This window comes from Allomuricauda sp. R78024 (genome assembly GCF_044596045.1).
GTDB lineage: Bacteria > Bacteroidota > Bacteroidia > Flavobacteriales > Flavobacteriaceae > Flagellimonas.
Map to the genome: position 1 here is coordinate 115,343 of NZ_CP138995.1, position 115,343 is coordinate 230,685.

A 115,343-nucleotide genomic window follows, 5' to 3' on the forward strand; every position below is an offset into this window, starting at 1 on the left:
TTGGAATATGCTTATGCTGATTTTACCATTGCTCAAATGGCCAAATCCCTTGGGAAAAATGAACTGGCCGATACATATTACAAGAAATCCTTGAACTATAAAAAATTGTTCGACCCCTCTTCAAAATTGATGAGAGGAAAGAACAAGGATGGACAATTTCAAACGCCTTTCAATCCATTAAAGTGGGGAGATGCTTTTACAGAAGGAAACAGTCTACATTATACTTGGAGTGTTTTTCATGATGTAAAAGGTCTTATGGACTTAATGGGTGGTGGCAAAGAATTTGTAGGAATGCTTGATGGCGTTTTTAATATGCCTCCTGAATATGATGATTCTTATTATGGATTTACCATTCACGAAATACGAGAAATGCAGATTATGAATATGGGGAACTACGCCCACGGCAACCAGCCTATCCAACACATGATCTATCTGTATAATTATGCCAAGCAGCCTTGGAAAACCCAGAGCAAAGTACGCGAAGTATTGACCAAACTCTATACCCCAGCCCCAGATGGCTATTGTGGTGATGAGGATAACGGACAAACATCCGCTTGGTATGTGTTCAGCGCTCTGGGTTTTTATCCTGTTGCCCCGGCCACAAACCAATATGTAATTGGAAGCCCGCTTTTTGATGAAGCTAAATTGCATCTTCAAAATGGAAATACTTTTACTATTACGGCAGACAGTAATGGAAAAGACAATTCGTTTATCCAAAGTGCACGTTTAAATAACAAAAACTTCAATAACACTTGGATTGGTACTGAAACTATTCAAAAAGGAGGCAGTTTACATTTTGAGATGGTTGCCGAACCAAATAAAAATTGGGCGATTTCAGATGATTCTTTACCCTATTCTCTATCCAATTCGAAAAAGTGATGAAAAAACTATTCATTGGTATAGCACTACTATTTTTTCATTCAATTGGTTTTGGACAAAAAGCTCCAGTTGAATATGTAAATCCATTCATTGGAACTTCTAATTTTGGGACTACAAACCCTGGACCTATTGGCGTTAGGGGAATGGCCAATGTATCTCCTTTTAATGTTGCAGGCCCTAAAAACCTTCCTTTAGAAAAGGACAGTCGTTGGTTATCCACTCCATATGTTCATGAAAATACTTTTTTAACGGGTTTCAGTCATATAAACCTAAGCGGTGTTGGTTGTCCAGAGTTAGGTGTTATTCTTGCCATGCCAACTACCGGAGATATTAAAACGAACCATTTGGAATATGGAACCACGTACTCCAATGAAATTTCCAAAGTTGGATATTATTCCAACATTTTGGATAAGTATAATATTAAAGTTGAAGCAACCGCCACAACCCGGACAGGGATAAGCAAATATTCTTTCCCAGCGGGTAAGTCAAACATATTATTGAACTTGGGGTTGGGACTTACCAACGAACAAGGAGCACAGGTAAAAGTGGTTTCGCCTACTCAGATTGAAGGAATCCGTTCTGTAGGTTCCTTCTGTTATTACAAACCAGAAGAAGCCTATCCAGTATATTTTGTGGCAAAGTTTTCAAAACCGGCCAAAGAATTCGGCGTTTGGAAAAAACCCACAACTTACAAGGGAGCAGAAGCTGAATGGATGGGGTACAATGGAAAATCCCGACTGATGAAAGGGTATACCAAAGAGGTAGTTGGTGATAGCATTGGAGCTTACATGCAATATGATTTTGCAGCACCCACGCAAGTTGAAATGAAAATAGGCATTTCATACGTAAGTATAGAAAATGCCCGTGAAAACCTAGAAAAAGAAACACAGGGAAGGACTTTTGACGAAATATTGGTATCCGCAAAAAATGAATGGAATCAATACCTATCCAAAATAGAAGTTGAAGGCGGTTCTGAAGAAGACAAGACCATTTTTTACACAGCGCTTTATCATACATTGATACATCCAAGTACCTTGAATGATTTTAATGGGGAATACCCAAAGATGATAACACGCGAGACCTTAAAAACAGAAGGCTCGCGCTATACTGTTTTTTCGCTTTGGGATACCTATAGAAATTTGCACCAATTAATGAGTTTGGTATATCCCAAACAACAATCCAACATGGTTAAAAGCATGTTGCAGATCTATGATGAATCTGGTTGGCTACCAAAATGGGAGCTAAATGCTACAGAAACAACAACCATGGTAGGTGACCCAGCTGGTATTGTAATTGCCGATTCTTATTTACGTGGAATTAGGGATTTTGATGTTGAAAAAGCATATGAGGCCATGCTTAAAAGCGCCGACCAGTTGAAAACAAACCCTCTTAGACCTGGAATACAGGATTACATTGAAAAGGGATACTTGACCACAAAAACAACCAAAAGTGGTTCCGTCTCAACTACCCAGGAATATAATATTTCGGATTTTGCCATAGCCCAACTGGCTAAAGCATTGGGCAAGAAAGAAGATTACAAGCGCTTTTCAGAGCGTTCCATTTCTTATAGGAAGCTTTTCGACAAAGAGTTCAATCTCTTACGGCCCAAAAATGATGATGGTAGTTGGTTGACTCCTTACAATCCAGAAACTGGAGCCAACTTTGAAAAGAATGTGGGCTTTATAGAAGGAAATGCCTGGCAATATACTTTTATGGTATCTCATGACGTAAAAGGTCTCATCAAATTAATGGGAGGATCCAAACCTTTTACCAATCGTTTGCAAGATGTATTTGACAAGAATCAGTTTGACATGGCCAATGAACCTGACATTGCCTACCCCTATTTGTTCAATTATGTAAAGGGGCAAGAATGGCGGACCCAAAATAAGGTTTCTGAATTGCTGAAAACCTATTTCAAAAATACGCCGGACGGCCTACCCGGAAATGATGATACGGGAACAATGAGCGCTTGGGCCGTGTTTTCAATGATGGGCATCTATCCCGTGAGCCCCTCTAATCCAATATATGCGCTCACCACTCCAAAATTTGATAAAATCACCATCCATCTTGATACAAATTATTATTCAAAAGATAGATTGATTATTACTTCCGAACCTTCAGACAAGAAAGAAAAAATCAATTCCATTTTAATTGATGGAAAAAAACTGAAGAGCTACTTTGTTCAACATAAGGATTTGACAAAGGCCAGTAAAATTGAATTTGTTTTGGAATAAAAAATGTTGTTCGGCCCTTTTAAAGTAAAATACAGTTGATATCAAAAGAAAAACCTAAGCAATTTTATAAATTGATTCTACTGGGAAAGACCATTTTTAAAGGTCTACAGGGTTGAAAAACAGGTTTTTTAAATAATTCATGTACCTCAATCGTTTTCGCTTCCATGTCCTTTAGCCTTTCAGCATCGTTATTAGTCGAATTTTTTTCATATATAAATAAGGAATTTAAACATTTATAAAGTGAACATTAAGCTTTTATTAAGCTTTACGAAACTTATAACCAAACTCAAACAGTATGAACAAAAAAATTCATTACTTCTTAATGCTTGTGTCGCTCCTATGTATTCAAGGAATAATGGCACAGGGGAAAACAATTACGGGAACAGTTACAGATGCAGTTAATGGAGGTCCACTTCCAGGAATTAATGTTATTGAGAAAGGTACTAGAAATGGTACTTCTACAGATTTCGATGGCAATTATTCTATTTCGGTTCCTGATGATTCCGCAATTTTGGTGTTTTCAGCAATTGGATATACCGAAAAAGAAATTGCTGTTGGTGGACAATCTACCATTAATATGACCTTAACAGAAAGTGTTGAGCAATTGGGAGAGGTTGTTGTGACAGCACTTGGAATTTCCCGAGAGAAAAAATCCTTGGGATACTCTGTAACGGAAGTTTCAGGAGATGCTGTCTCACTGGCCAAAGAACCAAACGTAATAAATGCCTTAGCAGGTAAGGTAGCGGGGGTAGTAATCTCACAAGGTACCGCCGGTGCAGGTAGTGGGTCTCGTGTAGTAATAAGGGGAAACAATTCCATTACGGGTAACAACCAACCGCTTTATGTTGTTGATGGGGTGCCAATTGACAATACCGCTTTGGGAGCCCCTGATGGCTCTGGACAGTTTAACATTAACAATCTAGGGGATGGTATTTCCGATATCAATCCAGATGATATTGAGTCCATGTCTGTACTGAAAGGTCCAAATGCCGCGGCACTATACGGTGCCAGAGCAAGTAACGGTGTTATCATCATTACTACCAAAAAGGGAGATTTAAACAAAGGATTGGGAGTTTCTTTTACTTCTAATGCCTTGTTCGATGATCCATTGGTACTTCCCAAATATCAGAATCAATATGGAAGAGGCACCGATGGCGCTTTTCCACAAATCAATCCTGACGACCCATTGGTGACACAGGTAAACACCGTTGCGGGGTCAGGTTCTTGGGGGCCAAGATTTGACGGCTCACAGCAACTGGCCTATAATGGGCAGCAAAGAGCTTATGTTGCCCAACCTAATAACGTTAAGAATTTCTTTGAAACCGGAACAAGTTTTATCAACACCGTGGCACTTAGCGGTGGTAGCGAAAATGCTTCCGTCCGTTTTTCCTATACCAATTCGGATATTGAGTCTATTCTTCCCAATTCAGGAATTGATAGGGATAATTTTAACTTAAGGGCGTTTGTCAACTTGTCTGATAAGCTAAGTTTGGATACAAGAATTACTTATTTTAAACAAACGGCACGAAACAGACCAAATCAAGGTACTGAAGGTGTTGCTGCTTATTTGTGGGGCTTGGCAAGAAATGTACAACTTTCAGACCTTCAAGTTTTTCAGGATATTGAAAATCCAATTAATCCAGACGATATCTATCGCGTTATTGCGCCTACTTCTTCCGGAGGTAATCCATACTGGATTCTACAAAATGATTCCAACGAGGATAGAAGAACTAGAATTACTGCTTTTGCAAAATTGCAATATGAATTCACCGATTGGTTATCTGCTTTTGTTAGGGTAGGTACGGATGATATCACTCAGGATGTTGAAAATATAACCAGGGTGGGACATCATTTCTTTGGAGACGGTAGAATTAGATTTCAAAAAAACGACCGTACCGAAACGAATTATGATTTCTTGGTCATGTTCAACAAGAGCCTAAGTGAGAAATTCAGTTTGACTGCTAACGTAGGTGCAAATGCGTTACGTTTCAATTCAATAACCTCAGAGACGCGGGGAGAAAACTTTAAAATTCCTGGAAGGCCATTGTTGGATAATACCGTGGAACTTTTTGCAACTCAAGGTCAAAGAGTGCCAAAAGATATCAATTCCGTTTATGGCTCTGCCTCGTTATCGTATGATAACACACTTTACTTGGACTTAACAGGTAGAAACGATTGGTCATCTGCATTAGCGGACGGTAATAACTCATATTTTTATAGTTCTGCCAGTTTGAGTGTTTTACTTAACGAAGCATTAGACTTGGGAAGCAAGGTTAACTTGCTTAAATTGAGAGGTAGTATCGCTACTGTGGGTAACGATACAGATCCACAACAATTGGTCAATGTATTTAATGTTGCTGCTGATGGATTCTTGGGCAATATCACTGTTAGTAGGGATAACATACTCTTCAGTGAAAGTCTTCGCCCAGAGGAAGTGACTTCTACAGAACTCGGGATAGAATATAGAGGCTTTCAAAATCGTCTTTATGCTGATATTTCTTATTATGATATCAAATCAAAAGACTTGATTTTTGATGTTCCACTAGGAACCGGTGCAGCGTTTGAATTTTTTAGAACTAATGTAGGTGAAATTTCCAACAAAGGTTTTGAAATATTGGTAGGAGGAACCCCATTCCAAACCCAGAATTTCTCTTGGGACACTTCCATAAACCTAGCAAGAAATAGAAACAAGTTGGAAAGCTTGGTAGAGGGACAGGACTTTTTTGAGTTTAGTAGAGATAACGGAGGTACCGTTGCCGTTGTAGCTAGAGTTGGTGAAGGTTTCGGTGATATAGAAACTACCACTTGGCTAAGAAATGATGCTGGACAATTGATTGTTACTGCGGAGGGTCGACCTCAAGCTACAACGGATAGAGAAAAGTTTGGGAATTACCAACCTGATTTAACTGGTGGGTTTTCAAATACGTTCCGTTACAAGGACTTTACACTGAATACCCTAATCGATTTCCGAATCGGTGGTGAAGTCTATTCCTTTACTGATTCAGCCTTGGATGCTTCGGGAGTTTCTGAAGGATCCTTACAATTTCGTGAAGGTGGTATTCTTGTAGATGGAGTTATCGACAATGGTGATGGAACATTTACTCCCAATACAACAACAATTAGTGCCCAGGATTACTGGGGAGCTGTTAGTGGTATTGGATCCGAGTATGTGTTTGATCAAACCAACTTCAGGTTAAGAGAGGTGAGTTTGAGTTATACATTCCCAAGTAAACTACTGAAAAACACCTTTGTACAAAGTGCAACATTAAGTGCAGTAGGAAGAAATTTGTTATTTTTATACAAAAAAGCTGATAACTTCGATCCAGAATCAAGTTATTCCACATCCAATTTTGCCCAAGGAGTATTGTTTTATGCCCTTCCGACTACTAGAAGTCTGGGACTTAGCCTAAATGTCAACTTTTAAAAAATTGTGTAATGAAAAAAATTGAATTATTATCCTACATGTTGTTGTGCCTTATTTTGGCTAGCTCGTGTACTGAGAATTTTGAAGAAATGAATACCGATCAGGAAGGTTTTCTTGCTGATGAGGTAAGTGCCAAGTTCTTTTTAACGGACGTTCAGTTCCGCTTGTATTCACCTGATCGTTTTCCATATTGGAGGGCTCAATTGATCCATGCGGATCGTTATGCCGGACATTTTACTTTTGGTCATAATTCCTCTTGGTGGTCAGATGAACTATGCTATGATTACAATGCAGGATATACGGATGCATCCTTTGACTGGCTTAATAATTACTTGGGAAGAGTGGTTGAGTTCCAGAGATTTGTTCAGGAAGGAGGAGATTTGGAAAACGAATTTATGTTTGCCATGTCTTTAATCATAAAAGGTCTCTATTATCAAATGTACACAGATACTTTTGGCATGGTTCCATATACAGAAGCAGGTGTAGAGGGTGTTTTAACACCTAAGTTTGATGAACAATCGGTAATCTACCAAGGTATTATCGCAGACTTGGATGAAGCCATGTCCATCATAGGAGATACCGAAAGAACTGGAATTGGTGTAAACGATGCTGGAAGTAACGATATCTATTGTGGAGGTGATCTACAACAATGGAAGCGTTTGGCCAACACCTTAAAACTAAGAATAGCTATGCGCGCACTAGGCGCCCCTGGAGAAAGTTTTGCTGCCGCGACAATTAATGAAGCATTGGCAGCTCCACTTTTGGATGATGTCAACGGAAGTGTTGTGATGACCAAGGATTTTGTAATCAGTCAATGGGCAGCAGCGGCATATGGAGATGTATGGCATAACTTTGGTGGCGGATCCGATTGGACCATGGGAGCCACACTTATCAACATGTTAAAAGACAATAATGACCCAAGACTTTCGGTCTATGCTAAACCTGCAGTGGGAGGTTCTTTTCTATTCGCTAACAACGCAGAAACTCCGGATCCAAATTATCAAGATAGGTTGGATTTTATTGTTGCCTCTCTTGATCGTGCAGGAGCAGACTATACCATTTCCACTGCAGGAGATGAAACCACTATTGAACTTGCTCCTGGCCAATATATTGGCCAACCCACAAGAATCAATGGTGATACCTATCCCTATGTGCGTTACGATCTTTTCAGCACACCAAGTGACAGGGTAATACAGGAAAAGGGGGCTCAAGTTGACGCCTACCCTGAAATTGTTTTAACCAGCGCGGAATCGTACTTCTTGCAAGCAGAAGCTGTTGTAAAAGGATTATCTGGAGGGGATGCACAGACCTTGTTTGCCACAGGCATCAAGGAAGCCATGAAACTTTGGAATATTTCAGAAGGGGATGCAGATACCTATATTGCGACAGAGGCTGCTGCGGATATCACAGGTGGCACCACCGATGAGAGGCTGGAAAAAATCGCCCATCAAAGATGGTTGGCAGGTTATACAGATGGTTTTGAAGCATGGGCAGTAGTAAGAGATACGGGTTACCCTACAGAATTGGCTGCTGGGGTATCCAATCAGACCATTTTTGGACTGGGCACCTTAAATGGTGCATATCCGCAAAGAATGAGGTATGGTTCTGGAGCACAGGATAATCCCAATTTTGCGGCTATAGATGGTATACAAGGAGCAGACGTGCAAGGAACCACACTATGGTTTGCACAATAATGAGTTTTTCTATAAAGTAATCAAGTAGATTATTTCATAGTTTGAGTTAGTTTTAAGTATAGTTAATTATTTAAGTAAAGGAAGAGCAATTCTTCCTTTACTTTTTTAGATTTTTTTCAAATCATTATTAATTATTTTAATGATATACTGTTTTTATCTATGAGAAAAAAAGTAGCAATTCAAATTCAGCATCTATCCATAGTGTTACTTTTATTTATCAGTTCATGTACAATAGAAAAAGAAGGTACAGTATCTCTTTTTGAAGATTTGGACAGTGATAGAACCAATATTCAATTTGTTAATAGAATAACGGAGAATGAATTGACCAACTCATTTGTTTATGAGTATGTTTATAATGGTGGTGGGGTTGCTGTTGGCGATATTAACAATGATGGTCTGGAGGATATCTACTTTACTTCCAACCTTGGCAAAAATGCACTTTATCTAAATCAAGGAGAACTTGAATTTAAAGATATCTCTATTCCTTCAAATACTACTGGAAATAAAGGATGGACAACAGGTACAAACATGGTAGATATCAATAACGATGGGCTACTTGATATTTATGTCTGTAAATCAGGACCCTATGGAAAAAAAGAATTGCTGCAAAACGAACTCTATATAAACAAAGGACCAAACAAAAAAGGAATTCCTGTTTTTGAAGAGTCTGCATCACAATTTGGATTAGATGATGTTGGACATTCCATACAATCAGCATTTTTAGATTATGACCTTGATGGTGATTTGGATATGTATCTCATGAACCACAATCCAGATACGTTTGGCAGGGGCACTACGGAAACCTTTTCTCAACTTGGAGATAGGTTCTATGAAAATAGGAATGGTAAATATGTGAACATAACTGAAAGGGTTGGAATCTATTCCAATGACATATCCTATGGTCTTGGCGTGGGCGCAAGTGATTTAAACAATGATGGATGGCCCGATCTATACATATCCAATGATTATGATGAACCAGATTATTTATACATCAATCAGAAAAATGGAACTTTTAAAGAAGTTATTAAAAAAGCAACAAACCACATCTCTAATTTTTCTATGGGCAACGATTTGGCAGACTTTGATAATGACGGTTTTGTAGATATACTAACCCTAGACATGGTTTCGGAAGACAATTACGGGATGAAAACAAGTATGGCTAGTATGAATCCTGAAAAGTTTAATAACAATGTGGCTTCTGGCAAGCATTACCAATACATGTACAACGCCCTTCAAAAACATAGTAGCCATATAGATAGTTTGGGCACTCCTTTTTTCTCAGATGTAGGGCAAATTACAGGAATTTCAAATACCGATTGGAGTTGGGCTCCTTTAATGGCAGATTTTGATAATGATGGACATAAAGATATTTTCATATCTAACGGAATTAAGCGGGACTTCAGAAACAAAGATTTTTACAATGATTTAAAATCTTATATGAAGGAAAATCGTGATGCGCTCTCCAATCCAGAGAAGATAAAATTTCTCATTAATAGCACACCGCATCGTCCACATGAAAATTATTTTTATAGAAACACTGGTGATCTATCCTTTGAAAACACATCAAAAATCTGGTTAAAAAGCCCTAAAAAAACTTATTCAAATGGTGCTGCTTATGCAGATCTTGACAATGATGGAGACTTAGATATGGTTATTAACAATGTAGATGAAAAAGCAGCCGTCTTGAGGAATAACTCAGATTTACGAAATGTAAACTACTTGAAAATACAGCTGAATGGGCAACCTCAAAATACCATGGGCATTGGAGCTAAAGTAAAAGTCTATTGCAATGGCAAGGAACAAGTATATGAAAATTATAGTGTTAGGGGCTATCAATCTTCAGTACCACCAAAAATCAATATCGGAATTGGAAAACATGATGCTGTAGATTCTTTATTGGTGTATTGGTCTAGGAACAAAATTCAACGTTTGATAAAACCAAATATTAACACAACACATACAATCGTATACAATCCAGAAGAACAGTACCATCAAAACAAATCCATTTTGTCAAAAAAGATATTCGAGCCAACAGATATACTCTCAGGAGTAGCTCATGAAGAAAACTATTTTGATGATTATGAGCTACAAGTCTTATTACCACACAAAATGTCAGCTTTTGGTCCAGCTATAGCTGTTGCAGATATTAATGGAGATCAAAAAGAGGATTTTTTTTTAGGGCAAAGTACCGGAAAATCTTCTGCTGTTTATATACAAAAGGCTAATGGAACCTTTGAAACAAATCAATCCTTAGACAAAGAGGCTATTCATGAAGATGTTGATGCCCAATTCTTTGATTTTGACAATGACGGTGACCAAGATCTTTTAGTGGTTTCAGGTGGTAACGAATTTGAACCGCAGTCCAGTAATTATGAAGTCCGATTGTATGAAAACAAAAGCAGTAAGTTGATTGAACGAAAAGATTTACTCCCTATAATTCCGGTAAGTAGCTCGAAAATTCGTGTTGCAGATTATGATAATGATGGTTTTTTGGATGTATTTATTGGAGGAAGGTTTGTTCCACATGATTATCCTTCACCCGCTAGTAGTTATCTTTTAAAAAATAATAAAGGAAAATTTGTTGATGTCACAGAAGCTGTTGCGCCTGAGCTTAGAAATATTGGCTTAGTGACTGATGCCGTCTGGACAGATTATGACCAAGATAATGACTTGGATATTTGCATAGTTGGAGAATGGATGCAACCTACTTTTTTTGAAAATAGAAACGGTAATTTTATCAAGGTGGATTTAAAATCCCTTCAAGGGCTTGCAGGTTGGTATTTTTCTATTAAGTCATTTGATATGGACAATGATGGAGATGAAGACTATGTTTTGGGGAATCTAGGTCAGAATTATAAGTACAAAGCCAGTGAGGATGCCCCTTTTGAAGTCTATTATCATGATTTTGATGAAAATGGCAAAAAAGACTTGGTATTGGGCTATTATAATTTTGGAGAATTATATCCTGTAAGAGGAAGAGAATGTTCATCACAACAAATGCCTTCTATCAAAAAAATCACCTCTTCTTATGACCTATTTGGTAAATCAACAGTTTCTGATATTTATGGGAACAAAAATTTATCTGAAGCGCTGCATTTGGTTTCTTATAACTTTAAAAGCGGTGTACTCAAGAACAACGGAGATGGAAACTTTGAATTTATTGAGTTCCCAGAAATTGTCCAAATTTCCTCAATCAATGCTATTCTAAACTTTGATACCAACAACGATGGTTTTCAGGATTTAATAATGGCAGGAAACCTATTTGGTTCGGAAATAGAAACTCCAAGAAATGATGCCGGTTACGGAATCGTACTAAAAAATACCGGCGAAGGAATATTTGAACCAATCAATGCAAATGAATCTGGATTGTTTTTACCAAGTGATGTGAAAAATTTAAACTTCATAAATATTGAAGATAAAACTCATATAATTGTTGGAAAAAATAACGAAGAACTTGGCTTACTTGAAATTTTAATGGATTAAATATTCCTTGTCAGGATTTTATCAAATAATCATTGCTCTACTATCAAAGCTTATTTGATAATTCCCTTACCAACCAAGGCAAAAAATACTTCTCAAAACAAAATTAGAAAAGACCAATTAAACCAACCAATTTATGGCAATTATACCCAATAGCAACAACATTGCTAGATCAAATAAATCCGTGAATTATAGAAAACCTTTTCTCACCATCACGTTTTTGTTTTTCATGTGGGGGTTCATCACCGTTATGAACGATGTTCTAATTCCTCATTTAAAAGAAGTTTTTGAACTCAGTTATTTTCAAGCCGCGTTAATTCAGTTTGCTTTTTTTGGAGCTTTCTTCATTATTTCATTGATTTATTTTATTATTTCCGTGAGCAAGGGAGATCCCATTTCAAGAATTGGATATAAAAATGGGATAATTATAGGGCTAATACTTTGTGGTATAGGTTGTTGCCTATTTTACCCAGCAGCAGTCTTTCAGCGTTACGGCATATTTCTTAGCGCATTGTTTGTATTGGCCTCAGGGGTAACTATTTTACAAATAGCGGCCAATCCATATGCCGCAATTTTAGGAAAGCCAGAGACAGCTTCCAGTAGATTGAATCTTGCGCAAGGCTTTAATTCTTTTGGGGCTACTTTGGCCCCTTTGGTAGGTGCTTTGCTATTGTACAAAGTCTTTTCCAATGGAGAAATTACAGTTGACTCCCTTAAAATGCCATACTTAATTTATGGGGGATTGTTCTTCCTATTGGCTTTGATCATCAAATTCATAAAACTTCCTTCGTTTAAGAATACAGAAACCCTAGAGAAAGGGCTTCACGTATTAAAATTTAGACATGTGGTTTTAGGAATGATAGCCATTTTTGTTTACGTAGGCGGTGAGGTTACCATTGGAAGTTTCCTTATTAACTTCTTTAAATTGGACAGCATTGCTGGGATGGATGAAGCACAAGGAGGTGTATTCTTATCCTATTATTGGGGAGGTGCCATGATAGGTAGGTTTTTGGGATCTATTGCTATGGGAAGCATGACCGATAAGGTTAAAAAGTATCTTATTATGGCATGTGTATCAATTCTTTCCTTTATGGTTATTTATCTTATTACTGGAGTACAAAATAATGACGGGGTCTTTTCTTTGGAATTGATTCCATTTGCCCAAATACAATTCTTTGTATTCTTTTTAATCATCAATTACCTTGCTTTCTTAATAGGTGGTTCCAAACCATCAAGAGTGCTAACTTTATTTGCTACTGTAGTTATCATATTACTGGCCATTATGATTCTTGCAGATGGGACAGTGGCTTTTTGGAGTGCCATAGCCATTGGTGCTTTTAACTCCATTTTATGGTCCAACATATTTACATTGGCAATTAAAGATTTGGGCAAATATACCAGTCAGGCATCTTCACTATTGGTCATGATGATAGTAGGTGGAGCAATTGTCCCAATAATACAAGGAGCGGTCGCTGACCAAATAGGGATTCAACTCTCCTTTATCATTCCAATATTCTGTTATGCCTATCTAATATTTTATGGACTAAAGGGATATCAAGTAAAACCTTTGACCGCTTAGATATGGCTCATCAAAAAGAAACATATGTTATTGGGGTGGATATTGGAGGCACACATATATCTTCCGCCGTTGTTGCTGTTCAAGAAAAGAGAATCATTGACCATACGTATGCCACCAGTCATGTAGCCAATCTAGAGTCTTTGGAATCAATCATGGAAACTTGGGCAGATACCTTAAACAAAACTATAAAGGCAGCACAAGAAGTTCCTTTACTGGGTATCGCTTTTGCTATCCCAGGTCCTTTTGATTATAAAGAAGGAATCGCAAAATATCCCGAAGGATTCAAATATGGTGCACTTTATCAAACCAAAATTGAAGAAAGCCTTAATCCTTTGCTATCACACAGCAGCCACTTACCCATGCGTTTTTTAAACGATGCCACTTCTTTTGCGGTGGGGGAAGCATGGTTGTCTGAAGCAGATGGAAACAAAAAACAGTTGTGCATTACTCTTGGAACCGGTTTAGGAGCAGGGTTTATTGAAAATGGAATCCCAATAGTGACCGGAAACACCGTCCCTCCCAATGGGTGTTTGTGGAATATACTGCATGAAGACGGAATGGCCGATGATTATTTTTCAACTCGAGGAATTATTAAAGCCTATCACGAAGCCACGGGCAAAAATGCAGCAGGGGTAAAAGAACTCGCGGATAATTTTGATACTGACGCAAAAATCAAAGAAGTCTTTGATGCTTTTGGCAACGATTTAGGGGATTTTCTGGCTCCTTGGTTAAAAACCTTTCAAACGGACGTATTGGTTCTAGGAGGCAATATTTCAAAAGCCTATTTCTGTTTTGGTACAGCTTTGCAAGAATCTCTTAAAAAAAATAATCTCACCATTCCAATCAAGATCTCCCACCATATGGAAAAGGGTGCAATTATGGGATGCACGCGAGTATTCAATTCCAATTTCTGGAAGCGCGTCAAAGGTAAGCTGCCAAAAATATAGGCTACTTTTCGTAAAAAATGCGGGCTGTCCCAAATCACCTCAATCAGAATTATTCTTTTTCAACCTTATTCTTCTAGTAAAACCACACTGCGCTAAATAAAAAAGCGATACAGTTGAAGGCATTCTAATTTCGCTTTAAATTACTCATTAGTTCAAAACACTCATTGGTTAAATGAAATAGCGCATCCATAAGCTTGTTAGTTTGCCAACTATAATTGTATAGTATGTTTGTCCTATTAATAATCGTTGAAAATTCTTTGAGAAGGTTTGGTTAAATACTTGCTCATTTCAACATTATTTTAAACAGTAACACACTTTTGGTCCGTTTGGTCATAAAGTGTTTAGTTTAGTTGAGGTTTCCATTACGCCAAGGAATTCTTGTAATAATTTCTTGGTCGTAATGGATTTAAATCTACTCGTAAAATATCCCCATTTATTTAATCTATATGCTTATTAAAGAGTCACTCCCAATGGCTCTTTTTTTATTTAAAAAACAAAATCAAACAGTTGGTGCAATGTATTGGAACTGTAAAAAATTGATTTTCAGATATCTAAATCAATAACAACACGTAAAACCTAATCTTTTTTTCCTTTGGTCTAGAGATTAGTCCAACTTCTTCATTTATCAATTGAAAAAGAGCGTTCGTTCATTAGCATGCTGCTCAAATACAAATTTGTCATCTCTTTGTTCCTGTTTGTAAACCAACCAAATACAGGTATTTACAAAAAAATTAAAAAAATAAAGTTTAGAAATATGCATTCAAGAAAAATTATGATCGGCCTTATGTTCCTTTGTATTGTGAACATTTTGAAAGCACAGTCTTACAATGGTTTTTTAACAGACAATTACAGTGGAGTCAATAGTGTAATTTCCAATCCAGCTAACATAGTAGACTCCAGATTTAAATTGGACATCAACCTTGTTGGGGTAAGTGCCTTTTTTGGAAATGACTATTTTGGTCTTGACCTCAAAGATGCATTTAATGATTTCAGTGAAACGTTGGATAACGCAGAAAGATCTCCATCCCGGAATAATTTCCTTTCATCTAACATCGATGTTCTAGGACCTTCAATACTATTTAATATCGATGACAAAAATTCGATTGCATTCTTCACTAGAGGCAGAGGTTTTTTTAATCTAATCGATATAGATGGTGCCACATTGGACAAAGAAGGTGGTTTTGATGAAAATGAAGATTTTTCCATTAGAGAAGGTTTTGTATCCGGTGCTGCCAATTTCTGGACAGAAATTGGGGTTTCTTATGCTAGGGTTTTAATAGATAAAGAGCAACACTTTTTAAAAGGAGGACTTACTATAAAATATTTAAAAGGACTTGGCAGCACGTATATCCGCAGTAACAATCTTGGTATAGATTACGATTCAAATACCAGAACCTTAGCAACACAAGGTGAATTTATTTATGGTAATACCGGCGGGTTGGATGACCAAGGAAATGGAGACGGCCTATTTGACTCAGATGAAAATGACGGAGATATCGGGTTTGGTGCAGATATAGGAGTTGTTTATGAATGGAGACCTGATCCTGCCAGCTATACTAAAATGGACAACAAAGGAAATGCCATTATTGACAAAGGAGCCAATAAATACAAATTAAAATTTGGAGTCTCTGTTACTGATATTGGAGAAATAAGAAATAAAAATGGAGTAGATCAAACATATGATCTTAACAGAACTCAAGATATAGACAACTTTGATGGTGCTTCATTGGGAGAGGCACTAGCTCAAAATTTTGACTTGATAGGCGAAAGAATCCAATCTCCAAATTCTAAATTACCTACTGCTTTGCATACCAATGCGGATTGGAATATCAATTCTAAATTTTATCTAAACCTAAACGCGGATATTCCTTTAACCATTAAAAACAATATAAATACCAATAGAATATTAAACCAAGTCTCATTAACGCCAAGGTTTGAAAGCGCATGGCTTGGTTTTTACTCTCCATTTAGTGTTGTTCAAGGTGCCGGTTTTCAATGGGGAGCTGGGTTTAGAGCAGGACCGATCTATATGGGCTCAGGTTCTATAATGTCAACGCTTTTAGGTCAAAAAACAAAGGCTTTGGATTTGTATGCAGGTATCAAAGTTCCAATCTATCACTACAAGTTAAGGGACAAGGACAACGATGGTATAGAAAACAGATCAGATAATTGTCCAGATGTTGCAGGCCCCATAGAAAACAATGGATGTCCATGGAAAGACACAGATGGTGATGGTGTTTTGGACAAGGATGACGATTGTCCAGCAGAAGTAGGTCCAAAAGAAAATAAGGGATGCCCATGGAAAGATACTGATGGCGATGGTATTTTAGACAAAGATGATGACTGCCCAGAAGAAGTAGGAACCATACAAAATAAAGGATGTCCAGATGCAGATGGAGATGGTATTGTGGACAAAGATGACCGTTGTCCAAATATTGCTGGAAGAATTGAGAATAAAGGATGCCCAGATACAGATGGAGACACCCTTGTAGATATCGATGATTCATGTCCCAATACAGCAGGTCCGATTAGGAACAATGGTTGTCCAGAAGTGACAGTGGAAGTTCAAAAACAACTGAACAGCTATGCTAAAACTATTTTGTTTGATACAGGTAAATCAACCATTAAATCAGAATCACTTTCAGTAATGGTAGATATCATTAGGATTTTGACAGAATATCCAAACGCCAATTTCACCGTTGAGGGTCATACAGATAGTGTAGGAAGCGCTACAAGCAACCAAAGATTATCCGAAGCAAGGGCAAATTCGGTTAGAGATTTCTTAATTAAAGAAGGAATCACCTCAAATAGATTATCGGCTAAAGGATATGGTGAAGACAAACCAATAGCAACAAATGCCAACAGAAACGGCAGAAAACAGAATAGAAGGGTGGAAATAAACCTAATGAAATAACTGTCCTGTTTTAATTTTCAATGGTTTTATTAAGAATATAGGTTTGGTGTAACATAATGTGTTCTTAAATAACAGCGATGGTTAAACCACCGAGAACCTATTCTCGGTGGTTTTTATACAATTTAGAAAAACAACCCGCTCAAATTAACAACAATCTGTTTTTAGATATATCCTCATTTAGGCCTTTCATCAATTGTAAACACGTATAGGTTAATTATCTACCCCTCCATTACCATTAAGTAATTTACTTTATAGCTATCAAGAATGTCCTGTTTTTTTCTTCTGCGGAAAAGCATGAGTAAACCTACTTGCTTATGACTAAACATTTACACTTCAATAAATTCTACGGTTTAAAAAAACCGAAATGGACCTATCAAGGGATTTATCCCTTTTTTCAGTATGCATTAGTACTATTATTTCTTTTTGGTTTGGGATTCCAAATACATGGTCAAACTAGAAATGATACATGGTTTAGGGCAGGAAAAGCTGTAAACAGTGACCCCGGTGCTTTTAACTTCTATGATCATAATCCACTACCTCCTGGAAATAATACTTCGGTTACTACTTGGTTTGATATTGTTGACTTTGTATCACAAGATGCCATTCCACATCCAGCAGCTCCCGGAGATTACCCTAATGCCTGGAACGCAGCTAATCCCGGGTTTGATTATTCTATAGGTTCCGGTCACCTTCACCCTACGGGAACAGTGCCGGGAGTGCCCACATTTCGTAGAAATGCGACAGACAACATTAATTTTAATCCTGTTGTTCAATTTGATGGAACTGGGGACGGTCAAGCGCTGCATTTCCATTCCGTTGTCAGAGAAGATGTAGCAGTGTTTATAGTATTTAAAGCTGTTGGAGCTGGAAACTCCGCAGAAACACAACGATTGTTGTTTGGGGGAGCAGTGGATACCTTGCATACCTCGGCTAGTCAAAACCAATGGACTGGTAACCTTTCCTTAGGAATTGCGGACAATAACCGTTTCTCCATTGGTAGAAACTGGTTCACCGGTGATAGAAATAACTATGATATTGCGGATAACCAAACGTTTTATCAAAGCGGTACAATTAATCTTTTGGGCGAGCCTGCCATTGGAGCTTTCACCAGAACCATAGGTGCCGACCAAGAAACCTTGGTTACCCATGTAAATGGCATACAGGATATAAATCTGACCAGAAACGACACTTTTGCCGATAATCCATTATTCGATTATAACAGACTGGGTAAACATTTTAATAGCAGTACTTCCGATTATAACCTTGCAGGCGATATTGCCGAGGTTTTAGTGTTAGATGTTGAAACACTGAATCCGATAACTAACAATATAAGACAGCGTGTAGAAAGCTATTTGGCCGTTAAATATGGAATTACCCTAACAGACGATAACCAATTAGGCAGCATAGTTGGGAACGGCACATATGATTATCTTGCTGCTGATGGTGCTATAATTTGGACTTCGGATGTCACGTACATGTATGATATTGCAGGGATTGGTGTTGATCGACATGGAAGTGTTGGCGCACCTGATTACAGGTTATGGTACAATCTAGATCAACGAATTTCCAAGAGTGTTAATAGCGATGCCATAGTTACCGTTTCCACAAACACGGATTTTAGTACAGATAATTTAGATTTGACCCGTACCCGTATTTCTGGGGATGGATTTTCTCTTGACCATAATTATTTACTGTGGGCAAACAATGATTTGTCCATAAATGCAACCACTTCTGGTGTCCCCTTAGGAATTGGAATTACCCACAAACTTGACAGACAATGGATGGTACAACTCACACGAACCGCTTCAAGTCAAATTTCCGATATAAGCATCCGCTTGGATTTGTCGGGATCCGATATTTTAAGCTTTGGCGACTGTGTTGTACTGCTAATAGATGAAGATGGAGATGGGGATTTTACCACAGGAACCATAAGAAAGGTAGTAGCCACCAGTATTGATAACGCAGATAATGCCTATTTTGATGGAATAACCTTTTCAGAACTTACAGGTGAGATTTTTACTGTAGGAATAGAAGTACTAGATGCTGGGGACGACACTACTATAGATATCTGTATGGGAGATGTTATCCCCTATGACCTTACCGCTCAACTTAATGGCACTCCTGACCCAGGTGGCACATGGACCGATGTGGACAATACGTTCGGCAATGGTGCAAACGATGTTATAACAGACCCAGCAAACGTAGACTTCTCGTCACTTGTAGTAGGAACCTATGATTTTAATTACACCATCTCCAATGCACTTATGTCATGCCCAGATGAAACCGCGACACTGACCGTAAATATTGTCGATCCCGCGGTCAATGCCGGTGATAATGCAAGCATCTGCGGGTTAACAAACCATGATATACAAAATGCAAGTGCAAGTGGTCATGACAGCTTTACGTGGTCTATACCTTCAGGAGATGGATCATTGATTAACGACAACACTTTGAGTCCGACTTACCAACCCCATGCAAACGATATCGGCACCACCGTAATCATACAATTGGAAGTCGTTAATTCAGCAGGTTGTGATGCAACAGACACTGTTGAACTGATATATATTGAGCAGCCCACCGTGGACGTACTGGCCGATGTCACCGTATGTGACTCCTTCACACTGCCGGCACTCACAACGGGCAACTATTTCACAGGCGCAGCAGGAACCGGCGTCGCTCTGCTCCCAGGGGACAACATCACCACCACACAGACCGTGTTCATATACCAAGAGACGGGCACCACACCCAACTGCTCCGATCAGTCAAGCTTCACCGTGACCGTCAACAACACCCCCACCGTGGACGTACTGGCCGATGTCACCGTATGTGACTCCTTCACACTGCCGGCACTCACAACGGGCAACTATTTCACAGGCGCGGCAGGAACCGGCGTCGCTCTGCTCCCAGGGGACAACATCACCACCACACAGACCGTGTTCATATACCAAGAGACGGGCACCACACCCAACTGCTCCGATCAGTCAAGCTTCACCGTGACCGTCAACAACACCCCCACCGTGGACGTACTGGCCGATGTCACCGTATGTGACTCCTTCACACTGCCGGCACTCACAACGGGCAACTATTTCACAGGCGCAGCAGGAACCGGCGTCGCTCTGCTCCCAGGGGACAACATCACCACCACACAGACCGTGTTCATATACCAAGAGACGGGCACCACACCCAACTGCTCCGATCAGTCAAGCTTCACCGTGACCGTCAACAACACCCCCACCGTGGACGTACTGGCCGATGTCACCGTATGTGACTCCTTCACACTGCCGGCACTCACAACGGGCAACTATTTCACAGGCGCGGCAGGAACCGGCGTCGCTCTGCTCCCAGGGGACAACATCACCACCACACAGACCGTGTTCATATACCAAGAGACGGGCACCACACCCAACTGCTCCGATCAGTCAAGCTTCACCGTGACCGTCAACAACACCCCCACCGTGGACGTACTGGCCGATGTCACCGTATGTGACTCCTTCACACTGCCGGCACTCACAACGGGCAACTATTTCACAGGCGCGGCAGGAACCGGCGTCGCTCTGCTCCCAGGGGACAACATCACCACCACACAGACCGTGTTCATATACCAAGAGACGGGCACCACACCCAACTGCTCCGATCAGTCAAGCTTCACCGTGACCGTCAACAACACCCCCACCGTGGACGTACTGGCCGATGTCACCGTATGTGACTCCTTCACACTGCCGGCACTCACAACGGGCAACTATTTCACAGGCGCAGCAGGAACCGGCGTCGCTCTGCTCCCAGGGGACATCACCACCACCACACAGACCGTGTTCATATACCAAGAGACGGGCACCACACCCAACTGCTCCGATCAGTCAAGCTTCACCGTGACCGTCAACAACACCCCCACCGTGGACGTACTGGCCGATGTCACCGTATGTGACTCCTTCACACTGCCGGCACTCACAACGGGCAACTATTTCACAGGCGCGGCAGGAACCGGCGTCGCTCTGCTCCCAGGGGACAACATCACCGTGACATCCATCATATACGTCTTCAGCCCTGGAACCGGAAGCTGCCCCAACGTGGAGAACTCCTTTGTGGTGACCATTACTGGATTTGAGATTTCCACAAATATTCAGAATGAAACCTGTTGGGAAACTTCAGATGGAAATGTAGAAGTGAATGCTGACACCACCAATTTCCCTTTAACAGTTCAATTGAATTCATTGCAACCTATGGTTTTTGTAAACAATTCTTTTGAAATAAGTGGATTGTCCCCCGGAAGCTATGCAATGACAATTATAGATAATAATGGCTGCCAGTCAGAAACTACATTTGATATTCTTCCCGGAGGGCCAAATCTTGACGCAACAATAGAACCATTTTATTCCTGTGATTCTGGAATACCTACAAATTCAATAGAAGTTTCATTGATTGATTCTTCAATAAGTTCTGAAGTACTATATGCTTTGGATTCTACAAATCCGAATGATTTTGTTCTAAGCCCTGACTTTCAAAATATCAGCGTGGGCAACCATACATTGTCCATAATGCACAATAACGGTTGTTTGTTGGAGATTCCTTTTATCATAGAAAACGTCGCTCTTCTAAGCATGACTTTAACCAATGAAAATATCAACCAAATAAGTGCCAATGCTACTGGAGGTTTTCCGCCTTACACCTACTATTTTGATAATAATGTCGGTAGCAGTTCCAACACCTATAATATAACAAGAAGTGGAACTTTTACCGTAACTGCAATTGATAGCAGAGGATGTGAAGCTACCGAAACCATTACGTTAAGCCTAATAGATATAACAATTCCGAATTTCTTCACTCCAAACAATGATGGCCAGAACGATTTTTGGAAACCAAGAAATATGGAGTTGTTTCCAGATGTTCAAACTTTCATATTTGATCGCTATGGAAGAAAGATCAAGATAATGGGGGCAATTGATGATGGATGGGATGGCTACTATGAAGCCAAAGCATTACCCTCAGGAGACTATTGGTACGTTATAAAGTTAAATGATGATAGTGGACGGGAGTATGTTGGACACTTTACCCTTTACAGATAAAATATGTTGAGTAAATCAATTCATAAAATCACAAGTTTGGTATTGCTAATTAACTTTTTATCTATGCAAGGGCAGGAACTTACAGTACCTCAGCTTTCTCAATATCTCTCTGACAACCCATTTCTTATGTCTCCTGCTTATGCAGGTATTGGAAACTATGTGAAAGTGAGAATGACCGGTCTAACACAATGGGTAGGCATAAAGGATGCGCCAGATACCCAATCTCTTTCTGGAGATGTTCGATTGGGAAATAAATCAGGTTTAGGTTTAGTTCTGTACAATGATTCCAACGGAGAAACAAAGCAAAGGGGAGCTAAAGTCTCATTTGCCCATCATTTAATAATTGATAAGCATGATGAATTTTTGTCCTTAGGGTTTTCATTCAACTTTAATCAATTTAAAATTGATATTGAGAATTTTGATCCTAATAATGATTTGGCCATAATTGACGATAGATCTTCCACCAACCTAAATTTTGATGTTGGAACACTTTATAGAAAGGAGAATTTTTATCTGAGTCTTAATGTTTCAAACATTCTTAATAAGGATTATAAAAAATTTAATCCTCTTTTTGAGCCAAACACTTTAAGGAACTATTATTTATACACCGGATATAAATATAAAAAACATAGAACTGATGATTTTGAAATAGAGCCCTCGCTATTTATTCAATATTTTGAGAATGATAACCGGTCTGTGACCGATTTCAACACAAAGTTTAAATGGTATGATATTGAGGACTACTATTATGCTGGAATCACTTATAGATTTCTAAACGACCAACTTGGAAAACCTCTTTATGTTGCTCCAATTATTGGTCTTAAAAAAAGTGATTTCTATTTTGGGTACTCCTACCAAATAATCCTTAATCAAATTTTAGGGTATTCCGAAGGAACCCATGTTCTAACATTAGGGGTAGATCTTTTTCAAGGAATATCCAATTGCACATGTACTTATTAACAAACTACAAACACGATTTATTATGAAATTATTCCATCAAATATTGCAATTCTTTAAACTACTTATTCCGTTATGTTTGGTTGTTTTTTATTCATCATGCGGAAAAGATGATACTACTTTCCTTTCAAAAACAGGAAACACTGAAACCTTTATTTCTTTAAGCACCTCGGACACCATATTGTATGCAGTAGTAGATAATGCAAAAGTCCCTGTTTATTTATCCATCCCAAAAGAATGTGGAAACAAAGACTACCCCGCAGTTGTAGTGTTACATGGATCTGATGGTATGTGGAAAAATAACAACCCAGAAGGAGGTATCATGTCTGGACAAAATACTGAATGGAGAAAATTGTTCGATGATAATTGTATTATTGGTGCCTATGTAGACAGCTATTCTCCAAGAGGTACCAAAGAAAGAACAGGAAAATGGACCACCGCCCCAGATAACTTTAAGATAAGTTCTCAGTTTGTTCGCCCAAGGGATGCAAATGCAGCCTTATCACTATTAAGAAACCTTAAGTTTAATGATGGGAGCAAGGTTGTTAGATCAAAAGACGTTGGTCTTCTGGGATTTTCTGATGGTGCCAGCGCTGTTGCGGCTACACTTTACAATTCCAAATCTACTCCACCTGATTGGGAATGGACACAAAAGTTTAATGAAAAAGAATATGATACTTCCAGTGGAGTAAGAAATCCGGCAGATATACCTGTAGATGGTGGTTTTGCTGGCGGAGTATTTTATTATGGCGGCTCTGGAGGTTATGATTATTGGGGTAGCAATCCTTGCAGTGAAAATGCTCTAAATAATAATGTTTATAACATCTACGCACCAATGCTCTATCAGATACCAGCCGATGGATATCTAACAGAAAACACTATATGCTCTTTTAACCTACTTAAAAGTAGAGGTACTCAAGTTGAAATGAATATATATGAAGGCGTTGGCCACGGCTTTGACTTTGACCATCTTGAACAAAGTTATATTGCACGAAACAGTACCATCAACTGGTTTAAGAATATTCTAAATATTAATTCACTTTAAAAAAGTTAATAAGAAGTATAAGATTATACAATCTCCAGTCTCACGCATATTAAACATGAATAAATCTTTAACAGCTTCAGAAAAGAATTCAAAATATGAAGCATGAATATAAATAATACTCTAAGCCGTCTAGAGGGCCTGTTTATTCAATTTTAATATCATTAAGAACTTATAAACGATTGCATCATGAATTGGAAGTGCCTAAAACACTGTTTATCCAATACTTACAACTTTTTAAAATATCACTAAAACAATTAGATAAATAGTAATAGAATGGAAAAGAACTTTCTGGAAAAATGGATTTTAAATTTAGTGAAGCTGGAATATGAATTTGGAAATATCCCCAAACGAGCAACCTACAAGCTTAGAGAAAGAATGGATGATTTTATAGAAGTTACCATTGAATGGATCGATCAGCAAAATTCGGAATTTAAGATCGTATACAATGCCAGAGCATATGGTAAAAAAAAACTAACTGAGTGCAAAGCAGTATTAACGGACTCAATATTTGAGCTCGAAAACTATTATACATTAGAAATACATAACTATATAAACAATGTTAAGAGAAATTATAGCACTAGAAAAATTGCAAACTATGACGTAATGAAGGTAATTGGAGAATTAGAACAGTCAAATGAGGTTAAAGATTTAGAAGTATAATATCAGTTTTTTGAATGTTAATTCAAAAGCAAGTATTTCATACCATAATGCGCTTGTCCAGATTGATTAATAATCAAAAAACTATCATCAGATAATGTGTATGTGTACAAATAGTGTCCATATGTCAATTGAAATTGGGCTTTTATATATTCATAATCATTACTTTCCATCTTTATCTGTTTCTTGTTGGTTAAATAGAAAAAGTTCCCAAAATTTTAATCTAAATCCTACTTAATATGCATTTAATAACCATTATTTGGACCTTGGTTTGTGCAATAATAATCATTGGATATCCTCTTTATCTCTATAATAGATCATCCGCTAATGTTGAAATAGAGAAAAAAAACAATACTGTTCTGTTTTCTGATAGAGTGGAGCTTCTATCCTTTGATTTACGCAATCAGTCTCCTAGCTGGTCATTTATTCTTGAGGTTCCTCAAATTACTGAAGATATCTTATACAACAATCCTATTTTATTTTATTTGGAATCTGAAAGCTACTGCTTAAAACTGCCATTGAACAATGCAACTATGGGATACACAGCATCTATTCATAAAAACACGGGGAAGGTATATTTGACCTTTAAGTCATTAGTAGATGGTGTCTCTAATTTTTGTGTTCCAGCATGGCATTTAAGTAAATTAAAAATTCTCATTATAAAGTCCCATGACAAAAGAATATATGGAGATTGGGGAGCAAAACCACGTAAACACACAATTTATAAGGGGTTAAAAAAAGCAGGCATTAATATAAATGACTATGAGGATGTTCTGGGGTATTTTAGCAATATAGCCTCTATAGATTTTAAAGGTCATTTCTCAAAGCCAAAAATACATTTAGAAAACCACGAGCTATCCTCAACAGGGTAACCAAATGCAATTTTTAGCTATAGCAGTTTATTTTAAAACGTCAATACCGTATAATCAGATTAGTGTTCATGTATACCTGTAAAAGTGGGATTTCTCTAAAAGAAATCCTGCTTTACTCTTTAAGTATTTATATACACGAATTTTCTTAAGATAAAAAAGAGCCGTCCCTTGATCTTTTTAAGCAACACCTATTTTCTGAACAAATTCAAAACAATCATTTGTCAAACCAAAATAGGCATACATCAACTTGTCTGGATAATCCACTTGTACACCCCATAATTTTGCCCTCTTATTAACCTTATAAAAAATATTAGTGATGAAATTAAGTAAATTTATCGTTTTTAGTTCTGTGCTATTAGCAATGGTTCTAACCTCCTGTACTGGTGAAGATGGTGCAGATGGTCTGGATGGTCTGGATGGCACAAATGGAATAAATGGTGCAGATGGTAACACTGGACCCGCTGGTACGGACGGAACGAATGGAACGGATGGAACGGATGGCATAGATGGCAACGCCAATGTAACTCATCTTTCTTTTGAGTTTCAATCAGGCTCAAATGAATTAAGCAGCCAAATTCAACTTGATGTTGAAGAGTTGACCGTGGAAGTACTTGCAGAAGATACAGTACTTTATTATCTAGTCCGGGATGGAGGTAACCCTAATGCTATTGCATATTATTCCATACCCGGTTTAGGGTTGGGCGGAAGCTACACCATAGGGGTCTTTGCGCAAGCAGGAACTGCAACCATTTCTTTTAAAGAGTTTGACGGGAGTGATTATCAATTAGCTAAAGATGAATACACTGGTGCCAAGGTAGTAATCATAGAGTCCTCAAACCAAACTACCTCAAAATCACTTGCCGGCCTAAAATCTGCTGGTATAGATGTAAACGATTATAGAGCAGTAGCAAAGCACTTTAATCTTCAATAGTTAGTTAGACATTTTTTTGCCCTTAATAAACCGCTACTATTCCTTTGGCATTTACAACAAGTGTTTTTAAGAGATAGTAGTGGTTTTTTTATAAAGCCCTGAATATGTAACTAAGCTTAAAACCAAAACTGTCATTTAACAAATTTATATGTAATAAAATAACAGTTCTATTTATATCTGACCTATTACGACCGCTGCTTCTTCCCATATCCAAAAAGTACTCTTGGTGTGGTTCTCGGGAAAGGCAGCGGTTTATTTATTGTGCTTACCGTTCCTTATATAACTTCAAAAAAGGCATAATTGTATCAGAACCAATATTCAAAATAATTTAAACATAGGTAGCCCTTAAGCTTAATTAATCGAAATCGGTTATTTATCAACTCAGAACACAGCTATATCAATTACTAAAAGCTGGCACAATTTAACAGGCTTACCTTAGTAATAAAATAAGCATAACCCAATGATAGATAACATAAAACTTCACAGACATAGTAAACTCACTGTTAGTAATTCCATTAGTCAATGCTGAAAACGAGTATGGGGTTATGCTGCGTATCAGCTTGCTAAAGGGACAAACGCGGTGAGTTTTTTGTACGACATATATTAAAATAGCATACCACAAAACTAGATATCAATCATTAAATCAAAAAATGCTCAAAACCAATGAAGAAACCGTCAAATAAATAGAAATAAAACTATAAATCAGTTTTCTCTCCCCCCTTTTTTGTTTCTAAGGGTATTAAAAAAATGAAATAAGTATCGGTATTTCATTTTTTTAATACCCTTAGAATTCTATAGCAAAGCAATTGTCATTTTAGACAGCCGAATCTAAAAGCAATCTCAAGAAATATTAGTTTTTCTATGAGACCACTAAATTTTATCAGGGATTTTCCTTTATACAAAAACATAACATGTCGACTATAAAAGCTAGAGCATTATAGCAAGTTTAAAACTCTATGAAAAGGTATCATAAACTTTGTTTTGGCAGTCTATTGTTTGTTTGCAGTTTTACCGCACAATTAAGCGGTCAAGCATTAAATGACAGAGATGTAAGACAACTTCCCTTTCATGTTCTAAAAGTTGACAAAGACACCTTAAGTATAAATACAGTTTTAGATTCTGGCCTTTCTTTTACTTCGCCCAATTCTTTTAAAGCGAATACAAAACCAAATGATATTTATTGGATTAGAGTCGATTTCAACAACACTATTGATACGTTGATAACGCCAAATATTTGGCGTTTAAGGACACCTATTTTTGACTATGCCGAAATGTATTATCTAGAAAAAGATACCTTAATACATAAAACTTTTGGAAGATTTAACATATCTGAAAAAATGAGTTCAGTTTTGTACGCCCCAGGTATAACATTTAAGTCAGAAAATTTAGTAGATAAGAGATTTCTTTATATAAAAGCGAGGATATTTCAATACGCCTCCAATGTCACAAATTGGAAAATTGGCTATCTCCCAGATAGTTATAACAAACTTTTCACACATTATTATTCCCATAAGGACCTTAACCGTTTAACTTGGCAGTACTTGTTCCTTGGAGCTTGCTTGGTTACGTTCTTTTCCTTTCTTGGCATCTTTTTGTATTCCAAGAAACCGCAATTTCTATTTTATTCCCTCTACATTTTATGTTCAATTTTATACCTGGTTCTACCTAGTGTTAACATTCCGGAAGTAATTGCATTTTTCCGGACACCAATAGGTTATTGGATCGGAATTATTTCTCAGGTCTTTATCAATTTATTCTATTCAATCTTTATTTCTTACTACTTAGCCACCAAAAAAACATATCCAAAACTCCATAAAATCCTGCGCATTGTTGTTTTTATGTTAATAGGCATCATTATCTTAGATGCATTGGCATTCTTCTTAGCGCACTATGAATTTCATTTATATCTTCTTGATCTTCAGCGGTTACTAATGACTATTTATGGCGTATTTGGCATTATTTATCTATTACGCAAAGCAAAGGATCGATTAGCACTTTTTATTGTAGTGGGTTCAGCTATTTTTATGATTGGTGCCCTTGCCTTTCTTTTTCTATTGGAGCGTTTTTATATGATTCTTGGTTCCTCTTTAGAAATGATAGTGTTCTCCTTAGGTCTTGCCTATAAAATAAAGTTGGAATATGAGGAAAAAATAATCCTTCAAGAAAAGGTGTCTTTAAAAGAAATAAGCGCTCTAAGGGCACAGATGAATCCACACTTTATCTTTAATTCCCTTAATTCCATTCAACACCTAATACTAAACAATGATAGGATATCAGCTCTAAAATACCTTTCAAAATTTGGAAAGCTTACACGTAATCTTTTGGAAAGTTCCATTGAAACCAAACTAACCCTGGCTGATGAAATAAAACTACTAAACTCTTATCTGGAATTGGAATCTCTTCGCTTTGATAAAATGTTTAATTATAAGATAAATGTTGCTAAAGACCTGGATACCAATAATATTGAGATACCGATTCTCTTGATTCAACCATTTGTGGAAAATGCTATTATCCATGGTCTTGCCAACAAAGAATATGGTGAAAAAACACTTACGATTTGTTTTAAAAAACAAGAAAACAACATAACTTGTAAGATAGAGGATAATGGTGTTGGAAGAATTGCATCCAAGACTACAAATTCACTAATGAAAAAGCAAAAAAAATCTAGAGGTATGGAAATTACAGAGAAAAGGCTGGATTTATTAACACATACTCAAACAAGAAAAAACACTATTGATATCATAGATAAATATGAATTAAATGGCATTCCAACTGGCACCAAAGTAATAATTACAATTCTGGATGCACAAAAACAATCCATATGACCTTAAAAGTAGTAATTGTAGAAGACGAGAAACATAGCAGGGAAACATTAAAGAAGCTCCTTGAAGAATTTTGTGAAGATGTAAAAATCATAGCAACTGCAAGCTCTGTAAACGAAGCGGTCAAGGTATTATCCGTTTTTAGTCCGGATATTGTGTTTTTGGATATAGAATTACAACCTGGAGTAGGCTTTGATGTTCTTAACCAAATAAAAGAGCCCAACTTTGAGATTATTTTTACGACTGCTTTTGAAAAATATGCTATCAAAGCCATAAAATTTAGCTCTCTAGACTATCTCCTCAAACCCATTGATTTAGACGAGCTGCAACAAGCAATTGAAAAAGCAAGGAATAGGTTGGACAAAAGTGTATCCCGTCAACAAATTGAGACTTTAATTCAGAACCTTAGCCAAGAAAACCCTAGACAAGAAAAAATATGCCTTGCCACTACTTCCGGAATGGAATTTATTTCTATTGAGGATATTATTGTTTGCAAAGCTGATGGCTCTTATACTTCTTTTATACTTAAAAACAAGAATCCATTGTTGGTAAGCAAACATCTAAAAGAATATGAGAATTTATTGGCAGACCAACAATTTATGAGAGTACATAATAGTTATCTGATCAACTTAAAGGAGGTGAAAAAATATATTAAGTCAGATGGCGGCTATATTATTATGAGTAATGATATGCATGTTAGTATTTCTCCAAGAAAGAAAGAAGAGCTTATTGGTGTAATGAAACGACTATAAGGACACATTGAATAACTCCAAAAAAAGAACTATCAGCTATTCTTTGGATTTGGGTAATTATCGGATTGATCTTCAAGAGTTTCATCCAAGCAAATGAAATCCTTTTCTAAAAGCAGATGAAGTATTTTTCCGTTTTTTAAAGTCATGTCGTTTTCATACCCCACACGGGCTTCATCCATCCATTTATCAGTATCTGTCTTAGACAAAAACATGGTTATGGTATTATCCTGGAACTCCGCTTTCAGGCCATCTATACCATCCTTTGCTTGGAGTGTATAGTTAAAAATGGTAGAGTTAAAATTTGTTTGCTCACTATAGAGTCCCTCCCTGCAAAACGTCTCTACTTCCGTTCTGGTAAGTCTAAAGCGAATGGAATCTCCTTTTATTCTTATTTTCATTAACTATTCTTTTTTGTTCACCAAGCTTTTGGTAAACTCATTTAAGGCTTCTACTTTTTCTTCAAAATCGCCTTTTAATGTTTTACGGTATTCGTTTAGGTTCTTCACCAAATCATCAATATTCTCTGGAAGTACGTCTTCAAAAAACTGACGTAACCTTTTAGCAGCGGTTGGGGATTTTCCGTTAGTGGAAATAGCCACTTTCACATTGCCCTTAGTTACAATACCTCCCATATAAAAATCGCAAAAAGGTGGGTTATCTGCAACGTTGACCAAAATACTGTTCGCTCTACAATCATGATAAACTTCTTCGTTCACTTCAACTTTATCAGTACAAGCAACGACTATGTGTTTTCCTTCTAAAAAGCGTTTGTGGTAAACATCTTTTGTGATTTCTACCTCATGCTTTCCCGCCAACTGCAAAGTCTCTTTCAAAAATTGAGGAGCTATCATCTGTACCTTAGCATTAGGACTGGATTTTAATAAAAAGGAAAGCTTTTCCAACCCCACATTACCCCCACCAACAATAAGCACATTTAGATTGGTTACTTTTAAAAAAATGGGGTACAATTCATTTCTCTCCATCTGTAAGTGCTGTTTTTATTAGTTCTTTGGCATTTTCTGGCAACAATAATTCCAAAGCCGACTTTTGCCCTTCTAAAGACATTTTTCGCCATGTCTTTTGAACAATGTCCACTACCTTATTTTCTGGATGTTTTTGCATAAACGGTTCAAAATAATGGTTTAAAAATACCAAACAAATAACGTCTTCCAAGGTTTGGGTCTCTACACTTTTTTTAAGCTGCTTTTTTAATAAAAGGAACTCCACCCTATCTATTGTATCCTGTTCATAACCTATCTTTCTGAGGATTTCAGTAGCCTTTTGCACATGGAATTTTTTGAGTTCCTGGCGCCATTTTAAATATCCGGGGCGGTTCATTTCATAATTGCTCCTGGGAATTTCCCATCTACAAATATGTTGGCAACGAGCAGCAAGTTTTAACGCCTCTGAGGCATCTGGAGCAAACTCATCCAAGACTTCCGTCATACGCATGGCATATAACAATTCCTTTGGATACGTTTTCCCGTTATACGTTTCTGTATTAGGGTCTTTGTTATTTGCCTCATCAAAAAGATGAAAGGCTTGCAAAAGCTTTTCAGATGCGGCCATAGTACATTTTTTTCTAAAATTATTCAGAAAAGCAATACACTCAAAGCTATTCGCCTTTTTAAAATCTCAAAAGTATATTAAATTAAAAAGCTCCTAATGGGTTTTCATACGCAGTTGATGAGGGCTTGTCTTGGGAATACGCTCTATTATCCCTCTAGCTTCTAAATCCAATTTTACGGTAACGATATACCAGAGCACTTTACCATCAAAACTATTTGTTAATTCCTCTACTGCCTTATCTCCTAAACTTTCAAAGGTTATTGTTTTATGCTCTAGGATCGTATTGACAATAAAATCTTTAATAAGGTCATACCGTCTTTTAAGAATATTGACACCAGCTTTTCCTTGCGGGTGCAACGTCATTATTTTCTCCTCTTTAGACATATCTTCATTACTGTTCGACAATACTATATATAAAAGAATAGGCTATTTTTTGATAACCTTCCCATCACTGGACAATATCTGTCTAATAATTTCCGCATCTCCTTTATAAAACAGCTTACTGCCTGAATTTGCCGTAACATCTATAGTATTGGAAACTGAAAGGTACGAATCACTGTCAGATGACAATGAAATTTTTAAATCCTGCACTTCTAGTCCATACTCTTTTAAATTACTTCCAGAAGAGAGCGTCGCATCTAAACTTCTTATTGTCCCCATTAGATCTATTTCTGCATCTGACGATAGTTTAACAATAGCTTTTTCCACGTCTGATTCCCCGTCCAAATCTGCATCGGAAGATAGATTCATATAGGCATCCGTCGCCTTTAAATAAATAACTGCTTTACTATCTGACGAGCCCCTAAATTCAAAATTATCCGCTGTAATATCTCCTTCAAAATATGCATCAGAACTCAAATCAATAGTTACATTTTGAGTCTCAAGAGGTGAGTCCAAAAATATTGCAGCATCTGAGGAAGCCTTAAAATTGGTGATATTCCGTGTTGTAATGTAGAGATTCAAGGTTTCCTTTCCTCTAACATTCAAATTGTTATTCAACTTGACCGTTAATCTTCCGCCTTCTTTGTAAACATTTATCTTTCTAAACAGATTATCATTTGCTTGAATGCTCATGCTTTCTTCGGTTTCAGAAAAAGTAACATATGCCTTAAAGTCAGTTGCCACAGTTAAGGCAGTAATATTATCAAAGTCGTATTCGCGGGTAGACACTTCATCTGAGACTCTGATGGTTTCATTTGTACAAGACGTTATTGCAAGGCCTAACAGGGCAATTACAAAGGTTTTTTTGATTTTTATCATGATGTTCGTTTTTTGATTAAAATTCGATTCTGTAATTCAGTAGTGGTAAAAGTTCCAATTGGTATTCTGTTTCAATCATCCTGGTTTGGGTGTTGAAAAATTCCTCATCCACATTGAGTCTATTGGTAACATTTTGAATATCCAATGAAATTATATGGGCCACTTTAGGTCTGTTAATTCTATATGAGAAACTGGTATCTATTCTCCAATAATCATCAAACTGCAGGGTGTTCCTTTGGTTTTGTATCCGGCGTACACGTCCAGTTTCATCAAAAAAATCCAAATCTATGGGCGTTCCTCTTTTACCGCCGTTCCATAATACTTTGGCATTGATTCCAAAAATGTTGTTGCCATTCTTTCCTGCCTTAAATTCTTTACCTCCTACAACATTAAAAGTGTAATTGGCGTTGTATCTACTATCATACCAATTACCATCCGCAGCACGATATTGGGAATCAAAAAGTGAACTGGTCACCAGAAAATAATATTGGTTTGAGAAGAATTTTTCAAGTGTAAATTCCAATCCATAATTTCTGGCCTTACCAGAATCTGTAAGTTCTCCTTGAATAAAAACACCGTTTAAAAAAGAGTCCGTGAAATCAGGGCTATTTGCTATCGCCACCTTGTTCAAATCCTGATAATAAGCTTCTACTTTTAAGTGCCCATTCTTTATAATACGCCAATCGTAGCCCAGCACATAATGTGTGGCCCTCATTAAATCAAGTTCGGTATTCGGTGTTCTAATATTTCCATCACCATCTGGAATTTCTATAAAGTATTGGTTCAAAGGCATTCTTCTAGAATGCAGCCCCACTCCCGCACTTAAGGTATGCTTTGGTGAAATTTTATATTCAAATCCTCCCCTTGGCTCAACTACAAAATCATCATTTACAGAAAATGAAGAGACATGAAGTCCAAATGTAGTTGAGAACTTCTCATCAAACCGATATTTGGCTTGGGAGAAAAATTGAAGAAATGTACCATTGCCCTCTGCATCTACCAAAGTTGTGGTATTGGTGTTTTGGGTTTCGTCCGTTAGCACATCATAAGACAATCTGCTATAGATAAACCCTGTTTTTAGTGTTGTCTTTGCATTGAACTTCTGATTGAGGTTGGCACTTATTCTAAAGGCATTATTTCTAAGAATATCCCTTTCCTCAAAGAAATTGTCATTAGTGGTATTATCCAGTGAGAAAACATAATCACTTCTATTACCCGAAAAAGACAGCGCTGCATCTACTGAAGTATTTGTATTAAAATAATGTTTGATATTGAGTCCCCCCATATATGTTTTTGAATCAAACAATTCATCTTCTTCAATAATTGGGTTTTCCTGATCAGCATTATCTTGGTTATCTTCACTTATCCCACCAATTCCCCATAAAGACAAATTGGTCTTTTCTCCTATCGGCAGATTAATCTTAAGTGCAATGTCCTGAAAGGTGGGTACTGAACCTTCGGAAACTTCTATGATTTCATTTAAAACGGTCAAAGTAGAATATCGGTAATTGACCAAATAGGATCCTTTGTAGTTTTTGGAGAAAGGCCCTTCAACAGCCAAATCTGTTCCCAATACCCCAAATTGAAAAGCATACTCGGTATTTTCAGCATTTCCGTTTCGTAGCTTAATATCAAAAACCCCTGAAGTAGCATTTCCGTATTCAGCAGGAAAAGCTCCGGTGAAAAAATCAGAATTGCCCAACATATTGGTGCTCAACAAGCTTACCGCTCCCGGTGAATATCCTTCTTCAGAAAAGTGATTGGGTTCTGGCACTTCAACCCCTTCAATTTTCCATAACAGCTGGTTTGGCGCATTACCTCTGATCACTATCTCATTGGTAGTGTCATCTGTATTGGTTACGCCAGCAAAAGAAAGTGCCATTCTACCAGGGTCGCTAATACTTGCCGGAAAGCGTTTGGCCTCTTCAACCCCAAATGACCTTGCGCTCACGGTTGCCAATTTATTGTTGGGCTTAATCTGATCTTTGCGTGCTTGTACCACTACCTCGCCCAACTGATTTAAAGATTCAGTTAGCCTAATCGTCAGGCTTATTTCTTTTGCAGAGCCTACCAAAACCTCAGAAGCCAAAGCATCTTCATAACCCAAATAACTACAGCTAAAAGATTGTCGTCCTACGGGTACATTCTCCATAATAAAAAATCCTTGAGCATCTGTGATTACGCCTAGTTGCGGTTCAGAATCCATCAAAACAATTGTTGCACCCATTAATGGACTACCTGTAACAATATCTGTAACTTTTCCTTTTACAGTTTGCGTTAAATTTTGACCATGTCCCAGAAATACGGATGTAAGAAGTAGGCCCAAGAACAAAGGGCTATTAATTTTTGATATTTTCATAATTACTCTTTGGTTGGTTAGCGAAGTTCTTTTTCTAGTTGCAATACTGGCATCCAAAAGAAGTTTATGACGGACCAATCATCTACTTCCAAATTTTGTGAGCTCCTAACAAATACAGTTCCATTTTCTGAAAACACATACCTCGATGACAGGCCTTTGTTTATTGATTGTTCGTTGTTTTTTGATTTATTTTCCATTACCTAAATGCTTTTTATATCTGTTTCTTCCCATATTGAAAACACCAACCTTTATTCCAACACCTCCAGAAAAACCATTGATTCTTGACAAAGGATTGAACTCTAAATCCAGTTTACTTGAAAAACGATATTTTATTCCTGCCTCCAACTGCAGATATCTAGATATATTGAAAAGCACGCTCATTCCAGGTTCTAAAACAAAAACGGCATCAATGTCATCTTCGTCAAAATCCTCATCAAACCGATCATCAAAATTGTTACCTAGGTAACCCACTCCACCTGCTCCTATCAGTAAAGGAAAAGAAAGATTAACGGCTGATTTACTAAAAAGAATGGGCTCTAGGTGTAATCCTCCATAGGCCCCTATTAAATCTTCATTGGTAGTCCTGAAGTTATCCTGTTCTGAATAAAGAAATGTTCCCACAAACCCAACTTCAAACTTTCTATTGGCCACATAGGCAACTTTTACACTCCCTAAATAGGTGTCCTTACCATCTATTTCGCCATAATATGTAGAGAGCCCCAGATAAACCCCATGTACTACATTACTCCGGTCATTAAATTCTATATAGCCGCTATCTTCTTGGTCCTGAGCCCAAGAAACACACCAAAAGAATAGTAAAGAAAATAGTAGTATGTTCTGTTTCATTGTTTTTGTTTAGGTTATCGCATTAAAGACAATCATAATTGCAAAAGGTTGCATGCTTGTCAATTTTTTTTCCAAATTATTTTCAGTTTGATCTATGCTGAACTTTTAATCTGTGAGCACAATCACTCCTTTTATTCCGTTTATTGAAAAGTCTCCACGTGTTCCTGAGCCATAGGTGGCGGTAATGTCCCTAATCTTTTTTCCGGCATTGGTCACATTTGTTTTAATGCCAGTAAAGGATTTTGGAACCCTTAAAAGCCCTTGTTCCAATGTTGCACTAAAATCAAATGATAGACCAGAAATATTCAGATTTATATCTGAGGACTCTTGAACAATGTCTATATCAGGATTGGGTTTAAGGAAGTGATGAATTTCTACTTCAGCTATTCTAAGGGTCAAAAACATTTCATCACTTATGCTTTTAATGTCAACATTGGAAAATTTAAAATCGCCTCGTAAGCGCCCTATTTTAAAAAGATTCACCTCATCTTTGCTAGAATACAGCTCTAAGTTGGATACATCGTCTAATTTTATCTCGCTCCCGCTACTTAATATTTTCAACTTCTGGGCATTCTCAATATCAATACCGCCATTGCTCATTTTTATATTCCCATAACCTATTTTACCACAATTCAATTTTCCAAAACGCATGTCCACCTTTATGGTCGAGATATCCTCATTGATCCATATATCTCCATGCTGAACATCTGCCTCTAAATCCCCATACCAATTGCCTATAATTACATCACCAAATTTGTTCGTAATGTTAAGCTCAGCATTTGCAGGTAAATACACCTCATAATCTATTTGAATATTGGATTTGTCAAAATCAAAAGGATTTGCCTTGTTAAAATATCTGCTAAATACGCTGGAACTTCTATCTAAAATCTCAGAAGTTATTTTAATAAAATCTCCTGCCATGGTTACTTCTGGTCGAATTCTATCCAGTAATTTTTTGGCATTTTCATCCTTTCTGTGCGTTACTTTTATAGATATGGACACCTTTAACTCATCCTTATCCCAACCATTGATAGCTACGTTACCATATTTATTTTCTATCTGCACAGTTCCAGAAGCTGGAAGGTCATAACTTTTTTCCCACTGTTTAGAACGCTCGCTCTGTGCCCATGCAACAGTAGCAAGACAAAACAGCAGTATGGAGAGAACCGTGTTTTTATAAAATATACCCTTCATAATCCATTTCATTTTTAGAAGCATTGATCTGTTTGAGTAAATTTTCAATCAACTCAATGCGTTTTTTATAATTGTTTACAATGGCTTCCAATACCAGCTCATTGTCCAAATTGTTTTGCATTTCCAACTTTAACTGTTCATATTCATCATCCAATTCATCCATAAAGGACAAAAACTCTTCTTTGTCTTCTGTTGCAAGTGTAGGATGGTTTTTGACCAACTGTACTTGCTGATAAACCAAGTTTTTGTAATACATATCAATATCCAATAGTTCTTCGTTGGCATAGCCATCAATACTCTGGGAAACTGGATTGCCTACCATTAAAAAGGCCGTTAACGACAATCCCATTAATAAGATAATCGAAGCCGCAACTCTAAGCTTACGGGATTTCCACAAAGGAATAACCTTAACCTTATCATCTTCCTCTAGTTGAGAGGTGATTCCTTGCCAAAGCTTATCCTTATCCACTTTATGAACATTAAAAGCTTCCTTATTTTTCTTAATATATTTTTCAAAATTGTCCATTACAATTCATTTACAATTTGAACTAGTTTCTTTTTTGCCCTATGGTATTGCGACTTGGAGGTTGAGGTTGATATTCCCAATATTTCTCCAATTTCCACATGATCATAACCTTCTATCAGATACAGTGTGATTATTTGCTTATATCCTTCCGGTAACTGACCCAATCCTATCTTTATCTTTTCGATCTCAAAATCCTGTGATCCTTCTATTTCATTTTCTTCAGCGGGTTCCCCTTCATTTTCTAGAGAGGATAACAATAAGCGCTTTGCTTTTAAATGGTTGATGCTTCTATTGATCACAATTCGTTTTAACCAAGCTCCAAAAGTGCTTTCGAATCTAAACGAATCCATTTTTTTAAAAGCCTCAACAAAACTCTCTTGTATTACATCTTCCGCATCCTCCCTAATCGTCAATAAACGCATGGCAACATTGAACATGGCATCCACGTACAACCCATACAACTGGTGTTGGGCATTCCTGTTCCCTTGTTTGCTCTGTTCTACCAAAGCTTGGTGCGTAAAACGTACGTTTGCTTCCAAAAATTCTGGACGGTTATTCAATGACAGCTAAAAATAATCCTTATTCATCTATTCCAAAGACAATTCAAAAATCAAAGGGTTGCATTGGTACCTGTTTTAAATAAAAAAAGCCTTCGACTTTCGTTGAAGGCTTTTTGAGAATTCTATTTTTTCTAAGCTATTATTCCAATTTTACAATGATAAACTCTGACCTTCGATTAACATCATGTTCTTCTTTAGTGCATTTAACACCATTCCCGCATTGGTTCAATAATACTTTTTCCCCGTAGCCTATGGCACTTTCTAATCTATTAGCCTCAATACCTTGAGAAATAATATAACTTCCTGTAGCTTTTGCCCTTTTGTCCGATAAGGTTTCATTGTAGCGATCACTACCTCTTGAATCTGTATGCGCCTCTACCTTAATAACCATTTTAGGATATTCCTTCATCACTTCAACAATCTTGTTCAATTCTTGTGCCGCATCTGGGCGAATATCTGCTTTGTTCAAATCAAAATAAATATTGTCGATTTTAATTTTGAGCACACCATTTTCACGCACGATCAATTTGTTTAGTTCCTTGGTAATCTCCAACGGAACGGTATTTACAAAGTCTTTCTCTGTAGTGGTGGTAAATGCTTTTTCATTGGGCAAAAAGCCACGTTTACTTATTTTGATGTTGTATTCCGCTTCGCAATCCAAAACCATATCAAAACTAAATGCTCCATAAGGATCTGTAGTTGTCTTTCCTATGGAAGTGCCATCTACCAAGACAAGTTCAACATTTACATTTACAATAGACTGTGCATTGGCCTTTCTGATTACGCTACCCTTTACGGTCTGTTCACAGGCTTCTTCAAAGCGTTGAAACGAATATATGTCATCATCACCCTTGCCTCCTTCTCTATTGGAAGAGAAGTAACCTCTATCTGTTGCTTCATTAACAATATATGCGAAATCATCTCTATTGCTATTCAAAGGCTTTCCTAAATTGTTTGGAGTTCCAAATCCATTTTGTCCCAGTTCACTTTCAAAAATATCAAGCCCTCCAAGACCTAAATGCCCATCTGAGGCAAAATAGAGTTTTTCTCCTGTTACATAAGGAAACATTTCCCGGCCACTCGTATTGATTGTAGGTCCTAAATTCCTTGGTTGCGAAAAACTACCATCCTTATTAAGCTCTACCATAAAAATATCAGTGCCTCCTATGCTTCCTGGCATATCGGAAACAAAGAAAAGGAATCGTCCATCTGGACTTAGAGCTGGTTGGCCCACAGAATATTCTTCACTATTGAATGAAACCTCAGTAGCTACTGTCCATTCTCCTCCTTGAAGTTGGGAAGTGTACATTTTTAAATGGTTGGTCCCTTCGCCATCTCTGCCCAAGGTTTGGTTAGAGTAATTATTTCTTGTAAAATACATCACATTTCCTTCTGGAATAAAGGTTGCAACCGCTTCATGATATCTGGTATTCAGTATTTCTGAAAATGGGACAACATCAGCCAAATCTGACCCAAGGTCATTGGTATCTGCCATGAAAAAATCCAAATAAGGCTGTTTGTTCCATTCATAAACCCTGGTTTCAAACCTTAGCGAATCTCTACTTGAAGAAAAAACAATTTTATCTTTATAATACATAGTTCCAAAATCAGCCACAGGTGTGTTAATGGCCAAATTAGAAATATAGAATTGGGGTTGTCTGTTCAACAGTTCGTCCAACGCTTCATCATTGTTCTTTAACTGTTCTACTTCAAAATCCGATGCATCAAGCTTTTGGGTGTAAATCTTCATAATGGCCTTGGCCAGTTTATAATTACCTACTCCTTTTAGCGCGTGAACATATCTAAAGGCATGTTCGGGTTTTAGCACATTCTCATATTTAGAAAACAAAACACCATACCATTTAGCGGCATTTTCCATATCTGTATTGAAAAAATAGGCATCTCCCAAACGCTGTAAAACATGTTGTGAATTGTCTCCTTTTTGAACAATACTTTCATATTGATTTGCTGCCCTTACATATAATAAATTATCAAAATTGGCATCGGCGTCATTGTACTTTAACTGGGCCTGCGCAATGCACCCCATAAGTGAAAAAAGTATGACTATGTTGGTTTTTATAGTTTTCATCTTAGTAAAATCTTGGGGATTTAAGTCTTTTTTCCACTGTTTTAAATTCGTATCGCAAGAATATTTCATGTGTTCCACTGGTATAGCTGCTCAAATCTGATGTAGTTAAATCGTAAGCATAACCTGCACTTAAATCTGGGGATATTTGAAGCCCCAAAAGCGCGGAAAAAGAGTCGTCCCAGCGGTAAGCAAGACCAGCGGTAAAAGTTTCCATAAGCATGACGTTCGCTGAGATATCAGCAATGACCGGTGCTCCAGGTACCCATTTTACAAAAAAGGCAGGTTTAAATTTAATATCGGGTGTTAAATCAATGATCTTTCCCCCTATTAAAAAGTAGTGCAGTCTTTCAGAAGCTATTTCCTGTTCTTGTCCGTCATAATGATCTTGAGAGAAAAAGTTAGGTACGGCAAGACCTAAATAACTTTTGGCTGTATGATAATAAATACCAGCACCAATAGTTGGAAAAAATTTGTTTTCAATATTATTTTGAAAAGCAATATCTGGATTTTCTACCAACCCTTTGGAAAAATCCACATTGAACAGTCTTCCTCCTCCTTTAAGGCCAAAGGACAGTTTCTTGTCCGTATCATCCAGTTTTACCGTATAGGAAAAATTGGCATCCACAAAAACCTCGGAAGAGGGCCCTAAAGCATCGTGTGAGAGTACTAGACCCAATCCTACATTATTACCCATTGGGCCATCAACAGCCAGAACCTGAGTAGTAGGTGCCCCATTTACTCCAACCCATTGAGAACGATGCATCAAAAGTGCTGTAAGGTGTCCACGAGAACCTGCGTATGCCGGGTTTACACTTAACGTATTGTACATGTATTGTGTAAACTGCGGATCTTGCTGCGCGGAAACCACAAAGCTTCCCAACAGTAAGGTTATTAAACAGGTATATCGTAATTGCTTTCTCATTCGTTGTGTTTTTTTGACGTTTCTAATACCCATCTTTACTATCGATTTATGTATAACCAATCCGTTCGTGGCTCAGAGCCGTCTCCAAGGTCCAGCACATAATAGTAGGTGCCTACTGGTAATAAATCTCCTTTCTGCACTGTGGCACGACCAATGGAGGTCCCGTCCCAATCATTGTTGTAGGAGCGCTGTTCATATACAATGTTGCCCCATCGGTTATACACCTGTAGCATATTGTTAGGGTATCTAGAAATACAATCAATTTTAAAGAACTCATTCACACCATCTCCATTTGGTGAAAACTCGTTATAAATAGTTAAGCATGAAGGTTCAACAGCTGCTTGATCAGAATCATTCGCAGTGTTCACATCCAACTGGTCAACAAAGGCCAAACTTGCAGTGTTCACATAATCATTGATATCCAAGACCTCAACTGTAAGTTGCAGGTTAGCTGTTCCCAAGGCATCCAGATCCTCTATTTCCCAAAAACCTGAGATTTCATCGTAAACACCTACAGAAGCCTGTGTAGTAATCAATCTAAATCCTGAAGGCAATTGCTCTTCAATACCTATATTGGTTGCAGCTACGCTACCTTGATTGGCAACAGTAATTGTGAACACAACCTGATCGCCAATGTTAGGGGAGTTATTGTCCACTGTTTTGGTAACAGCAATATCTGTGGTTTGTGGAGTTACAAATGCAATAGCCTCATCATCATCGTCAAATCCATCTGAAAGGTCATCTACGTCAATCCCCTGATTTGGGTTACTATCTGGATCTGCTAGATCACTTGCAGATATCATCGCAACATTCAAGTATTCATCAGTAATTCCTGTTGGTGTATTTACCGTAGCTAGCACAACCAATGTTTCTGTACTTTGATTTAAAATAGTCCCATTGATATTCCATATTCCTATATTGGAATCATAGATTCCGGCAGTAGTAATATGAGATTGGTATGTATAACCAGGCGGCAACAAATCCGTAATCACGACACCTGTTGCATCACTTGATCCATTATTGTTGACATTTAAGGTGAACTCAACCACATCACCAACATTTGGCGTTGGATTGTCCACAGTTTTGGTCAATGATAAATCTGCAAGTCCATCAGGAACTGGAACAACCGTATCTTGATCATCTTCAGAATTTAGTTTATTATCTGGAGTTGAATCAGGGTCAAAAGTGTCCAAAGCAATAAGCTCTGCTGTATTTCTATAATCTCCGCTTGATAAAACCAAAGCAGTAATCTGTAGTGTTTCTGAAGCTCCATTTGCAATACTGGACAATGCCCATCCCCCTGTTATTCCATCATAGATACCTGAAGATGTTGTTGCGGACACAAAACTATAACCAGATGCCAAAGCATCTTCAATAACCAAGCCTGAAGCATCATTAGGACCTGCGTTATTCACTGTTACAGTAAACACTATTTGGTCTCCTACTAATGGACTGAGGTTATCCGCAGTTTTAGTAACTGAAATATCTGTTACTGCTCTCGGTGTGGTGGATTGTTCATCTTGATCATCTTCTGTAAGAACATTATTCCCTGGAGTAGAATCAGGGTCTAATTGTATTGATGTAATTACTTCGGCACTATTCACATAGTTTCCGGTAGCATTTACTTGAGCTGTTACGTTTAAAACCACATTGTTTCCGCCAGTAACTGAACCAACGTTCCATAGTCCGCTAGCTGAACTATATGCTCCTCCAGAATCATCAGAAATATAGGTGTATCCAGATGGCAGTACATCAGAAACTACAACACCTGTTGCATCACTAGGCCCTTCGTTGGTTAAGGTCACCGAAAAGGTTACGTTTGAACCAACATCAGGAAACTCATTGTCCACAGACTTGTCCAATGCTAAATCTGCTGATGGAATAGGCGTAGTCCCTGCACTATCTTGATCGTTTTCAAATATGTTGTTATTGTTAGGTATGGAGTTGGGATCCAAATTACTAGAAGAGAAAACTTCAGTAACATTAAAGTAATCTCCAGATGGATTTACAGTCGCTACAATATTCATTGTCTCCGTAGTTCCATTTGGAATAATACCATTCAATTCCCAAATACCTGTTGCAGGAACATAAACCCCTGCAGTTCTATTGTTGGATACATACGTGTACCCGGTTGGTAATAAATCTAAAACTTCAACCCCAGTAACATCACTAGGTCCATTGTTGGTAATGCTGATATTAAAGATAACCTCTTCCCCTACTAATGGGCTTAGGATATCCACAGATTTGCGCAGAACCAAATCCGAAACCAATACTGGAACCGGTTCTATGGTCTGTTGGTCATCTTCTGTATCATCGTTGTTTGCAGGCTCGGAATCAATATCCGTTTCTGTCAAATCTGTTAATTCGGCAATATTGGTATAGTCTCCATTGGGAAGTACATTAGCTGTAATAACAATAGTTTCTGAGGCTCCATTGGCCAAATTGCCTATTGTCCATGATCCATTTAAAGGCTCGTAAACTCCGTTTGATGGGACAGCACTCACAAATTCATATCCAGATTCCAAGAAATCTGTTACCACAACATTGGTAGCATCATTTGGACCATCATTTAATACCGAAACTGTAAACACTATTTGATCACCAACATTCGGTGTTAAATCATCTGCTGTTTTTGTTACCGAAATATCAACCAAAGGTCTGGCATTCACTACGGCATCATCTTGGTCATCTTCTCCAGCCACCCCATTATTTGGTGTAGAATCATTGTCTGGTTGGTCATGTGCAGTTACTTCTGCAATATTGGTATAATTACCTGTAACATTAACGGTTGCTGTAATATTCAAGGTTTCTGTAGCTCCACTTGTCAAAGCTCCTACATCCCAAACACCAGTACCGCTAGTATAATCTCCTCCACCATTATCAGAAACATACGTAAATCCTGATGGAAGTAAATCGGTTACTTCAACAGACGTGGCATCACTAGGTCCTGCATTGGCAATCGTTAAAGTAAACACCACATTGGTATTTACATCAGGATTGGCATTATCCACATCCTTGGTTAAGGAAATGTCCACTAATGCTTGTGGATTGATTATCACCTCGTCTTGATCATCTTCTGCTGAAACTCCATTACTTGGGGTAGAATCAATATCAAAAGCATCTGAAGCTGTTATCTGAGCAGTATTGGTATAGTTTCCTGTAGCATTTACTAAAACATCAATAATGATAGTTTCCGATGTTCCACCAGCCACTGTTCCCACTTGCCACTCTCCTGTTGTGTCATTATAAATCCCCGCCGTCGCGCTGTATAAAACATAATCAAAACCAGTAGGCAATTGATCTGTTACAACTACATTGGTAGCATCTGCAGGTCCGAAATTTGAAACAGTTATCTCAAAACTTATTTCATCTCCTACATTAGGGGTAAGGTCATTGTCAACTACAATTTTTGTTAAGGAAAGGTCAGCCTGCACTGGTGCTGCAGTAACAGCATCCTCGTCATCTTCGCTTTGGTTTCCTGTATCATTATTTGGTGTACTGTCGACATCAAACTGGTTACTTGCCGTTACTTCAGCAATATGGGTAAACTCTCCTAATGCTCCAGTTGGTGTTTGTACAATAGCATTAAATGTCAGCACTGTTGAATTTGTGCCCAAAGGAACATTGAGTCCTGTCCATGTTATTGTTCCAAAACTAAAGGTTCCTCCATTACTTATTCCTGTTATACTTCCATATCCTGGAGGTACTAGGTTTTCAATTGAAACTCCAGAAGCACTTACATCTCCCAAATTGCTCAAATTGACCGTAAAGGTGACTACATCTCCAACATCTGGTGTGGTGTTGCTGGCCAATAGCTCCAATTCTAAATCAACTACTTGCGGTGTTACCACAAAAAAGTCCTCGTCATCCTCATCTTGGTCACCATCATCATTTCCTGGGTCACTATCCGGATCAAATTGATCTACAGCAGCTATTTCAGCAGTATTTAAATATTCATCTGTACTTCCTGTAGGTGCATTTACTGTTACTTCATATGAAACAGTTGTTGAGCCTACTGCCAATGAAGCAATATTCCATGTTAAGAAAGTACCTGCAATCGCAGATCCTCCATTATTAATTGTACCCAAGGTATAACCAGGAGGAACAATATCTTCCATAACAATATTTGTAGCAGTATCTGTACCTGCATTGGTAATCGTTAATTCAAAAATTACCGTATCTCCAACATTTGGTGTGGCACTAGAAGCAGCGCTTATATCTTTTACCAAACTTAAATCCGCAGCAGTTGGTACAACTGTTTGCGCATCTTCATCATCCTCATCTTGATCTCCATCATCATTGTTAGGCGCACTGTTTGGATCAAATTGGTCCACAGCTGTAAGTTCAACTATATTTTCATATTCTCCCAGTGTTCCGGTAGATGGGTTTACCTCTGCTTGATAGGTAAGGGTCACACCGGTCAAAGGTATATTGGCCAATGTCCAAATAACCTCTGATCCTCCTAAATTAAATATTCCTCCATTAGAAACGGAACCACCAACAATGGTGTAACCCGAAGGAACTTGATCTTCAATCGATACATTAGTTGCAATGCTAGGTCCAGCATTGTCAACTTGAACTGTAAATGTTATTGTATCCCCAATATCTGGAGTTGTATCACTTACTGATTTATCTACTGAAAGGTTTGCAACTTGTGGTGTTATGGTCAAACTCGTCTCATCATCATCGGCAATGGTATCACCTAAATCATCCACTGCAGGACCCACGGTTGGGTCACTATCTGGATCAATCTGGTCACTTGCCGTTATTTGTGCGCTATTGGTATACTCTCCCGGAGTACCTGTTGGTGTGTTCACCGTTGCCTGATAGGTTAGTGCAGTAGTTCCACCTGAAGGAATAAACAATCCAGACCAACTAGCTGTATTGCCAGCTAGTGAACCTCCACTGTTTACCGCGGTTAGGGTAAAACCAGCAGGTAACACATCTTCAACAGAAACACCCGTTGCATTATTTGGACCAGAATTGGATATAACAAGCTCAAAAGTTAGCGTATCACCTATGTTTGGGGTTGTAGATCCAACTATTATATTTTTAGCGATACTTAGATCTGCTTCTTCCAAAACAGTCAAAGACACAGAATCTTCATCGTCTTCACTTTGATTTCCATCATCATTGCCGGGTGCACTATTTGGATCAAATTGGTCCACGGCAGTAATTTCAGCGGTATTTACATATTCATTTGAAGCGCCTGTAGGTGCATTTACGGTAATATCATAAGATACGGTAGTCGTTCCTACTACCAATGACGCTATATTCCAACTTATGGTTCCTCCAGATTCACTACCTCCATTGTTAATGGTCACTATTGTAAAACCAGAAGGCACTATATCTTCAAGGGTAATATTTGTTGCGGTATCTGGACCAGCATTCGTAATTGTTAATTCGAAAACTACTGTATCCCCAATATTTGGTGTTAAACTTGACGATGCGCTAATATCTTTGGAGAGACTTAAGTCAGCAGAAGTTATTGTTACTCCTGCAGTATCTTGGTCATCTTCACCAGCCAGACCATTGTTTACGGTTGAATCAATATCAAAAGTATCATTGGCAGTAATCTCAGCAGTATTTACATAATCTCCGGAAGCATTAACAGTTACATCAAAAGTTAAACTTGTTGTAGCCCCATTCAAAACAGAAAGATTCGACCATGTAATCGATAAATCCCCAATATTATAAACTCCGCCATTACTCACTGTTCCTGGCACCAGGGTGTATCCTGAAGGAATAACATCTCGTACGCTTACACCTGTGGCATCTGATGCGCTGGAAGCATCATTGTTGAATACATCTAAAGTAAACGTTACTGTATCTCCCGGATTGGCTGATACAGGTAAAACTGATTTTGTAAGTTCCAAATCCACCCCTATTAAAGAGACTTCAACAGTATCTGATACTGGAGTACATATTCCATTAGAAACTGTCCATTCAAAAACATAGATGCCTGAATTTGCGCCAAAGACTTCGGTATTAGAATCATTTTCATTGACAAAACCTACTGTGGTTGGTCCAGAAACTTGAGTCCATGTCCCTATTCCAGCTATTGCTGCATCTGCAGCCAAAGTGACGGTAGAAAATTGATTTAATGATTGGTCTATACCTGCATTTGTGCTAATAGGATCTGCATAAATGACCACTTCCATTGTATCCGTAAATGAACACCCTCCGTTAACAACAGTCCATGTAAATTCGTAAGTGCCCGGCTCTAAAGTATCAATCAACGTGGTTTCGCTATTCGGTGTTGTAATGTTTGCAAGTGTTCCTGGAGCGCCTCCAAATCCAGGTCCAGCAGTTTGGGTCCAAGTTCCTGTGCCGACTATAAGAGCCGTAGCCGTCATATTTGTTTGGGTTGCAGCACAAAGTTCTTGATTGGGTCCAGCCTCAGCATTGGAAGGAGGGGTTGCAGCAAATATTATTTCCATTATGTCTGAAACAGGTTCACAGGCTGAAGGTGAGGGAGGGCCAGGGAAAATAACATTTTCATATCCTACTGTCCATGTTAACTCATATGTTCCCAGTGCGGTTACATTCGATATGGTTGAAGTCGGAGAGTTAGGGTCATCAATTGTCAACGTTTCGCCTACAGGAGTACCAGTAAGTGTCCATGTACCTCCAGCAGCGCCTGATGGAGTATTAGCGGCTAATTGTGCATCTAGTTCACAGGCATTGTTCTGATCAGGGCCTGCGTCGGCCACCGGAATGTCGAAAACTTCTATTCTGATTGTATCCGCAGTATTGAAGCAGTTTCCTGATTGAAAGTTCCACTCTAAAATATAGGTTCCTGCTACGCTAAGTCCGGTAATCGTAGAGTTTTCATTTTGATCATTTGTGATAACAGCTACACTACCAGCGGGTTGTTCTAAAAAGCTCCATCGCGCAATATCTACATCATCTGGAGGTATATTCCCTGCCAATGTAGTTTGATTTGCTACGACCAAATCACCCCTACACAGTAATTGATCAGGACCAGCATCTGGTAATATTGTAGGCAGTGCACTTGATTCTACCTGTACTTCATCTGATGTATTTCCACAACCTGTAGATCCTGGATAGTTTGTTGTAAACTCAAACCTGTAAACCCTTCCTAATTCAATATTACTTACTTCTGCAACATTACTGTCAGAAGGATTTTGTGAAATGGTTGCAGGTGTGCCCGGAATAACACCAACCCCTGGTCCAAATGTTTGAACCCATGTACCCGTAGATCCGAAAGTGGCTTCAAGTAAGAAATTTTCAACTTGACAAAAGTCCAAGTCTGGTCCAGCATCCGCAGGAACAAAGACATTCACAGTTTTATCTGCAAAAGTGGTTGGGCAATTGCTGTCTCCCGCTATGGTCCAACGAAAAACATAGGTTCCTGAAACCATTCCGGTAATCATTGCGTTTGGATCGTTGACATTTGAAAACGTAGGTGTATTGGGTGCTCCAGAGAGCAAGGTCCAATAACCAGTTTCAATATTGCTATCAAATGGATTACCATCTAATGTAATAGATGTCGAAGAGCAAATTGTTTCAGTGGGTGTTGTTACCACAGCTGTTGTAGGTGGAATACCCACGTTCAAAACTACCTGATCCGCATCTGTGGAGCAAGAACCATTATTGGCTGTCCATTCAAAAATATATTGTCCTGAAAAAGAAAAGGTAATTTGTGCTGTAGGGCTGGTATCGTCATCAAAACTGAATCCTCCAGGGCCAGAAATTTGCGTCCAAATACCGCTGTTCCCTATAGAACCTGTAGCATCCATGACAAATATGGATTGGCATTCTGTTTGGTCCAGCCCAGCATTTGCAACGGCATTAGCCCCAATGGTAATCTCAACATCATCAGTCGTTGCTTGGCAACCTGGAGCTGTCTTCTCTATGGTCCAAGTAAGTATATAACTCTGTTCTATAGTTACGGTTGCATCCGTGTCAAACTGGTTTGCATCATCAAATGTTATTCCTAGAGCAGGAACCGATGTCCATGTTCCAGTTTCATCACCCGCTGGCTGATTTCCTGCTAATGTTATAGCAGAAAATCCTATTCCCAAACATTGGTCTGGTCCTGCATCTGCCAAAGTAGGTCCTTGCGTTGCACTTGTATTAATCGTAACGGTATCTGTTCCTGGAGTAGGACAGGTAATATCGTTTGGATTTGCTATGGTCCACAAGAAAATATAGGTTTCATTTGGATCATCTAACCCAGATACCAAGGTTTTAGGGTCATTTTCATCTTCAAAGACAATAGTTGCTCCAACAGGAGCGGTATCTACCGTCCATGTTCCTACCAAGTTTGAAGTTGGCGGAGCATTTCCATCTAATTGGGTTGGAGCTCCAAAGCAAATGGTTTGGTCCGTCCCAGCTGCTGTGGCAACCGCTACATTGGATGACACTACAATCTCTACAGTATCCTCAGCGGATGGTGCACAAGCATTACCACCAGATATTCCATATTGAAAAACATATGTTCCCGCTATTAAATTAGAAACATTGGTTGTTCTTGCATATTGACTTCCTATGGTAGCGGTATTTGGACCACTTATTTGTGACCATAATGAATTTCCTATGGCAACAACGTTTCCGGTTATATCTGTATCTGTTATATTACATGCTAAAGTTTGATCTGTTCCTGCATTAGAGGCAGTTGGTGTTAATGCCACCGTTACATTAATAGCATCCGTAGCAACATCACAACCAGTTTGAATAGTTCCGCTTACAGCCCTTCTAAAAAGTATGGTGTAAGTCCCTTCAACATCAAAATCTATGTTTAGCGGCGTGCTGCCTGTATTTGCAAAAGAACTAGGGTTTATAAGTGCCGATCCGCTAGGTCCGCTTACTATGCTGTAGGTATTGCTTCCGTTTCCAGTAGTTGAAAAAGGGATATCCACACTTGTTGAACCACAAACCGCAACAATATCTGCACCACCTCCTGCTGGATTTGCCGTTATGGAAATAGGATTGGTTGAATATCGAATTGTTGCTGTTGCTGAATCATCACACAGGGTAGCTGCATTTTCTATGGTATAAGTAAATTCATACGTGCTACTCCCATCTAAACCACTAATCTGGGTAGTACTTGAGTTTGGGTTTAATATATTGATACCCGCTACAGGTCCGTTAGTCTGTGTCCATGTTACTGTCTCTCCTGTAAATTGAGGTTGAGAGCCCGCTAAGGTTACCGTTGTAATACTAGCATCACAAAAACGTATGTTATTATTTTGAATAGATGCGTTTGAAATATCTTGGGTAGCTTCGTCTACAGTAATCGTTACAGTATCCTCTCCATTAGCACAAGGTCCGTTTACAGACCATCTGAAAACATAAACCCCTTCAATAAGGTTTGTAACACCAGTATTATTTGTGTTAACGTCTGAAAAGCTTGGGGCGCTTGGTCCACTAACAAAAGACCAAGTTCCTACTTGTCCGTTTATATTATTACCACCAAAGCTTCCACCTAAGGTTGTAGATTGCGTAACTGCATAACAATTATCTAAATTTTGATCACCACCTGCACTAACAATAGATACTCCTCCATAATTGGTAACAGTTATAGTAGAGGATGATTCGCAAAATTGTCCGGGTGCATAGTCTGCTCCAGTAATTGTCCACTGCAAAGTGGTCGTTCCGGCCCTATTTTCCGGTAAAGTCAAACTTGTTGTAGGTGATGTAGGCGAATTAATAATTACACCAGAATTGTTATTGCCTACAATACTCCACTGTCCGGTTTCCCCTACATTAAGTGGTGTATTGGCATTTGTAGTAATTGTTCCTGAGCTGTCGGGGCAAGATGCAATATCATTCCCCGCATTTGAAATTGTGATTGGTTCAACCGTGATATCTACATCTTGAAAAAGTGAAGTTCCATCCGTGCATACACCGCTTAATCTAAAAGTATACGTATTTCCGCCTACCAATCCGGTTATGCCCGTATTAAGATTTGATGTGTCGTTAATGATTATGGATGGTCCGCCAACTTGAGACCATGTAGGTCCACTTTGAACAAGACCAGCAGAAGATCCGGACAAGGTAAATGTTCCATCATTTTCGCATATAGTTTCTGGTATTCCAGCATTGACAGAACAGTTCTGAGCATAACTCAATTGAAAAGAAGCTAGCAAGAACACAAAAAATAAGAGAAAATTTCTAGTTTTTTGGTGGGTTAGAGATATGTTCATAGTCAAAAAAATGAGGTTGTTCTTAATGTGTAAGAATATTCAAACATATCTACTACCATCGACTAAAGGGAAAATATGTTGTATTTCAACGATCATTTGTTGTGAAACGTCGGATAACCGATGAAAGCTTTATACAATCCTTAACATTTCACACTTAACACCAGCCACAATTACGTCTAAACAAGAGAAGTTGAGGTTTTAAAACGTATTGATTACAAGGCAATTAGTCTCAAAAGTTGTTTTTGTGAATTAGGATTCCTAAAAAATTATTAAAGCAAAAATTTGAAGTTTTATATTTGACCAAAATGTGGTTAAAATTGGATTATTTTGGGTGGTCCAATTTGTATTGCTGAGGGCTCTGTAAAACAAAAAACCCTGCAAAGATTGCAAGGTTTTTTTTTGTACTCGAGGTGGGAATCGAACCCACACTCCAAAGGAACTGGATTTTGAATCCAGCGCGTCTACCAGTTCCGCCACTCGAGCATTAATTTTCCAAAAGGACTGCAAAGCTAAAAAATAATTTCATTTCCCACTAAAAATACCTTCATTAATCCTTTAGCAACCCGAATTAATTTATAAATTTGCACCTCTTTTATAAAAAGGCATTTTAAAAAGCTAGCTAACAACAGATTGCAATGTCATACCAAGTTCCAGAACCTAAAATTTTCGCTTGCACTCAAAGTACTGTGCTTGGCGAGAAAATTGCAGCCTCCTACGGCGCTGACTTAGGTAAGGTTCTTTTTTCTAGATATAGTGATGGAGAATTTCAACCTTCATTTGAAGAGTCCATCAGGGGAACACGCATTTTTATTATTGGTTCTACCAATCCCAGTTCGGAAAATTTAATGGAAATGTTGTTAATGATAGATGCCGCCAAAAGGGCTTCTGCTAGACATATTACAGCAGTAATGCCTTATTTTGGATGGGCAAGACAAGATAGAAAAGACAAACCAAGGGTTCCCATTGCGGCCAAATTAGTTGCAAAAATGCTGGAAACGGCAGGAGCCACACGTATTATTACCATGGATTTGCATGCTGATCAAATTCAAGGTTTTTTCGAAAAACCTGTAGATCACCTTTTTGCATCAACCTTATTTTTACCCTATTTAAAGGGACTTAATTTAGATAATCTATGCATTGCCTCACCAGACATGGGAGGATCCAAAAGAGCATACGCATACTCTAAAGCGTTAGAGTGCGATGTGGTTATTTGCTATAAGCAGCGTGCCAAAGCCAACGTAATTTCACATATGGAACTAATTGGTGAAGTAAAAGGCAAGAACGTCGTTTTAGTGGATGACATGGTAGATACAGCTGGAACATTGACCAAAGCTGCTGATCTTATGATAGAGCGGGGAGCAAAAAGTGTACGTGCTATTACTACACACGGGTTACTGTCTGGGAATGCATACGAAAGAATAGAAAAATCAAAGCTGTTAGAACTGATTGTCACAGATTCTATCCCAGTTGAACACAACAAGAAAAAAATAAAGATATTGGGGTGCGCAGATCTTTTTGCAGATGTTATGCATAGGGTTCACCACAATACTTCGATATCATCAAAATTTTTAATGTAAATCAATTTTAATATATAATGAAATCAATTACTATCAAAGGATCTCAAAGAGAAAGCGTGGGCAAGGTATCTACCAAAGCCTTACGTAATGCTGGAAAGGTCCCTTGCGTGCTGTACGGAGGGGATAAACCATTACACTTTTCAGCTGATGAACTAGCATTCAGACATTTAGTGTACACTCCTAACGCATACACAGCTGTGATTGAGTTGGAAGATGGTCAAAAGTTGAAAGCTGTATTACAGGATATCCAGTTTCATCCTGTAACAGATAAAATTCTTCACATAGATTTTTATCAATTATTCAGTGACAAGCCAGTTACCATGAACATTCCTATACGTTTGGAAGGAACCTCGCCTGGTGTTTTAAATGGTGGACGTTTGCTTTTTAGAAAAAGAAAGCTTTCCATTAAGGCACTACCGGATTTACTTCCGGATTTTATCACTATTGATATTTCAAAGTTAAAAATTGGTGGTACCATTCCTGTGGAAACTCTTTTAAATGATGATTACACCATTCTTCATCCAGACAGTACCGCAGTGGTACAAGTAAAAGCTTCTAGAACATCTGTTGATGATGAGGAAGAAGAGGAAGAAGAAATTGAAGGAGCAGAAGGAGCAGAGGGTACTGCAGAAGGTACAGAAGCACCGGCAGCAGAAGCTACTGAATAGTTTTAGCATAAATTATAAAAGCGCCCTTGCTTTATCTTTGATAAAAGTTTTGGGCGCTTTCGTATTTTTGAACAAATGGAAATCTGCAGATGTTTCAATTTTTCAAAGCACTTTTTAGCACACCAAAATTCTTATTGGAAGAAACTGATACCATGAAAAAATTCCTAATTGTTGGTCTAGGGAACATTGGGTCTGACTACCAAGAAACCCGTCACAATATTGGTTTTAAAGTCTTGGATTTTCTATCTGAACAGGAAGGTTTTGTATTTGAAAATGCTAAACTGGGTGCCATTGCCAATTTTAAACATAAGGGAAGAAGTATTTTGTGTTTAAAACCATCCACTTACATGAACTTGAGCGGTAAAGCAGTTAAGTACTGGATGGAAAAAGAAAAAATTTCCTTGGAAAATATATTGATTGTAACGGATGACATCAATCTTGATTTTGGCACGATCCGTCTAAAGACCAAAGGCAGTGATGGTGGTCACAATGGCCTAAAGGATATTCAAAACACCTTACAGACATCGCAGTACAACCGCTTTAGGTTTGGCGTTGGGTCTCAGTTTGGAAAAGGAAAACAAGTTGATTATGTTTTAGGGAAGTGGAATGCCGATGAAGTAAAACAACTTCCCGAAAGGCTACATAAATCCTCTGATCTAATTCGTTCATTTGTGTTTTCGGGCATCAAGAATACCATGAACCAATTTAATGGGACATAGAGCTAGAACACTTTAAATTCAAAAACTCCAGAATCTGAAGCATTGCCCTCCAAATCAGTGGTAATGACTTTCCAATAGTAAATGGTATTGGATTCCACACTAACAGTAAACTCCATTACGGTTGAACCCGTGTTTCCTTCTGAAGCAGTTGGTGGATTTTGGTCCGAAAAGAAAATTTCAAAATTATCTATATCATCGTCAACATCTGCTCCTGACCATGATAATACAATTTCGTTAGCGATGCTTTTTTGCACAGTAGAACCGGATACTGGACTTACCAATTGCGCTGGAAAGGGTGCGTACGTTGTCTGAGAACCTGAATTGTAAAACAACCATGTTTCGCTGGCAGCCACTTGATCAGATCCAGAATTAAGCGAAGTAACAGACCACGAATAAGGTGTTCCTTTGGCAATGGATAAACTTGCAGAAGTCGCCGCCGTAGAAATTGTTTGCGGCACATTTGTATCCAAATTTATCGCATTTAATGTGTAGCTATCTGTATTGCTAGAAGCTTCCCATTCAAAAGTAACTTGGCTTTGTGTTTCATTGATACTTACTCCCGTTGTACACTCGGAGTTTTCTAAAGGAAAAACAAGATTTGCACCAACCGGAGATGGTGGCGGGTCGTCGCTCCCTCCACAAGAAGAGAGTAAAACAAGTGCCAATAAACTTAGAAAATACTGCTTCATTCTTTAATCAATTTAAACACTTCTTTTATTTCTGAACTTTGAATATTCATATAATAAGCTCCAGTGGACAATGATGAAAAATCCATTTCAAATTCGTTCCCATTTACATCTCTCACATCAGTCATTATCAGTCGTCCATCAGAGGAAAATACTTTTATATTAATTACTTCTCTTGCAATCCCATTTAGAAAAATTCTGGTATTTGCTCCTACTGGATTTGGATATACAATGGGTTTGGACGAAATAAAAAATGATTCTTCATATGTTCCTTGACATGGTACGTTCGTTGATACTTTCAAAGTGTTTCGGCCAGTTTTTAAACTTAACTGTATTTCGGAATTTTCTGTTTGTGTTGTTAAACCATTTAGTTCCACATTATAAAGACTGCCTCCATTCAAAGAAAGTTCCAACATTCCTGCATTAACAATAGCTGCTGCAGTTAAAAGTTCTGGTTCCACAATTACTATGTCAAAACAAGTTTCTTGATAAGTAATTGAGCCATTGGTGCCAGTAATGCATAAAGAATAGTTGCCCGCTGCCAAACTCTGAAAAACATGTGTTTCTGAAAAATCCATATTCAAAGTATTTCCTTCTCCATCCAAAACAGCAGAATATGTTATTGAGGTATCGGTAGCTGTCAAAGACACCGAACCGTCATTATTGTTTCTACAAGCCTCACTCTGTATCTCCAACAAAAAATTATCAGAAGCAAATCTATTAACGGGGCAACCGCTTGCATCAACTTCAACTCCTTTTGGAGTGCCCAAACACAAATCATCACCATCATCAAAAACACCATCTTCATCCGCATCTGGTCTAAAAGCGCCTTCTGCACAAACTTCTAACGAGAATGCCACCAACGAACCTCCATCACCATTAGCTCTATCTTGAATTTCCAAAGTCCATTCCCCAAAGGTAGATTCTCCCTGTAAAGAGGATAAGGAACCCAAGGGTCTCACCGTCCCAGAAATAGCAGGGTTTCCAGAGCAAACAATAGCACTACCATCGTCGTCAAAAACAGCACTTACATTATTAAGTTCTCCACAACTACCTGAAATTAGAGCAACCCTCGTACCTAAAGGAGAGATAAGATTTATACTAAGATCTTCCAAATAGGTATGTGTAAGCTCAAGATTTGCATTAATATCCGATATGGGCAGGTCTTCTAAAAACTGTAGTGTTGTTGATACCGTAGGTGTATCAATATTCGAAATTTCCAATGGTAGGTTATTAAATTCCAAGTTTTTACAATTTACTTGAATCGTTGTAAAGCTAAATGGCGTTCCAAAACTACCTGTGCCACAATTATTACTAGGACGTACCCTCCAAAAGTATTCTGTCTGACCATTCAAGTTGGTTGATTGATAAAAATTGAATGGTACGTTAGCAGATTCTACGATGTCGGTAAAACCAATATCCGTGGCAATTTCAATATCATACTCTGAATATAAGGCATTGGCTTCCCAAGTAAGTTGAGTCCTTATTGAAGTATTTGCTTGGGTATCTGTAGGCGAAGCCAAAACAACATTCCCAAAATTAGTATCTCTAACCACTAGAGACACCGGAACATTTTTAGTTTCTGATGCAGAAGTGGATGTAATAGTAATAGGATAAACACCTGGTGCAACACCATTGGTATTAGAAATGGTCAGTACAATAGGAGTATCATTTGCATCTGCTTGTGCAGGCACAAAAGAGGCCGTTAAGCCCACAGGTACGTTAGCCGAAAATGTTGAAGTTTCATTAAATCCTGCAAAGGTTTGATAGGTAAAAGGAATAACTATATCGTCTGGTTGGCAGGCTTCAAAAGACAAGTCTTGGAAATTCAGGACCACAGGAGATTCTTGAATGGAGAAATTGGAAGAATTGACAGCAAAAAAAACATTATCACTGGCTTTAACCATTATCCGAGCCATATTAGTAACGTTTCCTGGAATAAGCACCTCTTCACTTCCATCGTTAAGTTTGTCTTCGGCTATAGTAATGGGAAAACTATTTCCTCCATCTATTGAAAGAAAAATATCCACTGTTTTGGCATCAATAGGTAAAATATTGGTGTTGGCAACATCCCATGTTATCTGTTGAATCGAACCCCCTTCATAAACTTCATTTGAAGCTTGTGATGTAACCGTAAAAGGTCCTGCTGCATTAACCACTTGTACATCAAGCAAATCTGAAACTACTTGCCCCCCTCCAACGGCATTGTCTCTAACAGTAAAAGCAAAGCTCATTTTGCGCTCTATATTGGAAACCGTTTCCCATTCATCATTGGTTGCGGGATTGGTCTGTGTCAGATTTCCTTGGATAACTCTGGATAATCTAGGAAAATATCGTGCCGGATTTGTAGTTGGGGGTAAAGATCTAAAATTGGCACCACTAGGATTTTCAGGTCCAAAAGTACCCGTTGTAACCACACCATTGTCAATTTGTTCCCATGTATATGTCAGAATATCTCCTGCATCACTATCGGTCGCAATTCCTTCAAGAACAAAAGCAGTGCTTTTTGGTATAACAAAATCTCCAACCGGTGTTAGAACAGGTGGTACATTGGTCAACGGAGTTGTTTGCGCACAAGAAACCGTTTCTAAATAATCTGAAATCTGAACAATGCTGTTGTAATGATAGTAATCATCCCCATTGGGAGCTACATTGTTTCCATTTACAATTCCGGCATAACCCATAATCGTGGTACCACTTGCAGGTTCTGCTTGCACACCCGTGCCTTCAGATTCAAAAGACCAAGTATGATTGGCTCCAAATTGATGGCCAAGTTCATGGGAAACAAAATCTAGGTCAAAAACATCCCCTTGTGGTATGGAAGCTGATGAAAATGCGCTTCCTTTCCTGTTATCTGAACAAACAGCACCTATAAAACCTGCATTTCCATTATTTTGTGAGGGTAATTCCACTTTATTAAAAAGATGCCCCACATCATAATTAGCTTCTCCTATGGTTGTAGTAAGTGTGTTTTGCACCTCTCCATTCAAGTTGCCATTGTAAGGATCTGTACCTGCATCTGTAAATATGACCAAATCATTATTAGGAATCAGCTCTAAGGTCACCCCTAAATCTGTTTCAAAAACTTCATTTATTCTTGTTAGTGTTGCGTTGATTGCAGCGAGAGCATCAGCAACCGTACCTCCATGAAAATCTGTATACTCTCCGGTTGTGGAAACCGCTATTCTAAACTTTCGCAAAAGTTGATCATCCACTAGTGGAGTAATTGTTTTAGCAACACTTTGTTGTAGTTTTTCAGTATCACATATAAAGCCATCTTTTCCAGAAGCTCCCGCACCTTTTTCATAAACAACATATGAATTGCTCTTATTGGACAACTGCTCCATAAATACAGTTTTCCGATTCTCTCTGTTTACAATCATACTTTGAAGTCCTTTGTGCGAACTACTAAGCTTCACTTTGTATTTTCCATCTAAACTATATCCGGAAAACGACTTTATGTTTGGGTATTTCTTTGCTAAATCTGGATGAAGAACCGAAGTCTCTTCTATATTGAACGCTACTACATTCCCGTTATGATCTGGAAGATAAATTACATTTTTCTGATTTTTTGAATTGGAAAAGGATTTGAGTGTTTTTGAAAAAAGAGTTTTCTCCAAAGAAAAAACCGCACTGGCCTTGCTCATATCCTTAACCGATGCACTTTTAAAATTGGATTTTGCGGGAATAGTTTTCCAATATGCTTGTTGCCCAAATGCGCAAAAGCAAGCAAAAAATATGGTTATTGAAAAAACAAGATGTAATTTAGCTCTCATGCATAAGGGGCGTAAGTCAAATTCAAAAATAAGCCTTTTTTATTTTCTTGATTAAGTGAAAACAGTCCAAGGCATTTCTCAGTTTACCAATACTACGTTTCAAACCGCTGTTACCATTGGCACTTTTGATGGAGTGCATCTTGGTCACCGCAAGATATTGGAACGCCTCATAAATAATGCCAAGAATATTGGTTTGAAGTCTACTGTGCTTACTTTTTTCCCTCATCCAAGGATGATACTTCAAAAGGACACAGACATTAAATTATTGAACACCTTGGAAGAGAAAATACAGATTCTAGATTCTTTAGGATTGGATTATCTTATTGTTCACCCTTTTACAAAAGACTTTTCAAGGCTTTCCGCAACCGAATTTGTAAGAGACATTCTTGTAAATAATCTAAGAACCAAAAAGATAATTATTGGATATGATCATCGGTTTGGAAGAAATCGTAATGCCAATATACAAGACTTAATTGCCTTTGGAAATGCTTTGGATTTTGAAGTTGAAGAAATACCCGTACAAGAAATAGATGAGGTCTCTGTAAGTTCCACGAAAATTAGAAATGCTCTGTTAGAGGGCAATATTACTACCGCAAATACATATTTAAATTATGCCTACATGCTTACCGGAACCATTAAAAAGGGCAAGGGGCTTGGTAAACAATTTGGCTTTCCTACGGCTAATCTACATATAGCTGAAGAATACAAACTGATTCCAAAAAATGGGGTATATGTGGTGAAGAGCATCTTGAATGACAAAGAATATCATGGAATGATGAATATTGGCTTTAATCCAACGGTATCAGGAAAAGAAAAGAGCATAGAGATCAACTTTTTTGAATTTGAAGGGAATCTTTACGACAAAAAAGTGCAGGTAGCAATTTTACATCGTATTAGAGATGAACATAAATTTGATTCCGTACAGGAACTGAAAGAACAGTTAAAAAAGGACAAAAACCATTCGCTGGCATTAATCACCAAATAAAATGTTGAACCAATTTCTTTTTAAAAAAATAGACAACGCTCAGCTTATTATTTTCAGGGTTTTTTATGGATTATTGGTAAGTGCCGAATGCTATGGCGCCATTGCAACAGGTTGGGTACGCAGAACATTAATAGAGCCCAAATTCACCTTTTCCTTTATTGGTTTTGAATGGTTACAGCCTCTCCCAGGCAACGGAATGTATATCTATTTTGTCATCATGGGAACATTAGGCTTATTAATAGCCCTTGGCTATAAATATAGATTTAGTGCCTTTGCTTTTGCTATTATGTGGGCGGGGGTCTATTTAATGCAGAAAACATCTTACAACAACCATTATTATCTATTAATGTTGCTGGCTTTTATCATGGCATTTTTGCCTGCAAGCCGAGATTTTTCATTAGATGCCAAATTAAATCCAAAGTTTCGTTCCCGTACAATGTACAATTGGGTTAGATGGACTATCATTCTACAACTGTTCATCGTGTACACGTATGCTTCAATTGCCAAACTATATGGAGATTGGTTAGATTTTAGCATCATTGAAATCTTAATGAAATCCAAAGAGGACTATTACTTGATTGGAGAGTTACTACAACAAAAGTGGGTACATAAAATAGTGGCCGTCTTTGGCATTCTTTTCGATTTATTGATTGTTCCTGCCTTATTATGGAAACCCACTAGAAAGATTGCTTTTGCATTTTCCATATTCTTCCATTTATTCAATAGTATAGTTTTTCAGATTGGGATTTTTCCTTATTTATCGTTGGCTTTCACCGTATTCTTTTTTAGTCCACAGACCATTAGAAACATTTTCTTAAAAGAGAAAACCATAGCAATTGATAATGAGGTAAATCACCCAAAAAACGCAAAATTGTTAGTCGGTGCCTTAAGTCTCTATTTTTTGGTGCAACTGGCACTCCCACTTAGACACCACACTTTTAAAGATGATGTATTATGGACCGAGGAAGGACATAGATTAAGCTGGCGTATGATGTTGCGCAGCCGCACTGGCCTTGTTACGTTTAAAATTTTAAACAAAGAAACAGGTAAGGGAAGTCATATTAATTTAGATGAATATCTTACCAAAAAACAAAAAAGAAAGGTAGCTTGTTACCCAGACTTTATCTGGCAGTTTGCCCAGCATTTAAAAAAAGAGTACGCAAAAAAAGGTGAAAAAATTCAGGTTTTTGCAAGTAGTAAAGTTAGAGTCAATAAAAGTAAATACCTTGAATTTGTGGATCCGAAAGTAGACTTGGCAAGTGTACCATGGAAACATTTCTCGCACAATGAATGGATAAGACCATCACAAAAAGAATAATTGTTGGTCAACTTCCTTAGATTGACTTAAATTTGCCGCTCAATACAAGTCCATGCTTCAATTACAGATAATTAGAGAGAACAAGGAGAGTATCATCAAAGCTTTGAAAAAGAGAAATGTTGATGCAGAGCCTATTTTATCCGCCATATTGGATTTGGATGAAAAAAGACGTTCCATCCAGACCGAACTGGATAGTACCTTGGCAGAATCCAACAAACTTTCTAAAGAAATTGGAATGCTTTTTAAATCAGGAAAAGCACAAGAAGCCAATGCGATAAAAGAGCAAACGGCCGGTCTTAAAGAAGCTTCAAAACAATTGGGAGAAGATTTAAATGCAACAAGCACCGCCTTACAAGAACAATTATACCAGATACCGAATATTCCCCATGAATCTGTTCCCGCAGGAAATTCAGATGAGGATAATGAAGAGATTTTCCGCGAAGGTGACATTCCAACGCTTTCTGAAGGTGCTTTGCCACATTGGGAGTTAGCTAAAAAATACGACATCATCGATTTTGAATTGGGAGTGAAAGTCACAGGTGCAGGATTTCCAATTTACAAGGGTAAAGGAGCTCGCTTACAACGCGCCTTAATCTCATATTTCCTGGATAAGAACACAGAAGCAGGCTACTTAGAAGTACAACCACCACATTTGGTCAATGAGGCTTCAGGTTATGGCACAGGTCAACTACCTGATAAGGAAGGACAAATGTATCATGCTCAAATAGATAATCTATACCTTATTCCAACTGCTGAAGTACCTATTACCAATTTGCATAGGGGCGATATAGTTCCCCTAGAAAATTTTCCAATTAAATACACAGGATATACACCTTGCTTTAGAAGGGAAGCTGGAAGTTATGGTGCGCATGTAAGAGGATTAAATAGACTTCATCAATTTGATAAAGTTGAGTTAGTTCGCATTGAGCAGCCTACAACTTCATACCAAGCTTTGGATGAAATGGTAGAACATGTTAAGAATATTCTGCGAGAATTGAAATTACCTTACCGGGTCCTCCGTCTTTGTGGTGGGGATTTAGGCTTCACCTCTGCCCTAACCTTTGATTTTGAAGTTTTTTCAACTGCCCAAGACAGATGGCTAGAAATTAGCTCAGTATCCAATTTTGAAACATTTCAGGCCAACCGATTAAAACTTCGCTTTAAGGACGAAAATGGAAAAAGTCAATTGGCGCACACATTAAATGGTAGTTCTTTGGCATTGCCCAGAGTTTTGGCGGGAATCCTAGAAAATTATCAAACCGAGGATGGCATCAAAATCCCAGAAGTTCTGGTTCCTTATTGCGGGTTTGATGTTATTGACTAGGAATGTCAACCTATTTATTTGGAATCACTTAACAGATTTCGGCGTTTTTCTGCGTTATATTTGAAATAAAACAAGGTATTGCGATACATCTTATTTCTTATTTCTTTTCTATTTCTGTCTGCAGCACAGTCACAAGAAGATTTTCTGGCCAAACAGTATTTCAATGATGGTGACTATGAAAAAGCGTTGGTTTTCTATGAAAAATTAGTCGAAAAAAAACCAAGACGTACGGATTATTCAGAAGGTTTGGTTGCCTGTTATCAACAATTGGAACGTTATGAAGATGCGGAGAAATTCTTGTTGAAGAAAATTGAAGACTCATATGCCTTCCCTACCTTTTTCATAGAACTGGGCTACAATTATACCTTGCAAAATCAACCAGAAAAAGCAACCACTTACTACGATAACGCAATAGCAAAAATTGATGAAAATCCTAATTTTGGGTATAGCGTGGGCTACCGTTTTCAGAAATACGCACTGCTAGATCAAGCCGTTTTGGCCTATACCCGGGCCATGACGCTTAAACCCGAATTGAATTATGACTTTCAATTAGCCCGAATCTATGGGGAACAGGGTGATATAGAAAAAATGTATCAATCCTACCTAAATTTAATCTACGAAGGAAGAACTTCACGTTCAAACATCCTTCGCAACATAGATGATTTTATTTCGGAAGATCCTTCCAATGCCAACAATGTCTTGTTGAGAAAAGTATTGCTCAAAAATGCCCAGAAAAACCCAGATATCCTTTGGAACGAATTACTGAGTTGGCTCTTTATTCAACAAAAACAATACAATAGTGCTTTTAGTCAAGAGAAAGCTATTTATAAAAGAACAGATGAAACTTCTCTGGGCCGTTTGGAAAATCTTGGTCAGATAACATTGGAAGATGAAGATTACGAAAATGCCACCACAATTTTTGAATACATTGTGGATAATAGCAATAACCCTGTGTCCAAATTGAACGCCGAGCTTCATTTGATAGATATTGAACTTGAAGGTACAAGCAGAAAAAAACCAGATGCGGTAGATAAGAAATTTCAAGCATTGGTTAGCGAATATGGAAACCAAAGTCGCACATTACAACTTCAAATTGCATATGCCAACTTCCTAACTTTTAAAAAGGAAACTCCAGCACCGGCAATTGCAATTCTTAAGGAAAGTCTAGAGCTTCCTTTAGGACGTATGGGAGTTGCCTATGTAAAATTGGCTTTAGGAGACATTTTAGTATATGACCAAAAATTTAATCAAGCCTTAATTTATTTCACACAAATTCAGAAGAGCTTAAAGAATGATGTTTTAGGTCAAGACGCTCGTTTTAAGGTGGCACAGACCAGTTTTTACAAAGGTGATTTTAATTGGGCACTAACACAATTAAAGGTGCTTAGAGGTTCCACTTCACAGCTTATCGCCAATGATGCCATGCAGCTAAGTCTTTTAATCTCGGACAACTCCCTGGAAGATTCTACCCAAACTGCACTTAAAAAATATGCCAGAGCAGATCTTCTTGCATATCAAAACAAAAACAAACAGGCCATTGAGGTCTTAGAAGATATTTTGCAGAATCATAAAGGTGAGAAAATTGAGGATGAAGCATTGCTGAAACAAGGGGAACTTTTAGAAGCTCAAAAATCTTATGAGAGTGCGGAATTCAATTATAAAAAAATAGTAGAGTTCTATCCTGATGGTATTTTGGCAGATGATGCCCATTTTGCATTGGGAGAGTTGTACAGAAGCATTTTAAACGAACCAGAAAAAGCAAAGAACCACTACGAAAAAATAATTTATAATTATCAAGACAGTTATTACTTTCCAAAGGCCAGAAAACATTTTAGAAGGCTTCGCGGTGATGCAATAAATTAAACTTATCTACATTTAAGCCATCAAAACTTAGGGTTAATGCTCATATACAATGTTACAATCAATATAGATGAAAGCGTTCATGACGAATGGCTCATATGGATGAGGGACAAACATGTTCCAGATATGCTGGCCACTGGGAAATTTTCTCACGCAAAAATGGCCAAAGTTTTAGTTGAAGAAGATATGGGAGGAATTACATATTCGGTCCAATACACAACTAAAGATAGGCAGACTCTAGAACTGTATTATAAGAAAGATGCTGAGCGCCTTAGAGCAGATGTGCCAAAATTGTTTTCTAACAAATTTGTGGCTTTCAGAACAGAACTGGAGATCATTAGTCAACAGATTCCCTAAAGTTTTGGATTATCTTTTTACTTATGGTACGCTACAAGATTTGCAAGTCCAACAATATATTTTCGGTCGCATTCTAGATGGAAAAACGGATTTTTTGTCCGGATTCAAATGTCTGGAAAATGCAGTTTATGAAAGATATTCTTTAGTCGTGCAAACCAATGATTTTAAAAACAAGGTTGAGGGAAAAGTCTATGAGGTAACTGCTCTTGAATTACAAAAAGCTGATGTGTACGAAACAAGCGCTTACAAACGCAAAAAGGTAAAATTAGAATCTGGTATTGAGGCTTGGTTGTATATCGAAAATTCACATTAACTTGCAAAAAAATGTCTCGTGTCCAAAAAAAATAAAAAAAAGTTTGCCAGTGGTAAGGCAAAGAAATTTAAAAACGGGCAAGAAGAAAGTGCGGTAAGGGCTAAAAAGCATTTAGGACAACACTTTCTTATAGATGAAGACATTGCCAAACAAATTGCAGACACACTTTCCCTAAAAAATTATACCAATGTTATAGAGATTGGCCCAGGCATGGGAGTTCTCACTAAATATCTACTGCTTAAAGATATGGATTTGGTTGCCATGGATCTTGATGAGGAATCCATAGTATATCTCAATCATAGTTTTCGCTTGGAACATCCAACAGTACTTGAAAAAAACAACCGATTAAACATTATAGAAGCGGACTTTTTAAAGTTCGATTTAAAGCAATTGTACGGTGATGAGCAATTTGCCATCACTGGAAATTTTCCCTATAATATTTCTACACAGATCGTTTTTAAGATGCTTGAAATGCGTCAGCAGGTTCCAGAATTTTCAGGAATGTTCCAGAAAGAAGTCGCACAGCGTATTTGCGGAAAACCTGGGAATAAAACCTATGGGATCTTATCGGTTTTGGTCCAAGCATTTTATGAAGCTGAATATTTGTTTACCGTGGATCCTGAAGTATTTGATCCACCACCAAAAGTGCAATCAGGAGTATTGCGCTTAACAAGAAAGGAAAACTTAAAACTCCCTTGCGATGAGCATTTATTTTTCAAAATTATAAAGGCAAGTTTTAACCAAAGACGAAAGACCATTCGCAATAGCCTTAAAACTTTTAACCTATCTGATAATCTAAAAGAAGATACTATCTTTGACCAGCGCCCAGAACAGCTAAGTGTAGCCGATTTTATAGCGTTAACGCAGAAGATAGCCAATGATTCCGTTTAAACTCACAGACGAGCTAATAGAGCAGATTCAACAACTAGTAGCGGACAAAAAGAACGCTGACCTTAGGTTGATGATGAAGGAGTTCCACTATGCGGATATTGCAGAAATAGCAGAAGAGCTTACCAAATATGAGGCTACTTATCTCATTAAACTTTTAGATAGTGAAAAGACCTCTGATATCCTTGCCGAAATGGACGAGGATTTACGGGAATCCATATTAAAAAATCTTTCTGCCAAAGAGATAGCCGGTGAGTTGGAAGAACTGGACACAGATGATGCTGCAGATATTGTTAGTGAACTTCCAAAAGATATTGTTCAAGAGGTCATTTCAGAAATAGAAGATAGGGAACATGCCAAGGATATTGTAGATCTTTTACGTTATGATGAGGATACCGCTGGTGGACTTATGGCCAAAGAGTTAGTGAAAGTCAAAGAAAATTGGAATGTTCTCACGTGTGTAAAAGAAATGCGTGCCCAAGCAGAAAGTGTTACTAGGGTACATTCCATTTATGTTGTAGATGATGATGACAAACTCAAAGGCAGACTTTCATTAAAAGATCTATTGACAACTTCCACAAAGACCCATATAAAAGACGTCTATATTTCAAAGGTGGATTATGTAAATGTCAACGAAAAAGCTGAGGAGGTAGCCAAGATTATGTCTAAATATGATTTGGAAGCCATTCCTGTAGTGGATGAAATAGGTCGATTGGTCGGTCGTATTACCATTGATGATATTGTGGACGTAATCAAGGAAGAAGCCGAAAAGGATTACCAACTGGCAGCTGGTATCTCTCAGGATGTTGAGGCAGATGATAGCATTTGGGAACTTACCCGTGCCCGTTTACCTTGGTTAATTCTAGGGCTCTTTGGAGGATTGGGGGCCGCGGCCATAATGGGCGGTTTTGAAGAAATGATCGCAAAACATGCCATCCTCTTTTTCTTTACCCCTTTAATTGCAGCAATGGCAGGTAATGTAGGAGTGCAATCCAGCGCCATTATTGTTCAAGGTCTTGCAAATGATGATTTAAAGGGTAGTATTAGTAACCGTTTGGTCAAAGAAATGTTATTGGCTTTATTGAATGGACTCATACTTGCCGTATTACTTTTAGTTTTTACTTGGATATGGAAAGGGGATTTTTTGACCGCCTTGGCCATTTCCATTTCCTTGGTTGTAGTTATTATCGTAGCTGGAATCATAGGCACATTTATACCACTTTTTTTAGATAAACGAGGTATTGATCCTGCAATCGCAACAGGCCCATTTATCACTACAAGCAATGACATTTTTGGCATCTTAATTTACTTTTGGATTGCTAAATTGGTTTTGGGAATTTAGTATCTTTAGTTGTAGTTATCTTTTTCAATATATTCAAGTATCTCACAAATGGCACCTAAAGATGTAATACAGCAATGGGTCACGATTTTTAACTCAGGAAATGCGGAAGAATTGGCACAACTTTATCATACAGATGCTATAAATCATCAAGTTGCAAATGATCCAATTATAGGGAAAGAAGCCATATTCAAAATGTTTAAAAACGAGTTTAGTACGGCGGAAATGGTCTGTATTCCTGAACACATTTTCCAAGATGGGGACTGGGCCATTTTGGAGTGGAAGGATCCGTTGGGGTTAAGAGGCTGTGGTTTTTTTCACATTGTAGAGGGTAAAATCAAATTCCAAAGAGGATATTGGGACAAGCTTTCTTTTTTAAAGATGCACAATCTTCCAATACCAATAAATTAAAAAAATATGGAAACTATAAATTTAAAGCAAAAACACACCAAATTTACCAAGCAGTGGCATCCACATCAAATAGCTACAGTGGATGATATGCAGGTAATCTTAGCTAAAATTAAAGGAGAATTTGTCTGGCACTCGCACGAAAATGAAGATGAACTCTTTCAAGTAATAAAAGGCACCTTATACATGCAGTTTAGAGATAGAACGGAAGTAGTAAAAGAGGGTGAAATTATTGTTGTGCCTAAAGGGGTGGAACATAATCCTATGACAAAGAATGACGAAGAAGTCCATTTATTGCTTTTTGAAAAACAAAACACGGCCCATACAGGTGCAGTACAACACGAAATGACTCAAACTGAGTACCCTAAAATTTAGGGTATATTTAGCCCATGAAAGTTCTCCACTTAGACACCAACCATCCATTACTTCTTGAACAATTTACCCAATTGGGTTTTGAAAACCATGAAGACTATACATCCTCTAAAGAAGAGGTTGAAAAGAAAATCCATTTGTACGATGGGGTCATTATCCGAAGCAGGTTTACTTTGAACCAACAGTTTTTGGATAAAGCAACAAATCTCAAGTTTATAGGCAGGCTTGGGGCAGGTTTGGAAAACATAGACACCGAATATGCCAAGCAAAAAAATGTGTTCTTGGCTTCCGCTCCAGAAGGAAACCGAAATGCTGTTGGGGAACATACTTTAGGAATGTTGTTGTCTTTAATGAACAAAATGACCAAGGCCAATAGAGAGGTAAAAAAAGGAAAATGGGATCGCGAAGGTAACCGAGGTGTAGAATTGGATGGCAAGACCGTTGGTATTATCGGTTATGGAAATATGGGTAAGGCATTTGCCCAAAAACTTAAAGGTTTTGATGTAGAAATCATTTGTTATGACATCATTGGTGGTGTAGGTGATGATAATGCCAGACAGGTAGGAATTATGGAATTTCAACAAAGGTCAGATATTGTGAGTCTTCATGTCCCTGAGACTGAATTGACCACAGGAATGGTAAACAAGGAATTCATTAACGCATTTCACAAACCTTTTTGGTTTTTAAATACGGCACGGGGTAAATGTGCTGTCACCAAAGATTTGGTTGACGGTCTAAAATCAGAAAAAATTCTAGGTGCCGGATTGGATGTTCTGGAATACGAAAAGAAATCGTTCGAGAACATGTTTGTTCAAAAACCAAAGGCATTCAAATTCTTGCGAAAAGCCAAGAACGTTTTACTAACTCCTCATGTAGCAGGCTGGACTGTTGAGAGTAAAGAAAAACTGGCACAGACCGTTGTGGACAAAATCAAAGCTAGATTTTGTTAATTTTATTAAGTGAAAAAGACCGTTTTCGTTTTTTCTTCCCTTATTGTGGCATTGCTTGCCCTTTTCAAGTTCAGTAAATACTCCTACGTTTCTGGTGATGTTTCCCTTGAAATAGTGATAGCTGTCATTGCAATTGTATTTTTTATCATTGGTGTTTACATCAACAAGAGAACATTGCGGAAAGAAAAAATTTCTTCTATTTCCATAGATTATAAAAAGATAGAACAGCTTGGTATAAGCAAGCGTGAATATGAAGTCCTAGTCCAAATTTCCGATGGTCTATCCAACAAAGAAATTGCTGATAAGCTTTTTGTTTCAGAAAGCACTATAAAAACCCATGTTTCCAGCCTGTTGGCAAAGTTGGATGCCAAGCGTCGTACCCAAGCAATACAGAAAGCAAAAGCCCTTCAAATTATAGCTATTTGATTGATTTTGAGTCAAATTGCTATGGTTTTGGTACTTTAGTATGACTCCCAAACTTATCTCCATTACTACTTTTGGCCTAATCTTTTAAATAACTGATTATGAAAAAAACCATAACAAGATTTGGACTTTATGGTGCCATCACCATCTCTATTCTCTTTTTAACAAGCTGGTTCCTATTAAGTGATTTGTCATATTCCATCCAAGAAGTATTGGGTTATGTGTCTATGATTTTATCCCTGGGGTTTGTCTATTTAGGCATTAAACATTTCAGAGATAAAGAAAATCAAGGCAAGGTAAGTTTTAAACAGGCTTTAATCATCGGCATACTTATTAGCCTTATTACAGCCTTAGCATTTGGGTTTCTTGATATTTTTTATAGCGAGGTGCTTAATCCAGATTTTACAACTCAATATTACGACACTGCAGTTGAAAATATGAGAACCTCTTTACCTGCGGATGAATTTGAAATAAAATTGGCAAAACTAGAATCACAGAGGGAAATGTTTTCTAACCCACTTTTTTCTTTTGCCCTAATGGCGATGACCGTTTTTATAATAGGATTTATTATTACTTTAATTTCAGCTTTGTTATTGCAACGAAAATAATTTTATCATGACAATAGATGCCAACACGCCAGATGAATATATTAGCAAATTACCTGAAGATCGCAAATTAGCCGTTTCCAAATTGCGAGAAACGGTTAAAGCAAGTTTACCAGAAGGATTTCAGGAATGTATCAGTTATAAAATGATAGGTTATGTGGTTCCTCATTCTCTATATGCACCCGGATATCACTGTGACCCCAAACTGCCTTTGCCTTTCATAAACATAGCCTCACAAAAGAACTTTGTGGCATTATACCATTCAGGAATTTATGCGGATAAAAAATTACTGGACTGGTTTGTTGGGGAATACCCAAAACATGTTAAAACCAAATTGGATATGGGCAAGAGTTGTATCCGATTTAAAAAAATGGAAAACATTCCATATAAACTTATAGCAGAACTATGCCAAAAAATTACCCCAAAAGCATGGATAGAGTTATACGAGAAAAACATAAAACGGTAATTTGGTTTCCCATCAGTGGGAGCTGAAAATAATATAATTATGAAAAAAAGAGTAACAGGACTGGGAGGGTTTTTCTTTAAAACGAAAGACCCGGATAACATTAAAAAATGGTATAAAGAACGTCTAGGAATTCCTGTAGACCAATATGGTTGGAGTTTTTGGTGGAAGGACAAAGAAGGAAATGATTGTATAACCCAATGGAGCCCGTTCAAAGATGATACTACCTATTTTCAGCCAAGCGAAAAACAGTTCATGATGAATTTTAGAGTAGAAAATTTGGTAGAACTTTTAAAAGCACTAAAAACCGAAGGTGTTACTATTGTTGGTGAGATTGAAGAGTACGATTATGGGAAATTTGGCTGGATATTGGATCCTGAAGGTAATAAAATAGAACTTTGGCAACCTGTTGATAAAGCTTTCTTATAGCTATTAAAATAATCCTTATTTTTAAGACTCGTTTAACCAACAAATTATAATTACCATGTCTGAAGAAAACAAAGACTTAGGAGATAAGGCAGAAGATGCCTTTGACAATGCCAAAGAAGCCGCAAAGGATGCTGCTGAAGATGCCAAAGAAGCAGCAGGGGATTTTGCTGACGAAGCTAAAAAAACTGCTAATGAATTTGCCGAAGGCATTAAAGGTGCAGGTGGTGAGAATAAAAAAATATTAACCGGAGTTCTAGCCATTATTTTAGGTTCGCTAGGAGTACACAAATTTATGCTCGGTTACAATAAGGAAGGTTTCATTTTACTTGGAGTTTCTATAGTGGCATATGTGCTTTCATGCGTTGGAATAGGGTTGCTTTTTGTTTGGATTCCCAGTGTAATTGGATTGGTAGAGGGTATCATTTACCTTACCAAATCTGATGATGAATTTTACAACACATACCAGGTTGGAAAGAAACCTTGGTTCTAGAAAAAAAGCCAGAGAAATACGCTCTGGCTTTTTTATTTACTTTTATTATCGTAATATTGCAATATAAAATTATCAATGTCGTTATAACCAATAATGGGAGCTTCTAAAACACATATGTTTTCTGTAACACAAAACGAATTGGCACAAGTTGCCAAAGTTTTGGCGCATCCTGCTCGTATAGCGATTTTAGAATATATAAGCAGACAGGAAAATTGTATCTGCAATGATTTGGTTGATGTTATTGGACTTTCGCAACCGACCATATCACAACATTTAAACGAAATAAAGAAAATAGGTCTCTTAAAAGGAACCTTTGAAGGTAAAAACCTATGCTACTGTATCAATGAAGAACGTTGGGAAGAATTACAAAATTCCTTCAATACGTTTTTTGCCAATATTAATTATAATTGCTGTTAATCATGAATACATCAGAATTTCTATCCTTACTAAAACAACATCAGAATAAAAGTTTGCTTTTTGAATACACGGAAGGCAAATTTGTAGGAGCAAATTATCATATTACTGAAATCAAAAACATTATGGTTGATTCAGTGGATTGTGGAGCGGGAACCGATTTTTGGAAAGAGACCATTGTACAATTATGGGAAAGTCCAAAGGAAAAAGACAAAAAAGAGTTTATGTCGGCCTACAAAGCTTTAGGCATCCTCAACAAAGTTGACGGAATTAAACCCATGGTAAGGGATGCTGAAATAAAGTTTGAGTATAGCAATTCAGATTTTCATACAGCTCAGCTCTTTGTGAATGATTATGCTATGGATGAGCAATCTCTAGTTTTAAAACTTTCTGTAGAAAAAACAGATTGTAAAGCCAAAGAAACTTGTGGTGTTGTAGATACTTCAGCAGAAGTGGTAACAGAAGCCTCAAACGGCTGCACTCCTGGAGGTGGCTGCTGTTAATACGTTATTATGCAAGTCCGTGAAATGAATGCTTCGGATTGGGAAGGTGTTTCCCAAATATATGCCCAAGGTATAGCAACTGGTTTTGCAACCTTTGAGCAAACCATCCCCAGCTATGAAAGTTGGAATCAAGTCCATGTGGAGCAGTGTAGGTTGATTGCCGAAGAGAACGGTGAGATTCTAGGTTGGGCTGCATTATCTCCCGTTTCAAGCAGGTGCGTTTATGGCGGTGTTGGAGAAGTAAGTGTCTATATTAGAGCGGAAAGCAGAGGAAAAGGGGTTGGTAAGCTACTTTTAAAGCAACTCATATCTGAAAGTGAAAAAGCTGGATTTTGGACAATACAATCAGGGGTTTTTCCAGAAAATGAAGCAAGTATACATCTCCATAAAAAAGTTGGGTTTCGCTTTATTGGTAAACGCGAACGAGTTGGGAAAATTAAAGGTATTTGGAAAGACAATTTGTTATTTGAAAAAAGAAGTGAAACTATAGGTGTAGATTAATTATCATATCAAAAAAATGAAAAACGTATTGGTCCTTTGTACTGGGAACTCATGCAGAAGCCAAATGGCACATGGGTATTTAAACTACTTTCAAGATTCTTTGGCAATTATTTATAGTGCTGGAATAGAGACCCATGGATTAAACCCAGGAGCTGTATCCATAATGAATGAAGATGGTATTGATATTACTTCCCATACATCTAACCATGTGGATGAATATCAAGGTATTGAATGGGATTATATCATCACTGTTTGTGACCACGCCAAAGAAAATTGTCCATTTATTCCAGCTAAAAACGCAGAACGAATCCACCATAACTTCTTTGATCCTTCAAAAGTTACCGGTACTGAAGATGTAAAACATGCTGCATTCCTAAAGGCCAGAGAAGAGATAAAAGAGTTTTGCCACAATTTTGTAAAAGAAGAATTGGTTAACTAAAAACAAAGGAAGGGGACAATCTTTAATCTACGGTAGACTGATGGTTTCCCTCTGCCATTTTACGTTCCAATTCAGCTTGGAATTCTTCCATAACAGGCTTGACAGTGCTTTCAGGCAAGTCTGCGATCTTTATATACATTAACCCGTCCACAGAATTGTTAAATAAAGGATCTACATTAAAAGCAACAACTTTTGCATTTTGTTTGATGTACTTTTTTATCAAAACAGGCAAACGAAGGCTCCCTGGTTCTACTTCGTTAATCAACTTATCAAACTTGTTCAAATCTGCTTGGGTGTCATCAAAAATGAATTCTTTATCAGCATCCTTCAACTGCACTTTAAATTCTTTCTTAGGTCTTATATATTGAGCCACATAGGGATCCCAATAGTTAGATTTCATAAATTCAATCATCAACGACTTTGAAAAATTGGAGAACTGATTACTGATACTGACACCTCCAATTAAATATTTATGCTCTGGGTGCCTTAAAGTTGTATGTACAATCCCCTTCCATAACAAAAACAATGGCATTGGTTTTTGCTGATATTCTTTAACAATATAGGCCCTTCCCATTTCAATGGATTTCTCCATCATTCCATAGAGCTCCGGTTCAAAACGAAACAGATCTTGAAGATAGAAGCCATCAATACCATATTTTTTGAATATTTGAGAACCAAGCCCCATACGATATGCACCAACTATAGCCTTTTCTTGATCATCCCATAGGAAGAGATGGTGATAATAAGAATCAAACTCATCCAAATCAACAGCATTATTGGTTCCCTCTCCTACTTCGCGAAATGTTATTTCCCTTTGTCTTCCAATTTCATTTAAAATAAAGGGCATATCTTTTTCTTGGGCCAGATATACTTCGTAGTTCTTACTTTGAAGCATTCGGCAATCTTTTTCCCTTAACTTTTCTATTTCACCTTGTAACACTTCAGAACCAACGGCCGTAGCTATTTTTTTAGGGGGTTTAGGAATTTTTAAAGTGGTGGGCACTTTATCGATCAAACGTTCTTTCTCAAACGCATTGGCCAAGAGATAGGTTTTCTTTCTTAATAATTCTGCAAAAGATTCTAGCGTTTCCTCTTCCTTTTGGGCATTTACAGATATGGGTTGCCCAACACGAACCTTTATAGGTCTTCTGTTTTGAGAAGCAACCTCTGACGGTAGTTTTGCCGTTCTAAAAACATCATTTATTTTGGATAACCTATAAAAAAGTCTGCTGTTTCTAGCATGAAAATATATTGGAACCACCGGAACCTCCGCTTTTCTAATAAGTTTAAGTGCTGCCTCTTCCCAAGGTTTGTCCACCACCAGCTTTCCATCTTTATAAGTAGATACTTCACCTGCTGGAAAAATACCCAAAGGGTGACCTTCCCTAAGGTGTGAAAGTGCATTTTTAAAGCCTGCAATACTGCTTTTGGCATCCTTATGATTTTCAAAAGGATTCACCGGCATTATATATGGCTTCATGGGTTCAATTCGATTTAAAAGGAAATTTGCGATGATTTTAAAATCTTCCCGTTCTTCTAGCATGAGTTTTAACAACAAAACACCATCTATTCCTCCTAGCGGATGATTACTGATGGTGATATAAGGCCCGTCTTTGGGAAGACGTTTTAAATCTTCTTCCGGAATCTCAAAATCAATTTCATAATGATCCAAGATAGCTTCTAAAAAATCCCTTCCCGGAAGTGACTTATTCTTATTGTAAAATCTATTTATCCCTGTAATCCTAGTGGCAACCATTAAAAGCCATCCAACAAAGGTGCCTAAAAAACCATACCTGTCAAGATTAATGACTTTTGCCACCTCTTTCGCAGAAACCAACCCCATAAAACAAAAATTAGGTAAGCGTAAAGATAGAAAATTACAGCTATTAGGTTTTTAGCGTAAATTAGTTTTCTAAATTTTATTTTACAACGAGTTGAACTGTCTCTCTACCACGTTGTTCCACTAGAACAGACCTTCCATTTTGAAGTGATTTTACAGCCTTATCATTAAAATGCCTTATGGTGTAAAGAGAAACATCTTCATGGCAAACCACCTTGAATTTTCGTTTTAGCTCGTTCAACATGAGTTCAAGACCATTAAACTTATTATCCAAGCAAACTGAAAAACTGATGGCAGAATTCTGAATTAAATCTACCTTCATTTTATGATGGTGGAACAGTTTGAATATCTCACTAATATTGTCTTCCATTATAAAGGAGAAATCAAGGGAAGAAAGTTTTATTAATACTTGATTCTTTTTTACAATAAAGCAAGGCACTTTAGGCGATATATCTTCTCCCTTGCCAACTGTTGTGCCATCGCCATTGGGAGCAATAAAAGATTTTACAAGCAATGGAATCTCTTTTCTTTGTAACGGTTGAAGGGTCTTGGGATGAATTACAGATGCTCCATAAAAAGCCAATTCTATAGCCTCCCTATATGAGATTTGATCAAGCAACTGGGTTTCCTTAAAGTTTCTAGGGTCTGCATTTAAAACTCCAGGAACATCTTTCCAGATGGTCACCGAATCTGCATTAAGACAATAAGCCAAAATTGCTCCAGAATAATCCGATCCTTCTCTACCTAAAGTAGTTGTAAAATTATTGTCATCGCTCCCCAAAAAACCCTGGGTAATATTCAATTTAGACATGTCCACTTTAGCAGAAACCTCTTTCTGAGTGCGTTCCCAGTTCACGGAAGCATCTCTATAATTATTATCCGTTTTAATGAGGTTGCGAACATCTTGCCAAACATTGGCAATTCCAACCTCATTAAAATACTCGCTTACAATAGTCGTAGAAACCAATTCTCCGTACCCAACTACTTGGTCATAAACAAAGGCATATTTTGGTGACTTGTTCCAAGCTAAAAATCCTTTAACCTCATCAAACAGGAGTTTTATCTTATTATAGACAGGGTGGTTTTTGTTTTCGAACAAATCTGACAAAATACTTTCATGGTAATCTATTACTTCTTGTATAGAAGCTGTGATGGCCTGTTTATCCTTAAAATAGGAAGCCACTACTTTTTCCATTGCATTGGTCATCTTTCCCATTGCAGAAATCACTACCAAAGTATCTTCATGACCGACTTCTTGAAGCACTTTAACAACATTCCTAATCCCTTCGGCATCTTTAACAGAAGCCCCACCAAACTTAAAAACTCTCATCAATTCTTGGTTCTATATTTTCCCTTAAAAGGTTAATTCAAATTACCTATATAGTTGTTAATCCCCATCTCATCTAGTTGAACAACATCCCAATCTCGCATCACCCTAGCTCCCTTTTTTTCATAAAAGTTGATCGCAGGCTCATTCCAATCCAATACTTCCCAGCAAATTCTTCTAACGCCCAAATTATGCCCATATTTTACCACTTCATTTAAAAGGGCGGTGCCCAAACCACTTCCTCGCATCTTTTCGGCAACAATTAGATCTTCCAAATGGATCACTGGACCTTTCCAAGTAGAATAGCGAGGATATACCAATGCAATCCCTACGATCTGTTTGTCTTTTTCAGCAACAAAACAATGGAATAGTTTACTCTCTCCAAAACCATCTTTTACTAAATCCTCTTTAGTGACTTCTACAGCATTTGGATCATTCTCAAATTCCGCTAACTCCTGAATAAGAGTCAACACTTGTTGCATATCTTCTTGCTGGGCATCTCTGATTGAAAAATTCATATTGTTATAAATAAAACTCAAAGTTATAAAAATCAAAAACTTTACTTCTACGAAATCGATGTAGTATCACAAAATGCCCGATATTTGTGGGCAAAACACAACCCTACTTTAATGACAAGAAAAAATCAGACCCTTGGAGAATTCATTATTGAAAACCAGTCTTCATTTCAATACTCTTCTGGAGAGCTCTCTAAACTAATCAATGCCATTCGTTTAGCCGCTAAAGTAGTTAATCACGAAGTAAATAAAGCAGGTTTGGTTGACGTAATCGGAGCTGCTGGCGACACTAATATTCAAGGGGAAGACCAGCAAAAATTAGATGTATTTGCAAATGAAAAATTTATCCAAACACTTACCAATAGAGAGATAGTTTGTGGAATAGCTTCTGAAGAAGAAGACAGTTTTATCACCATTAATAGTAGTGATGAAAAACACCAAAACAAATATGTGGTATTGATTGACCCATTGGATGGTTCTTCCAATATTGACGTTAATGTTTCGGTTGGAACCATATTTTCAATTTATAGACGTGTTACCCCTGTTGGTACTCCAGTTCAACTTGAAGACTTTTTACAGCCAGGAAATAAACAAGTAGCTTCTGGCTATGTGGTTTATGGAACATCGACAATGTTAGTTTACACCACTGGAGACGGAGTAAATGGCTTTACTTTAAATCCCGCACTGGGCACCTTTTATTTATCACACCCTAATATGCAGTTTCCGGAAAATGGTAAAATATATTCTGTAAATGAAGGAAACTACATTCATTTCTTACAAGGGGTTAAGGATTACATAAAATATTGTCAAGAAGAAGAAGGTGACAGGCCTTATACTTCAAGGTATATTGGCTCACTAGTTTCTGATTTTCATCGTAATATGATTAAGGGTGGAATATATATGTATCCAAAAAGTAGTATTTCGCAAAGTGGAAAACTTAGGCTGCTTTACGAATGTAATCCTATGGCCTTTATTGCAGAACAAGCCAATGGTTTGGCAATTGGTGGTAAAACTCGAATATTAGATATTGAGCCCACTGAACTACATCAACGGGTTCCCTTCTTTTGTGGAAGCCGAAATATGGTTAAAAAATTAGAAGATTTTTTAAATAAGTACCATTAGGCTACTTATCCATTAAATACTGGTAATCTTCAAAAGCTATTTTGCCTGTAAATATGGCAATAGATTTTTTTATGATTAGAGAAGCCTTTTGAGGTGAATAACCCAATCCTATAGCATATTTAACAACTAGTTCCATTTGTTCTTCATCAAGATTGTTATCAGCAAAGGCCATCCCAAAGAAATCGAACAAACGCTTTAATCTTTTTTCACCACTATGGGGAGTTTCAATTGGATATTTGTTCTCTTTTTTCATCACCTCTTTATACTCAGCATCGGTGATATTTAATTTGAACGCAAACTTATCCAATATTGCTTTTTCCTTTTCACTTATTACACCATCCGCGGCTGCCAAACTTGCCAAAGTAGCAAAATGGGCCAAATTATGTCTCTGTTCGCTATGTTCGTATAAATCTATAATGGGCATACACTAAAATTTGTTCGGCAAATATAAATCTTAAACTAGAAAGGATGGTAAAATTATCACCAAAAGAAATTTGTAATTTTCATAGCTCTTTGTAATCCTTAACGCAATTTATCCTGCAAGAATCTGAACTACTCCATATTGCCGAAAATTGGTTCCACCAACAAGATTGGAAACCCTTTCCTTTTCAAAAAGAGACATGGAATGCTTTTTTGCAAGGCAAGCACGGATTGCTAAATGCTCCAACAGGGAGTGGAAAGACCTATGCGCTTTGGTTCCCCATAGTATTGAATTACATAAAAAATAATCCTAGTTACAAAGACAAACACAAAAAAGGCCTAAAAGCAATTTGGATTACTCCGTTACGCGCTTTATCCCAAGAAATCAAACAATCTGCGGAGCGTATTACCCAAGATTTAGAAACTCAAATGACAGTAGGCATTCGCACGGGGGATACTTCGACCAAAGAACGTGCAAGGCAAAAAACAACAATGCCAGACTTATTGATTACCACTCCTGAAAGTTTGCAATTACTGCTTTCATCAAAAGGGTATGATAAAGTCTTTAAAGACTGTTCTGCCATAGTGGTTGACGAATGGCATGAACTTTTGGGAACCAAGAGAGGTGTGCAAATGGAACTTGGCCTTTCCAGATTAAAAACAATATGCAAGGATTTAAGAATCTGGGGGATTTCTGCAACTATTGGGAATTTGGACCAAGCTCGAGAAGTCCTTCTTGGCCCTACTTCCTTGGCCCATGAAAATTCAATTTTGGTAAAAGCCAAACTGAATAAGAAAATAACAGTCAAAAGTATCATTCCAAAAGAAATGGAGACATTTCCATGGCGTGGACATTTGGGGCTTCACTTACTTGAAGAAGTCGTGCCCATTATCAACAATAGCAAAACCACCTTGTTATTTACAAATACCAGAAGCCAATGTGAGATTTGGTTTCAGAAAATTTTGGAGAAGCATCCAGAATATGCTGGTGAAATTGCCATGCACCACGGCAGCATCAACAAAGAAACGCGCCTTTGGGTGGAGCAAGCCATACGGAATGAAAGTTTGAAGGCGGTGGTCTGTACTTCTAGTCTAGATTTAGGTGTAGATTTTGCACCTGTGGAAACCGTGGTACAAATTGGGGGACCAAAAGGGGTAGCTCGATTTTTACAACGTGCAGGACGAAGCGGCCACAGACCGGGCAAGGAAAGTGTAATCCACTTTCTACCAACACATGCCATTGAACTCATTGAAGCTTCCGCCATGCAACAAGCGGTTAAAAAAGAAGCTGTTGAAGATAGGGTTCCTTATTTGAATAGTTTTGATGTTTTGGTTCAGTATTTAACCACCTTGGCAGTATCCGATGGTTTTTATCCCGATGAAATTTATCCAGAGATCAAACAGACTTTTTGCTATCAGGCAATTTCAGAGGAGCAATGGCAATGGCTCTTGAACTTTCTGGTCATGGGCAGCCAAAGTTTAAAAACCTATGATGAATATAAAAAGGTAGAGGTAGAAGCAGATGGAAAATTCAAGGTCAATAATCGTGGAATTGCCATGCGTCATCGTTTTCAAATAGGAACAATAGTAGGAGATGCCTCCATATCTGTTCGTTATCAAAAAGGAGGGTACATTGGTACTATTGAAGAATCTTTCATATCCAAATTAACTGCTGGCGATGTGTTTACTTTTGCGGGCAGAAACTTAGAATTTATTCGCATTAAAGGTATGTCTGCCCATGTACGTAACTCTTCAAAAAGAACCAATAAAGTGCCCAGTTGGATGGGTGGTAGATTGAGTTTCTCCGCACAAATGTCAGAATTGCTTCGTCAAGAATTATATACAGCAGAACTGGAACCCAAGAAGCAATCAAAAGAAATAAAATCTTTGGCTCCCATGTTTACAAAACAACGAGAAGATAGCATTGTTCCAAAGCCAAATGAATTTCTTATAGAAACTTTTAAAACCAATGACGGCTATCATCATATCTTTTATCCTTTTGAAGGTAGGGCAATCCATGAAGGAATGAGCAGTTTATTGGCATACCGAATAAGTTTACTGACCCCTATCACCTGCTCTTTGGCTTTTAACGATTATGGCTTTGAACTCTTATCGGACAAAGAAATCAACATTCAGGAGGTATTGGACAACAATCTTTTTACTCCAGAATATATGCTGAGTGATCTGCAAAAAAGTTTGAATTCCAATGAAATGGCAAAGCGAAAATTTAGGGATGTTGCGGTAATCAGTGGAATGGTCTTTACAGGTTATCCAGACAAAGGCATCAAAATGAAGCACCTACAAAGCAGCTCGCAATTACTTTTTGATGTATTCAAGGATTTTGAGCCAGACAATCTTTTGTTTCAGCAAGCCTTTACCGAAACTTTTGAACACCAATTAGAAGAAGGTCGTTTGCGCTTAGCTTTGGAACGAATTGAACAGCAAGAGATTGTATGGAAAAAGTGTAGCAATCCAACGCCATTTTCATTTCCTATTATCACGGACAGGCTTCGTGAAAAACTATCCAATGAGAAACTAGCTGATCGCATAAAACGAATGACCAAGATTTTGACTAGATGACTCAAACTATATATTTTAACAACCAAGAATTTGTTCTTCATCCCCTGGGAGGACTGTTTTGGGTGGAAAAATCACTGTTGCTCATTAGCGATGTGCATTTGGGCAAGGTAAATCATTTTAGAAAATTTGGAGCCGCTGTTCCAAGGCAAGCCATCCATAAAAATTTTCTGTTGCTAGACAAAATCGTTGCTGATTTTAACCCCTTTCAAATATGTTTTTTGGGAGACTTATTTCATTCATCCTTAAATAAAGAATGGGAGCTTTTTGAAAATTGGGTGGCCAAAACCCCTGCTGAGATTATTCTGGTATCTGGAAACCATGATATCATCTCTCCTCTTTTGTTTGAAAAATTAAATATTGAGATTTATCAAGAATGGGTTTTGGATGATTTTTTATTGACCCATCATCCAGAGGAACGAGATGGCTTATTTAATTTCTGTGGACATATCCACCCAGCCATCAAACTAAAAGGATATGGACGTCAAAACTTGAGACTATCTTGTTTTTTCAAGACCAAAAGTCAACTCATCCTTCCCGCTTTTGGAGAGTTTACAGGAACCTACACACTTAAACCTAAAAAGAAAGATGAAGTTTATGTTATTGTTGAAAATGAGGTAATAAAAATTTAGATTTCTCAATCGGTATTCTCCCATTCGAAAATGACAATTTCAACTAGATGGTCATTTCTAACTAATGTGAGAAAATCCCATTTACCTATTGCAAACAACTATACATCAATCTATATTTGCCACAAAGTTTTTGGATTGACCAAAGCATCAGTTTCCCAACTTTTTAAACAGTCTCCACAACTTAGGAAACTGAGGGACACAATTGCCCAAATTGAAAAAATCAGTATTAAAGGTCTTACAGGTTCTTCACTATCTTTTGCCATTGCCGATATCTTTAAATCTACCGAATTGCCTTTTTTGGTTTTACTGAATGATAAGGAAGAAGCTGCCTATTATCTTAATGACCTGGAACAATTAATTGGTGAAAACGAGGTGCTTTTTTACCCCGGGAGTTATCGCAGGCCTTACCAAATTGAAGAGACAGACAATGCCAATGTACTTTTAAGAGCAGAAGTCCTAAACAGAATAAATTCCAGAAAGAAACCAGCAGTAATCGTTACTTATCCCGATGCGCTTTTTGAAAAAGTGGTCACCAGAAAAGAACTGGACAAAAACACCTTAAAAATTAAGTTGGAGGATACCCTCTCTCTGGACTTTTTTAACGAGGTACTTTTTGAATACAAATTCAAGCGTGTAGATTTTGTAACGGAACCTGGCGAATTTTCCGTGCGTGGCGGAATCGTGGATGTCTTTTCTTTTTCCCATGATGAACCCTATCGTATTGAATTTTTTGGAGATGAAGTAGAAAGCATCAGGACTTTTGATGTGGAAACACAATTGTCCACAGAAAAAGTAAAGCGCATTACCGTTATCCCAAATGTTGAGAACAAATTTTTGCAGGAATCCCGTGAAAGTTTTTTAAAATACATCTCTCCTAAAACTGTGATTTTTTCAAAGAACCTGGATTTGGTCTATGGTAGAATCGATTCATTTTTTGCAAAAGCTGAAGAAAATTTCGCAAAGCTCAGCGAGGAGATCAAACACGCCAAACCAGAAGAACTTTTCGTGAGTTCGGGCTTATTAAAATCACAATTTCAGGATTTTAGTTTGGTTGAATTAGATGGAAGAACAAGTCATCCAGAGCCTGTCGAAGGACGACTTGAAACCAGCAAAACCTCACACTTCGACAAGCTCAGTGTGACAGCAGAAATTAAATTCAATACTAAACCTCAACCTTCCTTCAATAAAAGGTTTGACTTGCTTATTGAAAACATCAACGAAAATCATGAAGCAGGTTTTACCAATTATATTTTCTGCGCTACGGAGCAACAGGCAAAACGTTTTCATGACATTTTTGAAGAAGTAGAGGAAACGGTTCATTACAAAACTGTAGTTTTTCCTTTATATCAAGGTTTTATTGAGCATGATTTAAAACTTGCCTGCTATACCGATCATCAAATTTTTGAACGCTATCACAAATTCCAGTTAAAGAATGGTTATGCCAAAAAACAGGCCATCACCCTTAAAGAACTCAATAAACTAGAAATTGGTGATTATGTAACTCATATTGATCATGGTATTGGGAAGTTCGGGGGGCTTCAAAAAATTGATGTAGAGGGTAAAAAACAAGAAGCCATAAAATTAATGTACGGCGAGCGCGATATTCTCTATGTGAGCATTCACTCGCTGCACAAAATATCTAAGTTCAATGGCAAGGATGGTGCTCCTCCAAAAATCTACAAGTTAGGCTCTGGCGCTTGGAAAAAAATAAAAGAAAAGACCAAGGGCCGTGTTAAGAAAATTGCCTTTGACCTCATTAAAATTTATGCAAAACGTCGTTTAGAAAAAGGGTTTCAATACGCTCCTGACAGTTATTTGCAGCATGAGCTGGAAGCTTCATTTATTTATGAGGACACTCCAGATCAGGAAAAATCTACTCAAGATGTAAAAAAAGACATGGAGAGCGAACGCCCTATGGACCGTTTGATCTGTGGCGATGTTGGTTTTGGTAAAACGGAGGTCGCTATCCGAGCTGCATTTAAAGCGGTGGACAATGGCAAGCAGGTTGCCATATTGGTGCCCACTACTATTTTAGCCTTTCAACACAATAGAACTTTTAAGGAACGGCTTAGAGAAATGCCCGTTACCGTTGATTATTTAAACCGTTTTAGAACAGCAAAAGAAAAAAGGGACATCCATGAAAGATTGTCTGCTGGTAAAATCGATATCATCATTGGCACGCACCAACTGGTAAACAAAAACGTGCAGTTTAAAGATTTAGGACTGCTGATTGTAGATGAGGAACAAAAATTTGGAGTTGCGGTAAAAGATAAACTTAAATCCATTAAAGAGAATGTAGATGTGTTGACCTTGACGGCTACGCCAATTCCGCGAACCTTGCAGTTTAGTTTAATGGCCGCCAGGGACCTTTCTGTCATCAATACCCCTCCTCCTAACCGCTACCCTATTGAAAGTCGCGTGATTCAGTTTAATGAGGAAATCATTCGCGATGCGGTTTCCTATGAAATTCAGCGTGGTGGACAGGTATTTTTTATCCATAACCGAATAGAAAACATCAAGGAAGTTGCCGGTATGATTCAGCGCTTGGTACCCGATGCCAAAATCGGCATTGGACACGGCCAGATGGAAGGCAGAAAATTAGAACAATTGATGCTCGCCTTTATGAACGGGGAGTTTGATGTTTTAGTCTCCACCACCATTGTAGAAAGTGGACTGGACGTTACAAACGCCAACACCATTTTTATCCACAATGCCAATAATTTTGGATTGAGTGATCTTCACCAAATGCGTGGACGAGTAGGCCGAAGCAATAAAAAGGCCTTCTGTTTCTTTATTACCCCACCTTACGAAGTAATGACACCAGATGCTCGCAAACGTATTGAAGCTTTGGAACAATTTACGGAACTGGGAAGTGGTTTCAACATTGCCATGAAAGATTTAGAGATTCGTGGTGCAGGAGATTTGTTGGGCGGTGAACAAAGCGGGTTTATCAACGAGATTGGGTTTGAAACGTATCAAAAAATATTAGCTGAAGCCATTGAAGAACTTAAAGAAAATGAGTTTAAGGAACTCTATGAAGAGGTAGAGGGCAAACAGGAAAAGGTGTATGTAAAAGACACGCAATTGGACACCGATTTTGAACTGCTCTTTCCAGACGATTACATCAACAATATTACAGAGCGCCTTAATCTCTATACACAATTAAACGAAGTGGGCGATGAGACTGGTCTTCAAAAATATGAAGCTGAATTGGTAGATCGCTTTGGCGAATTGCCTACCCAGGCCGTGGACTTGCTCAACTCTGTTCGTATCAAATGGATTGCCAATAGCATTGGGTTAGAGCGCGTGATTTTAAAACAAGGAAAGTTCCTGGGGTATTTTATTGCCGACCAACAATCACCTTTCTACCAAAGTCCAGCTTTCACACAAGTACTGCAATATGTTCAAGCGAACCCAAAAGTTTGTCAGCTAAAAGAGAAACAAACCCGTAACGGATTACGGTTATTATTGGTTTTTGATGGAGTTACAAATGTGGAGAAAGCTTTGAAAGTCTTGGAGCCAATAAATTCATAAAGAAAATAAGTCTGTTTCCCCAATCTAAAACTTAGTCGATTTTAAATTGATTCACTTATTTTTTGAGTTCTCTAAGAATTTGGCTCTGTGCAGCAGTACGTCTAGGAACATTATAGGTAGCCCAAAATTTAGCATCAAAATTTTCAGTTTGGTTTTCAATACTAGTATTGATGTTCATGTTCTGTAAAAATTGATAGTCGTCTACACTATCAACGATAATGTTGTTAATAAAGAGCTCTTTTTTGGGGTATTTGGTAAACAATAAGAGATTGGAATCCTGTCCTTCATAAATCCTCCAAATATCTTCTTCTTTTTGATATTTTAAATAGAATCTACCATTGTATTCTTGATATTCAAAAATAACATTATAGTATACTTGTTGTGCCCCATTGGTAAAACGTCTTTGCCAAGATGTACCATTCTTTGCTTTTCTGGTCAGCTCTACTCGCACAAAAGCAAAAGTTTCAGCATCAATATAAAGCACAGCCTTCTGAAAAGGTTCATCTAAGCCTGTAATCTTATAAACCAATCGGTTATCATACGATTCAATACCTTCAATTTCATATTTCCATCCTTTCTTTCCTAAAATTGGGCCATAATCAAACCGAATAAAATCATCTTCAATCAAGTCAATGACCGAGTTTTTGCGTTCTGAATTTTCATTCCAAGGATGTCTCTGTGAAAAGCTATTGGTACGAACCCCAAGCAATTCTGCCGCTGGTTCTTTTCTAACTTGTAAACCTTGATATTTAAACTTTATAGCGCATTCCAAAAATTCAACATAAGTCTCGTCCTCCTTTTGTAGATCTCGCACGAAACCTTCTAAAAAATAGGGTTCGGTCGGATAATTTAATGCAATGTTCTTATAGGCCTTCTTAACAATTTCCCTTGCCTTAAGTATTTTATTTGCACTTCCATCCAATAAGACTTCATCCAATTGATTGATTTGTGGAAGCAATGAAATTACTTTATCCTGAGAAAAATCATCGGACTTTCTCTCGACACTGACATAACCCATTGCAGAAATGACTACCAATGTTTTCTTTTCTTTCGTCGGAATATGAAATACAAAATACCCTTCTGTATTGGTCGTGGTCCCGATTGGTTTTTCCTTTAGATATATAGAGGCATAAGGAATAGATTGCTGTGTTTCGGAGTCCACCAATTGCCCTGTAATCGTAAATAACTCCTGTTGACCATGCACAACTATTCCATAAAAAATGAAAAGTATAGACAAGCAATACTTACTACTTCTAACCATATTTTTAAGACGAAATATATTTTATCTTGTGACAAAGAACGTGAGATTTCTTAAACTCATGACTTCTGGGTCTAAATCACATTTCGATATAAGCAAAGTAATGGAGAAATCTAAAACCTATTTTAATTGGAGCTCTGGGAAAGATTCCGCAATTGCCCTCTACTTTTTACAGCAACAAAACAACTACGTAATTGACCGTTTGTTGACCACGGTAAACTCGCACTACAATAGGGTTTCCATGCACGGACTGCGTAAGGAGGTTTTGGAAGCCCAAGCTAAGGAGGTTGGCATACCATTAGACATTCTTGAAGTTCCTGAAAGTCCATCAATGGAAGAATACAGCACTTTGATGGGAAATAAAATTGAGCAATTAAAATCCGAAGGCTATACGCATTCTGCTTTCGGTGACATTTTTCTGGAAGACCTTAAAGTCTACAGAGAAAAAATGTTATCTGTCGTAGGAATTGAAACTATTTTCCCTATCTGGAAAAGAGATACTCGGGAACTGCTCAGTGAATTCTTTGCTTTGGGATTTCGTGCTGTAATCGTGTGTATCAACAATTCAAAACTGGAAACCTCTTTTTTGGGACTAGAACTATCTTTGGAACTTATAAATCAGCTCCCAGAAGATGTAGATCCTTGTGGAGAAAATGGGGAGTTCCATACGTTCTGTTTTGATGGTCCCATTTTTAAAAACCCTATTGCATTTGAGCTAGGAGAAAAAGTATATAAAACCTATGATGACCCTTCCAACAAAACGAAAAGTATCAAATTTGGGTTTTGTGATATAAGGCTGAAATAAACCCATACATTCTCATTCCTTCTCCATCACACTTCGACATGCTCAGTGTGACAAAAAACCATTTCCATAGAGCATATTTTACCTAAAATGCGTCGTAGACCAATTTTACAAACTCTCCAATTTTATTGGGTTCCAACCATCGTGTTACTAACATGAGTCCGCTTTTTTGATCCACTACAATAAAATTGCCTCCAAAACCAGCTGCATAAAATAGATGTTCGGGAACACCTTCCCAATGGCGTGACCCTTTCTGGTTTAACCACCACATATAACCATAATTCACATTGGGAACTGAAGGTATTGTTGCTTTCGCAATCCAGTCTTCACTTAATAATTGCTCACCTTTCCATTTGCCATTGTTAAGGAATACCAGTCCAAAACGGGCCATATCTTCTGTGTTGATGAATAACCCTGCTCCAGAATGCCCTCCCCCGGTTACAGATTTCATTTGAATCCCGTCCACTTCTGTCCAAGCATGGTCATAACCATACCAACGCCAAGTTGTAGAGGCATCAATCTTATCCATAAGATGTTCTTTTAATACTATGGGCATAGGCTTACGCCAAACATGGGTTAAGGAATAGGATAAAACATTTACCCTAACATCATTGTATTCCATTACGGTACCCGGCTCATTGAGTTTTCTGAATCTCCAATCATCCAAATCACCATCTTTTGGTGGTCTATCTGCCCAGTCCTTAAGGCCCCAAAGCTCTCCAGACCAATCTGAGTTTTGCTGTAAAAGGTGTTCCCAACTTACCTTACTATTATGTCGCCCATCAAAAGTGCCATCCCAGATGTACGCTCCAACTTTATCATCAACACTTGAAATCAATCCCCTGTCTACTGCTAAGCCCGCCATGGTAGAAAGAAAACTCTTTGTAACGCTAAAGGTCATATCAACCCGTTTGGTATCTCCCCAAGAAGCGAGTACATAGCCATTTTTTAGAATCATCCCAGCTGGCCCACCACGTTTTTTAGTAGGTCCCAAAATTTCATGAAAAGGCTCTCTCTGAAACCCTTTTAAAATGGCTCGGCGTAAATCCCGCGACCCGGAGTATTCATTTGCCATGGCAAAATCTACCGCAGTTTGCAGTTTGGTTTCATTAAAGGAAAATTGATTTTTGGAAGCTTCTTTCCACACAGCATTGCATTCGGGAAAATAAACATCTTGGCTCACACCAAAATTTGCCGACAAAATAAAAACAAGCAATACGATTACATGGGTAATATTTTTCATTTGTAGTAACTCTTAGTTTGGGAAATCAAGTTACTAATTGCAAGTTACATCTTGAAATGCTTTAATGAATATCTTAAAAACGCTTCTTCCTTATCAACTCTCCAGCAGCATCAAAATAACGCCACATACCTACTTGTTCGTCTTTTTTGAACCGTCCTGTTATTTTTTCATTACCATTGGAATAGAACTCGTGATAACGACCATGTTTAAGGCCATCTTTTAATTCTACCTCAAATTTTACAGTCCCGTTGGAATACTTTTTCATGAATGTTTTTGCATTCAAGTCTGTTGGGTAAATAGGTTTAAGGTCAAAAATGGCATCTGTAATCTCTTTGGTTTTTGGTGATTGAACCTTACTTTTTAAAACACCTGCGCCTTCCTGAAATTGGGATTTTGTTTTTACCTCTTCCACATTTTGATAGTTGACTACCAGCCTACTTTCAAATAGATTGTCATCTGGTGTTAATTGAAACCCTACCTGAGGAAAGCAAATAATAAAATCTTTGTTCTTACGCAATTGTATGCGCGTAGAATCATCAGCCAATGAATACATATTATCATACAAAACTGGGATATTGCTGTACACATATAAACTGGACTCACTTTCAAAGTTTTTGTCAAAGTCCCTAAAATCTTCAGAAGAAGACAAGGTCTCTTTAACCATAAAATCATCAATAATACTTTTTAGCGTATTGGGGTTATTGCTAAATACCACATATTGATCTATAAGTGTAAAATAGGGTTTGTCAAATTCCTTAAACCGATTTCCCAATAAGATTTTAAAGAACCCTTTTATGGATAGAAAATTAATTTCATGCTCCTTATATGTAATGGCTTTAAATTTTACGGGAGTTTTCTTTTTGATTTGTTTAAGTACAAAATCCAAATTGGTTTTGGCATCCTCAATTGCATTAGTTTTTAATACCAAGGCAAGGTCATTTTTCCCTTTTGAAATTTCAGATTTAATTTGAAGCAATGCTATCTCATCACCAATCCAACTTATAAAATTTTCCTTCACATCTATCTTAAGGAATTTCTCCACTTTTTCAATTCCTTCTTGGTACGTATCAAACTGTTCAGGACTATCCTTCTGGACTGTTTCAAAATTCTCATAAAATTCTGAAAAGCTATCGAAGCCATAGCTAACATATAGTGCTGTCCTTTTAGGTGCTATGCTAGGAATAGTTCTTTCGGCTTTACCAGATTTTTGAAGTGCTTCTAAATAATTATGATTTGTTGAACTAATGTTTGTGTACCCATTGGCAGTAATAGTGCTATTCTTGTCTACGTCAAAACTGAATCCGGAGAATAAAAAATTCTCACTTATTCGGTTGGCCCAATCACTGGGTTTATTAGAAAACCGCTTGTAATAGTCGTCCAAAAAATCATACTGCAGATATAATCTAAACAAATCTTCATACCCTACCTTTTTATTGATCTCAATAAAATTCAAATTCCTACCAAGCACTGGTTCCCGATATTGATCAATAGAGGCTTCCACTAAAGTATGCGTATATGAGGCCACGAGCTGATTTTTTACAAAAGACAGATACATTGTCTCCTTGCTCTTACGATCATATACCTCTAAAATCTCATGATTGTGATAGTTTCGTTTGCTTAAAGAGTAGTTATCGTTGAGTAGTGTGTTCAAATAGGTTTTAAGCAACTTTAGCTTAGCGATCCGCTTTAAGTCAAGCACATAAAAAATACCGTAATCTTTTTCAGAGACCATGTGGATTGAAATAAACAGAGATCTGCCATCAAAAAACTCGAACAACTTATTGTTGTTGTTAAATACGGTATCAACTTTCTGAATATTTTCTGTTAGTTCCGCAAAGTATCCGTTCTTTTGAAGGTGTTGCCATGCATCACTCTCACTTACCTTCTTCCAACTCTCAACGGGTTTTTCAGATTCAATTACAAAAACGGCATCCTTGGGAATTAAATAAATAGATTGCAAATTGGTTTTTGGTGATAAAACCAAAATGTACAATAGGTAACCAATATAAATTAGTAGTATAGCAAGTAGACCAAAGAGGAATCTTTTTTTAATCATTGGTAGAGCAGTGTCTTTTCTAACAACGAAAAAGCTGATAATTTAGTCTAGAGCATGTATTCTTACAGAGACTTCAAATCCTTAATTGTTTTAAATGCTACATCTACTTGCTCCTCATTTACTAAAATGGTAAACTCATTGGTGGTAGAAATAACTTCATACAAAACGATGCCTTCCCATGCCAAACGCTGAAAGATAAAATAATAGATTCCAGGCACCGAAACATTTTCCGCAGGTAGTTTTACCGTAATTGATGATAGATTCTCAGCTTTTTGAGTGCAGCGTTCATGCTTAAAATACTTTTCCACCACCCCATCCAAGATATTGCTTATTACAATATTAATCTCATTGACCCCTCTGGAAGAGGTGTAAAACACATCTTGATTGGCGTTCACTTCTTGCAATAGTCGAGCTTGCTGTTGCAAAATAGTATCAGAAGCCAAAAACGTATAGTCGGTTAAAGAAGAGCGGACAGTAATTTCCCCAATGTTTTTAAGGACCTTTACAATTTTATGTGTGGCTCTAAATTCAAGGTCATCAGAAAGTCTTTTAAGTGCCATTACAATAGCCCCATCTTTTACATCTTTTCCTAATGCATCAGATATTTCAGGTTTTATTTGTCTGGACAATGATGTAAGGTTAATGATTCCTTGAGCCAAAGCACTTTGCAAGAAAGGCTTCTTTTTAATGTAATGTTCAACTACTGCAGATATGGTTTTCATTATTGGCGGTTTTATGCAAAAATAACATATTGTTACAAATAAAACAAATGGTTAAAAATGATAAAACGCATTTTCCAAATGTTCAACCTCAAATCTTCTTCCCTTCCTAATAACGGTAATGATATCAAACCGTACCTCAACCTCCAAATCGTTTTCTTGAATGTAGTGGTCTGCGGCCATAGTTAAAAGTCTAATCTTTTTTGGGGTTATCGTATCTGAAATATCTTCAAAAAACCCGCTTGTTCTAGATTTTACCTCTATTATAATAAGTTCCTCTTCCTTTTTGGCAATGATATCGACCTCTGCTTTTAGATAGCGATAGTTCCTAAGAAGAATCTCATAGTCCTTTTCAAGTAAAAAATCGACAGCTTTTTGCTCTCCAAGCTTTCCAAATTCATTATGATTTCCCATAGATTATGAAAAATATTAAAAAATATGTGCAGTTCATCGAAAAATTTGGTAGTTCAAGGCAATAACAGCGTTTAGATTGTAATTTGTTGGCTGAATTGAACCACACCCAACGTTAACTAAACATATAGTTGCCCCAAAACTATGGACCTAATTAACGCCAGACATTGCTATGGAGTACTTCATTAATTGTAATTCCTCAACTTTGGCGCCGTATACTACTCCATTGGATGAGTTGCGTGCTGCCCATTTGTATAGGAGGCTTGGTTTTAGTGCCTCAATACAAACCATTAATGCCGCTGTTGGACAAACAGCCGGTACCCTTGTGGACAATTTAGTAAATCAAGCTCTTGCTCTGCCGCCTATCCCAGCTCCCTTATGGGCAGATTGGACCAATGCGGATTATCCTGCTGACGACGATTTGGCAAGACAAGTAAGAAGAGCCCAACAGGAAGAGTTTTCAATTGCATATGGCAATTCTTTATTGGACAATAATTTACGAGACAGAATGAGCTTCTTTTGGAGCAACCATTTTGTTACTGAATTAGATGTTTATGATTGCAGTTCCTTCCTGTACTATTATATAAACTGTCTACAACGAAATGCACTTGGAAACTTTAGAACTTTTGTAAGCGAAATTGGCCTTACAAGTGCCATGCTATATTACTTAGATGGCGTAAGAAACAGAGGTAACAACCCAAATGAAAATTATGGCCGTGAGCTATATGAGCTTTTTACCTTAGGTGAAGGCAATGGGTATACTGAAGAAGACATTGTTGAAACGGCCAAAGCGCTTTCCGGATATACCAACCGCGGTGAAGAAGGTTGTACTCAGGTAACTTTTGATCCTGATGATTTCAACACAGAGAACAAAACTATTCTTGGTCAAACAGGGAATTGGGGTTATGATGATGTTCACAATATCTTATTTACCGAAAGAGTCAATGAAATAGCGGGCTTTATTTGCAAAAAATTATATGAGTTCTTTGTACATCCAGATTCAACCAATGATCAAGGAGGTAATGCTCCAGATATTATAAATGGTTTGGCCCAAACTTTTGTTTCTAATAATTTTGAAATTGCACCGGTACTATCACAACTATTTAAAAGTCAACATTTCTTTGATGAAACCGCTATTGGTGTTATCATAAAGAGTCCGTTTGACCTCTATATGGGCCTAATCAAGGAAACTGGATTTACCTATGATGATAGTACTGTTATAAATGTTATTGATGCATCTAGGATGATTGGTCAGACTATGTTTGATCCATTTGATGTAGCTGGTTGGCAAAGAGATCGTGAATGGATCAATACCAATTTTATGATTGGTCGTTGGTTGACATCGGAAGTTTTCGTCGATCGTTTCTATCAGGCCAATCCAGATCAATTTAGAACTTTTGGTATTGCAGCGACCCCCGCTGGAGCAGCTGAACAAGATCCCGCTGTAGTAACAAGAGCTATTGTAGATAGACTATTGCCCAAAGGTTTGTTGACAGATGCTGATTATGACCAAGCTATTACTGTTTTTAGGGAGCCTTATGAAAATACTGGAACCTATGAAACCAACAGTTGGGATATGACTTTGGAAAATGCCCCTACTCAAGTGTATTTATTGTTTCTTCATCTTGTTAGAGAACCTGAATTTCAACTTAAATAACCTTACACCTATGTGCGATACTCATCATACTCACGATACAACACCACATAAAGGCCTAGAACATGATGGCCACGATTTAGAACACAAAACATGGAGCAGACGTTCCTTTATCCAAGCATTGGGTATAGCAGGGTCAGGTTCTATGTTCTTGGGAAGTAATTTAGTTTCAGCTTCGGCACCTTCACCTTTAACTTCTGCTGTCGCAGATGCAGAGACTGATAATATCTTAATATTGATAAGGTTATCTGGAGGTAATGACGGATTAAGTACTGTAATCCCAATACAACAATATGATACTTATGCTAATGCAAGGCCAAACATCTATATTCCAGAAAGTAAAGTCCTAAAACTTACTGATGATTTCGGCGTACCTACTTATATGAATGCCTTGGAACCTCTTTGGGGAGAAGGACAATTTAAAGCAGTACACGGAGTCGGTTATGACGGTCAAAGTCTGTCCCATTTTACGGGGTCGGATATTTTTGCCAACACAGATTTAAGTACTACCAATTTTACTGGGGAGAGAACCGGTTGGATGGGAAGACATTTTGAAGAATGTTTCCCAGATTACTTGATGAATCCACCAGAATCACCGGCAGCCATTCAAATTGGTAATTTGGCCAACTTGGTTTTTCAAGGCGAGCAAACCAACTATGCTTTTGTAACCAATAATGTTGATCAGTTAGAACGTATCGCTGATGATGGTGAATACTACAGCTTAGATCCTACACTTTTTGACAATTGTATGTATGGCGACCAACTTAAATTTTTGAGAGGTGTTGCCAACACAACGGAAATTTATGCTGGTAAAATTTTTGAAGCTGCACAGTTAGGTCAGAACCAAGTAGAATACCAAGACAATGGTTTTGCAAGGCAATTGGCTTTGTTGGCAAGGTTGATCAAGGGTAACCTAGGTACAAAAGTGTATATGATTTCTATGGGTGGATTTGATACTCATGGTAATCAGCCACTTGCCCACGAACGATTGATGACCAATCTTTCCATTGCCATCAACAATTTCTATGAAGACCTTGCCTTTACCCAACAAGATGAAAAGGTATTAAGCATGACCTTTTCCGAGTTTGGCCGTAGAATTTTCGAAAATGGTTCTAACGGTACAGATCATGGAAAAGCTGCCCCTACCCTGTTCTTTGGGTCAGGACTAAGTGGAAGTGCCTTTATTGGTGACCACCCTTCATTGGACGATGCCAATGGGCGTGGAAATCTAGAACATACTATGGATTTTAGAAATCTCTACGGTACGGTCTTGGCAGAATGGTTATGTGTTCCAAGAGAAGCTGTTGAGCGCCATTTATTGGGTTATCCATATCAAGCAGTAGACCTAGGTTTCAACTGTAGTGGGGAAACCTTTGATGATATTGCAATGGATAGTGACCCGCCAACATTACCGGATACCCCTCCAAGTCCAGATGGCATGGATCCAGATCCAGATGCATTGGCTACAATTGTCCATAGACCTTACTATCCAACTGAGCGCACTCCACATATTTATTTGGAAATGCCCGTTGCGGCTCATGTTGACATTCAATTATACAACATCTTAGGTCAGAATGTGGGCACTGTTTTCAATGAAATGATGTTGGAAGGTTCCGCTGAAATCAATATTAGGGAGCGAATGAGAGATAGTTTATCCACCGGAAAATATATCTATAGAATCTCAGTGGGAGACGAAAAAATGAGTAAATCAGTAATGATAATGTAGACTAGTCGTAACGTATACATTCCAGATTCCTCCGATAGTGCAACTCCCCACCCCAAGTAAGAGCTGCATGATTCGGAGGTTTCCTTTTTACGTCAATTTTGGTTTATCCCTATCTGTTTTAAATGCCAAGGCTTTTTTCACTTTATGATTTTTGTCCTTATAAACTCGGGTTACTTCTTCCTTTTTCTCTTCTTTTAAAACTCCTTTGAATTTTTCAAGATTTTTAAACTTCTTGGGGTTACCTGTGCTCATTTAATTATATTTTGTAGATATATTCTTATAATATACTAATTATCTAGCCTTTCATTTTCCAAAAACTACATTTTTCAATATCTGTACACCTCTCAACAAGTCCCTAAAAAGGATAGAATCACTCGAATGAAATTCAGTATTTTTGGGGCTTAATTAAAATGATTCATGTCTGAGACCAATTCTCCATCAAGATATACCATAACCGCGGCACTTCCTTACACTAATGGACCAATCCATATTGGGCATTTGGCCGGTGTTTATGTTCCTGCTGATATCTATTCTCGCTATTTACGTTTAAAAGGACACGATGTCGCTTTTATCTGTGGTAGTGATGAACATGGGGTGGCTATTCCAATGAAGGCTAAAAAAGAGGGAGTTTCTCCAAAAGAAATTATTGATAAGTATCACGAAATCATCAAAAAATCATTTGTTGATTTTGGGATTTCCATGGATAATTATTCCCGCACCTCAGCAGAAATTCATCATAAAACCGCTTCAGATTTTTTTGAGAAATTATACAATCAAGGTGATTTTATAGAAGAAGTAACCGAGCAACTTTATGATGAAGAGGCCCAACAGTTTTTAGCAGACAGATTCGTTGTGGGAACCTGTCCAATATGCGGTAATGAAGAGGCTTATGGGGACCAATGCGAAAATTGCGGTTCCTCCTTAAATGCTACAGACTTAATAAATCCAAAATCTGCCATCACTGGCAATGTCCCTACATTAAAGAAAACCAAACATTGGTTCCTGCCTCTGGATCGCTACGAAAGTTTCTTAAAAGAATGGATTTTAAAAGGCCATAAAAACGATTGGAAACCTAATGTCTACGGCCAATGCAAATCTTGGATAGACGATGGTCTAAAACCACGTGCCGTTACACGCGATTTGGATTGGGGAATTCCCGTTCCTGTTGAAGGCGGCGAAGGCAAAGTATTGTATGTATGGTTCGATGCCCCTATCGGTTATATCTCCTCTACCAAAGAATGGGCAGAAAGAGAAGGAAAGGACTGGGAACCGTATTGGAAGGACAAGGACACCAAATTGCTACATTTTATTGGCAAGGACAATATCGTTTTCCATTGTATCATCTTCCCAAGCATGCTAAAGGCCCATGGAGATTTTATTCTACCAGAAAATGTGCCTGCAAACGAGTTTTTAAATTTAGAAGGCAACAAGCTTTCAACTTCTAAAAATTGGGCCGTATGGTTACACGAATATTTGCAAGAGTTTCCAGGCATGGAAGATGTGCTTAGATATACCTTGACCGCCAATGCACCAGAAACCAAGGATAACGATTTTACTTGGAAAGATTTTCAAGCAAGAAACAATAATGAGCTGGTAGCCATTTTTGGGAACTTTATAAACCGTGTGGCAGTGCTCACCCATAAATATTATGATGGTGTTGTGCCTACCCCAAGTGAATTTTCAGCTATTGATAAACAAACGTTGGAAGCCTTAAAGGAGTTCCCTAATACGCTCTCCAATTCTCTTGAGCGTTACAGATTTAGAGAGGCCAGTCAAGAACTAATGAACCTTGCAAGGTTAGGAAACAAATATTTGGCAGATGAGGAACCTTGGAAACTTATAAAAACCGATGAAGAAAGAGTAAAAACCGTAATGTATGTGGCACTTCAGATTGCAACGGGCCTGGCCATATTGAGTGAGCCATTTTTGCCGTTTACGTCCAATAAACTTAAAAATATCTTAAATGTCACGTCGAGCGCAGTCGAGACCTCTTGGGATGAACTTAGGGCTAAAGAAACGCTGCTCCCTTTTGGGCATCAAATCAATAAAAGTGAACTGCTATTCCGTAAGGTAGAAGACAAAGAAATTGAAGCTCAATTAGCTAAGCTCGAAGCCACCAAAAAAGCCAACGAACAAATGGATAAAGAAATTGAACCTCAAAAAGAGACCATCGTTTTTGATGACTTCACCAAATTGGATATGCGTGTAGGTACTATTATAGAGGCTGAAAAAATGCCCAAGGCAAACAAACTTTTAGTTTTAAAAGTAGATACCGGTTTAGATACCCGCACCATAGTTTCTGGAATTGCAGAAAGCTTTACTCCCGAAGAGATTGTAGGTAAAAAAGTAACTGTTTTGGTGAATCTAGCACCCAGAAAATTACGTGGCGTGGAAAGTGAAGGCATGATTTTGATGACCGAAAACCAAGAAGGTAAATTGGTGTTTCTCAACCCAGATGAGGATGGTGTAAATCCTGGAGAAAGTATCAGTTAATTTCTAAACTATTACACTTTCTAGAAAACCATGTACAAATCCTTTCTTTATCCAACTTTGATTTTACTTTTTCTACAACTCAAAGTTATCAGTCAAGAAGAATTTCTTGACTTCACTATAGATTACCCAGATACACCATTTTTAATGCAAAATTCATTTACTATGGTAGATGAGTTAACCGATAGTTTTACTGTGTTTTTAACAAAAAACAGTGACATATCAGCGTACCATTTTGATAGCGCACTTCAAACTAAAGGCAGATTACTCTCTAGACAACTTCCAAATAAATACAAGTTTCCACTTGGTGGTACAATTGAAAACACTAAATACACCTTATTTTATTCTAATAAAGACAAAAGCAAGTTTGCGGGAATAGTATTCGATTTTAATACTAGATGGTCAAATACTTTTGAAATAGATCTTAAGCTAAGAAACGAAATACTTCTCACCCAATTTAACCACTCTAATAAATTTCATCTATTAACCGCGTCGTATAGAGAGGACTTATTATATCTATACATTTTTGATAACTCTGGTCAATATGAAAAAAAGATTATTGATTTGTCCAAATATGATTTTTTTGGCGGAGCCAAACATCCTGCAAGATTAAAACATGCTTTGGCATTGGGCACGACCATAGGGCCTTTTACAGATATCAAACTAGTTCAAAATGATATTGCTTATTCTCTAGATTCTATGATCTCTTGGTACAAACTTTATATTAACGAGGAGAAATTGTATTTAGTTATTGATTTAAATACTGATTTAACCCAAATAATAGCATATAATTTACATACAGAGGATGTAGATCTTATAAAAATCCCTCAACCTTCATTTAAGCAGGAAGCAAAGAGCAACTCCTACTTTTTAAATGGAAAGCTATTTCAATTAAAGATTAACACTCAAGAAATGGTGCTTCAGATTACTGACTTGGCTACTAAAAAACTTATTAAAGAGCACCATATTAGCAAGCATGATTCTCTTAACATTGCAATTGGACCTGTACGTCAAAGAGGTGGGAGGTATGAAAATCATAGAGAGTTTGATAAAACATCAAAATTTTTACGAAAAGTCACCTCAGGAAATCCTGCTATTTTAGTCGATGAATTTGATGGAACATATCAAGTGAACATCGGTAGTGTAAAGGAGATTAATGACTCTCTATTGCATGCCATAGCCTTTACCAGTCCTTTCTCCGTAGTAGCTGTTTTTGGAAGTGTTACTTTTTTTGTAAATCCTGTTGCATTGGCCTTTTATAAAGCATCTGACACTAAAGCAGTTTATATCTTTAGTCTTTTGGATGAAAACTTCGAATTGACTTATGGGGAGGAGCCAGAAAACATCTTCTATGTCATACACGATTATATTGAAAGAGAAGGAATAAAACGATTCACTGCCGCTGATGTCTTTAAATACAAAGGAGGTTATATTTTTGGGCGTTTAGATAGAAAAACCAAAAACTATTCTCTTTTAAAATTTTAGAGCTTTGAATTTATATTTTCAAAGTGAATGATGTTTTATATTTATTAATTGCATCTAACTAATTCAACAATAAACCCAAATGCAACTCATCCCTTACATCTTAAAATACACTCAGCTTTCAGAAAAAAGCATTGAAAATACCGTTGCATTATTAAATGAAGATTGTACCATTCCCTTTATATCTAGGTATCGGAAAGAACGCACTGGCAATTTAGATGAGGTTCAGGTTGGGGAAATCGTAAAATTCAAAACCGACTTTGAGGCTTTGGAAAAACGAAAAGCTGCCATTATAAAAGCAGTTGAGGAGCAAGGACTCCTTACCCCAGAACTCCAATCAAAGTTTCAAAATTGCATTGATCTTACCACTTTGGAAGATCTTTACCTCCCTTTCAAAAAAAGCAAGAAAACAAAAGCAGAAACTGCCCGTAAAAATGGTTTGGAGCCTTTGGCCAAAATTATCATGGCACAACGAAGTGATGAGATTGAATTCATAGCCTCCAAATACCTCAGCAAAGAAATTGTGAATGAAGATGACGCATTGGAAGGTGCTCGTCATATCATATCTGAATGGATCAATGAACGGTCAGACATTCGCAACCAACTCAGAAATCAGCTAGAGCGGCATGCCTTGATTACCTCCAAAGTCATCAAAACCAAAAAGGATGACGAAAAAGCACAAAAATTCCGCGATTATTTTGATTGGAGCGAACCTTTAAACCGTTGTCCTTCGCATCGGTTTTTAGCCATCCTAAGAGCAGAAAAAGAGGGTTTTATCCGCATAAAAATTGAAATTGATAATGATAGGGCGGTTGACAATATAGAACGCCGTATCATCAAATCAAACAACTCTTGTACTGCTCAAATTGAACTTGCGATAAGCGATGCCTATAAACGACTTTTATTACCCTCTTTATCCAACGAGCTTTTAAAAAATGCCAAAGACAAGGCTGATACTGATGCTATTCAAGTATTCTCTAAAAATCTAAAGCAGTTATTGCTCGGTGCTCCTTTGGGTGAAAAACGTATTTTGGCCATAGACCCCGGTTTTAGAACAGGCTGTAAAGTAGTTTGCTTGGATGCGCAGGGTGACTTAAAACATAACGAGACCATTTATCCGCATGCACCTCAAAATGATAGCGCTGGCGCCATTAAAAAGATAAGTTCGCTTGTAGATGCACACAAAATTGAAGCAATTGCCATTGGTAACGGTACCGCATCACGAGAGACGGAACAATTGGTAAAGCGCATTCGCTTTAAAAACCCCATTGAAGTTTTTGTGGTCAGTGAGGCAGGTGCCTCCATTTATTCGGCATCCAAAATTGCAAGGGATGAATTCCCCAACTATGATGTAACCGTTAGAGGTGCAGTTTCCATCGGGCGTCGTTTGGCAGATCCCTTGGCCGAATTGGTTAAAATAGATGCAAAATCCATAGGTGTTGGCCAATACCAGCACGATGTGGATCAGACCAAATTAAAAACCTCCTTGGATACCGTAGTGGAAAGCTGTGTCAACTCCGTTGGTGTTAATATCAATACCGCAAGCGTCCCGCTGCTCAGTTATGTCTCAGGCATTGGTCCAAAGCTTGCGGAAAATATTGTGGCTTATCGCAACGAAAATGGTGCTTTTAAAAACAGGGCTGACATTAAAAAAGTGCCTCGCTTAGGCGGTAAAGCTTTTGAACAGGGAGCCGGCTTTTTACGCATAAAGGATGGCAAAAATCCGTTGGATGATTCCGCCGTGCACCCAGAAAGTTATGGTATTGTGCAGAAAATGGCCAAAGACAAGGGGGTGCTCTTATCTGGCATTATTAGAAATGAGGCAGTACTAGAAAGTATTGACCTTAAATCTTATTGCACTGAAACTATTGGAATGCCGACCTTAGAAGACATTCTTGAAGAATTGGAAAAACCAGGATTGGACCGTAGGGAAAAAGCCAAGGTATTCACCTTCAATCAAAACATCAAACAAATTACAGATTTACAGCAAGGACAATTGCTTCCGGGAATCGTTAATAACATTACCAATTTTGGTTGCTTTGTGGATATTGGCATTAAGGAAAGTGGGCTCATCCATGTCTCCAACCTATCAGATTCTTTTGTTAAAGATGTAAATGAGCATGTAAGTCTACACCAGCAGATTGTGGTCAAAGTTTTAGATGTTGACGTCCCAAGAAAGCGCATTCAATTGGCTTTGCATAAAAAAGCTTGATCTCATAATGCTCAAAATAGCCTTTCACCCCATATATAAACACCCACTACCAGAGAAGCATCGGTTTCCGATGATTAAATACGAGTTGTTGCCGCAACAATTGCTTCACGAAGGCACTTGTGTTGAAGACAATTTTTTTCAACCAGAAATTCCAAGTGATGATCCCATTTTGGCGGTGCACGATTCAGAATATTACAAAGCTTTGGTCAATCTAGATATTAAACCAAGTTTAGCGAGAAAAATTGGTTTTCCCTTAAGTAATGAGTTGGTGCAAAGAGAACGTATTATAGCGGATGGCACCATTAAGGGATGTGGATTTGCGTTGAAGCATGGTATAGCAATGAACATTGCTGGAGGTACTCACCACGCCTACTCCAACCGAGGGGAAGCCTTTTGTATGCTCAATGATCAAGCCATTGGAGCTAGGTATCTTCAAAACAAAGGATTGGCCAAAAGAATCCTGATTGTGGATTTAGATGTGCATCAAGGCAATGGTACTGCCGAAATCTTTCAAAACGACGATTCCGTTTTCACTTTTTCAATGCATGGTAAAGGAAATTATCCTTTTAAAAAGGAAACTTCAGATTTGGACATTCCCTTGGAAAAAGGAACTACAGATCAAGAATATCTTTCTATTTTAAAAAACACGTTCCCTAAGCTATTGGAAAAAGTACAGCCTAACTTTATCTTTTATCTATGTGGCGTGGATGTTCTTGCTTCTGATAAACTGGGAACCCTTGGAATGACCCTGGATGGTTGTATGGAACGTGATCGTTATGTGCTTAAAACTTGCCATAAAGTCAAAATTCCTGTGCAATGTAGTATGGGTGGAGGATATTCTCCAGATATTAAAACAATTGTTGAGGCACATGCCAATACCTTTAGGTTAGCTCAGGATATTTATGCCTAGTCTTCCCGGTTTATTTTCGTTTCTGCTTTATGAGGTGGATAAAAATACGACAACAACAAACCTAAGCTGGAACCCATCTTTTGGTCCAAATACCCTTGGTTTGATGGTCCAGTTTTAATATTTCAATAAAAATCAAGATTACAGATAGTCATTTTGTAATTTTATACCTTAAACACGTATTAAGCTATGTTATCAAAGAAACTTGAAAAAGCACTTAACGATCAAATACAAATAGAAGCTGAATCTTCGCAGGTATATCTATCCATGGCTTCATGGGCAGAGGTAAAAGGTTTGGAGGGAATCGCTGGTTTTATGTATGGCCATTCTGATGAGGAACGTATGCACATGCTTAAATTGGTGAAATATGTCAACGAACGTGGAGGGCATGCTAAAATTTCTACCTTGAAAGCACCAAAAACGGATTTTGTTTCTTTTCAGAAAATGTTTGAAGAACTATATCAGCATGAAATCTTTGTATCCAACAGCATCAATGAACTTGTTCATGTTACGTTGCAAGAAAAAGATTATGCCACGCACAACTTCCTGCAATGGTATGTAGCTGAGCAATTGGAGGAAGAAGCCTTAGCCAGAACCGTATTGGATAAAATCAATTTAATTGGCAATGATAAGGGTGGTCTCTATCTTTTTGATAGGGATGTACAACAGATTAACGTAGAAAGTGCAGCCTCTAATACGGCTGGGGAATAATTGTTGACAATTCTTTTATTTAGATTAATTTAAAATAACTATTTTTGACCCGTCTGCATATTACGATGGGAAAAAAGAGAAAAGATTTAAAGAAAACCAACAAGGCCTTATTAAAGGAATTGCCCATTACCAATTGTAAAATAAAGTGCTGTAAAAAATTTAAAAAGGGAGAGAATAAACGCTGCAAGCGTTGCCCATGTTTTGACCTGCTTAAGAAAGTAGCATAAAAAAACCGCCCAATTGGCGGTCTTTTTATTTTCTATGTCCAGAGACTTTATCTTTTTTCTTTTGAGCAGAAGATGATTGCACCACCTTCTGGGCTTTTAGGCTTATTATGTCATTTGAATTGGATACTGATAAGTATTCCCTTGCTTTCTCTAAATACAAATCACTGTGCTTATATTTGTGCTCGCAAGTTTGCATATGTTCATGGTACGCATCTTTTTTACTTTTCATATACACTAAGTATGATGTAAAGTTTGCCTTACCCAAATGCCTTTCGTAGTTACGCTGGTCTATCCAATAATCAGACTCATCTTGACTACCCAATAGCTGAAGTGATTGTTCATAATCAGCATCTCTTTCAGCCAGTTTTTCATAAAAACGCAATCCCTTTCTATATTGCACATCATTTTGAGCCCATGTCGATAGACAAAAGCAACAAGTAAAAAGCAATGTAAGGGTTTGTACTGGTTTCATGATACCGACTTCTACTCTATTAGACGCACAACTTCTATAATTGTTGCGCTATCTTATATTAAGTTAAAGTTAAAATCCAGCATATTAAAAGAAAGGGGGGCAATTGGCCCCCTTTCTCGATAATCTGTATAAAATCAGTTACTTACCTAGCATTAACAGCTCGTTGCACTTAATTTCTGTGATGTATCGTTTTTCTCCTTCTTTGGTCTCATAAGACCGTGATATCAGTTTGCCTTCTATTACAACTTCTTTTCCCTTTACTAAATAGTTTTCTACTATCTCTGCGGTTTTTCCCCATGCCACAACATTGTGCCATTGGGTATCTGTTATCTTTTCTCCTTCTGCATTCTTATATGACTCATTGGTCGCAACGGAAAATTTAGCCAGTTTGTTTCCGTTTTCCAAGATTACCATTTCAGGGTCATTTCCTAAGTTTCCAATCAACTGTACTTTGTTTTTTAGCGAATTCATAATTTTAGTTTTACGTGTTAAACAGTTAATACTATCGAACTCTTATCATCCGACAGGACAAACTTACTATGGGAAAAAATCATGAAAAGGTTTTTAAACGTTTGCTTTCGTTTGTAAACGAATGTAATTGTTTAAAAATGTATATAGGTGCCGTTTAGTCTGTATAAAAAATAGATGATTATTGTTTTACCAGTGAGACCAAAATCCTATCAACTCCTAGATTCTTTTCTGGTTTAGTTTATTTTAGACACTTTTGAATCTTGCCTTCTAGAGATCTAAATATAGATTTCTGTGCCTCCGTTTCATAACCAAGTTCAATTTTGGCTTTCTCTAGAAACTTCTGTGCTTCAAGACATTTGTCTTGGTACAACCTATTGTCGGCCAAATTATAATAGACCAATCCCATATCATTTTTATAATCCTCTTCATTCTCTAAGAACCAGTTAAATACACTGTCCGCTTCCTGGTATTTGCCCCAATTATTGTACGTAGCCCCCAGCCCAATACGAGGGTTGGAATCCCTTGGATCCAGTTCAATAGCTTTAAGATGGGCGCTTTCCGCTGCTTGGTAATTTTCCAACATCATCTCACAATTTCCAAGGTTAGTATAATAAGCGGGATTTGTGTCCTCTATTTCAATTGCTTCCTCGAATAATTCTTTTGCTTTTACAAACTTTCCTTGCCTCCCAAATTCGATTCCCTCTCGATTTAACTTACCTGCATTTTTGTTCTCAGCTTTATAGTTGCTGTCAATGACTTCAACACCGACATTGTTTCGCTGGATATATTCTGTCTTGTTATCCTCGTCCACATATAATGTTTTAGTTGATTTACAGCCCATTACAACCAAACCCGAGAACATGCCAAGAATAAGATTTTTCATAAAGTCTAATTATATATATTTTTCATTTTTATTCTTAGACAATTTAGATAAAATCCTATCCAATTCTGTCATTCACAAAAAATAATCTACCATTTGTCCCACTTTGTATATAGATGCCTATAATTCCCAAAAAATTTAGAAGACATCGTTGCTGATAATTCAGGTATTATCCTGTATATGATAGGCACACCACCAATTAATAAAGGGGAAACTTTGATGAATGTTGGTCTTATAGATTGAATACCATCACTGATTTTAAAACTGTTTCAAAAACGTAATCTTACTGATAAATTGGGTACTCTCTTGCACAGGGTCAAAAACATCAATTTGTGTATCGTTGAATACCAAATAAATAAATGACAATGGCATGTATTCCCAACTAAAGCGTACGTTCCATCGCCCCTGTTCATTAAAACTATTGTACTGATAAAAGGTGGAAAGCTGAACCCTAGGATTCAAGGCAAGGCGAAGATTGGCCGTATACAAATCGGTGTTCAAATCTTCCTGTGAAACTCCCACTCCATTGATATCATTATGTTCATAATTCAAGGAAAGGGTTGCATGTGGAACAGGTGCAAAACGCGCAGCAGCATTTATGGTCGTTCTGGTACCATTGTAAAAACTACCAAGGTCAACGCCAATATCACTTGACCACTTTTTAGAGAGGTCCGTATTATATTGCACTTTATACCGGTTATAAAAATACCTGTCCTCCTCAATTTCAAGGCCTAGGGGAGCAAAGGCAAAATTGATGTTTTGCCATGTTGGAGTAGTGGAAACTTCCAAAAAACTATTATCCTTAAACCAGGTAAATACTGGAAATATATACAAGCTGGCTTGCTGAAAACTACCTGGGTCGGTAGCATCATGATTGTAATTTACAAACATTCCAGGGTCCCAGCGTCTTATCCAATTAAGCTTTTTGGGTCGCCAAATAAAGTACCCTCCGGGATTGTGGCGTATTACGTCGGTCTGTCTCACAAAGCCCATCTTAGGACTATAATTGGCATCAGTGTATTCTGTTACCCATCCATAATAATACTTGTTGGTATCGTTTCCAACAAAAATTCTCCCAGCATATCCAGTGTTTCCCGAAAGCTCATCTATGGAGCTGGAAAACAAGTATTGGATGTCCCACTGACTGGTTGGTCGTATTTGTCCATCCAAAGAAATGGTAGTATTGTTGTTGCTTTCCAGACCCAATTCAGAGTAATTGTCATCCAACCTATGTGTGACCATTAGTCCTATATTGTTTTCGTTTCCATAATTCTTCAAGTATCTAACCACGCCAAAATTGGATCCAGCGGAATTTTCGGTTTCACGTTGACGTACAAAAAGCCCCGCTAAAGCATTCTTTTCGGTCCGCTGTGTAAAACGTGCACCAACATCAATAGGTGCAGGGGTGGCATTGAATGATCCTTGCAGGCCTATACGTCTACTAAAGAAAGGCCGAATGGACTGTTGTAACCCGCCAGCCCAAATACCTGAATTTTCCAAAAAGAACTGACGTCTCTCAGGGAAAAAAATATTGAAACGTTCCAGGTTGTTTACAGCAAGATCTACATCCGCTTGCGCAAAGTCGGTGTTCACGGTCAAATCCAAAACTGTTTTTGGGTTTACCGCCCATTTGGCATCAAAACCCGTTTTAGGTTCGTTCAATTTATCTATGAGAACATTGCCTTCTTTATTTTCATCATATTGATAAAGCGCGTAAGGTTCAACCCTTATATTTGTTGATGGGGGCGGGGCCTCAATGCCGGTCAATTTTGCTGCATAGGTCATTCTATAGGGAGTAAAGGACTGCGGTATCGCTGGAAACGTGGATACTTCTATATCTCTTCTCGCATAACGAACCAATGTGAAACCAAGTTCAATTAGATTGCCTGTCTCAGGAAGATTATAACGTAATGACTTAAAAGGTATGGCCATTTCTACCGTATACCCATTTTCAGTTCTTTGTGTTCGTACCCTCCAGAGCGTGTTCCAGCCTGTATCAAAATTGTTTCCATTAAAATTTTGAAAATCACGTTGATTCCCATAGGGAGTTGTTTGGAAACCTTGGGCGTATTGCTTTAAGTTTTGGGGGTCCAGTGCTATCCCAAAAATATCATTTTCCCCCCAACTAAAATCCCTTCGAAGATCCTGAATCCGTATCCCTTCAATGCCTACGGAATCTGAACAAAAGGCACCTACATATAGGTTCTTGTCATCATACAGAAACCGAACTTCTGTTTTATACTTAAGTGCACCACCTTGTCTGGGCTCTCTTCTAAAAAAATCTGCTGTTCGGTCGGCTTTCTCCCAATCCGGGTCATCCAGTCTTCCATCGATTTTGATTTCACCAACTGTTTTGGATACATCGATTTCAATTGGAATATCGGAAGGAGGGAAATTGTCGGTATCCTGAGCACTTAGACTCAGACTTATAAGAAGCGTTAGTATTGATAAAGTTGTTTGTTTCATTTGGTTCGTTTTAAGATTAATAGTCCCAGAAAGAAAAGTAAGCCTCCCAATAAAGCTACTATGAGTGTATCCATACACACTGTTTTCCAGTTAGTTTCGCCAATATAGGGTTCAAAACGAGGCCTCTCAGCGTAGTCATCAAGTGTGATGTCTTTGTCCAAAAAAAGACGCTGAAAGTAAAAATCCGCAACATGGACATGGAAGTCAGATAGTTCTGTCTGGAACGTCATGTAGTTGGAAAGATCTGTATGTGCAATTTTTGAAAATGTTTCTTGAATGGACACTGCAGGAACAAGCCATCTAAAATTCGACATCCATCGGGATCTTGCCCGAATAGTTCCGTTGTACCCGTCTACCAATTCCTTACTGTCAATGTCTTTCAAGAAAGTAAAAGCAGCGTAGGCTTTTGACATCATATTTTGAGTGTTTATAGATGTGTCTTTTGCGAACTCAGGACGGTATTCTAAAAACTCGGAAATCACCTCTTTAGATTCTACCTCATCACTTTCATCTTCCAATCCTGTACGGCGGGTAAGCCCTGCAAGTTCTGTACTGTTCAATGGATAGGTATGATCCAATGTTATGTTGAGTATCGCAGGAACAATAATCAGAATCAATACCCAAGCCCCAACAGAACTTATAGCATTGAAGGAAGTGTTCCGGCGAAACGCAATGATAAAGAATAAGAGTCCAAACCAAAATGCGCAATAGACCACCACTACTATACACCAAGTCAATGCGGCATAACTGTTTGAGTTCTCTAAGAGGTTTCCAGAGACCAAAAACCCAATAAAAGATAGCAAAAGAGCAAGACCGGTTATGAGTAAGAAATAAAATGCGAGACGCACCAAAAGTATTTTTTTGATGCTTGCCCTTTGAACCTGAAGTAGAGGTAATATACCTGCGTCCTTCTCTCCAGAATACATCGAATAGCAAAAAACGATAATCAACAATGGAAGGATATAGATAATCATGAAAGAGAGGTCTAGATTTCCCACCATCAAGTAAAATGGGTTCGCTATTTCATTTTCATACAGTTGATAGTGTAAACCCATTCCGGTAAGTCTATAATAATACCGACAAAGGTCACGTTGGCCAATAGCCAAGTTTGCATAGTCATGTGGAGATGAAATAACATGATAACCATGCCTGAACCATGCGAAACCTGGTTTACTGGCCAGATCGTGCAATTGTTTTGCTTCTTTCGAGTCCAGTTCATCTTGAAAACTACCTCTATAACCTTCGAACTCGTTGGTTTCTTTGGACATCAATTGTACAATAGTCTCCCGTTGCCCATCCATATAGGCTTTTCCACAGAAAATGGCATATACTCCAAAGAGAAAAACAGTGCCCAATAAAGCAACTTGGGTCTTATTTCGGCTAAACGTTACCCATTCATAGTACCATATGGTTTTGAATATCCTACTCATAAGTTCCATCTTTTTTTCGAAGCCGAAGTCCCCAAGAGTGCCAAGGCAAAAAACAACCACGCAGATAACCCTGCTAACTCCCAGCGATAGGCATGAAGCACTTTAAACATTGTTGGCATGGTGTAGTTAAATTCTTTTATAGCTTCCCATAAAGATGCTCCCGCCTTGTATTCGAAGAACTCCCCGTAACGTGAATTTTGAGCCATATCATTGTTCATCTTTTTAACCAGCGTCCTACGGTATTGCTCCACTTCGTCCTCAAAATGAACAGCGGTATACATATCTGTCCCGGAGAAAGCCATAGAGAGACGTTGCACAGCGATAAATGGATCCAAAAAGCTCGAATAGGCGAATAGCCTATTCTGTTCTTCGAATATAGATTGCAACCGTTGCCAGTGGACGTCATACACTTGGTTTCCGTGCTCCTCACCAGCCTGCATGATGATGCCGTCAAAATTGAACGGAAGCTGATGTAAAGAATCTACATTATAGGTTTTCAGATACTCCTCTTTTAAGCGTGCTATTCTTAACGAACGTGGCGTTTTTCCATCAAGGCCATTATCGATATCCGTTTGTATATTTCCTTTAAAAACATGCATGCTGGGGAGTGAATAGGATGCTTTGCCCATATTTGCAACTGTTTTAGGCACCAGCACTGTAACCAATACCCAAAAAACCAAAAGTTTCAACAAGGCATTTCGACTGGTTTTCGAGTACAATGAAATGTATACCGAAAACGCTATAAACAAGAAAAGATACATGGCATAAACAAGCAGAAGAAAAACCAAGCGCCAAGGTGAAAATGCCAATAGTCCTGGAGGATTAAGTATGGTAATTCCCAAGAAAATGACCAGTAATACCGGAAGCAATATCAACAAAAGTATTGCGCTGTAAGCCAATACTTTGCCCCAGACAATAGTACTGATGCGTATTCCTTGAGCCGCCATCAAGCGAAGCGTACCACTTTCACGCTCCTGGGTAATTGATTTAAAGGCAAGAATGATGATAAGTAAGGGCATAAGAACCTGCAGCGCCATTGCCATAGTAAGTTCCCCAAAGCGAACCATAGTGCCCTTATCTTGCGCCGGCCTGAACATAAACTCATGTTGGTAATGGGCCTCTAAATAAATAGAGGTTCCAGTAAACGCATCCAGACCGCTGTCAAAAATGCTTAAACCCGATTTTGGTTTAAATATATAAGTGCCATAATGAGCCGCAATATGTGGGTGTTTATCCCCTTGAGAAAGCCATTCTGTTCTTTTCTGTTCCTGTTCTTTTGTAATCGCTACTTGCTGCTCTTGAAAATTCCGATAACTCGATATTAGGCCCACACCCATGAGCATTAAGATAATGGCTCCCAATAGAAGTACCAGACGCTCTCGAATCGCCAACCGAAGTTCTTTTTTTATAATTTTCAAGACACTTTTAAACATATTGTTTGTTGGTATGTTTTAACTATGTTCCTATAGATGATTGGTTTGAGATAGATTGCTCTCATTTTTTGTCGATGTTAGCGTTTAGAAATGTGGATAATATTTGATTAAACTTTTTTGGGGACTCCCAAAACATTGCATGGCTGGATATGCTTGCAACTTTCGATTTCGGAGTAGTTTGCTTAAGCCAATTAGCCGCTTGATCATACCAAGAAGCCCTAACCATAAAAAGAGCAGTTCCCTTAGATTGCATCGAAGCGACTTCCTGTGTGTAATCAGACGCAATACCGTCTATATAAAGGTTTAGGGCAACATGCGGTGGAGTCATCAAAATTTCCTTATTCATCCAGGCTCTGGTACTGCTATCAATTGGGTTAGCGAGCATCCAATCAATAATACCGTTTGGATCGGAAGGCTCGGAAATAAGGCTTTTTAGACTCCCTCTATAGTCATCGAAACTTCCATATACCCACTCCCTATCTACGTCCCCTATCCATTTGGGAGGTTCATCAATGAACACCATTTTATCAATTCTGTCGAACCCATAGGCATGTAGATACTCATACATCGTAAGGCAGCCACTCGACCAACCGACAAGAATCACATTTTTCAAACTTTTCTTCTGAAGTATCTGGTAAAGATCTGTGGCATGGTAGGCATAGGTATTCCCAAAAAGTGTTTTATCGGATCTACCCTGTCCTCTTGGATCATAACTCAACACATGGTACTGATTTGAAAAATGTTCTTTCTGTTTTTCAAAAAATCGATGTGTCATGGTCCAACCCGGAATGAATAGTATTGTCTGTCCACTACCTGATTCTTCGATGTACAGTTGGGTACTATCATCAAGAGTAAGAAATTCACCCTGACCAAATGCTTGAAAAGCACAGAAGCAAATCAAAATAACACTAAAAAGTCTCATAAACATGTTTGGTTATCGATTCCTTATAATTGATTTGCAAATAGTTATGCCCTTCAACAAGTTTTCCAAATCCCTCTGGTGTAATCTCGGGACGATCGGGTCCAATTAAAGTAGCTATATCCCCCACTGTAACCATTGTATTTTCACCAAGTGAGATATTGGTATGACTAGCGTTTACATTCACAACCGGATAAAGTGTATCGCCAAGTAGAATTTTTGCACCATTCTCAGCAGAACTATCGTACCCATCGGCCCAGCCAATAGGCAAAGTAGCAATCCATTCATTTCTTAAGACCTTGTAAAAGCGTGAAAATCCGATAGTATCCCCCATATTTAATTTTTCCACACGAATTACCGGAGCTTTCAGACGGTAGGGTACCTGCAATGGGTACTTTTTGGCCTCTGACATATGAGCTAATGGGAAGGAACCGTGTAGCAATATGCCAGGTCTCACGGCGTTTTGATGAGAGTTAGGCAGGTCAATTAGTGAATAAGAAGGAGCTAAATGTCTTAATCCCGTACTTATTCCTTTTTGATCTAATTTCGATATGATTTTTTCGAATCTCAAGATTTGTTCTTTTGCAAATTCCTTTGGAGTAGTCAATGTCGAAAAGGTTTGCGCAATGGTTATTCTTGGGTTCTTGTCAATCTCCTCGGAGAGTTTGACAACTTGCTGATAAGGAATACCCATTCTACCAAGTCCCGTATCAATATAAAGTGCTACCTGAATAGGTACGGTTGCACTTCGAGATATCTCAATGATTTTAATTAATGATTGTTTGGAATAAACACTCAAAATAATATTCTTATCAAGAAGTTCTTGTGATAGATTTTTATCAAAACCCCCCATTAGGAGAATAGGCTTTGATACCCCAGTTGATCGCATGGCCAAAGCACTTTCATCTTTTACTACTGCAATTCCATATACATCACTCGACTTATCCAATATATTAGCAACCTGCACATTACCAATGCCATAGGCATTGTTCTTCAACACTGCTATTATTGGTTTGCCATTTGCCATTTTGCTAATAAGCGAAGCGTTATTGAGGTAAGCTGCTTTAGAAAGTTCAAGCCAGGGTTTGCTTTCGTGCCATTTATCAGTAAAAAACACTTTTCCACTAACACTTATAGGACCTAAGGATACCATAGCAAATCCTGCTAATGTTTTTTTGACAAACTGCCGTCTGTTATGGTTCATTTTATACTATTTTAAATTTTGTATCGTCCATAAATAGATTTGTTTCGTCAGTGTATCCGAAGTCATAAATGGATTTACGGTATTTGATTTTCTGACTCCGTAGTATCCAAAAGACCCATTTTGAACGTACTCTAGATGAAGGTTTAGGGAATCCATAGTTGTGAATTCCCCATATCCTTTTGTTGCACCCAATACTTTAAAAATCATCTCTGGTTCAATTGAGTGTTTCCAATCCGTTGATATACCCGCCCGTAGAAACGAATTTTTTACTTGCGGAGTTGGTGGCCCCATCAAAACTATACACGGCATTCTCATCGTTGGTGGCATTGGTAAAAAGAAGTTCTTCACCATCAAGGGGGCGAATAATCATACCTCTAGAACCGTAGGTAGTGGGAAGTCCTGGCACTGCGCCTATACCAGTTCCATTCAATATATCTATTTCATAATAGGTAAACTGTGGTTCTCCAGTCTGAAACTCGAAAAAATCGTTCTCATCTTCCACTTTTGACGTAAATGCACGTCCACTGGGCATTAGGTTAACACCATAGCATACATTGCCGGTTGCGGCTTCCATATCCATAAAGTAGTCAGAATCGAAATCAGTCTGTCCATTGGCTATTTTTAAAAGACCGCTTGGACTAGCACCTCCACTTAGTGTAGTACCCAGACCTTGCACATAAATATCTCCATTCTCGGCTTTGACCATTCCTGTGTTCGCTGCCTGACCTCCGAAAACCATACCCGTTCTATTGTCCGAAAGAATTTTCTCCACCGTTCTTGAATTCAGATCAATGACTGCAACATAGGCAGAATCGTTTACAGGTACAAAATTGTTCTCGTAATGTACTCCCATGAACAGTTTATCATCGCGTTCCATCATATCCAGATAGTAGGTACGGGTCGCTTCTGGAAAACGGCTTGTTACGGAGTTTAGGGATACTTCACCTGTTATACGCATTGTGGTAGGATTAAATACTATCAATTTTGAAATCCCTCCGGCCACAGAACCATAAGCAACAGTTTCACTCTCAAAGTACAGGGTGGAAAAAACGTTTGCTCCAGGAACTACGATGCGCTCCTCTTCAACTGTATTCCCATCATCGTCAAAGACATACTTGACCAATGTGGCGGGAGCACCAAAAGGTGAAGTATAGAGCGCCTTATTATATGATACCGTTCCCGCCCCGCCATTGGCAGCCAGTTCGGTTGCCTGATTATTACCTATAGTAGTAAAGTCCAAGTCAGTAAGCCCTTGCACATAAGTAGTTTGGTTGGGGAAAGCTCCACCTACCGTTGAAAGTCCAAAATTGATTACGACAGGGTCTGAAATTGGGTCGGGTGTGGGATCGGGCGTAGGTGTGCTGTCAACCATCGGTGGTTCATTGTCATCACTACCACAACTGATCAGGGAAACACTAGCGAATACAAGGATTAAAACGAGTTGCCAGTTTTTAAAAATTACTTTTTTCATTTTGATTGGATTTTAGTGTATATAATTAATTTAAAAATGTTCTTAAGGTTACATAAAAAGCCCTACCTGGCCGTTGTACGCTAAAGTTGTCAAATACTTTTTCATCTAATAAGTTTGTACATTCCAAGGATACTGTAGCCTTATTGGCCAATATCGTATAGGATACCCCTATATTTTGTACAAATTGAGAAGGAATGGTGTTCTTGAAATCCCTATTGCCATCGACCTCCCAGAAAAGGAAAAACTCGTTCACATAGCTGCCTGACCACCAGGCCGAAAAATTATTTTCTGAACCAAATAGACCTTTTTTATTGAAGCGCAATTCACCATTTCCGAACAGGTAGGGAATGTTAGGCAAACGCGCATTGAAATAACGATTATCTACTGTACCAGTAACACTTCTCGGAGAACGGTTTCGTAGGTCTTGATAGGTAGCGTTGGCCGTAATCTCAAGAAATTGGAATGGGCGCAAACGAACTTCCATATCGATGCCTAAGGTCCGTGCCTTTAACAGATTTTGATATTGGGCAAAAAACTGTGATGTTCTAAGCCAAATAATATTATCCGTATCACGATAAAAAAAGTTGGCATCCCAGTTAATTTTTTTACGGTTCCACTGTAGCCCAAGATTTAGGTTGTGGCTTTGCTCTGGTTCAAGAAAAGGATTGGGGCGGATAAGCGTGAAATCCCCAAAAAGTTCAAACTCATCCGGAAGTCTTGTGGCATATTCATAAGAGGCCTTGATTAAAAAATTATCGGCAAGGTCATACTTAAGGGACTGCAGAAAGCCTAGATTGGAAACTTCCTGTTCATTAGGTATAAATTCAAGATTTTGAATGGCATATCCTTCGGCATCAAGCCAAAAGTGTTTTGCCGCCGTATAGCTTACCAACTTTTCTGAAAAGTCATGCTCGTAGGCTAGACCTGTTGCATTTTTGAAAAGAACGGTAGGGTTTGCAAAAAAATCCTCTCCATAAAATTCGGCAGCCACCGGGTCTTCGCCTGTTCTTCTAAACCAAGCTGAAAAGACGTTCAGTGTGAATTTTCCCTTTTTCCATGGGACATGGGTTATGTTGAGCCTTCCGAGTAGATTCTTACTGTTGAATTCCAATAGATTTCTTGAAGTAGATATCTCGCCGCCATCAGTACGGCGATCAAAAACTTTTCCGTCCCAAGTG

89 protein-coding genes and 1 tRNA gene (2 of these 90 running past the window's edge) are annotated in these 115,343 nt (G+C 37.9%); 51 read left to right on the top strand and 39 right to left on the bottom strand.

Annotation, left to right across the window (positions count from 1 at the left end; translation table 11 throughout):
* The 12 genes from SJY44_RS00510 to SJY44_RS00565 all read left to right on the top strand — a co-directional run.
* Positions 1 to 879: the end of a GH92 family glycosyl hydrolase gene (locus tag SJY44_RS00510; protein ID WP_396590819.1), read on the top strand. Its footprint begins 1,467 nt before the window's first position; only the last 879 of its 2,346 coding nucleotides appear in the window; its start codon lies off the left edge, out of view; its stop codon occupies positions 877 to 879.
* Positions 879 to 3,113 carry a GH92 family glycosyl hydrolase gene (locus SJY44_RS00515; RefSeq protein ID WP_396590820.1) on the top strand — a complete coding sequence of 745 codons (2,235 nt, stop codon included), beginning with the start codon at positions 879 to 881 and terminating at the stop codon, positions 3,111 to 3,113. Before SJY44_RS00510 ends, SJY44_RS00515 begins: the two co-directional genes overlap by 1 nt.
* 295 nt (positions 3,114 to 3,408) lie before the next feature.
* Positions 3,409 to 6,537 (top strand): SusC/RagA family TonB-linked outer membrane protein, encoded by a 3,129-nt coding sequence (locus tag SJY44_RS00520; RefSeq protein WP_298929988.1) that lies wholly within the window; start codon positions 3,409 to 3,411, stop codon positions 6,535 to 6,537.
* 11 nt (positions 6,538 to 6,548) lie between these two features.
* The gene (locus tag SJY44_RS00525; protein WP_396590821.1) at positions 6,549 to 8,231 is read left to right on the top strand and encodes a SusD/RagB family nutrient-binding outer membrane lipoprotein; all 1,683 of its coding nucleotides are present in this window, start codon (positions 6,549 to 6,551) and stop codon (positions 8,229 to 8,231) included.
* Between the two features lie 159 nt (positions 8,232 to 8,390).
* Positions 8,391 to 11,714: a VCBS repeat-containing protein gene (locus SJY44_RS00530; protein ID WP_396590822.1), complete on the top strand. Its 3,324-nt coding sequence runs from the start codon at positions 8,391 to 8,393 to the stop codon at positions 11,712 to 11,714.
* A 133-nt stretch (positions 11,715 to 11,847) separates the two neighbouring features.
* Entirely contained in the window at positions 11,848 to 13,290 is a 1,443-nt protein-coding gene (locus SJY44_RS00535; RefSeq protein WP_396590823.1) for a sugar MFS transporter, read from the top strand.
* Between the two features lie 2 nt (positions 13,291 to 13,292).
* Complete coding sequence (locus SJY44_RS00540; protein ID WP_396590824.1) at positions 13,293 to 14,237, top strand: ROK family protein; 945 nt, start codon at positions 13,293 to 13,295, stop codon at positions 14,235 to 14,237.
* 754 nt (positions 14,238 to 14,991) lie between these two features.
* Positions 14,992 to 17,151, top strand: coding sequence for a DUF5723 family protein (locus SJY44_RS00545; RefSeq protein ID WP_396590825.1), 2,160 nt, complete (start codon positions 14,992 to 14,994; stop codon positions 17,149 to 17,151).
* Positions 17,152 to 17,465: 314 nt separating this feature from the next.
* Complete coding sequence (locus SJY44_RS00550; RefSeq protein WP_396590826.1) at positions 17,466 to 22,214, top strand: T9SS type B sorting domain-containing protein; 4,749 nt, start codon at positions 17,466 to 17,468, stop codon at positions 22,212 to 22,214.
* A gap of 3 nt (positions 22,215 to 22,217) precedes the next feature.
* Entirely contained in the window at positions 22,218 to 23,174 is a 957-nt protein-coding gene (locus SJY44_RS00555) for a type IX secretion system membrane protein PorP/SprF (RefSeq protein WP_396590827.1), read from the top strand.
* A gap of 22 nt (positions 23,175 to 23,196) precedes the next feature.
* A complete protein-coding gene (locus tag SJY44_RS00560; RefSeq protein ID WP_396590828.1) occupies positions 23,197 to 24,216 on the top strand; it encodes a hypothetical protein in 1,020 nt (339 codons plus the stop codon).
* A gap of 273 nt (positions 24,217 to 24,489) precedes the next feature.
* Positions 24,490 to 24,876, top strand: a complete 387-nt coding sequence (locus SJY44_RS00565) for a hypothetical protein (protein ID WP_298922793.1) — start codon at positions 24,490 to 24,492, stop codon at positions 24,874 to 24,876.
* A 17-nt stretch (positions 24,877 to 24,893) separates the two neighbouring features.
* Here the strand turns inward: SJY44_RS00565 and SJY44_RS00570 are convergent, their stop codons facing one another.
* A complete protein-coding gene (locus tag SJY44_RS00570) occupies positions 24,894 to 25,046 on the bottom strand; it encodes a hypothetical protein (protein ID WP_396590829.1) in 153 nt (50 codons plus the stop codon).
* A gap of 66 nt (positions 25,047 to 25,112) precedes the next feature.
* Between SJY44_RS00570 and SJY44_RS00575 the strand changes: the two genes are divergently transcribed.
* The 4 genes from SJY44_RS00575 to SJY44_RS00590 all read left to right on the top strand — a co-directional run bounded on the left by SJY44_RS00575 (position 25,113) and on the right by SJY44_RS00590 (position 30,250).
* Complete coding sequence (locus SJY44_RS00575; RefSeq protein ID WP_298922794.1) at positions 25,113 to 25,745, top strand: hypothetical protein; 633 nt, start codon at positions 25,113 to 25,115, stop codon at positions 25,743 to 25,745.
* Positions 25,746 to 26,061: 316 nt separating this feature from the next.
* Positions 26,062 to 26,676 carry a hypothetical protein gene (locus SJY44_RS00580; protein WP_396590830.1) on the top strand — a complete coding sequence of 205 codons (615 nt, stop codon included), beginning with the start codon at positions 26,062 to 26,064 and terminating at the stop codon, positions 26,674 to 26,676.
* Between the two features lie 956 nt (positions 26,677 to 27,632).
* A complete protein-coding gene (locus SJY44_RS00585) occupies positions 27,633 to 29,501 on the top strand; it encodes a sensor histidine kinase (RefSeq protein WP_396590831.1) in 1,869 nt (622 codons plus the stop codon).
* Positions 29,498 to 30,250 (top strand): LytR/AlgR family response regulator transcription factor, encoded by a 753-nt coding sequence (locus tag SJY44_RS00590; RefSeq protein ID WP_396590832.1) that lies wholly within the window; start codon positions 29,498 to 29,500, stop codon positions 30,248 to 30,250. Before SJY44_RS00585 ends, SJY44_RS00590 begins: the two co-directional genes overlap by 4 nt.
* 32 nt (positions 30,251 to 30,282) lie before the next feature.
* Here SJY44_RS00590 and SJY44_RS00595 read toward each other — a convergent pair whose 3' ends face one another.
* The 15 genes from SJY44_RS00595 to SJY44_RS00665 all read right to left on the bottom strand — a co-directional run bounded on the left by SJY44_RS00595 (position 30,283) and on the right by SJY44_RS00665 (position 52,230).
* Positions 30,283 to 30,648: a DUF7009 family protein gene (locus SJY44_RS00595; protein WP_396590833.1), complete on the bottom strand. Its 366-nt coding sequence runs from the start codon at positions 30,646 to 30,648 to the stop codon at positions 30,283 to 30,285.
* Between the two features lie 3 nt (positions 30,649 to 30,651).
* On the bottom strand, positions 30,652 to 31,233 hold the full coding sequence (locus SJY44_RS00600; protein ID WP_396590834.1) for a bifunctional precorrin-2 dehydrogenase/sirohydrochlorin ferrochelatase: 582 nt from the start codon (positions 31,231 to 31,233) through the stop codon (positions 30,652 to 30,654).
* The gene (locus tag SJY44_RS00605) at positions 31,220 to 31,819 is read right to left on the bottom strand and encodes a DUF4202 domain-containing protein (protein WP_396590835.1); all 600 of its coding nucleotides are present in this window, start codon (positions 31,817 to 31,819) and stop codon (positions 31,220 to 31,222) included. The genes SJY44_RS00600 and SJY44_RS00605 overlap by 14 nt, the downstream gene beginning before the upstream one ends.
* Positions 31,820 to 31,912: 93 nt before the next feature.
* The gene (locus tag SJY44_RS00610) at positions 31,913 to 32,203 is read right to left on the bottom strand and encodes a DUF6958 family protein (RefSeq protein WP_396590836.1); all 291 of its coding nucleotides are present in this window, start codon (positions 32,201 to 32,203) and stop codon (positions 31,913 to 31,915) included.
* A gap of 42 nt (positions 32,204 to 32,245) precedes the next feature.
* Positions 32,246 to 33,079, bottom strand: a complete 834-nt coding sequence (locus tag SJY44_RS00615; RefSeq protein ID WP_396590837.1) for a GIN domain-containing protein — start codon at positions 33,077 to 33,079, stop codon at positions 32,246 to 32,248.
* 16 nt (positions 33,080 to 33,095) lie between these two features.
* Positions 33,096 to 35,438 carry a TonB-dependent receptor domain-containing protein gene (locus SJY44_RS00620; RefSeq protein WP_396590838.1) on the bottom strand — a complete coding sequence of 781 codons (2,343 nt, stop codon included), beginning with the start codon at positions 35,436 to 35,438 and terminating at the stop codon, positions 33,096 to 33,098.
* A 17-nt stretch (positions 35,439 to 35,455) separates the two neighbouring features.
* Positions 35,456 to 35,635 carry a hypothetical protein gene (locus SJY44_RS00625; protein ID WP_396590839.1) on the bottom strand — a complete coding sequence of 60 codons (180 nt, stop codon included), beginning with the start codon at positions 35,633 to 35,635 and terminating at the stop codon, positions 35,456 to 35,458.
* Positions 35,625 to 36,284: a hypothetical protein gene (locus tag SJY44_RS00630; protein ID WP_396590840.1), complete on the bottom strand. Its 660-nt coding sequence runs from the start codon at positions 36,282 to 36,284 to the stop codon at positions 35,625 to 35,627. Before SJY44_RS00630 ends, SJY44_RS00625 begins: the two co-directional genes overlap by 11 nt.
* A 105-nt stretch (positions 36,285 to 36,389) precedes the next feature.
* Complete coding sequence (locus tag SJY44_RS00635; RefSeq protein ID WP_396590841.1) at positions 36,390 to 37,478, bottom strand: hypothetical protein; 1,089 nt, start codon at positions 37,476 to 37,478, stop codon at positions 36,390 to 36,392.
* On the bottom strand, positions 37,459 to 38,004 hold the full coding sequence (locus SJY44_RS00640; protein ID WP_396590842.1) for a hypothetical protein: 546 nt from the start codon (positions 38,002 to 38,004) through the stop codon (positions 37,459 to 37,461). Before SJY44_RS00640 ends, SJY44_RS00635 begins: the two co-directional genes overlap by 20 nt.
* Positions 38,004 to 38,543, bottom strand: a complete 540-nt coding sequence (locus SJY44_RS00645) for an RNA polymerase sigma factor (protein ID WP_396590843.1) — start codon at positions 38,541 to 38,543, stop codon at positions 38,004 to 38,006. The genes SJY44_RS00640 and SJY44_RS00645 overlap by 1 nt, the downstream gene beginning before the upstream one ends.
* 160 nt (positions 38,544 to 38,703) lie before the next feature.
* Positions 38,704 to 40,653 carry an OmpA family protein gene (locus SJY44_RS00650; RefSeq protein WP_396590844.1) on the bottom strand — a complete coding sequence of 650 codons (1,950 nt, stop codon included), beginning with the start codon at positions 40,651 to 40,653 and terminating at the stop codon, positions 38,704 to 38,706.
* Position 40,654: 1 nt separating this feature from the next.
* Positions 40,655 to 41,575: a type IX secretion system membrane protein PorP/SprF gene (locus SJY44_RS00655; RefSeq protein ID WP_396590845.1), complete on the bottom strand. Its 921-nt coding sequence runs from the start codon at positions 41,573 to 41,575 to the stop codon at positions 40,655 to 40,657.
* A gap of 38 nt (positions 41,576 to 41,613) precedes the next feature.
* Positions 41,614 to 51,747, bottom strand: coding sequence for a gliding motility-associated C-terminal domain-containing protein (locus SJY44_RS00660; protein WP_396590846.1), 10,134 nt, complete (start codon positions 51,745 to 51,747; stop codon positions 41,614 to 41,616).
* A gap of 402 nt (positions 51,748 to 52,149) precedes the next feature.
* Positions 52,150 to 52,230 (bottom strand) — tRNA-Leu (locus SJY44_RS00665).
* Between the two features lie 152 nt (positions 52,231 to 52,382).
* Between SJY44_RS00665 and SJY44_RS00670 the strand changes: the two genes are divergently transcribed.
* The 3 genes from SJY44_RS00670 to pth all read left to right on the top strand — a co-directional run bounded on the left by SJY44_RS00670 (position 52,383) and on the right by pth (position 54,711).
* Positions 52,383 to 53,324 carry a ribose-phosphate pyrophosphokinase gene (locus SJY44_RS00670; protein ID WP_298922843.1) on the top strand — a complete coding sequence of 314 codons (942 nt, stop codon included), beginning with the start codon at positions 52,383 to 52,385 and terminating at the stop codon, positions 53,322 to 53,324.
* Between the two features lie 17 nt (positions 53,325 to 53,341).
* Positions 53,342 to 53,992 (top strand): 50S ribosomal protein L25/general stress protein Ctc, encoded by a 651-nt coding sequence (locus SJY44_RS00675; RefSeq protein WP_298922844.1) that lies wholly within the window; start codon positions 53,342 to 53,344, stop codon positions 53,990 to 53,992.
* An 89-nt stretch (positions 53,993 to 54,081) separates the two neighbouring features.
* The gene (gene pth / locus SJY44_RS00680; RefSeq protein WP_396590847.1) at positions 54,082 to 54,711 is read left to right on the top strand and encodes an aminoacyl-tRNA hydrolase; all 630 of its coding nucleotides are present in this window, start codon (positions 54,082 to 54,084) and stop codon (positions 54,709 to 54,711) included.
* A gap of 2 nt (positions 54,712 to 54,713) precedes the next feature.
* Here pth and SJY44_RS00685 read toward each other — a convergent pair whose 3' ends face one another.
* Both SJY44_RS00685 and SJY44_RS00690 read right to left on the bottom strand, forming a co-directional pair.
* Complete coding sequence (locus SJY44_RS00685) at positions 54,714 to 55,400, bottom strand: hypothetical protein (protein ID WP_298922847.1); 687 nt, start codon at positions 55,398 to 55,400, stop codon at positions 54,714 to 54,716.
* Positions 55,397 to 59,173 (bottom strand): reprolysin-like metallopeptidase, encoded by a 3,777-nt coding sequence (locus SJY44_RS00690; protein ID WP_396590848.1) that lies wholly within the window; start codon positions 59,171 to 59,173, stop codon positions 55,397 to 55,399. Before SJY44_RS00690 ends, SJY44_RS00685 begins: the two co-directional genes overlap by 4 nt.
* Positions 59,174 to 59,228: 55 nt before the next feature.
* Here SJY44_RS00690 and SJY44_RS00695 point away from each other — a divergent pair, with 55 nt between their 5' ends.
* The 20 genes from SJY44_RS00695 (at position 59,229) to SJY44_RS00790 (ending at position 73,554) form a co-directional block, all read left to right on the top strand.
* Complete coding sequence (locus tag SJY44_RS00695) at positions 59,229 to 60,158, top strand: bifunctional riboflavin kinase/FAD synthetase (RefSeq protein WP_396590849.1); 930 nt, start codon at positions 59,229 to 59,231, stop codon at positions 60,156 to 60,158.
* 1 nt (position 60,159) lies between these two features.
* On the top strand, positions 60,160 to 61,476 hold the full coding sequence (locus SJY44_RS00700; RefSeq protein ID WP_396590850.1) for an HTTM domain-containing protein: 1,317 nt from the start codon (positions 60,160 to 60,162) through the stop codon (positions 61,474 to 61,476).
* Positions 61,477 to 61,528: 52 nt separating this feature from the next.
* Positions 61,529 to 62,800, top strand: coding sequence for a serine--tRNA ligase (serS, locus tag SJY44_RS00705; protein WP_396590851.1), 1,272 nt, complete (start codon positions 61,529 to 61,531; stop codon positions 62,798 to 62,800).
* 78 nt (positions 62,801 to 62,878) lie between these two features.
* Complete coding sequence (locus tag SJY44_RS00710) at positions 62,879 to 64,663, top strand: tetratricopeptide repeat protein (RefSeq protein WP_396590852.1); 1,785 nt, start codon at positions 62,879 to 62,881, stop codon at positions 64,661 to 64,663.
* Between the two features lie 36 nt (positions 64,664 to 64,699).
* Positions 64,700 to 65,017 carry a DUF4286 family protein gene (locus SJY44_RS00715; protein WP_298922853.1) on the top strand — a complete coding sequence of 106 codons (318 nt, stop codon included), beginning with the start codon at positions 64,700 to 64,702 and terminating at the stop codon, positions 65,015 to 65,017.
* 4 nt (positions 65,018 to 65,021) lie between these two features.
* Positions 65,022 to 65,330, top strand: coding sequence for a gamma-glutamylcyclotransferase family protein (locus SJY44_RS00720; RefSeq protein ID WP_396590853.1), 309 nt, complete (start codon positions 65,022 to 65,024; stop codon positions 65,328 to 65,330).
* 18 nt (positions 65,331 to 65,348) lie between these two features.
* Complete coding sequence (gene rsmA, locus SJY44_RS00725; RefSeq protein WP_396590854.1) at positions 65,349 to 66,221, top strand: 16S rRNA (adenine(1518)-N(6)/adenine(1519)-N(6))-dimethyltransferase RsmA; 873 nt, start codon at positions 65,349 to 65,351, stop codon at positions 66,219 to 66,221.
* Entirely contained in the window at positions 66,208 to 67,560 is a 1,353-nt protein-coding gene (gene mgtE / locus SJY44_RS00730; protein ID WP_396590855.1) for a magnesium transporter, read from the top strand. The genes rsmA and mgtE overlap by 14 nt, the downstream gene beginning before the upstream one ends.
* A 48-nt stretch (positions 67,561 to 67,608) precedes the next feature.
* Positions 67,609 to 67,968 (top strand): nuclear transport factor 2 family protein, encoded by a 360-nt coding sequence (locus SJY44_RS00735; RefSeq protein ID WP_396590856.1) that lies wholly within the window; start codon positions 67,609 to 67,611, stop codon positions 67,966 to 67,968.
* 6 nt (positions 67,969 to 67,974) lie between these two features.
* A complete protein-coding gene (locus tag SJY44_RS00740; protein WP_298922859.1) occupies positions 67,975 to 68,340 on the top strand; it encodes a cupin domain-containing protein in 366 nt (121 codons plus the stop codon).
* 14 nt (positions 68,341 to 68,354) lie between these two features.
* Positions 68,355 to 69,287, top strand: coding sequence for a 2-hydroxyacid dehydrogenase (locus SJY44_RS00745; protein ID WP_396590857.1), 933 nt, complete (start codon positions 68,355 to 68,357; stop codon positions 69,285 to 69,287).
* A 9-nt stretch (positions 69,288 to 69,296) separates the two neighbouring features.
* The gene (locus SJY44_RS00750) at positions 69,297 to 69,713 is read left to right on the top strand and encodes a LuxR C-terminal-related transcriptional regulator (RefSeq protein ID WP_396590858.1); all 417 of its coding nucleotides are present in this window, start codon (positions 69,297 to 69,299) and stop codon (positions 69,711 to 69,713) included.
* Between the two features lie 98 nt (positions 69,714 to 69,811).
* Entirely contained in the window at positions 69,812 to 70,318 is a 507-nt protein-coding gene (locus tag SJY44_RS00755; protein WP_299214492.1) for a DUF4199 domain-containing protein, read from the top strand.
* A 7-nt stretch (positions 70,319 to 70,325) separates the two neighbouring features.
* Entirely contained in the window at positions 70,326 to 70,781 is a 456-nt protein-coding gene (locus SJY44_RS00760; RefSeq protein WP_396590859.1) for a DUF1801 domain-containing protein, read from the top strand.
* 39 nt (positions 70,782 to 70,820) lie between these two features.
* A complete protein-coding gene (locus tag SJY44_RS00765) occupies positions 70,821 to 71,207 on the top strand; it encodes a VOC family protein (RefSeq protein ID WP_298922865.1) in 387 nt (128 codons plus the stop codon).
* A gap of 55 nt (positions 71,208 to 71,262) precedes the next feature.
* The gene (locus SJY44_RS00770; protein ID WP_298922866.1) at positions 71,263 to 71,697 is read left to right on the top strand and encodes a TM2 domain-containing protein; all 435 of its coding nucleotides are present in this window, start codon (positions 71,263 to 71,265) and stop codon (positions 71,695 to 71,697) included.
* A gap of 93 nt (positions 71,698 to 71,790) precedes the next feature.
* The gene (locus SJY44_RS00775) at positions 71,791 to 72,114 is read left to right on the top strand and encodes a metalloregulator ArsR/SmtB family transcription factor (RefSeq protein ID WP_299168937.1); all 324 of its coding nucleotides are present in this window, start codon (positions 71,791 to 71,793) and stop codon (positions 72,112 to 72,114) included.
* A 2-nt stretch (positions 72,115 to 72,116) separates the two neighbouring features.
* The gene (locus SJY44_RS00780) at positions 72,117 to 72,614 is read left to right on the top strand and encodes a DUF6428 family protein (RefSeq protein ID WP_396590860.1); all 498 of its coding nucleotides are present in this window, start codon (positions 72,117 to 72,119) and stop codon (positions 72,612 to 72,614) included.
* 9 nt (positions 72,615 to 72,623) lie between these two features.
* Positions 72,624 to 73,115 carry a GNAT family N-acetyltransferase gene (locus tag SJY44_RS00785; RefSeq protein WP_396590861.1) on the top strand — a complete coding sequence of 164 codons (492 nt, stop codon included), beginning with the start codon at positions 72,624 to 72,626 and terminating at the stop codon, positions 73,113 to 73,115.
* Positions 73,116 to 73,131: 16 nt separating this feature from the next.
* The gene (locus tag SJY44_RS00790) at positions 73,132 to 73,554 is read left to right on the top strand and encodes an arsenate reductase ArsC (protein ID WP_396590862.1); all 423 of its coding nucleotides are present in this window, start codon (positions 73,132 to 73,134) and stop codon (positions 73,552 to 73,554) included.
* A gap of 22 nt (positions 73,555 to 73,576) precedes the next feature.
* Here SJY44_RS00790 and SJY44_RS00795 read toward each other — a convergent pair whose 3' ends face one another.
* The 3 genes from SJY44_RS00795 to SJY44_RS00805 all read right to left on the bottom strand — a co-directional run bounded on the left by SJY44_RS00795 (position 73,577) and on the right by SJY44_RS00805 (position 77,239).
* Positions 73,577 to 75,397 carry a GNAT family N-acyltransferase gene (locus SJY44_RS00795; RefSeq protein WP_396590863.1) on the bottom strand — a complete coding sequence of 607 codons (1,821 nt, stop codon included), beginning with the start codon at positions 75,395 to 75,397 and terminating at the stop codon, positions 73,577 to 73,579.
* Positions 75,398 to 75,473: 76 nt separating this feature from the next.
* Positions 75,474 to 76,724 carry an aspartate kinase gene (locus SJY44_RS00800; RefSeq protein WP_396590864.1) on the bottom strand — a complete coding sequence of 417 codons (1,251 nt, stop codon included), beginning with the start codon at positions 76,722 to 76,724 and terminating at the stop codon, positions 75,474 to 75,476.
* A 32-nt stretch (positions 76,725 to 76,756) separates the two neighbouring features.
* A complete protein-coding gene (locus tag SJY44_RS00805) occupies positions 76,757 to 77,239 on the bottom strand; it encodes a GNAT family N-acetyltransferase (protein ID WP_396590865.1) in 483 nt (160 codons plus the stop codon).
* A gap of 111 nt (positions 77,240 to 77,350) precedes the next feature.
* On the opposite strand from SJY44_RS00805, the gene fbp reads away from it, so the two are divergent.
* Positions 77,351 to 78,358, top strand: coding sequence for a class 1 fructose-bisphosphatase (gene fbp / locus SJY44_RS00810; protein ID WP_396590866.1), 1,008 nt, complete (start codon positions 77,351 to 77,353; stop codon positions 78,356 to 78,358).
* Between the two features lies 1 nt (position 78,359).
* Here the strand turns inward: fbp and SJY44_RS00815 are convergent, their stop codons facing one another.
* On the bottom strand, positions 78,360 to 78,782 hold the full coding sequence (locus tag SJY44_RS00815; protein WP_396590867.1) for a TerB family tellurite resistance protein: 423 nt from the start codon (positions 78,780 to 78,782) through the stop codon (positions 78,360 to 78,362).
* Between the two features lie 113 nt (positions 78,783 to 78,895).
* Between SJY44_RS00815 and SJY44_RS00820 the strand changes: the two genes are divergently transcribed.
* From SJY44_RS00820 to mfd, 3 genes are all read left to right on the top strand, one after another.
* Positions 78,896 to 81,358 (top strand): ligase-associated DNA damage response DEXH box helicase, encoded by a 2,463-nt coding sequence (locus SJY44_RS00820; RefSeq protein WP_396592105.1) that lies wholly within the window; start codon positions 78,896 to 78,898, stop codon positions 81,356 to 81,358.
* The gene (gene pdeM, locus SJY44_RS00825) at positions 81,355 to 81,987 is read left to right on the top strand and encodes a ligase-associated DNA damage response endonuclease PdeM (protein ID WP_299168921.1); all 633 of its coding nucleotides are present in this window, start codon (positions 81,355 to 81,357) and stop codon (positions 81,985 to 81,987) included. Before SJY44_RS00820 ends, pdeM begins: the two co-directional genes overlap by 4 nt.
* Before the next feature lie 135 nt (positions 81,988 to 82,122).
* Positions 82,123 to 85,521, top strand: coding sequence for a transcription-repair coupling factor (mfd, locus tag SJY44_RS00830; RefSeq protein WP_396592106.1), 3,399 nt, complete (start codon positions 82,123 to 82,125; stop codon positions 85,519 to 85,521).
* Between the two features lie 55 nt (positions 85,522 to 85,576).
* On the opposite strand, the gene SJY44_RS00835 is transcribed toward mfd, so the two are convergent.
* Complete coding sequence (locus tag SJY44_RS00835; protein ID WP_396590868.1) at positions 85,577 to 86,782, bottom strand: carboxypeptidase-like regulatory domain-containing protein; 1,206 nt, start codon at positions 86,780 to 86,782, stop codon at positions 85,577 to 85,579.
* Positions 86,783 to 86,882: 100 nt separating this feature from the next.
* Here SJY44_RS00835 and SJY44_RS00840 point away from each other — a divergent pair, with 100 nt between their 5' ends.
* Positions 86,883 to 87,584 carry an ATP-binding protein gene (locus tag SJY44_RS00840; RefSeq protein ID WP_396590869.1) on the top strand — a complete coding sequence of 234 codons (702 nt, stop codon included), beginning with the start codon at positions 86,883 to 86,885 and terminating at the stop codon, positions 87,582 to 87,584.
* A gap of 82 nt (positions 87,585 to 87,666) precedes the next feature.
* On the opposite strand, the gene SJY44_RS00845 is transcribed toward SJY44_RS00840, so the two are convergent.
* The 4 genes from SJY44_RS00845 to SJY44_RS00860 form a co-directional block, all read right to left on the bottom strand.
* A complete protein-coding gene (locus tag SJY44_RS00845) occupies positions 87,667 to 88,824 on the bottom strand; it encodes a serine hydrolase domain-containing protein (RefSeq protein WP_396590870.1) in 1,158 nt (385 codons plus the stop codon).
* Between the two features lie 73 nt (positions 88,825 to 88,897).
* On the bottom strand, positions 88,898 to 90,880 hold the full coding sequence (locus SJY44_RS00850) for a DUF3352 domain-containing protein (protein ID WP_396590871.1): 1,983 nt from the start codon (positions 90,878 to 90,880) through the stop codon (positions 88,898 to 88,900).
* A gap of 62 nt (positions 90,881 to 90,942) precedes the next feature.
* Complete coding sequence (locus SJY44_RS00855; RefSeq protein ID WP_298922883.1) at positions 90,943 to 91,602, bottom strand: aspartate kinase; 660 nt, start codon at positions 91,600 to 91,602, stop codon at positions 90,943 to 90,945.
* Positions 91,603 to 91,653: 51 nt separating this feature from the next.
* On the bottom strand, positions 91,654 to 92,013 hold the full coding sequence (locus SJY44_RS00860; protein ID WP_396590872.1) for a YraN family protein: 360 nt from the start codon (positions 92,011 to 92,013) through the stop codon (positions 91,654 to 91,656).
* A 169-nt stretch (positions 92,014 to 92,182) separates the two neighbouring features.
* On the opposite strand from SJY44_RS00860, the gene SJY44_RS00865 reads away from it, so the two are divergent.
* Together SJY44_RS00865 and SJY44_RS00870 are read left to right on the top strand one after the other, a co-directional pair.
* A complete protein-coding gene (locus tag SJY44_RS00865; protein ID WP_396590873.1) occupies positions 92,183 to 93,667 on the top strand; it encodes a DUF1800 family protein in 1,485 nt (494 codons plus the stop codon).
* Between the two features lie 10 nt (positions 93,668 to 93,677).
* A complete protein-coding gene (locus SJY44_RS00870) occupies positions 93,678 to 95,390 on the top strand; it encodes a DUF1501 domain-containing protein (RefSeq protein WP_396590874.1) in 1,713 nt (570 codons plus the stop codon).
* A gap of 87 nt (positions 95,391 to 95,477) precedes the next feature.
* On the opposite strand, the gene SJY44_RS00875 is transcribed toward SJY44_RS00870, so the two are convergent.
* On the bottom strand, positions 95,478 to 95,642 hold the full coding sequence (locus SJY44_RS00875; protein ID WP_299214507.1) for a hypothetical protein: 165 nt from the start codon (positions 95,640 to 95,642) through the stop codon (positions 95,478 to 95,480).
* A gap of 165 nt (positions 95,643 to 95,807) precedes the next feature.
* Here SJY44_RS00875 and metG point away from each other — a divergent pair, with 165 nt between their 5' ends.
* The 5 genes from metG to SJY44_RS00900 all read left to right on the top strand — a co-directional run bounded on the left by metG (position 95,808) and on the right by SJY44_RS00900 (position 103,192).
* On the top strand, positions 95,808 to 97,883 hold the full coding sequence (gene metG / locus SJY44_RS00880) for a methionine--tRNA ligase (protein WP_396590875.1): 2,076 nt from the start codon (positions 95,808 to 95,810) through the stop codon (positions 97,881 to 97,883).
* A 30-nt stretch (positions 97,884 to 97,913) separates the two neighbouring features.
* Complete coding sequence (locus SJY44_RS00885; protein ID WP_396590876.1) at positions 97,914 to 99,365, top strand: hypothetical protein; 1,452 nt, start codon at positions 97,914 to 97,916, stop codon at positions 99,363 to 99,365.
* Positions 99,366 to 99,444: 79 nt separating this feature from the next.
* Entirely contained in the window at positions 99,445 to 101,574 is a 2,130-nt protein-coding gene (locus tag SJY44_RS00890) for a Tex family protein (protein WP_396590877.1), read from the top strand.
* A 7-nt stretch (positions 101,575 to 101,581) separates the two neighbouring features.
* Complete coding sequence (locus tag SJY44_RS00895; protein ID WP_396590878.1) at positions 101,582 to 102,484, top strand: histone deacetylase; 903 nt, start codon at positions 101,582 to 101,584, stop codon at positions 102,482 to 102,484.
* Between the two features lie 186 nt (positions 102,485 to 102,670).
* A complete protein-coding gene (locus tag SJY44_RS00900) occupies positions 102,671 to 103,192 on the top strand; it encodes a ferritin (RefSeq protein WP_298922892.1) in 522 nt (173 codons plus the stop codon).
* 252 nt (positions 103,193 to 103,444) lie between these two features.
* Here the strand turns inward: SJY44_RS00900 and SJY44_RS00905 are convergent, their stop codons facing one another.
* From SJY44_RS00905 to SJY44_RS00955, 11 genes are all read right to left on the bottom strand, one after another.
* Positions 103,445 to 103,891 (bottom strand): hypothetical protein, encoded by a 447-nt coding sequence (locus tag SJY44_RS00905; protein WP_396590879.1) that lies wholly within the window; start codon positions 103,889 to 103,891, stop codon positions 103,445 to 103,447.
* 138 nt (positions 103,892 to 104,029) lie between these two features.
* Positions 104,030 to 104,362, bottom strand: coding sequence for a single-stranded DNA-binding protein (locus tag SJY44_RS00910; protein WP_298922894.1), 333 nt, complete (start codon positions 104,360 to 104,362; stop codon positions 104,030 to 104,032).
* 238 nt (positions 104,363 to 104,600) lie between these two features.
* Positions 104,601 to 105,245 (bottom strand): tetratricopeptide repeat protein, encoded by a 645-nt coding sequence (locus tag SJY44_RS00915; RefSeq protein WP_396590880.1) that lies wholly within the window; start codon positions 105,243 to 105,245, stop codon positions 104,601 to 104,603.
* A 255-nt stretch (positions 105,246 to 105,500) separates the two neighbouring features.
* Positions 105,501 to 107,708, bottom strand: coding sequence for a DUF5916 domain-containing protein (locus SJY44_RS00920; protein WP_396590881.1), 2,208 nt, complete (start codon positions 107,706 to 107,708; stop codon positions 105,501 to 105,503).
* Positions 107,705 to 109,138 (bottom strand): DUF3526 domain-containing protein, encoded by a 1,434-nt coding sequence (locus tag SJY44_RS00925; protein ID WP_396590882.1) that lies wholly within the window; start codon positions 109,136 to 109,138, stop codon positions 107,705 to 107,707. Before SJY44_RS00925 ends, SJY44_RS00920 begins: the two co-directional genes overlap by 4 nt.
* Positions 109,135 to 110,556: an ABC transporter permease gene (locus SJY44_RS00930; RefSeq protein WP_396590883.1), complete on the bottom strand. Its 1,422-nt coding sequence runs from the start codon at positions 110,554 to 110,556 to the stop codon at positions 109,135 to 109,137. Before SJY44_RS00930 ends, SJY44_RS00925 begins: the two co-directional genes overlap by 4 nt.
* A 76-nt stretch (positions 110,557 to 110,632) precedes the next feature.
* Positions 110,633 to 111,493: an alpha/beta fold hydrolase gene (locus SJY44_RS00935; RefSeq protein ID WP_396590884.1), complete on the bottom strand. Its 861-nt coding sequence runs from the start codon at positions 111,491 to 111,493 to the stop codon at positions 110,633 to 110,635.
* Positions 111,480 to 112,694, bottom strand: coding sequence for an alanine racemase (alr, locus tag SJY44_RS00940; protein ID WP_396590885.1), 1,215 nt, complete (start codon positions 112,692 to 112,694; stop codon positions 111,480 to 111,482). The genes SJY44_RS00935 and alr overlap by 14 nt, the downstream gene beginning before the upstream one ends.
* A gap of 6 nt (positions 112,695 to 112,700) precedes the next feature.
* A complete protein-coding gene (locus SJY44_RS00945; protein WP_396590886.1) occupies positions 112,701 to 112,901 on the bottom strand; it encodes a hypothetical protein in 201 nt (66 codons plus the stop codon).
* Between the two features lie 7 nt (positions 112,902 to 112,908).
* On the bottom strand, positions 112,909 to 114,165 hold the full coding sequence (locus SJY44_RS00950) for a DUF4374 domain-containing protein (protein WP_396590887.1): 1,257 nt from the start codon (positions 114,163 to 114,165) through the stop codon (positions 112,909 to 112,911).
* Between the two features lie 25 nt (positions 114,166 to 114,190).
* Positions 114,191 to 115,343, bottom strand: the end of a protein-coding gene (locus SJY44_RS00955; protein ID WP_396590888.1) for a TonB-dependent receptor domain-containing protein. 1,190 nt of this gene lie beyond the right edge of the window; the window shows 1,153 of its 2,343 coding nt (coding positions 1,191-2,343); the start codon falls outside the window, past its right edge — the gene reads right to left on this strand; its stop codon occupies positions 114,191 to 114,193.

Coding starts and splice junctions, on each gene's coding strand:
- SJY44_RS00515 (WP_396590820.1), top strand. CDS start 879: ATGAAAAAACTATTCATTGGTATAGCACTACTATTTTTTCATTCAATT.
- SJY44_RS00520 (WP_298929988.1), top strand. CDS start 3,409: ATGAACAAAAAAATTCATTACTTCTTAATGCTTGTGTCGCTCCTATGT.
- SJY44_RS00525 (WP_396590821.1), top strand. CDS start 6,549: ATGAAAAAAATTGAATTATTATCCTACATGTTGTTGTGCCTTATTTTG.
- SJY44_RS00530 (WP_396590822.1), top strand. CDS start 8,391: ATGAGAAAAAAAGTAGCAATTCAAATTCAGCATCTATCCATAGTGTTA.
- SJY44_RS00535 (WP_396590823.1), top strand. CDS start 11,848: ATGGCAATTATACCCAATAGCAACAACATTGCTAGATCAAATAAATCC.
- SJY44_RS00540 (WP_396590824.1), top strand. CDS start 13,293: ATGGCTCATCAAAAAGAAACATATGTTATTGGGGTGGATATTGGAGGC.
- SJY44_RS00545 (WP_396590825.1), top strand. CDS start 14,992: ATGCATTCAAGAAAAATTATGATCGGCCTTATGTTCCTTTGTATTGTG.
- SJY44_RS00550 (WP_396590826.1), top strand. CDS start 17,466: ATGACTAAACATTTACACTTCAATAAATTCTACGGTTTAAAAAAACCG.
- SJY44_RS00555 (WP_396590827.1), top strand. CDS start 22,218: ATGTTGAGTAAATCAATTCATAAAATCACAAGTTTGGTATTGCTAATT.
- SJY44_RS00560 (WP_396590828.1), top strand. CDS start 23,197: ATGAAATTATTCCATCAAATATTGCAATTCTTTAAACTACTTATTCCG.
- SJY44_RS00565 (WP_298922793.1), top strand. CDS start 24,490: ATGGAAAAGAACTTTCTGGAAAAATGGATTTTAAATTTAGTGAAGCTG.
- SJY44_RS00570 (WP_396590829.1), bottom strand. CDS start 25,046: ATGGAAAGTAATGATTATGAATATATAAAAGCCCAATTTCAATTGACA.
- SJY44_RS00575 (WP_298922794.1), top strand. CDS start 25,113: ATGCATTTAATAACCATTATTTGGACCTTGGTTTGTGCAATAATAATC.
- SJY44_RS00580 (WP_396590830.1), top strand. CDS start 26,062: ATGAAATTAAGTAAATTTATCGTTTTTAGTTCTGTGCTATTAGCAATG.
- SJY44_RS00585 (WP_396590831.1), top strand. CDS start 27,633: ATGAAAAGGTATCATAAACTTTGTTTTGGCAGTCTATTGTTTGTTTGC.
- SJY44_RS00590 (WP_396590832.1), top strand. CDS start 29,498: ATGACCTTAAAAGTAGTAATTGTAGAAGACGAGAAACATAGCAGGGAA.
- SJY44_RS00595 (WP_396590833.1), bottom strand. CDS start 30,648: ATGAAAATAAGAATAAAAGGAGATTCCATTCGCTTTAGACTTACCAGA.
- SJY44_RS00600 (WP_396590834.1), bottom strand. CDS start 31,233: ATGGAGAGAAATGAATTGTACCCCATTTTTTTAAAAGTAACCAATCTA.
- SJY44_RS00605 (WP_396590835.1), bottom strand. CDS start 31,819: ATGGCCGCATCTGAAAAGCTTTTGCAAGCCTTTCATCTTTTTGATGAG.
- SJY44_RS00610 (WP_396590836.1), bottom strand. CDS start 32,203: ATGTCTAAAGAGGAGAAAATAATGACGTTGCACCCGCAAGGAAAAGCT.
- SJY44_RS00615 (WP_396590837.1), bottom strand. CDS start 33,079: ATGATAAAAATCAAAAAAACCTTTGTAATTGCCCTGTTAGGCCTTGCA.
- SJY44_RS00620 (WP_396590838.1), bottom strand. CDS start 35,438: ATGAAAATATCAAAAATTAATAGCCCTTTGTTCTTGGGCCTACTTCTT.
- SJY44_RS00625 (WP_396590839.1), bottom strand. CDS start 35,635: ATGGAAAATAAATCAAAAAACAACGAACAATCAATAAACAAAGGCCTG.
- SJY44_RS00630 (WP_396590840.1), bottom strand. CDS start 36,284: ATGAAACAGAACATACTACTATTTTCTTTACTATTCTTTTGGTGTGTT.
- SJY44_RS00635 (WP_396590841.1), bottom strand. CDS start 37,478: ATGAAGGGTATATTTTATAAAAACACGGTTCTCTCCATACTGCTGTTT.
- SJY44_RS00640 (WP_396590842.1), bottom strand. CDS start 38,004: ATGGACAATTTTGAAAAATATATTAAGAAAAATAAGGAAGCTTTTAAT.
- SJY44_RS00650 (WP_396590844.1), bottom strand. CDS start 40,653: ATGAAAACTATAAAAACCAACATAGTCATACTTTTTTCACTTATGGGG.
- SJY44_RS00655 (WP_396590845.1), bottom strand. CDS start 41,575: ATGAGAAAGCAATTACGATATACCTGTTTAATAACCTTACTGTTGGGA.
- SJY44_RS00660 (WP_396590846.1), bottom strand. CDS start 51,747: ATGAACATATCTCTAACCCACCAAAAAACTAGAAATTTTCTCTTATTT.
- SJY44_RS00670 (WP_298922843.1), top strand. CDS start 52,383: ATGTCATACCAAGTTCCAGAACCTAAAATTTTCGCTTGCACTCAAAGT.
- SJY44_RS00675 (WP_298922844.1), top strand. CDS start 53,342: ATGAAATCAATTACTATCAAAGGATCTCAAAGAGAAAGCGTGGGCAAG.
- pth (WP_396590847.1), top strand. CDS start 54,082: ATGTTTCAATTTTTCAAAGCACTTTTTAGCACACCAAAATTCTTATTG.
- SJY44_RS00685 (WP_298922847.1), bottom strand. CDS start 55,400: ATGAAGCAGTATTTTCTAAGTTTATTGGCACTTGTTTTACTCTCTTCT.
- SJY44_RS00690 (WP_396590848.1), bottom strand. CDS start 59,173: ATGAGAGCTAAATTACATCTTGTTTTTTCAATAACCATATTTTTTGCT.
- SJY44_RS00700 (WP_396590850.1), top strand. CDS start 60,160: ATGTTGAACCAATTTCTTTTTAAAAAAATAGACAACGCTCAGCTTATT.
- serS (WP_396590851.1), top strand. CDS start 61,529: ATGCTTCAATTACAGATAATTAGAGAGAACAAGGAGAGTATCATCAAA.
- SJY44_RS00715 (WP_298922853.1), top strand. CDS start 64,700: ATGCTCATATACAATGTTACAATCAATATAGATGAAAGCGTTCATGAC.
- mgtE (WP_396590855.1), top strand. CDS start 66,208: ATGATTCCGTTTAAACTCACAGACGAGCTAATAGAGCAGATTCAACAA.
- SJY44_RS00735 (WP_396590856.1), top strand. CDS start 67,609: ATGGCACCTAAAGATGTAATACAGCAATGGGTCACGATTTTTAACTCA.
- SJY44_RS00740 (WP_298922859.1), top strand. CDS start 67,975: ATGGAAACTATAAATTTAAAGCAAAAACACACCAAATTTACCAAGCAG.
- SJY44_RS00745 (WP_396590857.1), top strand. CDS start 68,355: ATGAAAGTTCTCCACTTAGACACCAACCATCCATTACTTCTTGAACAA.
- SJY44_RS00755 (WP_299214492.1), top strand. CDS start 69,812: ATGAAAAAAACCATAACAAGATTTGGACTTTATGGTGCCATCACCATC.
- SJY44_RS00760 (WP_396590859.1), top strand. CDS start 70,326: ATGACAATAGATGCCAACACGCCAGATGAATATATTAGCAAATTACCT.
- SJY44_RS00765 (WP_298922865.1), top strand. CDS start 70,821: ATGAAAAAAAGAGTAACAGGACTGGGAGGGTTTTTCTTTAAAACGAAA.
- SJY44_RS00770 (WP_298922866.1), top strand. CDS start 71,263: ATGTCTGAAGAAAACAAAGACTTAGGAGATAAGGCAGAAGATGCCTTT.
- SJY44_RS00775 (WP_299168937.1), top strand. CDS start 71,791: ATGGGAGCTTCTAAAACACATATGTTTTCTGTAACACAAAACGAATTG.
- SJY44_RS00780 (WP_396590860.1), top strand. CDS start 72,117: ATGAATACATCAGAATTTCTATCCTTACTAAAACAACATCAGAATAAA.
- SJY44_RS00785 (WP_396590861.1), top strand. CDS start 72,624: ATGCAAGTCCGTGAAATGAATGCTTCGGATTGGGAAGGTGTTTCCCAA.
- SJY44_RS00790 (WP_396590862.1), top strand. CDS start 73,132: ATGAAAAACGTATTGGTCCTTTGTACTGGGAACTCATGCAGAAGCCAA.
- SJY44_RS00795 (WP_396590863.1), bottom strand. CDS start 75,397: ATGGGGTTGGTTTCTGCGAAAGAGGTGGCAAAAGTCATTAATCTTGAC.
- SJY44_RS00800 (WP_396590864.1), bottom strand. CDS start 76,724: ATGAGAGTTTTTAAGTTTGGTGGGGCTTCTGTTAAAGATGCCGAAGGG.
- SJY44_RS00805 (WP_396590865.1), bottom strand. CDS start 77,239: ATGAATTTTTCAATCAGAGATGCCCAGCAAGAAGATATGCAACAAGTG.
- fbp (WP_396590866.1), top strand. CDS start 77,351: ATGACAAGAAAAAATCAGACCCTTGGAGAATTCATTATTGAAAACCAG.
- SJY44_RS00815 (WP_396590867.1), bottom strand. CDS start 78,782: ATGCCCATTATAGATTTATACGAACATAGCGAACAGAGACATAATTTG.
- pdeM (WP_299168921.1), top strand. CDS start 81,355: ATGACTCAAACTATATATTTTAACAACCAAGAATTTGTTCTTCATCCC.
- SJY44_RS00835 (WP_396590868.1), bottom strand. CDS start 86,782: ATGGTTAGAAGTAGTAAGTATTGCTTGTCTATACTTTTCATTTTTTAT.
- SJY44_RS00840 (WP_396590869.1), top strand. CDS start 86,883: ATGGAGAAATCTAAAACCTATTTTAATTGGAGCTCTGGGAAAGATTCC.
- SJY44_RS00845 (WP_396590870.1), bottom strand. CDS start 88,824: ATGAAAAATATTACCCATGTAATCGTATTGCTTGTTTTTATTTTGTCG.
- SJY44_RS00850 (WP_396590871.1), bottom strand. CDS start 90,880: ATGATTAAAAAAAGATTCCTCTTTGGTCTACTTGCTATACTACTAATT.
- SJY44_RS00855 (WP_298922883.1), bottom strand. CDS start 91,602: ATGAAAACCATATCTGCAGTAGTTGAACATTACATTAAAAAGAAGCCT.
- SJY44_RS00860 (WP_396590872.1), bottom strand. CDS start 92,013: ATGGGAAATCATAATGAATTTGGAAAGCTTGGAGAGCAAAAAGCTGTC.
- SJY44_RS00865 (WP_396590873.1), top strand. CDS start 92,183: ATGGAGTACTTCATTAATTGTAATTCCTCAACTTTGGCGCCGTATACT.
- SJY44_RS00870 (WP_396590874.1), top strand. CDS start 93,678: ATGTGCGATACTCATCATACTCACGATACAACACCACATAAAGGCCTA.
- SJY44_RS00875 (WP_299214507.1), bottom strand. CDS start 95,642: ATGAGCACAGGTAACCCCAAGAAGTTTAAAAATCTTGAAAAATTCAAA.
- metG (WP_396590875.1), top strand. CDS start 95,808: ATGTCTGAGACCAATTCTCCATCAAGATATACCATAACCGCGGCACTT.
- SJY44_RS00885 (WP_396590876.1), top strand. CDS start 97,914: ATGTACAAATCCTTTCTTTATCCAACTTTGATTTTACTTTTTCTACAA.
- SJY44_RS00890 (WP_396590877.1), top strand. CDS start 99,445: ATGCAACTCATCCCTTACATCTTAAAATACACTCAGCTTTCAGAAAAA.
- SJY44_RS00895 (WP_396590878.1), top strand. CDS start 101,582: ATGCTCAAAATAGCCTTTCACCCCATATATAAACACCCACTACCAGAG.
- SJY44_RS00900 (WP_298922892.1), top strand. CDS start 102,671: ATGTTATCAAAGAAACTTGAAAAAGCACTTAACGATCAAATACAAATA.
- SJY44_RS00905 (WP_396590879.1), bottom strand. CDS start 103,891: ATGAAACCAGTACAAACCCTTACATTGCTTTTTACTTGTTGCTTTTGT.
- SJY44_RS00910 (WP_298922894.1), bottom strand. CDS start 104,362: ATGAATTCGCTAAAAAACAAAGTACAGTTGATTGGAAACTTAGGAAAT.
- SJY44_RS00915 (WP_396590880.1), bottom strand. CDS start 105,245: ATGAAAAATCTTATTCTTGGCATGTTCTCGGGTTTGGTTGTAATGGGC.
- SJY44_RS00920 (WP_396590881.1), bottom strand. CDS start 107,708: ATGAAACAAACAACTTTATCAATACTAACGCTTCTTATAAGTCTGAGT.
- SJY44_RS00925 (WP_396590882.1), bottom strand. CDS start 109,138: ATGAGTAGGATATTCAAAACCATATGGTACTATGAATGGGTAACGTTT.
- SJY44_RS00935 (WP_396590884.1), bottom strand. CDS start 111,493: ATGAGACTTTTTAGTGTTATTTTGATTTGCTTCTGTGCTTTTCAAGCA.
- alr (WP_396590885.1), bottom strand. CDS start 112,694: ATGAACCATAACAGACGGCAGTTTGTCAAAAAAACATTAGCAGGATTT.
- SJY44_RS00945 (WP_396590886.1), bottom strand. CDS start 112,901: ATGATTTTTAAAGTATTGGGTGCAACAAAAGGATATGGGGAATTCACA.
- SJY44_RS00950 (WP_396590887.1), bottom strand. CDS start 114,165: ATGAAAAAAGTAATTTTTAAAAACTGGCAACTCGTTTTAATCCTTGTA.